This is a genomic window from Pseudodesulfovibrio indicus (assembly GCF_001563225.1).
Lineage (GTDB): Bacteria > Desulfobacterota > Desulfovibrionia > Desulfovibrionales > Desulfovibrionaceae > Pseudodesulfovibrio > Pseudodesulfovibrio indicus.
Genome location: NZ_CP014206.1, coordinates 2,051,663 through 2,167,005, shown reverse-complemented (window position 1 = coordinate 2,167,005; position 115,343 = coordinate 2,051,663). Strand labels below are relative to the sequence as shown.

The window sequence follows — 115,343 nt, the reverse complement described above, 5'->3', positions numbered from 1 at the left end:
ATGTCGTGTTGCGATTGAAACTAGACCCAAATGAGAATCGTGTCAAGAAAAAACAAAGCAAGTCTATTGTGACACGAAAGGCGTTGATTCCTGGAGCGCGTTGAGTGTTTCAGTAGGGTACACTCTAATGAGACATGGCATTGAGCGCAGGGACGTACCTACCCATCCCTCCCCATTGGTAAGACCCTCCCTGCCCATCGTTCACCTGTCGTCGGCTCCTGGCTCCCTGTAGTCCAGCGACCGACCCCATAGGGGGGAAGCGGCGTTTCTGGTATATCGTAAAGCGTTTCAAATTTTTCAGTCAAAACATTCCAAGGGGTCTTCATTTCGCCGACCCCTCCCGCGCTTGCAATGGTCGGACACGATTACCAGAACGATTCGTTATGGTATTCGGTTTACGGCAAGGCCACGACCACCAGCCTCAAGGTGGCCGAGGTGTTCGGGAAGAACCACCAGCATGTCATGCGCGACATCCGAAAACTGGTCGAAAAAGGAGTGTCCAATTTTGGACAGTCCTCTTACATCAACTCACAGAATAAAGAACAGCCCATGTTCCTCATGGACCGTGACGGCTTCTCCCTGCTCGTCATGGGCTTCACCGGAGACAAGGCTCTGGACTGGAAGCTCAAGTACATCGAAGCCTTCAACAAGATGGAGCAGACGCTGAACGATCCGGGAGTCCTTCGGGAGCGGAGGATCAGGGAGTACAGACCGGACTCGTTGATGATGGAAACCGCACGAACCTGATCCGTATACTGTACGGGGCAGGTCGAACGCTCATCATCATCCAGCAGCTTCGAGAGGTTGCTGGTATCAATAGTCAGTGCGTCACATACGTCCTTGGCAATGAACCAGATTTCACCGTCGTCGGTCTTGAGGACACGGACGGTGCCGAAGAGTTCATGTGTGAACTGTGCCGGGGTTGAAGAGGAGGGGCAGACCATGCCGCCCCTCCAGTACACTTTCAGCCTACTTCCGGCCAACCTTGACAAGCCCCATCTTGACCGCCGTCTTCCAGGTGATCTCACCCTGAGAGGCCGTCTTGAGGACAATCTCATTGCCCACCTGTCGAGCCTCCAGGATGCCTTCCCCAAGGTCGGCGTTGAGGATCGCGTCAGGGTTCACCTTGTCGAGGTCTGCCATGAACTCCCCGGCGAGGGCCTTGTATCCGGCGGTGGTCCTGCGGGTGGCATGGTCCATGATGGCCTTGTGAAGCTCCCTCGGCCTGTTCTCGCGTACCCAATCGAAGCACTGGTCAGGGTCCAGGCCCATCGAAGCTACGGCCCTATGAGCCTGTGCTTCAAAATGGGAGCGGAGACTGCCCACGATCTCGGCCATCTCCCCCGGCTCTTTGCCCACCTGGGAAGCGGCACGACCGATGTAGCTGTCGATGTCATCCCCTGCGGCGAGACGATTCAACGCGCCGTAGATGGTGGACTGATCGACCATGTGCCCCAGTGCGTGAAGGGTCTTCTCGTTTCCTTCGTCCAGAAGCTCCTCTCGGGCTTCCTGGGCCTGTCTCGGCTTATCCTGGGCGGTCTTGGGGGAAGGTGCCTCGGAGAACGTGCCGTCAGGGTTCTTCGTCAGGATGCCAGCGGTAACGAGGTCCTTGACCCTGGCTTCGGTCCCATCACGGAGAGTAACGATGGATTCATCCGTCAGACCGTCTCGGCCCATGAGAGGGGTGCCGGAAGCGGTACGGGCAGTGTCCAGGTAGTGCGCCCCGTTGCTCCTGGCCCTCTGCTGTTCATCCCATACATCGTAGGTCGTGGGGTCATGATGGATGACGACACGGCCAGACTCGTCACACGTCATCCCTGCGCCGTTGGTGCTGATGTCGCCGGTCCTGGGCATGGCGGCTTCCTTGGGGGCGTAAAGCTGGGCCATGCCTTCGTCGTAGGTGTTGTAGTCGGTCATGATATTTCTCCGGTTATCGTGGGGGTTGTGGTTGTTAGGTCTGGTCCGTGAACGGCTCGTCCATCCCCTTCACTTCGCCTTGCATCACCTCCCGCTCCTCTCGTTCCCGCTTGAGGATGGACCGGGAGACACGGAGGGCCAGGACTCCAATGCCAGAGGTGCAGAGCTTGTCTGAGAGGAAGTCCTTCACGCCTACGGTGATTCGGTCCTTGCGGTAGATGGTCTTGCCTTCCCATTCCTTGCGGGAGGAGGGGAGACGAAGGATGCGGGTAACGAGGGAATGACGGAACTCCCGGTCGCTCTTGAACCGCCTGGGGTCATCCTCCTGCATGATGAACATGGCAATGATGACCGTCAGGATTTCGGAAGGGGTCACTCCTGCGCTACGGAGCTTGACCAGCCAGTTACTGACGCGAGGCCATACGGCTTGTGACTTGTGGTTGACCTCGTGCCATTGGGCTTTTGTCATGAGGTCGCCAAGCATGACCCTGGCAGACGTAAGGGCAGCATGGTTTTTGTTGGCCTCAGTGAACGCCTGGGCCTTCTCCAGGTAGGGCCTGAGTTCTCCCTTGGTCACTGTCTTGCCAAGAGGGTGTCCGGTGTCTCGGTTCCTGTCGTCGTGGTAACGGCAATACTGCGAGAAGTTTTTGCGGTACTGGAAGCATCCAGGGATAGAGCAGTGTTGAGGATTGGTCTTGAGACGTGCAAGGCGTTTCCGATCCTTGTCGTTCATGTCTATGCCTCCTGCTTCTGTTCTTCCCTCCACTTCGCCAGTCGTTCAGCGCGTTCACGCTTTTCCTGCTCAGTCAGCTTCCGGCCTTTGTGGAAGGGGTTTTTCCCGAAGCGGAACGGATGGAGGGCACAGGTCTCAACGGTGCATAACTTGACTTCCTTGGCACTGTCGCCAGAGCAATCAAGGCACTTGGCCCTGATCGCCTTGATGGGGGAGGTGATGGTGTCGGGGGAGGTGTTCGGCATTTTCATTTCTCTACTGATTTTCTGTGCGGTTTTGATCGAAGGTACTTCGGATGACCAATGCAAGGGAAAGGCCCTTTCGCGCATTTCTGGACAGTCCTACAGGGCATTGACGACGAGAAACGGGTATGTCTGTCTACCTATTGGTTCCAGTCGTCGTCTTCGTAGGTGGGGAGGTCTTCCGTCATCCTCTCCAGGGCCGCTTTCATGGCGAGAGGGTCACTGATGGAATCCAGGGTGACTCCGTTGTCTCGAAGAAACTGACGGACCACGTTGAGGAGGGATGCCTTCGGGGTATCCTCCTGGGCTTTCAGTTGGTCCAGCATGGTGTCCCTGAGAGCGAACCACAGGGCCTGGAGTTGGTCTTGATCTGCTTTCGGCATTTCGCACCTCCAGGCTAGACGATGGAGCTTTTGCCCCTGGACCCGGCCAGCATGAGAAACTTGATGAGTTCCCTGTCGGAATCTTCGCCGGGCTTGAGGTCTTTAAGGTGCTTGGCGAGGAGGAGCAGAGAGCGACGGACGACCACGGAGGGCGACACGGAACGACCGCCGAGTTTGTCACCGTACCAGTTGCGGATGAAGTTCATGTCCGCTTCAAGCTCCGGGGTGGTACAGACGGCATATTTCCTGTTTCTGCCCGACCCCTTCAAGCGGACCTGGGGTTGCTTATGGTTTTCGATCTTCAACAAATTGCTGGTCATAGTCATCGTGAGACTCCTGTGAGTTATGGTGAAAAGGTGAACATTCGATAAAAATCAGGCAGGACAGCCCGTGTTCTTAGACTGCCCCGCCTGATGCCCCACGAGGGGAGGAGACGTAGGGGCGAAGGGTGTAGCTCGAACGAGCCACAGGAGGGAGGACATAGAAAAGTGAAGGCCCCGCCACCTACCTGGGAAGGCAGATAGCAGGGCCTGAGTCCAGCCAGGGTCATACCAGGGCTGAGACCGACCGCCAAAGGAGGTACATCGGATACCCAAAGGAGGAGGAGAGGGATATGGGGAGAGGGAGTAGGTAGGAGAGGTTCTTTCGTTCCTCGTCCCACCCATCCCCATCATGACAGGCTGACCTGTGGTCTTCCACTGGAGTCACTGAAGCTAGCTGAAGGGCTACCAGTGGCCTCCACAGGGTTTCTACAGGGTTCTAAGCAGAGGATAGGGAAGAGGTAAGACAGGGTAAACCCACAGACCACTATAGGTATCTATAGTATATCTATGTGTTTAACCGGGGGGGCTTCCTTCCTTTCTTCCTTACGTAGTGCGTCCTAATAATATCAGACTGAAATTTTTAATGATTTTTCACAGTCAAACCGCCTCACCTCTGACCACCTGTCGAACACCGTGGGAAGCCCTGCTCCGACGAATAAAGCCCCGATGTAGGGCACCTGGATGAATACGGAATTATGGGTGATCTCGAAGATGAAGCGGCGTACTTGAATCAGCATGGGTTGCCTCCAGTTGGTTGAGGTTGGGTAAAGAGAACTGGAGACAGCATATGCTGGATTGAAAAGATAAAGTCAATAGTTCCAGTATCGTATGCAATCTTGCCAAGTGACACTTGACCTGGGGCACAGAGCGCACCTTCTTGATCGTGAACAGCCAACCGGGACACGTTCGCCTGTATTTCGCTCTCATTTCGATTCTAAGACATTTTCTATCTCCAGCCGCTAGACGTGCGCGACAGTGGTAAAAACGCCTTAAAATCGAAATATGGGCTTATCACGACTTCAGGTGTCCAATCTCCAGGCCCGGATAGCAGAGCTTCTCAATGCCTTCCTTCAGCCGCTTGAGGGGGTATCCATTGCCGCCATACTTGCGGCCCTCGGTGGTCGGAGCATGGCCCGTCAGAGCATCACTGACTTCCTCCTGTACCCCACCTTCCCGGAGCGCATCCTTGAAGGCATGACGGAAGCTATGGAACACCTTGAGCTTGTCGAAGCCACCATGCTTCCTGGCGTACCTTCCCCACCACTTGGACCATGCGGCAGTGACCTTCTCATCCTGGGAGACCAGGGCGGGGAACAGCCTTGAATGGCCCTGCTTCCGCATCTGCTCAACGTAGCCGAGGAAGCCCATTTCGATGAGCTTGGAATGGATGGGAACGCGCCTCTTGGAACTCTCGGTCTTCCTGCGCTTCCCTCTGCCGGTCGCCGTCATGTCGAAGTAGGCTATACCCTGCTCCTCCCGGATGTCGTCCACGGTGAGTTGCCCAAGTTCCTCCAGTCGTGCGCCAGTAAAAATTCCCATCAGAGGAAGCCACTTAGCCGCCTCCCCTCCTCCAGCCTGTGGCCTTTCGCCTTCGGTGTAGACGGGGAACCGGCAGATGGCGTTGAGGTCGTCCACGGTGTAGGGGAGACGGACGGTCTTCTTCACCTTCACGGCCTTGACCTTCACCTTGGCGGCAGGGTTCTGCTCTATGAGATCGTTTGTCTCTGCCCATCCCAAGACGGCACTGATTGCCCCTAACGCCCTATCGTTCACGGTCCTGGGGGTCAGGGTCTTGATGCCAGGATTCTCTCGCATGTACTCAAGCTGTTGCGGGACAGTCATTTTCCGCAGAGGACCGGATGCCCTGACGGGAAGCTGGAGCATTGCGTCCTTGTACTCTCTGACGTGCGCCTTGGTGATCTGGGCTATTGGCATGTCACCATGAAGTTCAATGAACCGCCTGACGTATATGCCGAAGTCCCTGACAGACTTGGGAGAACCGCCCCCGGCTAGATGCTCACTGGCCCACCTTTCGTGCGTCTGCGATAGGGTCAGGGCGTCCTTGTCGCTTATGGCGGGTGTAGCATGTAGGGGTAGCGCGGGCTTGGGCGGGGTCTTCACCACCCTTCCATCATGTCGAGCTTTGAGGGCCTCCAGGGTCTCCACCTTGGCCTTCAGGAGGGCATAGGCAAGCTGTCGGTAGGCTTCGCTCCTCTGCGCCACCTTCATGCCGATCTCATCCAGGAGTTCGTCTAGCTCCCTGCTGATAGAATGGATTTTCCCTGTTGCGAGACTTTCCCTGGCCTCGGCATAGGCAAAGGTGATTGCTTCATCCCACGATTCAAATTCAATGGGGGAAAGGCCGCTGATACGTGCTTCCTCATCAGCACGAAGGGCACCGTGTCGCCATATGGCAGTGATGCGTTCCACCTCGATCTCAGAGAGCTTCTCGGCAGCCTCTGCGTCCCTCTGACGGCGTTTCTCGGCAAACTCCTGGTCGAGCCTTACCGACTCCATGTGAACGCGCTGGAGGGCCTCCTGGCGGTCGCTGGTCTTGAGGCTGAAGAACACCTCTCGCTTGCCGTAGATGTCCTGGAGATCGACCGGCACCTTGGCCCGAAAATAGTAGTTACGACTCCCTTTTCGACGATGTAAACGGGTGGGTCTGGACACGTCTTTCATGCCTCCCGGTGTAGCACCTTGGTGTAGCAGTTGGGAAGCAGAAAAGGAAAAACCCCTGGACACTTACGTGATTCCAGGGGTTTATAACCTTGGTGGCGGAGAGGAGAGGATTTGAACCTCCGATCGAGTTCCCCCGATACACGCTTTCCAGGCGTGCTCCTTAAGCCGTACTCGGACACCTCTCCGCGTCAGAGAGGCAGTAACTAACCAATATGCCCTGGCTTGGCAAGGAAAAATTTTTCCCTTTTTAGAGCGGCAGTTGCAGGCTGCCGCGAAACTCGTCCAGGGAGGCCGCGCCGATGGTTTCGAGCAGGGCCGCCATCTCGTCCGCCAGGCCGAAGGCGAAGTCCGGCCGCAGGAAGTTGGCGGTACCCACCTGCACGGCCTGGGCGCCCACCAGGAGGAACTCCAGGGCGTCCTCGGCCGAGGCGATGCCGCCGATGCCGACCACCGGGATGTCCACGGCCCGGACCGCCTGGTGCACGCAGCGCAGGGCCACCGGCTTGATGGCCGGGCCGGACAGTCCGGCTATGACGTTGGCGATGCGCGGCTTGCGGTTCCGGATGTCCACGGCCATGCCGGACAGGGTGTTGATCAGCGACAGGGAGTCCGCCCCGCCCTCCGCCGCGGCGCGGGCGCAGACCGCGATGTCGGTCACGTTGGGCGAGAGCTTGACCATGACGTGTTTGTTCCCGGCCCGCTTCTTGACCGCCTCGGTGACGCGGCCGATCTGGGCCGGGTCCTGGCCGAAGGCGATACCGCCCTCCTTGACGTTGGGGCAGGACACGTTGACCTCCAGCGCGGCCACCCCCTCCTCGCCCGCCAGCACCCCGGCCAGCTCGCCGAACTCCTCGGCGTCGCAGGCGTAGAGGTTGGCGACCACGGCCACGTCCTTCCACGGCAGTGCGGGCAGCGCCTTGGTCACGAAGTGCTCCACGCCCGGGTTCTGGATGCCGATTGCGTTGAGCATGCCGCACGGGGTTTCGGCGATGCGCGGCATGGGGTTGCCTTCGCGCGGCTTGAGCGAAAGCCCCTTGGCCACGATACCGCCGAGCCGCTTCAGGTCGCCGTAGGGCGCGAACTCCAGGCCGAAGCCGAAGGTCCCGGACGCGGTCATGACCGGGTTCTTGAGAAAAAGACCGCCGAAATTCACCTGCATATCCATGACGGCCTCCTACAGCTCGACCTTGTCGGCCCAGAACACCGGGCCGCGCGTGCATACCTGGACATGATGCCCTTCCCCGTCCTTGGTCACGCACCCCAGGCACGCGCCCACGCCGCAGGCCATGCGGTTCTCCAGCGAGACCTGCGCCCTGGCCCCGAACTCCGCCGCGAACCGCTGCACCGTGCGCATGAACGGCGTGGGGCCGCAGGACAGGACCAGCCCGCCCTTGTCCGCGTATTCGCGGATCAGCTCGCGCATGGTGTCGATGATGCAGTTAAGATCGGATGGTTTTGCCTCCAGCATGCACCGGCTGGACACGGTCTTGGAGAGCAGTTCATAGGGGTAGCAATCGAGCGGCAGCCGATGGGCCAGGAACAGGGCCAGGTTTTCGGGGTGCGGATGTTGCTCGACATATCCGCGAAAAGGTGCGATGCCGATTCCCCCCGCAAGGAGCAGGGTCGGGGTGTCCGGTTCCACGGCAAAGGAGTTGCCGAGCGGCCCCCACATGGCCACCGTGTCGCCGGGCCTGAGCTCGGCAATGCGCCGGGTCCCGCGCCCCACGGCCTGGATGAGCAGGCTCACGGACGCCTTGTCCCCGGAACTGATGGAGAAAGGCCTGGCCCAGAGCATGTCGAGCTCCCAGGATGCGGGCCGGATCATGACGAACTGGCCGGGCTTCCACCCGTCCCAGTCCGGATTTTCGAGCCTCAGCTCGAAGAAGCCCCCGGCCGTTTTTGATTGACCTACCGGGGAGACTTCCAATACCTTCACATTGCGGCAATTCCTCAACGACATACAGATACCTTATGAGCAAAAAGCATATACCGGAGATTATGGCCCCCGCCGGGGACAAGAACGCCTACCTGGCCGCCGTCGCGGCCGGGGCGGACGCGGTCTACGTGGGACTGAAACACTTTTCGGCCCGCATGCAGGCCCAGAACTTCTCTATCAGCGAGCTGACGCAGCTGGCAAGCCTGGGCCGCGACCGGGGCACCAAGACCTACGTCGCCATGAACACCCTGGTCAAGCCCAATGACGCCGAAGCCGCGGGCAGGCTCATCGACCGGCTGCAACGCAACGTCAAGCCCTACGCCCTGATCGTCCAGGACCTGGCCATGCTGACCCTGGCCAAGCAGGCGGGCTTCACGGGCGAGCTGCACCTCTCCACCCTGGCCAACCTGTCGCACCCCGCCGGCCTGGCCGTGGCCAAGAAGCTCGGCGCCAGCCGCGTGGTCGTGCCCCGCGAGCTGAACCTGGACGAGGTCAAGCTCATGGCCGACGCCTGCCCCAAGGACCTGGACCTGGAAATCTTCGTCCACGGCGCGCTCTGCCACTGCGTCTCCGGGCGCTGCTACTGGTCCAGCTACCTGGGCGGCAAGTCCGGTCTGCGCGGCCGCTGCGTCCAGCCCTGCCGCCGCCTCTACACCCGAGGCAAGGAGCAGGCGGAGCGCCTCTTCTCCTGCTCGGACCTCTCCCTGGACGTGCTGACCAAGCCCCTGCTTTCCATGGAGCGCGTCACCGCCTGGAAGATCGAAGGCCGCAAGAAGGGTCCCCATTACGTCTACTATACGGTCATGGCCTACCGCATGCTGCGCGACAACCCGCAGGACGCCCAGGCCAAGAAGACCGCCGTGGACCTGCTGGACCAGGCCCTGGGCCGCCCCACCAGCCATTCCCTGTTCCTGCCCCAGCGCCCGTTCCAGCCCATCCAGCCCAAGGAGGAAACCAGCTCCGGCAGGCTCGTGGGAGAGATCAAGCGGGACCAGAAAAAACTCTATTTCGAGCCGCGAGAACAGTTGGAGACCGGCGACCTGATCCGGGTGGGGTATGAGGACCAGCCCGGCCACCGGACCATCCCCATCCGCCGCCGCGTGCCCAAGCGCGGGCGCATGGACATCCCCTTTTCCAAGAAGCACGTCGGCCCGCCCCTGCCCACCGGGACCAAGGTCTTTCTCGTGGACCGGCGCGAACCCGAGCTGGTCAAGCGCCTCCGCGAACTGGACGGCGAGCTGGCCCTTTTCCCGGCCCCGGAGACGAAGGAATCGACCTTCACCCCCACCTGGCCCAAGGCCGCCCCGCGAAAAAAGACCCGGCCCGAATCCATCAGCCTGTTCCGCCAGCCGCCCAAGGGCCGTTTCTGGGACCGGCCCGCCTTCTGGCTGGAGAAGTCCGTGCTCGGCAAGACGCCCGCCAAGACCGTCTCCCAGGCCCAATGGTGGCTGCCGCCGGTCATCTGGCCCGACGAGGACAAGAAGTACCGCTCGCTGCTGCGCGAGGCCACCCGCAAGGGCGCGCGCGAGTTCGTGCTCAACGCCCCGTGGCAGGCCGCGTTCTTCGAGGACCGCAAGGGCGTGACCCTGGTCGCCGGACCGTTCTGCAACCTCTCCAACCGGCTCGCCCTGGACGTCATGCGCTCCCTGGGCTGCTCCTCGGCCATCCTCAATCCCGAGCTGCCGCTGGAAGACCTCCAGGCCGTCAGCCAGAACCCGCCGCTCCAGCTCGGCTTCGTCATCAAGGGCATGTGGCCCTTCGGCATCTCCCGGTTCCTGGCCGACTCGGTGCCCTTTGACGAGTCCATCAAATCGCCCATGAACGAGGTCGCCTTTGTGCGCAAGTACGGCCAGAACAACTGGATCTACCCGGGCTGGGAGATCGACCTGACCAAGGAGACCCGGACCCTGGAGCGGATGGGCTTCAAGACCTTCGTGACCATGCTCGAACCCTGGCCCCGGAACGTCCCCCGGCCCAACCGCACCAGCGAGTTCAACTGGCGGCTGAAGCTGCTCTAGAACGGCCCGGTCACGCGGGCTGCGGCTGCTCCGCCATCGGTTCCCCGCTGTTCAAGTCGCCGATGATCGCCTGCAGGCTCTCGGCCATGGCGGTCAGGCCGGAGATGGCGGTCGCCGACTCCTGAACGGCTTCGGCCGTGTCCGAGGCCAGTCGGCTGACCTCCAGCACCGCGCCGCTGATCTGCTCCGAGGCGGCGGACTGCTGGCGGGCGGCGATGGCGATGCCCTCTATCCGCGAGGCCACGTCCGCCGAAAACTTCTGGATGTTCCTGAAGGCGGTGACCGAATTCCCGACCTCGCCGTTGGCCGCTGCCACATGGGACAAGGTCTCCTTCACGTCGCGAATGTTGCGCCCGGTGGCCTCCTGGATGGCGGTGATCCGCTCCTCCACCTCCTTGGTGGCGACCATGGTCTTCTCGGCCAGCTTGCGCACCTCGTCCGCGACCACGGCAAACCCCCTGCCCGCGTCGCCCGCCCGGGCGGCCTCGATGGCCGCGTTCAGGGCCAACAGGTTGGTCTGGTCCGCGATCTCGTTGATGACGCTGATGACCTGGCCGATGGATTCGGTGTCCGAACCGAGCCGGGCCATGCCCGCCTCCAGCACCGACACGGTCCCGGCCACCTCGGACATGGACTCCTCGGCCCGCTGCACCACCAGGATGCCCTGGCTGGCCTCGGCGCTCGCCTCGCTGGCCATGGCCGAGGCGTCGTCCACGTTCATGGCCACCTCGCCGACCGTGGCGTTCATCTCCTCCATGGCGGCCGCCGACTCGGCCATGCGCTCCTGCTGGGTGAACGAACTCCCGGCGATCTCCTCGGTTCGGCCCTTGAGGTCGTGGGACACCGAGGTCAGTCGCTTGGACACCACGTCCGCACCGCGCGCCGCCTCGCCCATCCGCTCCATCAGCGCCTGAACCCGCTCCTGCTGGGCCAGGGCCTCGTCGCGCGCAAGGCCTGCGGCCTCGGCCTGGTTGCGGGCGTCCTCCTCCATGGCGCGGGCCTCGCCGATCACGGCGCGGAGGTTCGCGACCATGTTCACCAGCACGCCCTTCAGCTCGTCCAGCTCGGCCACGAACCGTCCCTGCGGCTCCACGTCGAGCCGCCCTTCGGCCACGGTCCGGGCATAGGCGTTGAGCCGCACCAGCGGGTCGTTGATGGACCGGAGCACCCACAGGAGCAGGAGCAGAATGGTCACGCCCACGGTCAGCTCCACGCCCACGACGATGTAGTCGATGAGCTGCTCGTCGCTGCGCGACTGGGCCGCGCTGCTGTCCGCGATCCTGGCCCAGACCGGCTCGAGCGAGCGCGCGGCCTCCACCAGCCCGGCGGTCAGCCCGGCGATCTCCTTCTCCTTGCCCACGTAGGTGTGGAAGGCGTCCTGGTATCCCTTCAGGCCGTTCAGGGCTCCGCGGCTCTCCTCCGGTGAATAGCCCGAGGCGAGCAGACCGCGCAGCTCCTCCACACCCTTGTCCACGCGCCCCACGTACTGCTCGTCGCCGCGAATGATGTAGTTCTTCTCGTGTCGGCGCATCTGGAGCAGCTTGATGACGAAATCCGTGCTCATTTCGGCCCGCGAGAACTCGGCCTCCATGTTGCGGGCGGCCTGGATGAACGCCCAGCGCAGCCCGTCCTTCATGGTCAGCCCCATCTCCACGGAAAGCCGGTTCACCCTGGAAAGCGCGTCCTCATACCGCTTCAGCAACTCCAGGGCGCTCCGGCAGGATTCCGCCAGACCGGGCTTTCTCCTTCCGATTTCCTCCAGGATGCGGGCCGATTCCTCGGCGTTTTCGAGCGCCCTGGCCGTATATTGCTCTTCCTTGCGCAGCAGGAAGTTCTTCTCATGCCGCCTGGCCTGAAGAAACAGGGCCGCGCCGTCGTTGGCCAGCGCGGTCAGCTCCCTGGTCTTCACCACATACAGCCCGCCCACGTAGTTGACCGCAAAGATGCCGACCAACCCGGTCAGCACGGACACGAATACCAGAACCAATTTGCTTTTAATGCTCATGACTACTCCCAAATGATGAACAGAATGGTGCTGCCATGTGCAAATTGCGTGCAGATTTTTATTCAAATATTTCAATGTATTAATTACGCAAAATCGGGCAAAATCAGGCTGGCGCGTTTGCCCGACCGCCAACCCGCGCCCGGCGGGGGTTTTCCGGCCCCGCACAGAGGGTCATGCATCGCAAACAGGTTCCCCCTTTGGTCGGGCAACGCCGCGAACGAAAAAAACCGGTTCGAAAACCGGTTTTTCGTCCTCGGCAGCGTACCCGAGGGGATCGGACTAAAGGAAAGGGCGGGAGGAAACCCGCTAAAAGGTCCGTCCGTCCCAGCCGAAGAGGTGGCGTTCGATGTCGCTGAACGCGATGTAGATGCGGTTCTCCGGGACGGCCAGTTCCGCGTTCAGGAAACCGCAGATGGCGGCGGAGAGTTCCGGGGTGCGGCTTTCCGGCAGGCCGATGGAGCCCAGGCTGACGTAGGCCGCGGGGTCGTCCGTACCACCGTACAGGAGCGGTTTCTCCGGCTCCAGCACGGCCATGACGTAGGACTCCGGCTTGCCGAGGATGTCGGCGGCCAGGGCGGAAATCTTCTTCAAGCAGGCGGTCCGGTCTTCGACCCGGACATTGGTTTCGACCTTGATGAACGGCATGAAATCCTCCGTTGAAATTCGTTAACAAACCAATCTTGCGGCTGTTCAAAAATGGTGAGATGCGAGGCGCAAAAACCGTTCAAGGCCGAAGCGCACTCCCCGTACGCGTGGATTTGAACTCTTTGCAGCATAACGAAGTCATATGATCTTGCACGGCTCCAGGAATCGCCGGCGATTCACTTAACGAAGCAGATCGCCGTGTTTCAACAGCCGGTTACAGGATGACGGTTCCCTTCATGTAGGTCACGGCCTTGCCCGCGATCTTCACGCGGTCGCCGAGGTCTTCGCATTGCAGCAAACCGCCGCGCGCCGAGGCCTGGTAGGAAAGGAGCTTCGACTTGCCGAGCCGCTTGGCCCAGTACGGCACCAGGGTGCAGTGGGCCGAGCCGGTGACCGGATCTTCGGGGATGTTCACCTCGGGCACGAACACCCGGGACACGAAGTCGTGGTCCAGGCCGGGAGCGGTGCAGATGAGGCACATGCCGTCGAGCTGGGCCACCAGCCGGAAGTCCGGGGCGAGAGCCCGGATCTGATCCTCGGACTCGAACACGGCCATCATGTCCCGGCTGCCCATGTACAGCTCGGCCGGGCGCGCGCCCAGGGCCTTGGCCACCCGCTCGGTGACCTGGATGCCGGAACAGGGCCAGGCCGGGAAATCCATGGAATAGAGGTCGCCCTCGCGGTCCACGAAGAGCCTTCCGCTCCGGGTCTCGAAGACCACCACCGGATCGGTGTAGTCGAGGTACTCGTAGAGCACGTGGGCGCTGGCCAGGGTGGCATGGCCGCAGAGGTCGATCTCCAGCTCCGGGGTGAACCAGCGCAGCTCGAAGTATTCGCCCTTGCGCACGAAGAAGGCGGTCTCGGAAAGGTTGTTCTCCATGGCGATGCGCTGCATCAACTCATCGGAGAGCCACTCGTAAAGCGGCATGACCGCGGCGGGATTGCCGCTGAACACGCCCTCTGCGAATGCATCTACCTGGTACAGTTCCAATTCCATGACGCCTCCCGAATGCCTAGAAGGTTTGCTTGAACAGGTCGTCGTCGGAGGCCGGTCCCTCCCCGTTGGCGCCGGAGGACGGTGCCGTCTCCGTGGGCTCGGAACCCACCTTGAACGGCAGGAAGTATTCCTCCGACGAGGACGGGGTGGCCAGCTTTCCGGTCTTGCCGTCCACGCGGACCATAACAATTCCCGGCGGCTGGGTGAAGTCCTCGTAGGGATAATCATCCTCGACCTGCTTGCGGTAGTCCACCCAGATGGGGCTGGCCGCGCGCGAACCGGTCTCCCACTTGCCCATGGGAGTCAGCTCGTCGAAGCCGACGTACACGCCGGTCAGGAGGTACGGGGCGTAGCCCATGTACCAGGCGTCCTGCTCCATGTTGGAGGTGCCGGTCTTGCCCGCCAGGGGCCTGCCCAGCACCCGCGCCCGCCAGCCGGTGCCGTACTGGACCACCTGCTTCATCAGGGTGGCCATGATGTACGCGGTCTGGGGGCTGATGGCGTCCACAGTCTCCGGTTTGGAGGAGAAAAGTTCCTCTCCCCAGGCGGATTTCACGGACAGGACCGTGCGCGGCTTGATGTAGGAGCCGCCGCGCGGGAAGGTGGTGTACGCCTCGCACAGATTCATGAGCGTGACCACGGACGAGCCCAGGGACACGGAGAGGTCCGGCGGAAAATCGGACTCCAGGCCCATGGCCCTGGCGCGGTCGATGATGGTCCGGATGCCGATCCTCTGGGCCACGCGGATGGTGCACAGGTTCTTGGACTTGACCAGGGCGGTGCGCAGCAGGGTCGGGCCCTCGAAGGACCCCTCGTAGTTCTCGGGCCGCCACAGCTTGCCCTCGGCGTCATTGGCGTAGACGATGGGCGCGTCGAGCACGATGGAGGCGGCGGTGAAGCCGTTGTCGATGGCCGCGGAATAGACGATGGGCTTGAACGCGGAGCCGGGCTGGCGCTTGGCCTGGGTGGCCCGGTTGAACTGGCTCTTGCCGAAGGAATAGCCGCCCACCAGGGCCAGGACCTCGCCGGTATCGGGCTTCATGGAGACCAAGCCGCCCTCCACCTTGGGCTCGCGCTCCAGGTCGAGCATCCAGACGCCGTCCTCCTTCTTGGGAGCTTCGGCCACCGTGACCCAGACCACGTCGCCCTTCTTGAGCACCTTGCGGGCGTCGGTCGGGTCGGGGGCGTCCTCATGGCTCTTCTTGGGATCGGGTTCGCGCACCCACCACATGGCCTTGACCGGAATCTCGCCCCTGAACCGGCCGAATTTGACCGTGGCCTTGTCCTGGGAGACGGAGGTGACGAACGCCTTCATCAGCCGGTCCTTGTCCGTTATCCCCTCGGTGGACTGGGGACCTTCGGCCAGGACGGCGGGTTCGTCCGCCGGAGTGAAATGGCCTTCGGGGCCGAGCCAGCCGCGCCGCTTGGCCGAATCGATCAGCCCGCGCCGCAGCGCCTTTTCCGCGGCGGCCTGATGCTTCAGGTCGCACGGGGTGGTGACGGTCAGGCCGCCGTTGTAGACCGCGTCCTCGCCGTACTGGTCGATGAGCCAGCGGCGGACCTCCTCAAGGTAGTAGGCGCCGGTCTGCCAGGACGGGTCGTCCATGGACTTGAGCTCGATGGGCTCGGCCATGGCCTCCTCGTACTGGGCGTCGGTGATCCATCCGAGCCGGCGCATCTGGCCGAGGACGTATTCCTGGCGCTGCCGGGCGAGATCAAAATTCTGGTACGGATTGTAGCGCGTGGGAGCCTGGGGCAGCCCGGCGATCATGGCCGCCTGGGCTATGGTCAGGTCCTTGGCGTGCTTGGCGAAATAGGTGCGGGAGGCGGCCTCCACGCCGTAGGAGTGCGCCCCGAGGAAGATGTGGTTCAGGTAGATGGTCAGGATCTCTTCCTTGGTCAGGTAGTTCTCCAGACGGAAGGCGAGGATGGCCTCCTTGAGCTTGCGCTCGTAGCTGCGCTCGGAGGTCAGGAGCAGCCGCTTGATCACCTGCTGGGTGATGGTCGAGCCTCCCTGCTTGGTGCGCCCGGCCATGAGGTTGGCCTTGAAGGCGCGGACGATGGCGGTCATGTCCACCCCGTCGTGCTGGTAGAAGCTGGCGTCCTCGGCGGCCAGGAACGCCTTGGGGACCCACTCGCTCATCTGGTCCAGGGTGACCAGGAACCGCTTCTCCTTGTAGAAGTAGCCGAGCACCTGGTTGTCCTTGGCGTAAACCGTGGTCACCAGGGGCGGATTGTAATCGGTGATGTTCTTGAAGCCGGGAAGGTCCTTGGCGGCCCACTGGTAGACGGCGATGGCGCCGCCGATGCCGAGGAGGAAACAGACCAGGACCACGATGCCGAATATCTTGAGAAATTTTTTCATGTAGTATCCGTCAAAAGCTTTTCTTGACCGGGCTGCCGCCCTTGGTCGGGGGCAATCCCCAGACCAGGCGCAACCGGCCGTACAAATCCTTCACGGTCGCCCTGCTCGTGTCAAGGATGTCGAGGATTCGGGTCAGTGTGCCGCCCTCCCGCCGCGCGAGGCAGGTGGGGGTGTCGAAATGCGTGACCGTCCGCCCGGCCATCCAGAACGGGAACAGGCGGCAGTAATAGGGCCGGGCCTCGGCCGGAATCTCGCAGCCGAGCGGTCCCAGGAAGCGGCACGCGCCCATGGAATCGACGGCCAGCCGGAAGTGGTCCTTGCCCTCGGGAAATATCTCGCGGACCAGGTGCTCCTCGCCCGGGAACAACCGGCACGCGTAGTCGATGAACGCCTTGGAGTTGGGCGAGAGCACGAATCCCCCGGTGTAGGGCACGTGCTCCTGGATGCGCTCCTTCTCGATCTGGGAGAGCGGGAAGCAGAACTCCTCCTGGCCGTGGGTGATGCGGCAGCAGGTCGGCCCCTGGAAGGAGCACCGACGGCAAACGTCCGAGTCGCCTGTCTGGGTCCGGGTCACCACGCGCTCCCGCCGGATCAACCGGCTCCCCCGCCGTTGCCGCCGGAGAAGCGCAGTTCGCCCTTGCCGAGCAGGTCGTGCAGATGCACCATCCCGGCCAGCCTGCCGTCCTCTCGGACCACGGGCAGCACGGTGATCTGATTGCGCTCCATGACGTCGAGCACCAGGGCCGAGGATTCGCCCGCCCTGGCGCGCCGGGGCGAGGTGGTCATGACCGCGCTCACCGGGCCGTCCACGGACAGCGTCCCGATGCAGACCATGCGCCGCACGTCGCCGTCGGTGAGCACGCCCTTGAGCATCCGGTCATCGTCCACCACGGCCACCAGGCCGAGGCCGCCCGTGTTGAGGACGTCGAGCGCTTCCTTCAAGGTCGCGCCGTCGCTCACCAGGGGCAGGTCGTCGGTGTGCATGAGCTGGTCCACGCAGGTGGCCAGCCGCTGGCCCAGGGAGCCGCCGGGGTGAAACCGCTTGAAATCGTCCTTGCCGAAGGACTTCCACTCCATGAGGCAGACGGCCAGGGCATCGCCCACGGCCAGCTGCGCGGTGGTCGAGGAGGTCGGGGCCAGCCCCATGGGGCACGCCTCGCGCGGCACGCGCACGGTGATGTGGATGTCCGCCAGCCCGGCCATGGCCGAGGCCGGGTTCGAGGTCATGGCGATGACCGTCGCGCCCAGGGACTTGAGGGTCGGCAGGATGGCGTTGACCTCGTCGGTGCCGCCGGAATTGGACAGCGCCAGGATCACGTCCTCGCTGCGGATCATGCCCATGTCGCCGTGGGCGCCCTCGACCGGATGCAGAAAGAAGGACGGGGTGCCTGTGGAGGACAGGGTGGCCGCGATCTTGCGGCCCACCAGCCCGGATTTGCCGATCCCGGTGATGACCACCCGGCCGGTGCACCGCGCCATGGCGGTCAGCGCCGCCTCAAAGGCCCCGTCCAGCTGGTCGCGCACGGCCGCAAGCCCCTGGATCTCGATGTCCAGGACCTCGCGCGCCTGCGCGGGCCAGTCCTTGTTCTCGGATATGCAAGCCATATATTGATTCTCCAGGTTCGCCGGGGGAAAACGACCGACGGGCCCCACCCTCGCGGACGGGACCCGGCGCCGCTCCTGCCCGCCCTTCACGGGGCGGTCGGCGTTTCCGTATGCAGCCTAACAGAATTCCTTGATAATGCCAGGAGACGCCTCCAGGCAGTCCTTGCCCATCCGATCGGCCAGGGGGATCGGGTAGTTCCCGTCGAAACAGGCCAGGCACCATTCGTCCTGGGTCACGGAGTCGAGCAGGCCGGGGATGGACAGATAGTGGAGGGAATCGATCTCCATGAACCGGGCGATGTCGTCCACCGAATGATTGGCCGCGATGAGCTCGCCCTTGGAGGAGAAGTCGATGCCGTAGAAGCAGGGGAACTTGATGGGCGGGCAGCTCACCCGCAGGTGAATCTCCCGCGCGCCCAGCTCGCGGAGCTTCTTGACCCTGGCGCGGATGGTGGTCCCGCGCACGATGGAGTCCTCGATGATGATGATCCGCTTGCCCTGGATCATGGACTTGACCGGATTGAGCTTCACCCGCACCGAGAAGTCGCGCATGTCCTGGGAGGGCTGGATGAAAGTCCGGCCCACGTAGTGGTTGCGGATCATGGCCAGCTCCAGGGGCAGCCCGGAGGCCTGGGAATAGCCAACGGCCGCGTAGTTGCCGGAGTCCGGGAACGGCATGACCATGTCGGCGTCCACCGGGGCCTCCTTGGCCAGCATGGCGCCCATGGCCTTGCGGCGCTCGTAGACCACGTCGCCGAAGATGTGGGAATCGGGCCGGGCGAAGTAGATCAGCTCGAAGATGCACTTGGAGCACCGGCGCGGCTCGGCGAACCGGTGGGAGGTCATCTTGCCCTTGTGGACCACGATCATCTCGCCCGCTTCCAGCGGCCGGAGATAGTCGGCCTCGATGAGGTCGAAGGCGCAGGTCTCGGAAGCGAACACGTAGTTGCCGCCCACCCGGCCCAGGACCAGCGGCCGGAACCCGTTGGGGTCCTTGACCGCGATCATCTTGTCGTTGGCCAGGATGAGCATGGAATAGGCCCCGCGCACCTGGAGGCAGGCCTTGCCCACGGCCTCCTCGATGGACTCGGACTCATGCAGATACTTGATGATCAGGTGGGCGAAGACCTCGGTGTCCATGGTGGTCTGGAAGATGGAGCCGTGGGCCTCAAGCTCGGAGCGCAGCTCGTAGGTGTTCACCAGGTTGCCGTTGTGGGCCACGGCCAGCCGCAGGTCGCCGTGGCGGACCAGGAACGGCTGGGCGTTGCGGATCAGCGACGCGCCGGTGGTGGAGTAACGGATGTGGCCCATGGCGATCTCGCCCTTGAGCTCCTTGCTCAGATGACGCTCGTTGAAGACGTCCGCCACCAGCCCCATGCCCTTCTGCTCGCGGATCTTCTCGCCGTCCCAGGTCACGATGCCCGCGGACTCCTGCCCGCGATGCTGGAGCGCGTACAGACCGAAATAGGTCATGCGCGCGGCTTCCTTGTTTCCGTAGATGCCGAAAAGACCGCAATACTCTTTTTTCATGTAGACTCTCTCGTCCTCTGCGGCCTGGCTAGCCGTAGTATTCCTGAAGGCTCTTCACCTGGAGCCCGGTTTGACGCAATTCACATATGGCCTGGACCACCGCCCGCGCCCCGGACACCGTGGTGGTGTAGGGGATGTCGTAGAGCAGTGCGTTCTGGCGGATCATCTTGGCGTCGCCCACGGTCTTCTTGCCCGAAGGGGTGTTGATGACCAGGTCGAACGCGCCGTTCTTGATGTGGTCGACCACGTGGGGGCGCTGCCCCTCGTGGACCTTGTGGACCTTTTCCACATGGATTCCCTTCTCGGCCAGGAAATCGGCGGTGCCGCCCGTGGCCGCGACCTTGAAGCCCATGGCCTCGAAGTCCTTGGCCACCAGCACGATCTTGGACTTGTCCCAGTCGTTGACGGACATGAAGACCGTGCCCTTGGTGGGCAGCTTCTGGCCCGCGGCCAGCTGGGACTTCATGTAGGCCAGGCCGAAGCTCGGGTCGATGCCCATGACCTCGCCGGTGGAGCGCATTTCGGGTCCGAGCAGCACGTCCACGTTGGGGAAGCGGGTGAACGGGAACACGGACTCCTTGACCGAGACGTGGCCCTTCTTGCGCATCTCCCAGGGCTTCAGGTCCTTGAGCTTCTCGCCGAGCATGACGCGGGTGGCGAGCTTGGCCAGGGGCACGCCCGTGGCCTTGGACACGAAGGGAACCGTGCGCGAGGCGCGCGGGTTGACCTCGATGATGTAGACCTCGTGATCCTTGATGGCGAACTGGACGTTCATCAGTCCGACCACGCCCAGCTCCTTGGCCATGGCGATGGTCTGGCGCTCGATCTCGCGGATGAGGTCCGCCGACAGGGAATACGGGGGCAGGACCGAGGCGGAGTCGCCGGAGTGGATGCCCGCCTCCTCGATGTGCTCCATGACCCCGCCGATGTACACGTCCTCGCCGTCGGCCAGGGCGTCCACGTCCACCTCGATGGCGTATTCGAGGAACTTGTCGATGAGGGTCGGGTGCTCCGGGGAGACCAGGGCCGAGTGCCGGAAGTAATGGTCGAACTCGTCCATGGAGTAGACGATGTCCATGCCCCGGCCGCCCAACACGTAGGACGGGCGCAGGACCAGCGGGAAGGTCAGCTTCTCGGCGATCTCGCGCGCCTCGACCATGGACATGGCCGTGCCGTTGGGCGGCTGCTTGAGGTTCAGCTTGTTCAGGAACTGCTTGAACCGCTCGCGGTCCTCGGCGCGGTCGATGGCGTCCGGGCTGGTGCCGATCAGCGGCACGCCCGCCTTCATCAGCCGCAGCGCGAGGTTCAGCGGGGTCTGGCCGCCGAACTGGACGATGACGCCGTCCGGCTTCTCGAACTCGATGATGTTCATGACGTCCTCGAAGGTCAGCGGCTCGAAGTAGAGCTTGTCCGAGGTGTCGTAGTCGGTGGAGACCGTCTCCGGGTTGGAGTTGACCATGATGGACTGCACGCCCATCTCCTTCAGGGTGAAGGAGGAGTGGCAGCAGCAGTAGTCGAACTCGATTCCCTGGCCGATGCGGTTGGGGCCGCCGCCCAGGATGACGATCTTCTTGCGTTCGTCGCGGACGTTCTCCTGGCCGGTCTCGTAGGTGGAATAATAGTATGGGGTGTACGCCTCGAACTCGGCGGCGCAGGTATCGACCAGGTAGTAGGTCGGCTCGACGGCGAGCTCCTTGCGCAGGGCGCGGACGGCGTCCTCGCTGGTCCGCCACATGGCCGCCAGCTGCGGGTCGGAGTAGCCGTACTCCTTGGCCTTGCGCAGCATCTCGGGCATGCCGTCGGCGTCCTTGGACACGCCCTCGCGCTTGCCGAACTCGATCAGCTCGCGCTCCAGGTCGATGATGTCCTGGAACTGGCGCAGGAACCACGGGTCGATCTTGGTGGCCTCGAAGACCTCCTCCTCGGTCATGCCGCAGAGCAGCGCGTTGCGCAGGGCGTAGATACGCTCGGAGTTGGGCCGCCGCAGGAGTTTCAGGATCTCGTTCTTGTCGAAATCGCAGGTGTCGAACCGCTTGCCCAGGCCGGGGTGCCCGGTCTCCAGGGACCGAAGCCCCTTCTGGAGCGCTTCCTTGAAGGTCCGGCCGATGGCCATGGTCTCGCCCACGGACTTCATGGCCGTGGTCAGGTAGTCCTCGGTGCCGGGGAACTTCTCGAAGGTGAACCTGGGTATCTTGATCACGCAGTAGTCGATGGCCGGTTCGAAGGAGGCCATGGTCTCACGGGTGATGTCGTTGGGAATCTCGTCGAGGGTATAGCCCACGGCCAGCTTGGCCGCTATCTTGGCGATGGGGAAGCCGGTGGCCTTGGAGGCCAGGGCCGAGGACCGGGACACGCGCGGGTTCATCTCGATGATGATCAGCTCGCCGTCCTCGGGGTTGATGGCGAACTGGACGTTGGACCCGCCGGTCTCCACGCCGATCTCGCGCATGACCGCCAGGGAGGCGTCGCGCAGCCGTTGGTACTCGTCGTCCGTCAGGGTCTGGGCCGGGGCCACGGTCACCGAGTCGCCGGTGTGCACGCCCATGGGGTCCAGGTTCTCGATGGAGCAGATGATCACGCAATTGTCCTTCTTGTCCCGCATGACCTCAAGCTCGTACTCCTTCCAGCCGAGGATGGAGCGTTCCAGCATGATCTCGTGCTTCATGGACAGGGCCAGACCGTTGGCGCAGATCTGTTCCAGTTCCTCCATGTTGTAGGCCACGCCGCCGCCGGAACCGCCCAGGGTGTAGGCGGGACGGACGATGATCGGGAAGGGGATCTTCTCGCCCCACTCGCGCACGTCGTCCATGTTGTGGCAGATGCCGGACTCCGGCATGCCCAACCCGATGTTCCTCATGGCCTCGCGAAATTCCTCTCGGGATTCCGCCTTGTTGATGACGTCGATATTCGCGCCGATCAGCTCGACGTTGAATTTGTCCAGGACGCCCATGTCGGCCACGGCCAGGGCCGTGTTCAGGCCGGTTTGTCCCCCCAAAGTCGGCAAAAGAGCGTCGGGACGCTCTTTTTCGATGATTCGGGCAACGGTTTCCGGCTCGATGGGTTCGATGTAGGTCGCATCGGCCAACTCCGGGTCCGTCATGATGGAGGCCGGATTGGAGTTGACCAGGACCACCTCGTACCCCTCCTCCTTGAGAGCCTTGAGGGCCTGGGTACCGGAGTAGTCGAACTCGCAGGCCTGGCCGATGACAATGGGGCCGGACCCGATCAACATGATCTTCTTGATATCTGTGCGTTTAGGCATTCTGCTCGAAGTAGTTGAAGTTACGGCGATATTTGAGGGTACGGCCGAGGGCCTCCCCCCTTGCCCGGCCTGACATCCTCGCCGCCTGCCGGACAAGCAATCTTTATTATAAGGTTATCCCCCGAAACGCAATGCTTATATACCGGGGGGCCCCGCTCTCCTCCCTCCGGAGTCTGCCACATTTCTCCGCTTACGGCACGCCCGGATGCGACTTGAAATCCTTCCTCAGATTCCCGTTGACACGATCGAGGTTGATACTTACTCTCAACCTCAACGCAAACTTTGAGGGATTGTTCAGCGATGCAAAAGCCTTTGACCGATTTTCCCACGGGATCAGTAGTCCGTATTGCAGGTATCGACGGCGGCCGCCAGGCGCGGTCGCGCATGCTCGCCATGGGCATGACGCCGGGCTGCCCGGTCACCGTCCTTGCGGGCGGCCCCACCGGCTGCCGGGTCCGCGTACGCGGCTCCGAGGTGGTTCTCTGCTGCGGCCTGGCCGGCAAGATCATGGCCGTGGCCGACGACTCCGACGAAGGGCCGCGCTGCAACTGCTGCCCCGGCCCGCGCGCCAGGGCGATCTGAACCGAACCTCACCCGCCTTCCGTCCGGGGCGCCTCCCCGATTCTTTCCCCCGCCCGGTGAATTATACTTGTTTCCGGTTTTCGTCCGGTGCTACCCTTTCCCGCAAACGATTGGGAGGCAAGGCATGTCCGAGACCATCAAGATCGGGGTCAGCGCCTGCGTGGCCGGAGAGAGGGTCCGCTGGGACCGAAGCCACCGGCGCAGCGCCTATCTCGCCGAGACCCTGAGCAAATACGTGGAACTCGTCCCCATCTGCCCGGAGATAGCCTGCGGCATGGGCATCCCCCGCGAGCAGCTCCGACAGGCGGACTGCGCGGGCGATATCCGGCTCATCGGCTATGATTCGGGCGAGGACTTCACCGAAAAGATGTCCGAGTGGGCGGACCGCGTCCTGCCCGGCCTGGACGAGGAAGAGATCTGCGGCTTCGTGCTCCGGCAGCGTTCCCCGTCCTGCGCCAAGAACAAGTCCAAGATATATTCCACCACCGGCAAGCCGCACAAGCACGGCCCCGGTTTCTTTACCCGCAAGCTCACCGAGCACGCCCCCCTGCTGCCCATGGTCACCTCCGAGGAATTGCAGAATCCCCTCCTGCGCGACAACTTCATCCGCAGGGTCTTCGTCCTCAACCGCTGGCGGACCCTCCTGGGAAAAGGCAAGCGCATCGGCCAGCTGGTGGACTTCCATACCCGGCACAAGATGCTCATCCGCGCCCACGACCTGCGCGGCTACCGCGAGCTTGGGCGGTTGCTGGGCGAAAGCACCATGCAGAACGTGGACGAGGTCTTCGCGACATACGCCAGCCTGCTCTTCAAGTCCCTGGCCCTTAAGACCACGGCCAGGAAGAATAGCGACGTGCTCCAGCACGCCATGGGCTTCTTCAAGAAGGACCTGGACGACGGGGACAAGCGCGAGCTGCTGGCCATGATCACCAACTACGCCAACGGTAAGCTTCCGCTGCTCATGCCGGTCACCCTGCTCAACCACTACGCGCGCAAGTACCACAAGCCGTACCTGGCCCAGCAGTACTACCTGAACCCGGAACCGGCGGAGCTGAAGCTGCTCTACCACGCCTAGGGGGACCATGGACGACCGCATTCGCATCGGCATCAGCGCCTGCCTGGCAGGACAGCCCGTCCGCTACGACGGCTCCGCCGCCAAGGCGGAACACCTCACCGGCACCCTGGCCAAGTATCTCGATTTCCACCCAGTCTGCCCCGAGGTCGGGTGCGGCATGGGCGTCCCGCGGGAAGCGGTCCGGCTGGTCGGCACCCCGGAAAACCCGCGCCTGGTGGGCAACCGGACCGGCCGCGACTGGACCGCAACCATGCGGGACTGGGCCGGGCCCGCCCTCGATGAATTGGAGAAACAACGGCTGTGCGGCTTCATCTTCAAGGCCAAGTCGCCGTCCAGCGGACTGTCCCGGGTCAAGGTCTATGCGGAGGACGGGGGCCAGCCGGTCAGCTATGCGGGCGTCGGCCTGTTCGCCAGCCTGGTCACGGAACGGTTCCCGCTCCTGCCGGTGGAGGACGACGGGAGGCTCCACGACGTGGGACTCCGGGCCAATTTCATCGAACGCATCTTTGTGGAGCACCGCTGGCACCAGCTCGCGGACCAGGGGCTGACCATGAAGGCGCTCATCGATTTTCACACCCGGCACAAGATGCTCGTCCGCGCTCACGACGTGGCAGGCTACCGCGAACTGGGCAAGCTGGTGGCCGACGGCAAACACCTCGGCCTGGACGCCCTGGCCAGGCAATACCACGAACGGCTGGCCAAGGCCCTGGCGCTGAAGCCCACCGTGCGCAAGAACGTGGACGTGCTCATGCACGCCATGGGCTACTTCAAGAAACAGCTCTCCCCGGATGAAAAACAGGAATGCCTGGAGATCATCGACAACTACCGCAACGAGCTGGTTCCGCTCATCGTCCCGGTCACCCTGCTCAACCACTACGTGCGCAAATACGACGACGCCTACCTGCGCGGCCAGTACTACCTGAACCCGCACCCCCTGGACCTGAAGCTGCGCAACCACGCCTGAAAAAAGCCCCCTGCCGCAACCGCGACAGGGGGCTTTATCCATAAAATCAGCCTATTCGACGAAGGCCGACTCCTCGGGCTCCAGCCGCAGCCGCACGCCCTTGAGGTCGCCGCCGCTGGCCAGCCACGCCCGAAGCAGCTCCCGGTTGCGGAAGACCACCGGGTGCGGGCAGCCGTAGCCTGCCTGGTCGAGCAGACCCGCCGCCTGGTCGGGATAGTGCTTGGCCGCGGACAGACAGGCCAGCAGGTTGAGGCACAATTCATTCAGCGGGAAACGGAGCGTCATGGCCTTGCCAAGCGGCAGCATCACGTCCGCGTATCGGCCCGCCCTGTAATACGCCACGGCCAGGTCGAACTGGGCCGCGTGCAATCCCGGCAGCCGCAGGGCCACGGCCTCGCGCTCGGACACGGAATAGGTGACCCGCTCCGCAGTATACGGCGTGCCGTCCACGTTGCGAATGCGGATGTCGTACCCGTACCGCCTGGCCCAGAACAGCCCTTCCACCGCCTCGTCCGGGCCGAGGGTCATGGCCACGCGGCGACAACCCGCCAGACGCATGGCCTTGAGCAGCCCGTCCGTGGGTACGGTGTCCAGACGCGCGCTCCACAACACGTTCAGGTCGCGCACGCGCATGTCCGTGCACATTTCCACCACCCGCTCATGGTCGGCGAACATGGCCGGGTCCTCGAAAGCCAGGACCCGCAAGCCCCGGTCGCGAACCGCGCGTTCCACCGGCTCCAGGTCCCAGTCTCCGTCGAAGCGGACCGAACCGTAAGCGAATGCACTGTCCCGCCCGTTCCCTCCGGGCGAGGCAAATCTCTTCTCAATATACATGTTCCACCCCGGGCCGCCCATTTTTTGACGCTTAGGACGTACCCAAACCCGATATTGCAAAGGCTTTGCCAATGTGGCGGGAGGCGCCTCCGGCGGCCGGGGGAAGGGGAAGAGGGGAACCCTTTGCAAAGGGTTCCCCTCTTCCCCTTCCCCCGGACCCCCATCCCCATCTCCCCTCCCAAACTCTTTGGGTCGCTTCGCGAGGTTTGAGGGTCAAGAAAGGGCGTACCGTTTCACGCCGCTTTTCAAAAACCAGCCCCGCACGCCAACCCGCGCCCGCACGGACTTGCCGCAGGCACACAAAAAGTTTGGAAGGGGGGAGTCCAGAGGGGGGAAACTTTTTCAAAAGTTTCCCCCCTCTGGCCGCCGGAGGCATCCCAAACGAAAGGGCCCCGTTCGGGGCCCTTTCGTTTGGGATATGCGACACTCTCAGGCTAGCTGACTTTGCTGCCGGGGGCGACTTGGCCGGACGGGGTCAGGAGTTCCATGCCGTTTTCGGTTTTGACGGCGAGGATCATGCCTCGGGAGAGTTGTTTGCGGAGTTTGCGCGGCTTGAGGTTGGCGACCACGACCACCTGTCTGCCGACGAGGTCGTCGGGCTGGAAGTAGTCGGCGAGGCCCGCCACCACCTGGCGCAGGTCCTTTTCGCCGGTATCCACCTGGACGAGCAGCAGCCGGTCGGCGTCCGGGTGTTTTTCCACGGACTGGACGGTGCCCACGCGCAGGTCGAGTTTCTGGAAATCGTCGAAGTCGATCTCGGGGATTTCCTCGACGGCTTCGGCCTTGGCTTCCTTTTTGGCCTTCTTGGCCTTGGCGGGCTTTTCCGGCTCGGCCTCGGCGGGCAGGTCCACGCGCGGGAAGAGGTTGGAGGTCTCGGCCACGACGGTGTCGGACTCCAGCAGTCCCCAGACGTCCATTTCCTTGGGCAGGTTGATCTTTTCCGGGGCGAAGGTGATGCCGAGCTGTTCGAGCATTTTTTCGGACGCCTCGGGCATGACCGGCCACAGATGGACGGCGATCTTGCGCATGTTTTCGAGGAGCACGTAGATGACCGTGGACAACCGGCCGGTGTTCTTTTCCTTGAACAGGGCCCACGGCGCGGTCTCGTCGATGTATTTGTTCAGGCCCCGGACCAGCTCCCACAGTCCTTCGAGGGCGCGGGAGAACTTGAGGTCGGAGAAGAAGTCCTGGAAGGACTGCATGGCGGCCTGCCCCAGCTTCTTGATCTCGGCGTCCACCACGTCCTCCACTTCGGGCCGGGGGATGGCCCCCCCGAAGTACTTGTGGGTCATGGACAGAGTGCGGTTGAACAGGTTGCCGAGGTCATTGGCGAGGTCCGCGTTGAGGCGGCCGACCAGCGCCTTTTCGGAGAAGCTGGAATCCTGGCCGAAGGACATCTCGCGCAGCAGGAAATAGCGGAAGGCGTCCAGCCCGTAGGCGTCCTTCATGGCCAGCGGCTCGATGACGTTGCCCAGGGACTTGGACATCTTGGTGTCCTCCACCAGCCAGTAGCCGTGCACGTTGAGGTGCTGGTACGGCTCGATGCCGGCCGCCTTGAGCATGGTCGGCCAGAAGATGGCGTGGGGCTTGAGAATGTCCTTGGCCACCAGGTGGTTGGCCACGGGCCAGAATTTCTTGAACTTGTCGCCTTCGGGGTAGCCCAGGGCGGCCACATAGTTGATGAGCGCGTCGAACCAGACGTAGGTCACGTAGTCGGCGTCGAACGGCAGCTCGATGCCCCAGGTCAGCCGGGTCTTGGGCCGGGAGATGCAGAGGTCTTCGAGTTCGCCGGACTCCAGCAGGGAGACGACCTCGTTCCTGTACCGCTCGGGGCGGATGAAATCGGGGTTCTTGCGGATGTGTTCCAGCAGCCAGTCGCGGTACTTGGACATCTTGAAGAAGTAGTTCTTCTCGGCGATGTATTCCGGCTTGGTCTGGTGATCCGGGCACATGCCGTTGACCAGTTCCTTCTCGGTGTAGAACCGTTCGCAGCCGAAGCAGTAGTGTCCGCCGTATTCGCCGAAGTAAATGTCTCCTGAATCGTAGACCTTCTGCAGAATCTGCTGGACCACTTCCTTGTGCCGCGGCTCGGTGGTGCGGATGAAGTCGTTGTTGGAAATGTTCATTCCCGGCCAAAGGTCCTTGAAGAGCTTGCTGATGACGTCAACATACTCCTGCGGGGTCTGGCCGTTGCTCTCCGCCGCCTGGACGATCTTGTCTCCGTGTTCGTCCGTGCCGGTCAGAAAGTAGGTCTCCTCACCCATCAGCCGGTGGAAGCGATTCAGGCTGTCGGCCACGGTGGTGGTGTACGCGTGTCCCAGGTGGGGTTTGGCGTTCACGTAGTAGATGGGCGTGGTGATGTAAAAACGTTGCAAATCGAATTCTCCTTGTCGTGACAAAACACCCCGGGGGAAGGTTATTTCCTGGGGGGCCTGCGCCTGCGCCTTCTGGGCCTGCGCCCGCGCTTGTTGGCGGCGCCGGAATCGCTGTCGCCGGAACCGGTCTCGTCCGCCTTGGGGGCGGAACCGGCGGACTTGGGGGCGGAGTCATCGGGCTTGGGCCCGTTGTCCCGCCGGGGGCGGCGTTTCCGTTCCTCTTGGACGGGTTCGTCGAAACTGTTGTCCTGGGGAGAGTCCTCCAGGCTGGAGAGGTCCACATCCTGGCCGCTCTCGTCCCTGTCCCGACCGTAGTCGGACCGGGAGTCGTCGCCCCGGGCGGGCCTGCGTCCGCCGCGCCGTCCCTTGGGACCGGCGGTGCGAGACTTGGCCTCGGCCTTGGCCTCTTCGCTGGGCGGCTTGTTAACTATTTCATTCCATTCGTCAATGGAAACTTCCTGCTCGTCGAAGTTCTCATCAAGCAAGGAGAGGGATTTCTTGAAGAAGTTGGACCGGAGGACCTTCACGTTGCCGAGCGAGGTCTGGTACTTCTTGCCCACCCTCGGACACATGCGGTGGAACTCCTCATAGCCCTTCTGCTCGAAGCTCAGGCAGCAGAGCAGCCTGCCGCAAATACCCGAAATCTTGGTCGGATTGAGGAACAGGTTCTGCTCCTTGGCCATCTTGATGGTCACCGGCACGAACTTGCGCATGAACCTGCGGCAGCAGCAGATCTGGCCACAGTTGCCGATGGCCCCGAGCATCTGCGTCTCGTGGCGAACGCCGATCTGCCTCAGTTCGATGCGGGTGCGGTATTCCTTGACCAGGTCCTTGATCAGCTCGCGGAAGTCGATCCGGCCCGGCGCGGTGAAGTAGAAGACCATCTTGGAGCGGTCGAAGAAGACCTCGACGTCGACGAGCTTCATGCCGAGCTTGTGGCTGTTGATGCAGGCGCGGCAGAACTTGAACGCTTCTCGGGAGAGCTCGTCGTTCTCGGCCACGGACTCCATGTCCTTGTCGTTGGCCAGGCGGTAGATGGGCTTGTACCCCTCGCCGTCCGCGTCCTCGTTCTCCTGGGGGGCCTGGCGAATCAGGATGACCTTGCCCAATCCCATGCCCTGGTCGGTCTTGACGATGACGTGCTGACCTTCGCGGACTACGAACGGGCCGGAACCGAAATAGTAGACCTGTCCGTAATCATTGAATTTAACACCAAGTATTTGGCTCATGTAATTATATCCCGCATAGGCGACCCCGCTCCGGGCGGGGGAGTAATTTTCGAACAAAGAGCAATAACATATTAGAAAACGGCTCCGACTTCAAATCCGAACAGTAACAGAAAACCGGACGCCGGGACAAAAGCTCGACATCCGGTTGCAATCTCGCGAAAACGTTCGGTAAAAAAGCTACACGAGGCCCAGACTCTTGATCTCGCCCATAAGCTTGTCCTCGTCGATGGGCTTGACCAGATAGGAAGTGGCGCCGCCCAGGAAGAAGGCGTCGTGGGTTTCCTTCTCGTCGGCGAGCATGGTGGTGACGATGACCTTGGCCTCGTTCTGGGGGCCGATGCCGCTCTCCTGCTCCAGGATGCGGATCTCCCGCAACGCCTGCTGGCCGTCCAGTTCGGGCATCAGCAGATCGAGACAGACCAGGTCGTAGGGGTCCTTGTCGAGCAGGCCGCGGCGGAACGCCTCGATGGCTTCTTCGCCGTTCACGGCAATGTCGCACTTGGCCACCTGACGCAATATCTCGTGAATCATGTTTCTGCTGTAAAAGTCGTCGTCCACGATCAGCGCTTTCATTTCTCGCCCTCCTCGGAATCTCGCCCGCCTTGGTTGAAGATATGCATTAATGTCATTTAATCCTAAAAACCGCAACTGTTACATGAGCCGGAGGGACGCCCCGCCCGGTCACAATTCGATGACCCGACCTTCGCGCGCCAGGTCGAAACGCAGACCCGCACCCTTCCACTCCTCCTGCAATCGGGCGAGGATGGCGTCAAGATCGGCGTCCGTCCGGACGGCGTCATGGTGGGTCAGCAGAGTGTGTTTTGCACCCGTTCGGCGAGCCAGGTCCAGGACCCATTCGGCGGAAGAATGGCCCCAACCTTTTTTTTGTTCGTATTCCTCGGCGGTGTACTGGGCATCCGCGATGAGCAGATCCACGCCGCCGATGAACTTGACCAGGTCACGATCGCGTTCGGCCACGATCCGGCCGTAGTCTTCAAATTCGGACTCGCCTAGATGATAGACGTTGAAAACCGGCTCATGGTCACCGGTAAAAAACAGGGATTTTCCGCCGTAGTCCACCCGGTAGCCGAAATCCGGGGCCGGATGGTTCATGAGCAGGGTCGAGACCGTGGCGAAGCCGAGGTCCACGGTCTGGCGGTCGAACAGGGTGTGGTACTCGATATCCGCCTTGAGTTCGGCCACGCGCACCGGGAAGTGCGGATACTCCAACTGCCGGGACAGGACGGCCTCGATGCCGGTCAGGGCGAGGGGGTCTGGCGGACCGTAGATGGCCACCGAATTACCCGCTGAATACAGCGGGAGGAAGAACGGCAGACCGGAGATGTGGTCCCAGTGGGTGTGGGTGATGAAGACGTGGCAGGTCACGGGCATGGAGGCGGCCAGTTCCTGACCCAGCGACCGGATGCCGGTCCCGGCGTCCAGCACGATCAGCCCCTCGTCGCCGCAGCGGACCTCGATGCAGGTGGTGTTTCCGCCGTAGACCACGGTCTGCTCGCCCGGCACCGCGATGGCACCCCTCGTGCCGCGCAGCCGGACCCGCATCACCGCGATTCTCCCAGCTTGATGAAGATGCGCGCGCTCTCCACTTCCTCGGCCAGGGAAGGCAGGTCGGCGATGAGCGCGTCCATGTCCATGGAGAACCGGTTGACCATGGACTCGGCCAGCGGCTCCACCACGAAATTCCCGGCCGAGCCGAAGGAGAGTTTCTTGGTGATCTGGTTGGCGATGAACAGGCAGTCGTTGAGCTGCGAGCCGATCCCGCCCGAGGAATGGTGCAGGGCGATGGCGTCGCGCAGCTCCGAGGGCAGGTTCCACTTGTCGGCCAGCATCCCGCCGAGGTCGGCGTGGGTGGCCCCGATGATCTCCAGCTCGCATTGATGCATGGGTTCGCCCTGTGCCGACGCCTTGACCACGACCTTTTCGAACTCCTCGGGCAGGTACAGGGCGAAGACCACCTTGCCGATGTCGTGGAGCAGCCCGGAGGCGAAATAATTGGCGGTGTCGTCGCGGGAGACGCCCAGCTTGCGGCCCAGCATGGAGGCGCAGGTGGCCACGGCCAGGGAGTGAAGCCAGAACGCGCCCATGTCCATCCGGGTGGAGGCGGACCTCGGGATGGCCCCCACGGCCGCCAGGCCCAGGGCCACGTTCTTGAGCGTGTTCAGGCCGAGGTAGACGCTGGCGTGGTTGATGGAGGTGATCTCGCGGGAGAGCCCGAAATAGGGGGAGTTGACCAGCCGCAATATCTTGAGCGTGAAGACCGGGTCCTTCTTGATGACCTCGACCAGCTCCTTTTGCGAGCAATTGATGTCCTGGGAAAGCGTCAGGACCTGGTGGACGCTCTCGGGGAAGGCGGGCATCCGCTCCACCGCCTCAAGCAGCCTGTCCCTGACGTCGCTCATGGAATCATCGAATATGCGCATACCCACCTTGAATCGATCCGCCCTTGGTTAGCCATTCCCCATGGCGTTCGCAGTCCGCCCTATCGGCGGTTATTATCCCAGGCGGTAAAGTGTGGCAAGAGAAAGTCAATACAGCATATCCACTATTGATTCCCCCTCCGGGCCCGTCCAGGTGCAGACCACCCGCCCGTTCCGGGCCGTGGTGTAGACCGCGCCGCCCGCCGCCCGCGCCGCCGCCGCCACGCCGGGGTCCGGGAACCCGTAACGGTTGAGATAGCCGTTGGAGACGAGCACCACCCTTGGTGAGACCGCCGCATAGAAATCGGGATCGAAGCTCACCCGGCTGCCGTGGTGCGGCAGGACCAGGACCTCGGCCGAGAGATCGGCCCCGCTGTCCAGCAGCGCCCGCACCCCGGACCGCTCCACGTCGCCCGGCAGCAGGGCCAGATGGCGTCCGGCCCGCTCCGGCCGCAGCACCAGGGACCGCTCGTTGGCCCGCCTGGCCGAAAACCCCTCGCCGGGATGCAGCACCGCAACCCGCGTCCCGCTGCCCAGCTCCACCGCGTCGCCCGCCGAAAGACGGATCGGCACCAGTCCCCGCGCGGCCAGCGCCGGGCGCAGCCGTTCGCCCGTCAGCCCGGACGGGAGCATGCCGTTGGTGTACAGCGCGCCCACCGAGAACCGCTCAATCAGGAACGGCACCCCGTGGCTGTGGTCCACGTCCGGGTGGGAGAGGAATATCCCGTCCAACCTCGGCGGGCGGCCCAGGGTCAGGCTCGGCCCGACCACGGCCTCGCCCAGGTCGAAGGTCCGCGAGCCGCCGCCCGCGTCCACCAGCCAGCGGCGGCCGCCCGGCAGGGAGACCACCAGAGACTGGCCCAGCCCCACGTCGAGCATGGTAAGCGACACCTGGTCACGGCTGTCCAGCCCCATGACCCATGCCTGGGGCAGGACCAGCAGCGCAAGCCCCAGCCCGGCGAGTCCGGCGGACACCCTTCGCCCGCGCAGACTCAAGACCGCAAGGACCAGCAGCAGCGCGAAACCGAGGGATTCCGGCCACAGGGGGCGGAGCGTGGCCCAGACCGGCGTCAGTCCGGTTCCGCGCACCGCGTCCAGCGCCCACAGCAGTTTGTCGGCCACGGCCGCCGACGTCGAAAGCAACAGCCCGGCCGCGCTCCCGGATACCGGCGCGAGCGCCATGCCGAGGAACCCCAGCGGCATGACCGCGAACCCCAGCGCCGGCAGCCAGACGAGGTTGAGCAGCAGGTTGGGGGCGAAGGCCCCGAAATACCAGACGGAGAGGGGCAGGATGCCCAGAGTCGCGCTGACGCTCACCGCCAGCACGCCCAATGCCCAGCGGCCCACCCGCAGGACCAGCGGCCCGCCCCCGGCGAACAGGGACCGGAACAACGGGTACAGCAGCGCGATTCCGGCAACAGCGGCCAGGGACATCTGCAAGGAGAGGTCGAACACGGACAGGGGCGAGATGAAGAGGATGGCGGCCAGGGCGAAGAACAGCCCGTCCAGCAGCACCCTGCCCCGCCCCTGGAGCAGGAGCAGCCCCCAGAACCCGAACATGACCGAGGCGCGGACCAGCGAGGCCGAGGGCTGGCCGAGCCAGGCATAGATCAGCACCAGCGGTGCGCCGAACAGGACGGCCAGCCGGGGGCGCGGCACCTTGAGCAACAGCGGCGGCCAACACCAGCCCGCCAGCAGCGCGAGGAAATATCCCATGGCCGCCACGAATCCCACGTGCAGCCCGGACAGGGCCAGGGTATGCGCCAGCCCGGCGCTGCGCGTGGCGTCCAAGGTCGCCTGGTCCAGCTCCGACCGGTCCCCTGCGGTCAGTGCCAGGACCATGGCCCCGCCTCTGGTGTCCGGCAGTAGGCCCGCCACCTGCCCGCGCAACGCCGCCTTGAGCCCGGCCAGCGCGCCCTCGGGCCGGGCGCCCCACTCCGGCCCGGCCCTGCCCGTCGGCCAGGCGCGCCAGAGTACCCCCTGTCGCCGCCAGTACCATTCATAGTCCCAGGTGCCGGGGTCGCCGAAATTCCGCACCGGTTGCACCCTTGCCAGCGCCCGCAGGGTCTGCCCCGGCAAGGGGCGGTAGTCCGTGTCGCGCTCGCTCCAGGTCAACCGGCCCGGCAGTTCCGTGACCGCGCCGTCCGCCTCGCACCGCACCTGCTCCAGGATGACCCGCAGCCGATGATCCGGGCGCGGTTCGGCGGAGACCACCACCCCCGAAAGCAGCACGGGCTGTCGTGCCTCCATCCAGCCGGGAACTTCCGCCACGCCGTCGGGCGTGCGCTGCGTGCCGTAGGCGAACCCGAAGACGGCGCACAGGACCACGGCCAGCAGCGGCACCCGGCAATCCCGGCCGCGCAGGACGAAGTCCGCAACGCAGAGCACGGCAAGCGCGCCAGCCGCCCCAGCGGGATAACGCACCCCGTACACCCCGGCCCCGAAGGCCAGAACATAGGTCTGCCAGGGCAGCAACCCCGGCATGGCGGGCGCATATGTCCAACAAGCGTTCCTCACGCCATCCCCTTAGCAGCAACCCGGCCCAAAGTCAGCCGGACCAAGGCGCGGGTACGGATTGGCCCGCATCTTCAAGCCGTCCGGCGGCGACCGTCAAGAGAGCGCAGGCGACGAAAAAGGGGGCGGCCAGGCCGCCCCCTGCAACTGGGTTTTTCCGGTTCTACCAGCGCTCGTATTCGTCGGATTGGCCCTGCACCGCCAGGGACAGGGAACGTACGGGACGCCGCCCGATCGACGCCGCGCCGTGAGCGACAGTTCGCCCCACGGAAACGGCGTCGGCCCCGTCCATCCTGAAAAAGGCCATGGCGGACTGGAGCAATCCGGCCTGGGCGGCCAGCTCCTCAGAAGTGGACGCCATCTCCTCCGAAGCCGCCGTGTTCCGTTGCACCACTTGATCCAGCTGCCGCAGGGCCGTGCCGATCTGCTCGGCCCCGCAGCTCTGCTCCTTGCAGGCGGCGGCTATCTCCTTAACGTGACGGGCCGTGCGCTCTATGTCCGGGACGATGCGCTCCAGCAGAATCCCGGCCTCGTCGGCGATCTCCACGCTCCGGGCCGAAAGGCCGCTGATCTCGCCCGCCGCCATCCGGCTGTGCTCCGCGAGCTTCCTGACCTCCGCGGCCACCACGGCGAATCCCTTGCCGTGCTCCCCGGCCCGCGCCGCCTCGATGGCCGCGTTCAGGGCCAGCAGGTTGGTCTGACGGGCAATCTCCTCGATGACGCCGGTCTTGTCCGCTATGCCGCGCATGGCCGACACGGTCTGCCGGACGGCCTCGCCGCCCCTGCGGGCGTTGTCCGCCGCCTCGTGGGCGATCCGCTCCGTCTCCTGGGCGTTGACGGAGTTGCTGTCGATGCTCGACGACATCTGGCCCACGCTCGCCGCGACCTCCTCCACGCCCGCCGCCTGCTCGGTGGCGCCCTGGGCCAACGCATCGGCGGTCGAGGAAAGCTCTCCGCTGCCCGAGGCCACGGATTGCGAAGCCTGCTTCACGCCCTGGACGATATCGCGCAGCCGGAAGACCATCTGGTTGAGGGCCGCGCCCAGCAGGCCGATCTCGTCCCGGCCCCGAATCGACATCTCGCGGGAAAAATCCCCATCGGCCATGCCCTCGGCAAAATTCACGCCCGCGCACATGGCCCGGCTGATGGCCCCCGGCAACGTGCACGCCACGAGCAGCCCGAACAACGTCGCCAGGCAGATCGCGACGCCAACACTCCAATACCCGCGATGCAACGCCGCATCCATGGCGCTCCGCTGGCTGGCCGCGAATTCGTCGCACAGGGCGATGGCATCGCGCGCCGAAGCCACGAGCGCTTCGTCCTTGGCGTTGACGTCCAGGGTCGCCCGCTCGAGGGCGGCGGCGGATTCCGCGCCGTTGCCCTCCCCGCTTTCCAGGACCTTTGCCCGGCGGATGAGGCCGACCATATTCGTAAAGGAGGTCCCGTAGGACAGGACTGACCGCTTGAAATCATCCAACAGGGTCAAGGTGGCCGCATCGCTGAAATCGGCCCTCACTCCGTCGGACAGCCGGGCTATCTCGGCCACGGCGTCGTCGACCCGCTTCACGTACAAGTCTTCGCCGCGCAGGATGAAGTTTTTCTCCTGCCTGCGGCTCTCCAGCATCAGCTTGGTCATCCGGTTCGCGGTCTGCGTATGGTCCACACACCCGACCACCTGGATCATCGTGTACGTGCAGGCCGCCCCCAGGACGATCACCAGGCCCGTCAGCAACCCCATGGCCAGGTACAATTTGGTTCGTATCCTGATATCGTTGAGCATCCATATCCTCCCAGTTGCTCCTTCTCCCGATTCAAAGGCCCCATGGCCGCCCGATGGTCACAATGAAATCCGCATCCCCGACAGGGTCAGCGTCAGTCGAGCCCGGGCTCACCTTTTAGCAACCGGCATACCAGCGGGTCGGCCGCGAGATGCCGTGCATAGCAAATTGAAAAGATTGGAAATAAACTCGCAACCCTTGATTTCGCCATCTTCTGGCAAAAGGATGAGGAGGACATGGCGACTCCGGCTCCGGGGTGTCTGCGAATCACGCCGGATCGCGTCAACGCCCCGCAACTGCGGCCCTGCGCCGGATTGCGCGACCTTGCGCGATTGCCCGGAGCGAACGTCGCCGCTGTTTCAAAACACATCGCAATTCCCCGGCATGCCGGACAAATTTATAACGACGAAAGATGTGTTTCCAGGATGTCCGGGCGCGAAGAGAACCCGGCAGCATAAATAAAAGGACCGGCCCCCCCGTTGCGGGAAGGCCGGTCCGGTCATTCGGATGCGGTGCCGGGTCAGCCGTTGACGCGGCGGATGCGCGCCCCCACGCCGGAGAGCTTGGCTTCTATGTTCTCGTAGCCACGGTCGAGGTGGTAGATGCGCTCGATGGTGGTCGTCCCCTCTGCCGCGAGCCCGGCGAGGACCAGGGAGGCGCTGGCGCGGAGGTCGGAGGCCATGACGGGCGCGCCCCGCAGCTTGCCCACGCCGTGGACCATGGCGGTGCGGCCCTTGAGGCGGATGTCCGCGCCCAGGCGCACGAGTTCGAGGACGTGCATGAACCGGTTCTCGAAGATTTTCTCCTCGATGGTGCCGGTCCCCTTGCCCAGGCACATGAGGGCCATGAGCTGGGCCTGCATGTCGGTGGGATAGCCGGGATGGGGCAGCGTGGTCACGTCCACGTTTTCGAGCAGGCCGTTGGCCCGGCGGACCAGGACGTAGCCGTCCTCCTCCTGGAGCCAGACGCCCATCTCGCGCAGCTTGTAGCTGACCGCGTCCAGGTCCTGGAACGGGCAGTCGAGAATTTCCAGCTCGCCGCCGGTGATGGCCGCGGCGACCATGTAGGTCCCTGCCTCGATGCGGTCGGGCATGACGCGGTAGTCGCAGCCGGACAGGGAGGAGACGCCCTCAACCCGGAGCACGCTGGTGCCCTGGCCGGTGATCTTCGCGCCGCAGGCGTTGAGGAAGTTGGCCAGGTCCACCACCTCGGGCTCGCGGGCGGCGTTCTCGATGACGGTCTCGCCCTCGGCCAGGCAGGCGGCCATGAGGATGTTTTCGGTGCCGCCCACGGTGGGAAAGTCGAGGGTCATCTTGGCCCCCTTGAGGCCGGACTTGCAGACGCCCTTGATGTACCCTTCGGTGATCTCGAACTCCGCGCCCATGCACTCGAAGCCGCGCAGGTGCAGGTCCACGGGCCGCGCGCCGATGGCGCAGCCGCCGGGCAGCGCGACCTTGGCCTCGCCCAGCCGGGCCAGGAGCGGGCCGAGGCAGAGCACCGAGGCGCGCATGGTCTTGACCAGGTCGTAGGGGGCCTCGGACTTGAGGCCGGTGCACAGGCTGGTGGCGTCGTTCCCCTCGAAGGTGGTCTCGCAGCCGAGGATGTTCAGCAGCTTGAGGGAGGTCCGGATGTCGGCCAGGCGGGGGACGTTGCTCAGGCGGACTTCGCCCTCCGCCAGCAGGCAGGCCATGAGAATGGGCAGGGCCGCGTTTTTCGCGCCGCTGACCTGAATGCTTCCCTGCAGGGGGACGCCGCCCTCGATGATCAGTTTATCCATGTGTATCCTTTTTTGATTCTTTTGCTTGACCGGGGGGTAAAGCTCGGTTAAAAACTGCCCCTCACACGGTGGGTGTAGCTCAGTTGGTAGAGCACCTGGTTGTGGCCCAGGTGGCCGTGGGTTCAAGTCCCATCACTCACCCCAGACGACATCAATTGGACGGAACTTCGGTTCCGTCCTTTTTGTTTTGGGCCGCCCCGGAAGCCTCGGCCTCGGCCAGTATGTCGAGCAGCCGTTCCGCGCCGTGGGGCTTCAGTTTCCTGTCGAAGAGAATGGTCTCGGGCGAGCCGCCCTCGACCCCGGTGAAGGCCTCGTTCAGCCCGAGCCGGTTGGAGAATCCGCCGCCGCTCAGGGCCACGCCCGCGTACAGGCCGGTCCGCGCCCCCACGAAATAGACGTCGCCGGATTCCTGAAATTCCGGAGTCTCGTTGTACTCCTGGTCCACGCTCAGCGCCACCACCCGGGCCTGGCCGCGCAGCACGCCCCCCTTCTTGAGGATGTAGCGCAGGTCCTCCTCGTCCATGACGAGAAGCAGGCCGGACTGTTTGGACACGCCCGCCTGGAGACCCCACCCCACTGTGGTCTTGGACATGAACACGGGGCCGGTCCAGCCCTCGTCGGTGCGGGCCGTGACCAACGCGTTGCCGCTGCCCAGGGAAAAAAAGAAGCTGACGTCGCCCACGGCCGGGATGAGCAGGATTCCCTTGGCGCGGGCGATGAGGCTGCGCAGACGGCCCTCCTCGTCCTTGTCCAGGGATTCCTGGAGCAGCCTGGTGGACTCGTCCACCAGGGCCTGGGCCGTGCCGCGGTCCGAGCCGCTTCCGGGCGACTTGACGCCGCAACCGGCGGCGAGCGAAAGGAGCGCGACCAAGGCCAGAGCCAGCGTGAAATGTCTCATACGGTTCGGCATATCCTTGGCCTAAAGGGTGCGTCCTGCCCTGTCAAGAGCGTTTCCTGAAGTGCCTGACGTCGCCCACGCGCACGGTCAGTTTTTCCTTGTCGAAGTATTCCAGCACCGGGATGAGGTATTTGCGCGACAATCCGGTCAGGTCCTTGAAATCCGGAGCGGACATCTCCTGATGGTCTTCGAAGAAGGAGACGATGGCGTCGCGGATGGAGGCCAGCGCGGGGACGTGGTAGTACATGTCGTCCTTGATGCGCACCAGCTCGTTCTGGTCCTGGAGCAGCCGGAGCACGGCCGAGGCCTGCTTGGCGTCCATGCCGAGCGGTTCGAGCACGTCCTTGAGGTTCGGCGGCGTGACCCCGCCGTCCACGTACGCCTTGAGGATGGTCTCGCGGACCTTTTCCTGGTCCGAGGCCAGGGAGGCTTTGTGGCCCTTGAGCCGGATGATCTCTTGCTCGGCCTCGATCTCGCCCTTCTTGAGCAATCTCTCGATCAGGAAATGGAGCAGCTTGGGCGGCACGTCCCGGCCCCAGGAAGAGGCCAGCTCGCCCCGCTGCACGCCGGGCTTCATGGAGGCCTTGCGGTGGAAATCCGCCAGGAAGGCGACGAGCTCATTGCCCAGCCGTTCGGCCAGTTCGCCCCCCGCGAACCGCCGGGTCTCCTTGTCGAAGAGCACGGCCCGCTGCTGGCCGCCGAGCAGGGCCAGGGTCTTTTCCAGTCCCTTGGTCTCCAGGTTGGTCATGATCAGCAGCTCGGCGAAGCTCACGCCCTGCGGCCCGGCCAGCTCCAGCTGTGCGGCGGCCACGTCCTCGGGCTTGTCGCCCGCCAGTTGACGAAGCAGTTCCACTCGGTCCGAGAACCGTTTCACCGCATGGCCCTCCGGGCCGATGACCCGCCCGCCCGCAAAGGCGCGCAGGGGCGAGAAGGAGCGCAGGACGATACGGTCTCCGTACACCCCGGCCAGGGGCTCGGTGAAGCGCACCTGGCAGACCGCGGTCTCGCCGGGCGCCAGTTCGTCACGGTCCAGGAGGTAGATGCGCGCCAGGACTTCCCGCGCCCCGTGGTGAAAATGGACTTCCTTGCGGTGCTTGAGCGGCAGCCGCGATGATTCGAGCACGGTCAGCTCGATGTCCCAGACCGTGTCCGGGAACAGGGTTCCGGGCCGGGCCAGGACGTCGCCCCGGTTGACGTCGTCCACCTCCAGCCCCGCCAGGTTCACGGCGGTGCGCCGCCCGGCCTGGGCGGTCTCCACGGTCTCGCCGTGGGATTGCAGGCCGCGCACCTTGGTCCCGGTCCCGCCGGGATAGAGCAGAATGTCCTCGCCCACGGAGATGGAGCCCGAGATCATGGTCCCGGTGACCACGGTGCCGTGGCCCTTCATGGTGAACACGCGGTCCACGGGCAGCCGGAAGAGGTCCGAGCGCCGCCGGGGCTTGAACTCGGCCACCAGCTTGCGCAGCTCGCCCTTGAGCTCCACCAGGCCCGCGCCGGTGTGGGCGGACACGGCCAGGATGGGCGCGCCGCCCAGGAAGGTGGGCTCCAGGTAGGCGGCCACCTCCTCCTTGACCATCTCCAGCCACTCCTCATCCACCATGTCGGTCTTGGTCAGGGCCACCAGCCCGTCCTTCACGCCGAGGAGCTGGCAGATCTCCAGGTGCTCGCGGGTCTGCGGCATTATCCCCTCGTCCGCCGCGATGACCAGGGTGACGAAGTCCACGCCCGCGGCGCCCGCCACCATGTTCTTGACGAATTTCTCGTGGCCGGGGACGTCCACGATGCCCAGACGGTTCTCCTCGCCCAGGTCGAGGAAGGCGAACCCCAGCTCGATGGTGATGCCGCGCTTCTTCTCCTCGGAGAGCCTGTCGCAGTCGATGCCGGTGAGGGCCTTGATGAGCGTGGTTTTGCCGTGGTCGATGTGGCCGGCGGTTCCCATGATGACGGGCATAGTGAGCTTCCCCGATGTTGGCTGGTTGATGTTCCGGTCTAACGCGGTGCCATGGTAGGAAAAAACCGGCGGTCTCACAAGGATTCAAATCTTGGGGCTGATTCGGCACGGACGCGCCTCCCGTGCCGGGACCGGAAACACTGGCCGGACAAACGGCAATTGTGTTCCGATAGGCTTTATCCTGTTGACCTGTGTCGAACTTATGGTAATGATGCACAACATCTATATTGGTTCGCGCAAAAGGAGGGAGGAAACCAGATGAAAGAGTACAGGAAGACAGCCGCATTCATACTTGCAACGGCAATCATACTGCTTGCCCCCCTTGCGGCGCAGGCTGCGGGCGACGGGGCGATGGCGGCCGCCATCGGCGAAGTCGTATCCCTGGCCGGAACGGTCGAGGTCCAGCAGACGGACGGGATAACCCGCAAGCTGGAGCTGACGCACAAGGTACTGGCCAAGGACACCATCATCACAGGCTCCAGAAGCCACGTCGAGATCGTATTCATCGACGACTCGGTCTTCTCCCAGGGACCTGAATCCAGCACCGTGCTGGACGAATTCGTGTATTCATCCTCGGCCTCGAAGATGCTCCTCAAGATGGGCACCGGGACGTTCCGCTACGTGACCGGCCAGATCGTCAAGCAGAACCCGGCCGGGTTCGCGCTCCAGACGCCCTCCACCACCATAGGCATACGGGGCACCGAGGTCTTTGCCGAGGCGACCCCCGAGGGCGAGGAAATCGGCGTCCTCTCCATGACCCCCGGCCACCAGGTGGACGTCTCCACGGCCTCGGACCGCAAGACCATCACCTCGGCCGGTTACTCGGTCAAGGCCGACAAGGCCGGACGGCTCTCCGATCCCAGCCCGACCGACCCGGCCACCCGCACCCGGGTGATCAAGGCCGCGCCGCAAACCACCCAGGGCGAGCTGGGCAGCAGGCCCACCAACGCGACGGACCTCGACCGGCGTGTTGAGGCCTTTGCCGGTACCATCGACCGGACCAAGTCCGATCTGGCGGGCATGGACAAGCCCGACTACCAGACCCTGCACAACCTGTCCCTCCAGACCACAGCCGAAAGCACCGCCGAAAACGACCGCGACAACAGCGGCTCGTCCGGACTCGGCAGCGACGGCGGCGACGGCGGAGGCGGCGGGTACTAGGCATTCGGCACCTGTTTTGGCTTTTTACCACTAGAATAATTTCAGAGGACGATACGAAATGAAAAGACGAATTCTTCAATACACGCTGGTCCCCGCACTGGCCCTGCTGCTTGCGGGCTGCGTCATGAGCACCATGACCGAACGCCAAGGGACCAAGGCGTACCTGGACAAGGACTACGCCGAAGCCAAGACCAAGTACGAGGAGGCCGCCGCGGACGGCAACGCCGACGCCATGTACCATCTCGGCGTGATGTACGCCGAGGGCCAGGGCGTGAAACAGGATTACGCCAAGGCCGCGCAACTGCTCCAGCAGGCGGCCACCTTGGATCAGGACGACGCCCAGCTGATGCTCGGCATGTTCTACATCTACGGCGACGGCGTTCCCCAGGATCCGGCCAAGGGCGCGGCCCTGATCAAGGCCGCCGCCGAGAACCGCAACGACACCGCCATGTACTACCTTGGCAGGCTGTACGCCCTCGGCCTCGGCATGCCCAAGGATCTCGACCAGGCGCTCAGCTGGATGCAGGATGCCCAGAGGGCCGGATTCCCGGTCCAGGAGGAACTGCTCACCAAGGAAGGCCTGGCCGCTCTCGACAGCTAATTCCCAACAGGGGCTGCGGCGACAATTTCCGCAGCCCCTTTATTGTGCCCAACGCCCTGGCGCACCAAGGTGAACAGGGTCCTGGGCGTTAGAATTCAAACACCCGATTGAAACAAACGATCATCATTCACCCGCTCTACACACCTTTCGGAGACATGCGCCATGCACCGCCCAGGCTACCTTCTGTCCCTCTTTCTGCCGCTGCTTCTGCTTTTCACCCTGTTGTCCCTGCAACGCCCGGCCCTTGCGGCCGAGGTTTCCCAGGACGCCATCGGCGAGGTCGCGTACCTCGCCGGATCGGTCATCGCGGAACGGGCCGACGGCTCGCTGCGCAGCCTGGCCATAAGCCAGCCGGTCCTGACCGGGGACGTGATCGTCACCGGCAGCCGCAGCCGCGTCGAGATCGTCTTCAACGATCGGTCGGTCTTCTCCCAGGGCCCGGACGGCCGCACCACCCTTGACGACTACGCCTACTCCGGCGAACCGTCCGGCGCGAAGATGCTCCTCAAGGTGGGCCTCGGCACGGTGCGCTACGTCACCGGCGAGATCGTCAAGAGCAACCCCGACGGGTTCGCCCTGGAGACCCCGCTGGCGACCATCGGCATCCGGGGCACCGAGGTCTACGCCGAGGTGGCGCCCCAGTCCGTGCGGGCGGGCGTGCTTTCCATGACCCCGGGCCACACCGTTTCGGTGGCCAGTCCGCGCCAGTCGCGGTCCATATCCGGCCCCGGCATGTCGGTGGAGGTCAGCCGCGACGGCGAGGTTTCGCCCCCGGCTCCCACGGCGCCCGAGGTCCGCGAACGGGTCATCCGCGAAGCCCCCCAGACCACCCAGGGCGAACGCCCTGGCGCAGCCTCGGTCACCCCGTCCGAGATTGCCAACCGGATCAAGGCGTTCGAGGAGGGCATCGACCGGACCAAGGAGAACCTCGGCGACAGGCCGGATTACGGAACCCTGCACCGCATGTCCCTGCAGGACAGGGGCCTTAACCAGGCCCACGGCGACAACGCCGGACGCGGCAGCAGCTCCGGGCTCGGCAGCGACACCGCCCCCAGCCCGGAAGCCGAGCACGGCGAATTCTCCGAAGGCGGCAACGATTCGCCCGGCGGCAACGACTCGCCCGGAGGTGAAGAGTCTCCAGGCGGCGAATACACGCCCGGTGGTTAACCTCCCCCGGCGCGGCAACATCATCCAATGAAAAGGGCGGCGGGAATGATCCCGCCGCCCTGTTTTTGCGTCGCCGTCCGCCCTACCGCTTCAGGAATTCCCTGAACGCCAGGACGCAGGCGTAGATATCCGCCTTGGAGGCCAGCTCGAAGGGGGAATGCATGGAGAGCACGGGCACGCCCACGTCGATGACGTCCATGCCGTACACGGCCAGGAACTTGGCCACGGTGCCGCCGCCCCCGATATCCACCTTGCCCAGCTCGGACATGTGCCAGGGCACGCCCGCATCGTCGAGGATGGAGCGCAGCCAGCCGATGAAGTCCGGATGGGCGTCGTTGGCCCCCACCTTGCCCCGGTGACCGGTGAACTTGTTGAAGCACGGGCCATACCCCAGCCGGGCGGCGTTCAGCGGCTCGTACACGTCCTTGTGGTCAGGGTCCATGGCCGCGGACACGTCTGCAGACAGGGCCGAGCCGTTCATCAGCACCGAGGACAGGCGGGCGCCCGGCTCCCAGGCCTCCACCAGCTCCTCCATGCAGTATTCGAAGAAATAGGACTTGGCCCCGGTGGCGCCCTCGGAACCGATCTCCTCCTTGTCCCAGAAGAGCACGATCTGGCAGTATTCCGGCTCCGGCTCGGCCAGGAGCGCCTCAAGGGCGCAGAACACGGAGGACCGGTCGTCCTGGCCGTAGCCGCCGATGAGCGACTCGTCCAGCCCCACGAACCGGGCCGGACCTGCGGGCACGGCCTGCATCTCGGCGCTGAAGAAGTCGGCCTCGTCAATGCCGTACCGCTTGTTCAGCAGCTCCAGCACCATGCGCTTGACCGGCTCCTTGGCCTTTTCCTCGTCCTTCTTGCCGGGCAGGGACGGGGACTGGCCCAGGATGATGTTCAGCTTCTCGGCCTCGAAGGCGTCCTCCACCTTTTTGACCACTTCCTTGTACGCCAGGTGCGGCAACAAATCGGTGATGGTGAAGACCGGATCGCCGGGGTCCTCGCCGATGCACACGGTGACGGTCTCGCCGGACTTCTTGACCACGGTGCCGTGCAGGGCCAGGGGAATGGTCAGCCACTGGTACTTGCGGATGCCGCCGTAATAGTGGGTCTTGGCCAGGCAGATGTCCGTATCCTCGTAGAGCGGCCGCTGCTTGAGGTCGAGCCGGGGGCAGTCGCCGTGCGCGCCCACCAGCCGGTACCCCTCGGACAGGGGCCGCCTGCCCTTCCGGGCCAGGAAGCAGGTCTTGTTGCGGTTGAAGCGGTAGGCCAGCGGGGCCTTGAGATCGTCCACGAAGCCCGCCTTCTCCACGCGGGCGCGAACGTAGTCCATGACCAGCCGCTCGGTCTTGCATTCGCTCAGGAACCGCACGTACTCGGCGGCCAGGGAATCCATGGCCTTCCGATCCTTTTTGGAGGAATACACCTCCCAGGCGGATTTCGGCTCGTATTCCAATTGCTTGCTCATTTGCTTTTCCTCGCTATTTGGTGAGGGCGGCCACACCCTGCTTCAGGGCGTGGGCAGCCAGCTTGAGTTCGGTGGACGCCAGCGTGCGCGGGTCCAGGAGAAATTCATCGTCCTCGATGCGGGCGATGAGCGGCGGATCGGTGTCCAGCAACGCGTCCCGCAACGCCTTCACGGCCACGCCCTTGACCGCCACGGTGACCATGGTGCCGGGCAGGTCGTACTCCGGGAACGCCCCGCCGCCGACGCGGGAGACGCCCTTCTTCATGCCCACCTCGGCCCGCTTGCCCAGGGCGTCGCGGACCGCGTCCGCCAGCCGTCTGGCCTTGGACTTGAGCGCCTCGGGCGAGGCGGTGATCATGTTCAGGGTGGGAATCTTGCGCCGCGCCTCGTCCATGTCCAGGTAAAGCCGCAGGGTCGCCTCCAGGGCGGCCAGGGTCATCTTGTCGATACGCATGGCCCGGTTGATCGGGTTCTTCTTGATGCGGTCGATGTACTCCTTGCGCCCGACGATGACGCCCGCCTGCGGGCCGCCCAGGACCTTGTCGCCGGAGAAAGAGACCACGTCCGCCCCCTGGGCCACCACCTGCTGCACCGTGGGTTCGCCGAGCAGCCCCTCCCCTTCCAGGGCGTACAGGGTGCCGGAACCGAGGTCCTCCAGGACCGGCAGGTTGTAACGGTCGCCGAGCTTGCGCAGCTCGGCCAGGGGGACCTCCTTGGTGAACCCGACCACGCGGAAATTGGAGGTGTGCACGCGCATCAGCGCGCCGGTCTGGTCGCCCACGGCGTTCTCGTAGTCGTGCAGGTGGGTCCGGTTGGTGGCCCCGACCTCGCGCAGGGTGGCCCCGGACTTGGCCATGACGTCCGGGATGCGGAAGGAACCGCCGATCTCGACCAGCTGGCCGCGCGAGACGATGACCTCGCGTCCCTTGGCCAAGGTCTCCAGCATGATGAACACCGCGGCGGCGTTGTTGTTGACCACCAGGGCGGCCTCGGCCCCGGTGATGTCGCAAAGAATCTTCTCCACGTGGGAGTAGCGGCTGCCGCGCTTGCCCGTGCTCAGGTCGAACTCGCAGTTGGAATAGTGGCCGCACGCCTCGGCCACCGCGTCGATGGCCGGCTTGGCCAGCAGGGAGCGGCCCAGGTTGGTGTGAATGACCACGCCGGTGGCGTTCAGCACCCGGCGGAAATGGGGCCGGGACTTGGCGCGCACATAGGCCGTCAGTCTGGGCATCAGCGCCTTGACGGCCAGCTGCTCCGGCTCGGAGAACGCGCCCGCGCGGATTTCCTCACGGCATATGTCCAGAAAATCGTTGACCAGATTCTTGACCAGCGGCCGGGGCAGCTCCCCGAAACCGCCGCCCTTGGCCAGGGCGGAAAGCACTTCGTCCACGGAAGGCAAATGCCTGAAAAGTTTGCTCATATGTATCCCATTGTTAGGCAGTCAGAAAATGAGGATACAGGGTATAAAACTCGGCAAGCAAATACAAGGACCCGCAGACTAGTGTCGGTTCTGGCACCAGAGGCTCCGTGCACAGTGCCGCTTCCATGGAATCCGACGCCACGGCGTTCCCTCCGATGGCGGCGGCGATGGCGCGGTTGTCCGCGGCCCGCTCCCCTTCCATGGCCGGGACCAGGATCGGCCCGTCGGTCAGGGACCGGATGAGCGGCAGCATGTCCGCGAGGTTCTTGTCCTTGAGGCAGGCGAACACGACCTTGCCCGGGCGTATTCCCTCGGCGTCCAGGGCGGCCTTGAGCGCGACCAGGGCGTGGGCGTTGTGCGCGCCGTCCAGGATGACCTCGCGCCCGTTCAGGGCTACGCGCTGGAACCGCCCCGGCAGGAAGGCGGACTCCAGGCCGAAAATCTCGGCCGCATGGCCGCTGCGGATTCCCCGCCCGGCGGCGAACCAGTGCCAACCGGCCAGGGCGAGGTGCGCGTTGGCCTGCTGGTAGATGCCCTTCAGCCCGAGCCTGTCCGCAGGCACCGGCCCGGCCAGGTCCACGGCGTAGAGCAGCCGGGCCCGGACCGCTTCGGCCCGGCTCTGCAGCTCGATCATGGCCGCCGGTTCCTGATGGCCGGTGATGGCCAGGCCGTTTTCGTGGATGGCCCCGGCCTTGTCGCGGGCGATATCGGCCAGCGTCGGGCCGAGGATCGCCTCGTGGTCCATGCCGATGGGCGTGAACAGGGTCAGCCCGGGCCGGAACACGTTGGTGGCGTCGAAACGGCCGCCCAGCCCCGCCTCCATGATCGCCACGTCCACCCTGCGCTCCCTGAAGGCGAGCATGGCCAGGCAAGTCTGGAACTCGAAATAGGTCAGGGCGTCGCCGCCGGGCGCGGACAAAATCTCATTGCCCAGCTCCACCCACGCCTCCTCGGAGAGCATGGTCCGGTTGACCTGGACGCGCTCCCTGGGCGTCAGGAAATGGGGGGAGGTGAAGGTCCCGACCTTTTGCCCGTGGGCGCGGGCCAGGGAGGCGAAGAAGGCCGTGGTGGACCCCTTGCCGTTGGTGCCGACCACGTGGACCACGGGGACGTCGGGCATGCCCGCCGCCTCCCAGAACGCTTCCATCCGGCCGAGGCTCAGGTCCATGTGGAACAGGCCGAGCCTGTCCATGTATTCCGACAACTGGGTATAATTGCTAAAGTGCGTCACACCCGACTTCCTATCAGGATTCGCCCCTGGATGGAACACCCCAGCGCGCGCCCCGGAACCAGGACAAGGGCGGGGCTTGCCCCTTTTATAATTTTCAATAGATCGTGGCGTTGCAGACTAGAGCTGTGATAGAGGGTGCTTAAGAACTATTTTTGAGAGAGGAAATATGCTGAGAAAAATGACCATCAAAACACGCATCCTTTTGCTCATCGCCTGCATCGTCCTTTTCACGATCGGTTTTACCCTGGCATTCCTGAACGGGGTGAACACGATAAAGGACGTGGGCGTGGAGCATTCGACCAAGGCCATGCTCGACGGCGAAAACGACAAGATCCGAGTCGCCACGCTGGCCATGGCCGAAGCGCTGAGCCAGGCCATCGCCGACGTACCCGATCCGGCTGCCAAGACCGAACTCATCCGCAAGATGCTGGACAAATTCCGTTTTGAAGACGACAAATCCGGCTACTTCTTCGTCTACGACAAGACCGTCAACGTGGCCCTGCCCCCGAACCACTCGCTGCAGGGCAAGGACCTCGGCCACCTCAAGGACCCCAACGGTCTCCAGTTGGTGGTCGAGCTGAACAAGCTGGCCCACAACGGCGGAGGATTCCTGACCTACATCTGGCCCAAGCCCGACAAGGGCGACCAGCCCAAGCTCTCCTACGCCACCCTGATCCCCGGCACGGACATGTGGATCGGCACCGGCGTGTACCTCGACAACGTTGAGGACAAGAAGCAGGCTATCATGAGCGACATCGATGACATCGTCTCCACTCACGTCCTGGTCATCGGCAGCATCATCCTGGCCGTGTTCCTGCTGGTCATCCTGCCCGTCTGCCTGTTCATCGTCCGGTCCATCGTCCAGCCGCTCAACGAGGCCCTGGTGCTGGCCGACGAAGTGGCCGAGGGCGACCTGACCCGAGACATCACCTCTCAGTACAACGACGAGCCCGGCAAGCTGACCGCGTCCCTGGGCAAGATGGTTCGCAAGCTGCGCGAGATCGTGGGCCAGGCCAAGGAAGGCGCGGACCAGGTGGCCACGGGCAGCTCCGAGGTGACCAGCTCCGCCACCGCCCTGGCCGACGGCGCCAACCGCCAGGCCGCCTCGGTGGAGGAGGTCTCTTCGGCCATGGAAGAGATGATCGGCCAGATCGGACGCAACACCGAGAACGCCACCCAGACCGAGCACATGGCCAAGAAGACCGCCCAGGACGCCCAGAAGGGCGGCGACACGGTCATGGAGGCGGTGCACTCCATCAAGAACATCGCAGAGAAGATCTCGATCATCGAGGAAATCGCCCGGCAGACCAACCTGCTCGCCCTGAACGCGGCCATCGAGGCCGCCCGCGCGGGCGAGGCGGGCAAGGGATTCGCCGTGGTCGCGGCCGAGGTGCGCAAGCTGGCCGAACGAAGCGGCACCGCCGCCGCCGAGATCGGCGAGCTGTCCTCCACCACCCTGGCCAAGGCGGACGAGGCCGGAGCCATGCTGACCAAGATGGTCCCGGACATCCGCAAGACCGCCGACCTGGTCCAGGAGATTTCCGCGGCCAGCGCCGAGCAGAACCAGGGCGCGCAGGAAATCAACAAGGCGATCCAGGAACTGGACAGCGTCATCCAGCAGAACGCGGGCGCTTCGGAAGAGCTGGCGGCCACGGCCCGGCAGTTCACCTCCCAGGCGGCGCAGCTCCAGCAGGGGATGCAGTACTTCAACATCGGCGGCGGACACGCGCCGATCCGGACGAAGACCAGCGTCACGCGCCGGGCTCCGGCCCAACTGCCGTCCGGCAAGATCACGGCCAAACCGGTCTCCGGCGTAGCCCTCGACATGAGCGAGGCCGACGAGACCGATTTCGAACGGTTCTAGATTCGCCAACAAACGACAAAGGGCCGGGGGCGCAAGGACACTGCGCTCCCGGCCCTTTCGCTTTCCGGCGTCAGACCAGGGAAAGCAGCAGGTGCCAGAGGGGAATGGTCAGGAAGGAGACCGGTATGCCCACCCCGAGCATGGCCGCGGCCAGGGAGGGGTTGATCCCGTAGCCCATGGCGATGATGCCGCCGGTGATCATCGGCCCCATGGCCGCCTCGAAGACCGTGACCCGCGTGACCATGTCCGTGTTGCCCAGTCCCCAGACATACAGGGCGAAAATCAGCGCCGGAGCCAGGAGCAGCTTGTAGCCCAGCCCCAGGGCCAGGGCGCGACCGTTGCCCCGGATGGCCCCGAAGCGCAGGGTCATGCCCACGGAAAGCAGCGCCAGGGGGCTGAGTGTATCCCCCAGCCGGGCCAGGAGCGCGGCCAGCCAGTCGGGATAGGGGACCGGCTGGAGGGCGAAGCCGAGGACTATGGCTGCAAAGGGCGGAAAAAGCAGGACCTTGCGGGCCAGCACTCGCCAGCCCACGGACTGCCCGGAAACGGACGCGGCCAGGATGATCCCGGGCACGGCCAGGACCATGAACGTACCCGCCGTGTCGCAGAGCATGCCCACGCCCAGGTACTCCGGGCCGTAAAACGCCTCGATCATGGGCAGCCCCACGAAGGAGGTGTTCCCCAGCCCGCCGGTCAGGGCCAGGCAGACCACGGTCGCCCGGTCGAACCCCAGCCTGCGCCCAGGGAGCGCGAACAGCGCCGCCCCCGCCCCGAACACGATCCAGGCCATGGACGCGGGCAGGATCAGCTCCGGGCCGACGGGTAGGCCGTGGGCGTAGAGCAGGGCCAGGGCGGGCAGCGACATGTGGATGATGACCGCGTTCAGGGCGGCCGGTCCCTTGTTGTCCACCACCCCCGCCAGGCGCAACCCCAGGCCGAGCAGGAAACAGACTCCCAGCAACAGAAAATTCTCCATTCGACGCTCCAATTCCTCCCGGAAGGATACGGGAATTCTACGGTCAATTCAACGTGTTCCCCGAATCCCGAAAACAATCTTAGCTCCCCGGCCCCTTAGGCGAAAAAAGTGCTTGCAAACCGGGTTCGGGGCATATATAAGCCTCTTCGCCTGAACGTGCCGAAGTGGTGGAATTGGTAGACACGCTAGGTTCAGGGTCTAGTGGGAGTATTCCCGTGGAAGTTCGAGTCTTCTCTTCGGCACCAGAATGAAACAAGGGTTGCGACCAGACAGTCGCAACCCTTTTTCTCTTTTCCCGTCCGGGCTCCCTCCTCCCCCCGTTCCCTCGGGGCGATCCGGGTCCCGGACACGTTTCCCGAAGCCTGCGGAGGGAGCGGTGTTCCGACCGCCCCCTCCCGGAACAAAGCCCTTCGGCGGGGGCCGACATGGAAAAATTCCTCTTCATCAGCATCTTCGTCGCCATCGGCGCGATATTCAAACGGCTCCCGGTCTTTCCCAAGGATACGGCGCATGTCCTCAACATGTTCGCCCTGTATGTGGCGCTCCCGGCCGTCATCCTGCTCAAGGTCCCCCAGATCCAATTTTCCTCCGGGATGCTGCTCCCGGCGCTGCTCCCGTGGGGCATGCTCCTGCTGTCCGCGGCGCTGATCCTCGCGGGAGCCAGACTGTTGGGGTGGTCCAGGGAGACCGTCGGCGTGCTGCTCCTGGTCGTGCCCATCGGCAACACCTCCTTCATGGGCGTGCCCATGGTCACGGCGTTCTTCGGGGAACAGGGGATACCGCCCCTGATCGTCTACGACCAGGTGGGAACAATGTCCGTGTTCGTCTTTTACGGGGCCATGATCCTTGCCCTTTACGGCAGCGACGCCAAGGTCAGGTTCCTGCGGATTGCCGGGAGGGCACTGCTCTTCCCGCCCACCCTGGCCCTGTTCCTGGGGTTGGCCCTGCGCTCCTGGCCCTATCCCGAGCCAGTGCGGGAAAGTTTGACCGTGCTTTCCGGCATGCTCACCCCCCTGGTCATGACCGCCATCGGGTTCCAGCTGAAAATCCGCCTGAGCCCGGCCATATTGCAGCCCCTTGGCTTCGGGCTGGCCGTCAAGCTGGCCGTGGCTCCCCTCGCGGCCCTGGCGTTCTGCAGGATGCTGGGGTTGCACGGCCTGGCCGCCGACGTGTCGATCTTCGAGGCGGGGATGCCCCCGATGGTCACTGCGGGCGCCCTGGCCATGGCCGCCGGGATGGTGCCCGAGCTGGCCGCCGCCGCGGTGAGCCTGGGGATGGTCCTGTCCTTCCTGACCCTGCCCCTGCTCTTCTGGATGCTGTGACCGCGCACCGATAAAACGACGAGGGCTGCAACCGGATGGTCGCAGCCCTTTTTCAATGGTTCGGCGGGGTCGGGACTAGTCCTTGACCACCATGACGCTGGTCGCCTTGACCATGGCCCGGACTTCGTCGCCGGGCTTGATCTCCATGCGATCCACCGAGTTCTTGGTGATCACCGAGACGATCTCCACGCCGGGGGCCACCTCGATGACCACTTCCGCGTTGACCAACCCGACGGTCACGTCCTTGACCTTGCCGGGAATCAGGTTTCTGGCGCTCAATTTCATGTGTTCGCTCCTTGTCGGTTGAGGTTCTTCCGATCCTATCCGAAGCCGACGGCCGCTGGCGCGGCCTGGCGTTTCGGCTGCATTGCTGCTACGCATCATCGATGTTCGGGACCATACTCCTTTCCGTGACCGCCCTGATGGCCGCCTACGTGTTCTGGCGCATGGGCTCCGTTCCGTGGCTGGGGTCCCTGCACTGGTCCGCCCGCACCGGGCTGGGGCTCTTCGCCTGGCTGGTCGTGGCCGGCGGCCGGACCCTGGGCCGGAGCAACGCCGGTTTCTGGGCCTTCGGGCTGGAAACGGCGGGCATGGCCCTTCTGGTGATTCTGTTCCTGTCCTTCCTCCTGCTCCTTGCCGTGGACCTGATCACGGCCTGGGGGTGGCTGCTGCCCAACATCGCCCCGCTGCTGCGCGGCCTGGCCCTGACAACGGCCCTGCTCCTGTCCGGCCTGGCGCTGGTCCAGGGCCTCCGCGCCCCGGTGGTCACCGGATACGAAGTCGTCATGGAAGGGCTGCCGCCGGAACTCGACGGCACGGTGGTGGCCGGGATGTCCGACCTCCACCTGGGCAGGCAGCTCGACCCGGACTGGCTTGAGGCCCGCGTGGCCCAGGTCGCGGCCCTCGAACCGGACATGATCGTGCTCCTGGGCGACATCCTCGAAGGACGCTCCGACGGCCTGGACCAATTCCTGCCCGCCATGCGAAAGCTGCGCGCCCCGCTCGGCACCTATGCCGTGCTCGGCAACCACGACAACCACGGCCGGACCGAGGCCAACCAAGAGCTTCTGGTCCGGGGCGGCTGCACGGTCCTGATCAATCGCGCGGAGTCCCCGACGCCGGGGCTGGTGGTGGCCGGAATCGAGGACCTGACCACCCACGCGCGGCGCGGGAAGGCCAACAATCCGCTGGCCGAGGCCCTGGCGCACCGCCCGGACGGCGCGACCATCCTCCTGTCCCACACCCCCCTGCGGCTTCCGGAAGCCGCGTCCTACGGGGTCGGACTGATGCTCAGCGGCCATACCCACGGCGGCCAGGTCTGGCCCTTCGGGCTCCTGCTCCGGCTGCGCTACCCGCTCATCGAGGGGGAAGAAAAATTCGGTCCCATGACGGCCATCGTCTGCCGCGGCACCGGGCTTTGGGGGCCGCGCATGCGCCTCTGGAGCCCCGGTGAAATCCTCAAGATAACGCTCCGATCCAAGTAAAAACGCGCCCGGCCTTCCGACCGGGCGCGTCCGTTGCCGTCGCTCGCTCATCCGCAGCCGAGCATGGCCCGCCGGAGGGTATGCGGTTCCTCCGGTTCGCGCAGCTCGCGCTCCGAACCGTCCCGCGAAAGGCCGGATTCGGTCATGCGCCGCTGGATGACCCGCTGCTCCCGCAGCCAGTCCGGCGAGATCTTGCCCTGCTCCACTGCCATGATCGAATCGCCCAGGAACAGGGCCTCGTCCAGGTCGTGGGTGACGTGCAGGATGGGGATGCTCAGATCGCCCTTCAACTCCTTGAGGCAGGCGCGCAGGTTGCGCCGGTTGGCCACGTCCAGGGCCGAGAACGGCTCGTCCAGGAGGAGCAGCACCGGCTCGCGGGCCAGGGCCTGACAGAAGGCGGCGCGCTGGCGCTCGCCCCCGGAGATGGCCGTGGGTTTGCTCGCGGCCAGATGGCGGATGCCGAACATGGACATCAGTTCGTCCACCCGACTGTCGTCCGGCGCGGCAAAGGCCACGTTCTTGCGGATGTTCAGGTGGGGGAACAGGGTGTAGTCCTGGAAGACCAGGCTCAGTCCCCGCTTGCGTGCGGGCACGAAGACCCGCTTGGCGGGATCGGCCCAGACCATGTCCCCGAAAGAGATTCTCCCCCCGTCGGGCTTCTCCAGCCCGGCCAGCAGCCGGATCAGGGTGGTCTTGCCCGCGCCGGACGGACCGATCACCGCCGTGATCTCGCCCGGCTTGCAGGTGAAGTCGAGGTCCAGGTCGAAGTGCTTGAGCCGCTTTTTCATTTCGGCACGGAGCATCATGTGCGCCTCGCATTGATCTTGTTGATTATCATGAGCACCGCGAAACAGACCGGGACCAGGGCGGCGGACATGAGAAAGGCGTCGTTGAAACGCAGCGCTTCCACGGCCTCGAAGATGGCCACCGAGGCGACCTGGGTCTGGCCCGGGATGGATCCGCCGACCATCAGGATCACCCCGAACTCGCCCAGGCTGTGGGCGAAGACCAGGATGGACGCCGCCGCCAGGCCGCCGAGGCAGTTGGGCAGGACGATCCGGAAGAAGGCGGCCAGGGGCGACAGGCCGAGCACCGCCGCGCTCTCCAGCAGCCGGGGATCGAGCTTCTCCAGGGAGGCCCGCAGGGGCTGGACCGCGAACGGCAGGTTGAAGACCAGGGAGGCTATCAGGATGGCCGAGAAGCTGAAGACCAGACGGTCCCCGGTGACGTCCTCCCACGTCGCGCCGATCACGCCCCGGGGTCCCATGACCACCAGCAGAGCGAAACCGAGCACCGTGGGCGGCATGACCATGGGCAGGGTGATGATCGCGTCCAGGACGCTTTTTCCCCTGAACCTCCCGAAGGCCAGCAGGCTGGCCATCGGGGAGGCCAGGACAGGAATCAGCAACATGGTCCAGAAGGCCAGCTTGGCCGAGAGGATCAGTGGCGTCCAATCCATGGGGTTACTTGTATCCGTACTTGAGCTTCAGGGCCTGAACCTCGGGGGTGTTCAGGAATTCCACGAACTTCTTGGCCGCCTCGGGATGGGGGGCGGACTTCAGAATGCAGGCGGCCTGGACGACCGGCGGGGCCTCGTCGACCACAGTGAAGCAGCCCTTCTTGCCCTCTTCGGTGAAGACGGAGGAGTAGGCGCAGAAACCCGCGTCGGCGGCGCCGGTGGAGGCGAACTGGAACGCCTGGGAGATGGACTGGCCGAAGACCAGCTTGGGCTGGACCGTGTCCCATACGCCCACGGCCTGCATGGCCTTCATGGAAGAAGTGCCGTAGGGCGCGGTCTCGGTGTTGGCGATGGACACGCGCTTGACGGCGGCGTTCTGCACGGTCGCCTTCCAGTCGTCACCGCAGAAATCCTTGTTGGCGGACCACAGGACCACCTGGCCCTTGGCGTAGACGAACGGCTTCTCGGCCAGCCCGTCGGCGTAAAGCTTGTCGGGGCGCTTCTCGTCGGCGGCCAGCAGTATGTCGTAAGGCGCGTTGTTGACGATCTGGCCGTACAGCTTGCCGGTGGAGGCGTAGGTGGCGTCCACCTGGAACCCGGTGGCCTTCTCGAACAGGGGGATGATCTCCTTGAGGACCGGGGTGAAGTTGGCGGCCTGGGCCAGGAACAGGTCCGCGGCCAAGGCCGCGTTGGGGATGAGCAGGCAGATTGCTAAAACCAGCGAAACGATCCTTTTCATGACAACTCCTGAAATTGCAGATTGTTTTCGGTCGGGATACGGCTTTCACCGTACCGTCTTCTTACTGACGCCGGCCCGTTTCCCTCAAGCCGGTCACGCGAACACCCAAACGCGTGACACTCGGCTCCCCGGCATCAAGCTCCTCCCCCTTTTACCCGACATAAATGAAAATAGTGCTTGCCAACAGGCCGGTTCTTTTATAGACAGACTCTTCCTGAACGTGCCGAAGTGGTGGAATTGGTAGACACGCTAGGTTCAGGGTCTAGTGGGAGTATTCCCGTGGAAGTTCGAGTCTTCTCTTCGGCACCATGAAAGAACAAGGGCTGCAACCGTAAGGTCGCAGCCCTTTTTCCGTTGCTGGGGAGACCGGCTAGGGTCCGAATACCCCGTAACGGCGGTTGATGGCCTGGATGGTCCCGTCGCCGTTCATCTGGTCCAGAAGCCGGGTCAGTCTGTCTTGCCACTCCTCCTTGCCCACCAGGGTGGACGTCCTGGACAGGACAAGGTAGGCCGGAATTCCCTCTCTCATCCGTTGCGGCAGCACCACGATCCGTTCCGCGATGTTCAGCCGCCTGGCATAGTGGAGCATCGCCTCGGGGCTGCCGATCACGGCGTCGAGCCTGCCCGCGTCGAGCATCTTGATATTGGTCATGCGCATGTCGTCCGTCTCCACGAGACGAATCCTTCCCGTTACCGCGGCTTCCTGGAACGGCTCGCTCACCCAGACGCTGCGCCCCTTGCCTACCGTCTTCCCGTAGAGAGACTCCAGGCCCGTATAGGCAAACTGCCGGTCCGCCCTGACCGCAACGCCGAGCTCGTCGAAATGGACCCTGCCGGTGTACAGGCAGAAGCGCTTCCGCGCCTCGGTCTCATAGGCCGCGAACGCGCCGTCCAGGGAGCCCTCCTCCAGCCCCAGTATGACCCGTGCCCAGGGGAGCGTACTGATCCGAACCTCGAATCCGCCCCGCTTGGCCAGCTCGTTGATCACGTCGATGGAAATGCCTGTCAGTTTCCCGTTCTCCAGGAACGCATACGGAGGGAGGTTGTCCACGGTCGCGAGCCGCAGGGTGTCCGCGGCCGCACCGGCCCGTCCGAACCCCACAAGGCACGCCAACATCAGGAAGAAAACGATGCGCCAATTCATGTATCCGGACTCCAAAAGTTCTTGCAACCAGCGTTCACGCCGCATTTCCGGCGGTCATCGGCCTCGACCATGCACGATTCCAAGCTGGCACCCCATGATAAATTATCCTGAACGGGGAAATGTACACCCGCCCGGCGCACATCTTCTCTTGACTATATTGGTCCGACGAAGAATCATAGAAGAATCAAGAAACCTCAATAGGCCGTAACCGCCGCCCGACGCGACCGAACCGGAGAACGCACCATGTCCGACAAACGATTTGTTGTCCTGGCTCTGTTTCTTCTCTTCCTGCTCCTCGCCGGGGTCTCCCCGGCCCGGGCTTCCGAACCGGTCGGGACCGTCACCGTGGCCAACGGGCGCTGCGTGATCCTCCGTGGGGGGCAAAGCCTGGACGCGGCGGTGAACCAGCCGGTCATGCTCAAGGACGAGGTGGATACCGACAAGGGCGCTGAACTGAGCATCCTGTTTTCGGACCAGTCCCGGCTGACCCTGGACGAATCCAGCCACGCGGCCATCGACACCTACGTCTTCAACGACTCCAACGCGGAAGTGTTGTTCAAGTTCACCAAGGGCACCTTCCGGGCCGTGACGGGCGAGATCGTCAAGGCCAATCCGGAGGGGTTCAACATGGAGACTCCCCTGGCCACACTGGGCATCCGGGGCTCCGATATCTACTCCATCGTCAAGCCGGACGAAGAGGAGGCGGGCGCGCTTGAGCTGGGCGAGGGCCACGCCCTGGAGATCAAGACCTCGAAACAGACCATGCGCATCACCAAAAGCGGCATGCGCACGCGGATCCTGCCCACGGGCGTCATCTCCATGCCCACTACCATCCCGCCGAGCATGTTCAACGCCATCCTGCGCCTGGGCGCGTCGGCCCCGAGCGCCCCGGCCCCGGCCGGGAACACGGCCCCGGCGCAGTCCAGGTCCTCATCCGAGGCTCCGGCTCCGGCACCGACGCGATCGTCCTCCGACCCCCAGGCCCCGACCACGTTCGCGGCCCCGGTCGACGCCGCGCCCACGGCGCCCGTCCCGATGCTGAAGACCGCCCCCACCGGCACCGCGACGGTGGCTCCGACGCTCAAGACCCCGGCGACCACGACCGCGCCGACTGTGAGGACGCCCGTGACCACTACCCCCACGGTGAAGACGCCCGTGACCACCACACCGACGCTCAAGACCCCGGTGGTGCAGCCGGTCATCACGCCGACCGTACCCACGGTAAAGACGCCGGTGGTGGAGCCCAAGCCCACGGTCAGGCCGCGCATCAGGCAATAGGGTGAATCAGGAACCCGCCGCCACGCGCCACGCGCCGCCCGTCCGGTAGCCGAAGGTCACGGGACGGAACAAGTCCGGCGCGGGCGAAAACAGCCCGAGCAGCCGGAAGAACACCGAAGAGACCATCTCGCGATCGGTGACGGCCACGAAATCCGCATGGCGTGAAAAGACAAGATAGGGGTCGGCCAGAGACGCGAAATCGAACTCCGCCGGGTCCCTGTCCGTACCGTCCAGGACGCTCCCCACCGCTTCATACCCCTTGGCGATCATGGCCTCGGGAACGGTCACGGCTCCCGCCCCCTCGTCATAGGCGAACCCTCGGGCCGCAAAGAGGTCCAACCGGTTTCGCACGGGCGGGACCTGCTCGTCGTAGACATGGGCGAAGGCGTAGAGATAGCCCGTCGCGCCGTAGACCCGCGCAGGCAGGACCAGGGCAACCGGAGGGCCGCCCCGGTCATCCTCGCGGACCAGGGATTCGGCCAGCTCCGCCGCGTACCGCTGCCAGCCCGCACCCCGCCGGGACTCGTCGAACCGGGGGAAGGTCGCGGCGAAATGGCGCATCCAGGCCGCACCCCGGGCAGGTTCGGACAGCATGAGCGGATAGGCCGCCGCGAAGCAGGTGGTCCCGGTCTGGGAGCCGCCGTCAAAGAACGTCTTCATCCCCGTAAGATACTGAAAGAAATAACCGTAGTCCCACCACGTCCAGATGACCGTGTCCGCTGAAAAGGACCGCTTCACAACCTCGGCCAGTTCGAAATCCGCACGCTGGAAATAGGGTTCGGGCCGGTAGCGGCTCAGGTTCGCCGCGCTTCCGGCCAACAGGACCGCCAGGGCCGCAAAGGCGCAGGCCGCTCGCAACTGCCCGCGCCCGACCCGGCCGACGTAGGAATCAATCTGGTCGAGGCAGAACGCCGTGCCGTAGGCGGCGTATACGGCGGCCACCGGCACGAACAGCGGGATGAACCGCTGGGAATACAGGGAAGCCGCCCCGAAAAGCCAGCCCGAAGCCAGAAACAACGCCCGCGCCCGGCAGCGGAGGACATGCACCACGGTGCCGAGCAGGGCCGGGACCAGCAGCCAGGACGCGCCGAGCGCCCGATGCCCCAATTCGGCCACGCTCACCCCGGCCAGCTCGCGCACGGCGCTGCCGAGCAACCCGCGGTCTCCCCCGCCGAAGGCCAGGTCCGCGTGGGCCGCCACATAGGCCCCCACCCCGGAAAACGGCTTCACCCCGGCCGCGGCCAGCCCCGCCGCGAGCAGGACTCCGCCGATGATGGCGACCTTGAACGCCCCGTCGCGCCGGTTTCGGGGAGGATATACCGCGTAGAGCAGCAGAAAACCGAGGCAAAGGTACGCGCCGGGCCGCCACCAGAGCCAGGTCACAGCCGTGGCCAAAATGTAGGCAGCCACCCAGGCTGGGGCCGGACCGGCCGAGAACCGGCGGACGCAATATAGCGCGAGGAAGGACAACCCCACGGCCACCCCGTCCGTGTCCAGGAACCCCACATGGGTGCGAACCACCCAGTACGGGGCCAGGACCGCCAGGAGCGGCGCGGCCAGGATCGTGAACCGCGACCGGGTGTCCGCCGCCCACGGCAAAACCGCCAGGAACATGGCCAGCCCGGACAGCGGCCCGGCGCAGGCCGCCAGGAGATGCAGCAGAGCGCGGTCGGTCCCGGCGAACAGGGCCAGGAGGTGCGGCAGGAGCATGGACGGGCGCGGGTCGGTCAGGGCGTCGGTCAACCAGGCCCCCTGCTCCGCCAGCGCCGTTGCCCGGTCCAGATGGAAATAGCCGTCGTTGTTCCCCACGGCCGGGACCCCGTCCAGGACCATGGCGTTGTCGGTCAGCCATCCCCAGTGGAACCAGGCCACGGCCAGGATCGCGGCTACGCCCAACGCCATCGCCGCCAGGACCGCCGGGGCCGGGGACGGTGGGCGGACTTCGCCCTTCATCGCAGCGCCTCCAACTCGGCCAGGGCCTCGGCCACGGGTTCCCGCCAGTCGCCGTCGTGACCCATGCCGGGGACCACCATCACTCGCGCCCGGCTCGCGTCGCTCATACCGGCGACGAACCGCAGGGCCATGGCGGGCGGAATGATCTCGTCATCCGCACCCGCAACGTGAACCTGGGGGATGGACTGCACCCGACGGACGAAATCCATGGGGTTCAGGGAGTCGGCAAGGGGCGAAACCCGATGCTGGTCGGTCCACCAGGCGTGGTCGAGATTCCCGGCCACGGTGACGATCCCGGTCACGTCGTCGCGCCTGGCGGCGAGCAGCACAACCAGGGCCCCGCCGCCGGAATAGCCCACCAGCTCCACGCGTTCGGCCCCGGCCTGCCCCTTGGCCGCGTCCACGGCCAAGGAGAGGTCGCGGACCACCGGCTCGGCGTACCGCGCCGAGGTCCAGAACCGGATGACGCAGTTACGCCGCCCGCCCTCCTCCGCATATTGGCAGGGCCGGGCCAGGTAGGCCACGGCCGAAGACGGGTCCGCCGCCGCCAGCTCGAACCCCTCGGCGCGCCTCGGCGTGGGGTCGCTCGACGGGCGGGTCCGGGTCAGCCACGCCCGGCCGTCGCCCTCAATGTAGACGCGCAGGGTCGCGCCGCACCCGCGCCCGAACCAGCGCAGGTCGAAGGTCTCGCCTGCCAGCACGTGGGCGCTGAAGCCCTGTTCCGGCGCCAGGGCGTCTATGGGATACGGACCGCCGCACCCGCCCAGGAACAAGCCGAGGAGCAGCAGAAGGGAAAGGGGCCTGAGAAAACTCCGGGACATGGCGGTCAGGTCAGGTCGTCCCGGTCCGAATCGCCGGGAGACGGGTGTTCGAGGTCATGGAGCCTGGCTTCGACCCCGGCCAGCTTCTGGGCCAGGATGCGCAGCCTGCGCTCCTGCCGGGTGCGCTCCAGGTCCATGGTCAAGACCTTGACGAAGAGCAGGCACAGGGCCACCACGATGGGCAGAACCGGCGGATAGTGGATGCCGAGCCGCTCCCCGGCCCAGTCGGCCACGGACGGAAACAGCCCCAGGACGGCCATGCCGCACGCCGCCGCCAGCCACCAGAGAATTTGCCAGCTCCCGAGCCGCTGCCGCCGCACGAGCAGGAGGATGACCACGGCGAAAGACAGGGCGATGACCGCCGCCGCGAGATTAGCCTGCGTCATAATCCCTCCAGTCCGCGACAGGCGCGGGCGCGGCCAACCAGTGCGAGAGGACGCCCAGGCCGGTCTTGACCAGGTAGGCGGCCACGTCCCTGCGGTTGGAGAAGACCCTGGAGCGGCCGCTTTGCCGAGGGCGCATGTCCACGGGCAGCTCGGCCAGGGACAAGCCCCGGCGGTGCAACAGGAGCAGGACGCCGAGGTCCTGGTAATCGTACAGGGCCGCCTCCGGGGTGAGCACGCAGCGGACCGCGCGCGGGGAATAGAGCCGCAACCCGGAAGTGAAGTCGCGCACCGGAAGGCGCGTCATGGAGGAAAAGAGGTTCCAGGCCCATTGCCGGGCCGGTCCGCCGCGCTGCGGGCAGCTGCCGACCACCACGTCCGCGCCGGTCGAGGCCCCGTGGGCCAGAAGGGCCGGAATGCAGTCCGGATCGTGCTGGCCGTCGCCGTCCATGGTCAGGAATCCGGGATACCCGCCGCGCTTCACGGCGTGCAGCAGCCCGGCCAGGGTCGCGTTCCACGCCCCGCAGCCGAACGGCATGGTCAGGACCTCGGCCCCGGCCTCGCGGGCCGCCCGCCCCGACCCGTCCGAGCTGGAGTCGTCCACCACGATCGCGTCGCAGCCGTGGCCCAGGACGCCGCGCACCACCTCTCGGACGGTCGAGACCTCGTCGAGGACGGGAATGATCACGGCGGGTTTCACTTTTCCATGCATGACCATCAACTACTCCGAAAGACTGTCCGCTGACAACCCGGCCTGGGCCGGACGCAAAAAAAGGGGCGGCCAAAGCGCGCCCCCTGAAAAGTCCGCGCCGGGCGCGGGCTAGAATTCGTACCGGAGGTTCAGCTGTCCCCGATAGGACTCGAACTTCTGGCGGCCCATGCCCATGCCGGTCTCCAGGTTCAGGATGAACTGGTCCGTGGCGTACCAGTTGGCGCCGAGCACGCCCTCGAACTCGTCATAGTCGGAGTCCACCGGGGTGGACGAGACGCTGGCGTCGTAGAAGTAGCGCAGGGAACCGTAGGGCTCAAGCCCGTTCAGGAAGAAGTAGGACGCCTTGGCCTCGCCGTTCAGCTGCCCCAGGTAGCTGTCCGGGTTGGCGATGGTCACGCCGCCCCTGGAATAGGTGGACAGGTCGCCGTGGACGTACATATAGCCGACCCGCCCGCTGAACATCCATTCGTCCAGGAGATAATACTGGGACAAGCCTATGTTGGACAGGTAGCGGCTGGAGTCGTAGTGCCCCGAGTTGGTCCCGTCGTCGTCCTTGTAGCGCGAGTCGGTATAGGCGAAGGCCGCGTCGAGGATGGTATAATCCGTAATATTGTAGGCAAGATACGGCATGAGCGTCCATTCGTAGTCCGTGGTCAGGCTGCCGTCGTCCGTGCCGCCGCTCCAGCCTTTCTTGTCCAGGTCGAGGTAGCCGTAGCCCACGGCCAGGCCGAGGAGCAGGTCCGACGTGGCGCGGTAGTCGTAGCCGAGCATGGCGTTGTAGGCGTTGGCGTCGTATTTGCCGCCGTCCGCCGTGCTCTTGAAGTGCATCAGGGAACCCATGCCCCAGATGCCGAACGTGTAGCCCTCATCGTCACCTGCGGACAGGCCCAGGTCCTCGCCGGTCAGGGAAAAGGCGAAGTTGCCGTTCTTGTCGATGGAATTCCGGGAGATTTGGTCCAGCCCGGCGGGCCGGGGTGCGGCGATGGTCGCAATGCGGGTCTGGACGATGTTGGTCAACGCCTGGCTGCTGGCGCGGACGATGTCCTCGTTGGCTTGCTCCTGCCCGTTGGTCTCCGCAAAGGCGACGGTCCCGAAGAGCATCAGGACCAGAACCAGACATGCGCACAGCGTCCATTTCACAGGGAAAGCCTCCTGCCGAAGATCGCAACACCAACGGGTGGATTCTACCACTTCAAAAATCCATTATTACATATTCCGGAATGGGGAAATTTGTCAACGTGGCGCAAGGGCCGGGTCAGTCGAGCCAGGCGGCAGTCGTCTCCCTGGCCGTGCGCGTCCAGGTGAACCGCTCGGCACGCTCAAATCCCAGCGCGCGCAGCCGCTCCCCTTCCTCCGGACATTCGATAATCCGGTCCATGCAGGCCGCGAACCCGGCCGCGTCACGCACGTCCGGCACCACCAGAGCCGCCTCGCCGCCCGTCTCCGGCAACGCCCCGGCGTCGGCCACCACCACCGGGCAGCCGCACGCCATGGCCTCGATCACGGGCAGCCCGAACCCTTCGTAATCACTCGGCACGACGAGCAGTGCAGCGCTTCGGTAGAGTTGGGCAAGCAGCCGGTCCGAGACGTAGCCAAGGTCCACCCTGCCCCGACTCCCGACAGGGGGAGCGGCCCAACCGGCCCAGCCCACGGTGACCAGCGGGAGGCGCGACCGCGTCCCGGCGAGGGCGGCCACGGCCAGGTCCGCGTTCTTGCGCGGGTCACCGGTACCCACGAACAGGACGTAGCGCTCCGGCGTTCCGGCGCGGTCCAGGAGCGAGCGGGCCTGCGGATCGTCGCCCTCGTTGAACAGGACCGGGTCCACTCCAGGCGCCGTGACCCGGATGCGCGCGGGGTCCAGCTTGAGATGCTCGACCATCTGGCGCCGGGTGAACTCCGAGACCGCGCAGAAGGCGTGCGCCAGCGCCAGCCGGTCCTTGAAATAACGATTGAAGTAGCGAACCCGCTCCCTGGGGTGAAACTCCGGATGGAGCAGCAGGGAGAGGTCGTGCACCGTGAGTACGGTGCGGGCAGCGCCGTTGACGAAGGGGAAATACCCGGCCTCGTGATAGACGTCGAAACCGCGACTCGCCCCGGCGAACCGGCGCTCGGTAACAACGTGGCGGGCCAACCGCGCGCCATAGGCCACGGGCCAGGGCATGCGCCAGAGCAGCCGCCCGACCCGCTCGAGCCAGCCGGGCGGTCCCGGCTCCGGGGGTATCGGGGACACCGCGTTCCCGGTGAACCAGACCGGCCGCACCCCGCACGCGTCCTCGCCCAGCCCACCGGCCAGCGCACCGGCCAGGCCGCGCTGAAACCGCCCTATGCCGGTGCCGACAACGGTCATGGGCAGCGCGTTGACGATGACTTCCTTCATGCCCCCTTATTTCACGACTCGGGACATGAACGCAATGGGGACAACCCCTTGCCCGGTATCGCAATCCGTCGTACCACGGAACCATCATGCGCATCCTGCACGTCGGCAAATACGCCTTTCCGCACCGGGGCGGCATCGAGACCTTTGTCCGCGACTTGGCAGTGGAACAGGTCCGGTCCGGCCACGAGGTGACGGTCCTCTGCCACGGCTCAGCCCAGGGCGGGCGTAGCGGCGGCGAGGTCCGCGACGGGGTCAGGACCGTCCTGGCCCGGACCGTGGCGACCGTGGGCTTCGCCCCGCTCTCCCCGTCCTTCCCCCGCCTGCTGCACAGCCTCGTCCGTCAGGGCGGGTTCGACGTGGTCCACCTGCACCTGCCCAACCCGGCGGTCCTCTTCCACCGGCTCGTACCCCGAGCCCTCCCCCTGGTGGTCCACTGGCACGCCGACGCGGACACCGCGCCCGGCCTGGCGCCGCGCATCCTCTACCCGGCTTACAGCCGCTTCGAACGGGACTGCCTGGTGCGGGCGGACCGCATCGTGGCGACCTCCCCCCGTACCTCGATTCCAGCCCGGCGCTGGCCGGGTTCCGCCCCAAATGCGCGGTGATCCCGCTGGGCATAGACCCGGCCCGGTATCCCGAACCGGCGGAGATCGAAAAGCCGCGCCGTCCGCTGGTGGTCGGCGTGGGACGTTTCACTTTTTACAAAGGATTCGAGCTGCTTGTTCATGCCGCGAAGCTGGTTTCGGCGGCAGACTTCGTGATCGCGGGCGATGGGCCCAAGTACGCGGCGGCCCTGCGTGAGCGGGACCGGCTCGGCCTGGAGGACCGGGTGCTACTGCCCGGCGAGGTCCCGGATCACGAGCTGCACCGGCTGCTCCGGCACGCCTCCCTGCTCTGCCTGCCCTCCACGAACCGGGCCGAGGCCTTCGGCATGGTCCTGCTCGAAGGCATGCGCTACGGACTGCCCCTGCTGACCACCTCCATCCCCGGCTCCGGCACGGACTGGGTGAACCTGGACGGGGTCACCGGCAGGACCGCGCCCCCCGCCGCCCCCGAAGCGCTGGCCGAAATCATGCGGGAGATGCTCGGCTCCCCCGAAGCGCTGGCCGCCATGGGCATTGCCTCGCGCCGCCGGTTCGACGAACGGTTCGCCATCCGGTTCGCGGCCCGCGAGCTGGAGGAATTGTACGGAGAAGTCGTCAGCCGTTGCTGAGGCCCACGGTGCGGAACATCTCGGCCAGCCGGGCCTGCCAGCCGTTTTCCCGCAGAAACGTCTCGCGCCGCGCACGATTCGGGCGGCGGTCGGCGGCCATCCGGACGGCCTCGGCGAACCGCCCGGGCCCGTCCCCGAACTCGGCCCAGCCCGCCAGCCCCGCGCGCAGACCGCCCACCGGCGTGGATGCCACGCCCAGACCGGCGGCCACATATTCATAGAACCGCAGGGGGCGCTCCACAGCGGCCATGCGCGGACTCTCCCGGAAGGGCAGCAGCCCCACGCCATACCCGGACAGCAGGGACGGCACGGCGTCGTGCGCCACCGGCGGCAGGAACCACAGGTTGGACCGGCCGCGTCCGAACCCTCCGCCCACGCAATGGATCTCCCAGTCCGGCAACAATCCGGCGACCCTGCGCAGCAGGTCGAGGTCAAGCCAGGGCGACCGGTTGCCCAGGCAGACGGCCCGCTTTTCCGCCCCCGGCACGGGAGACGTCCCCGCAAACAGTTCGGCGTCCACCCCGTTGGGAACGAGGTCCGCCGGGGTGGACGGCGCGGTTGCCGCCGCCCACTCCGCCAGCGGCCGGGACACGGCCCAGACCCGCTCGTACAGCCCCCTTGCAAGGCGGTCTTCGAGCGCGCTCCCCAGGACCGGCGGCAGGCCGGACAACCCGTCCGGCGCGTCGTTCAGGCGGAGGATTAAGCGGCGCGCCCGGACCAAGGGGAGGTAGGCCATGGTCGGCCCCACGTCGTGGACGCACAGGTCGTAGGCCCGGGATTGGAAGAAACCTGCCGCTGGCAGCCGCACGGCGCGAAGGGCGACCCGGCCCGGAACGAAGAACCGGTGGACCGGCACCGGAGAGAGAAAGGCGAATTCGCGCAGCCCGGGGACCGGCTCGGTAACGGGGGCGCGGCCCAGCCGGGGCCAGACCCGCGCCAACCGCGCCAGCCGTTCGCGCCCCAGGACGTCCAGGGGCGAGGACGGCACGGAGAGGTAGTCCACGGACACGCCCGAGCGTGCCAGCCCCTCGGCGATGTACTGAATGCCCGTCCTGCGGTGCGGGGCGTCGAAGGAATGAACGCCGAGGACGACGGCGGTGACAACGGGCTTCGGGCGAGGCACGGCGGTTCCCGACCTCACTCCCCGCTCGGAGAGTTGTCGGGATAATCGTCCGGGGCGGACAGGCCGGGGTTGGCGGCCAGCCACGACTCCGACCCCTTGCAGAATTCGGCGTAGCGATCCAGGACCTCGCCCACGGGACCGTCCATGAGCACCCTGCCCCGTTCCAGCCAGACCACCCGTTCGCACAGCCGCCGGACCTGGCCCGCGTTGTGCGAGACCACGACCACCGCGCCCGCCTCCCCGCGCAGGGTGTCCATGCGCTCCTCGGCCCGCAGCCGGAAGGATTCGTCGCCCGTGGACAAAACCTCGTCGAGAATCAGGACGTCCGGGCGCACGGCGGTGGAGACCGCGAACCCCAACCGGCTCTTCATGCCCGTGGAATAGGTGGACAGCGGCTCGTCCATGAAGTCGCCCAGCTGGGCGAAGGTCTCGATCTCCTCCATGCGGGCCAGGACCTCGCGCCGGGACATGCCCAACAGCACCCCGCTCACCAGGACGTTCTCCCGCCCGGTCAGCTCCTGGCGGAACCCCACGCCGAGCGCCAGGAGATGCACGCTGCCGTTGATCGCCACGGTGCCGCCGTCCGGGGCCAGCACCCCGGCGCAGACCTTGGAGAGCGTCGATTTGCCAGACCCGTTGCGGCCCACCAGGCCGAGGGATTCGCCGCGAGAGAGCGTCAGGTCCACGCCGCGCAGGGCCCAGAACCGGCGGGAGCGCCGGAGCTGTGGATTCCTGCCCAGGATGGAACGCGCGGGGCGGCGGTAGTACAGCCCCACGTTTTCCAGGCGCAGCAGTCGGTCGTTTCCGTTCATCCGGGCCTCACAGATGCTTCATCACGTTTTGACGGTTGGCGCGCAGGACCGCGAGGGCCAACTGGAGCAGGACCAGGCCGCCCGCCAGGGCCGCCAGGAACGGGGCCGTATCGGGGGATGTCCCGTCCAGGATGGCCCCGCGCATGGCGGTGATGCCCCAGGCCATGGGGTTGAGCCCGTAGACGGCCTTGACCAGCTCCGGCACCCGGTCGCTGCCGGAGACAGCCGCCGCCGGATAGAGGACCGGAGAGAGGAAAAATCCGGCGCGCAGCCCGTAGTCCGCGAACTTGGACACGTCGGGCATGAAGACCACGAACACGGAGAGCAGCGCGCCCAGGGCCAGGGCGTAGAGGCCCATGACCCCCAGCACCGGGAAGAGCCAGAGGGTTGCCGGGCCGATGCCCGTCCAGTGCCAGGCCACGATGATGGCGCAGCCGATCAGGGCGAAGAACAATTGGATCAGGACCGGGACCACGGTGAAGGTCTCCGGCGGGACCGTGCTGTGCGAGAGGAGCTGCCCGTTGCGCCGAAGGGAACCGGCGGTCAGCAGCACGGTGCGGGCGAAGAACTGCCAGCAGACGATGCCGGTCAGGGCGAAGAGGTGGTAGTCCGGGCCGCCCCGGCCGAAGACCAGCCGGACCATGAAATAGTACACGCCCATCATGAACAGCGGGTCGCAGATCCACCACAGCCAGCCCAGCCGGGTGGTGGCCACGGTGGTCTTCAGTCCCACCCCGCACAGGGCGGCCAACGCGTCGCGGTGGCCGGTCAAGGTCCTGGTCAGTCGCAGCATGGAAAACCGATACCCCCTCTCCCCGCTTTCCTCAACAAAACAGCCCGGTCGCGTCCGTGGCGAACAACCGGGCAAAGGTCTCCGGGTGCAGGGACGCTTTGAGCAACCGGTATCCCTCGAAGGAACATTCCTCGATCAGCAGGGTGTCCACGCGGAAGAACGTTTCCAGCCGGTTGAGCTGCTCCCATTCGCCCTTGATGCTGACCACCGGCCCGTCCTCCACGGTGCAGTAGGCCACCAGCCCGCCCAGCTCGCGGACCAGCCCGTAGCCGCGACCGTCCAGCCCCTGGCGCGCCCGCTGTCGAAGACCAGCCCGGACACGCGGTCCAGGAATTTCCGGGAGTAGAACCGGCCCGCGCCCAGCGGCTGGAACGCCTTTTCCCAGCGGTAGGAGCACTTGAGGAGCATGGGGTCGAATCCCGGCGCTTCGCCGTGCACCAGCCAGCCGGTGACGCAATAGAAATCCGGGCCCACCCCGGCGGGCTTGGCCAGGTCCGCTTCGCGGGACCGGACCACGTGCTCTATGAGCCTGTGAGACAGAATATCGTCGCTGCCGGTGATGGCGTAAAGGTCGGCGTCGTACAGCCGATGGGCGGCGCGAACGCAGGTCTGCCACTTACGGCCCAGGGGCGCGTTGTCGCAGACCAACCCGGACACCCGCCCGGTCTCCCCGGCCAGACGCTCCATGAACCCCCGGTCCTCGTCCGAGCTTCCGGCCAGCATCCAGTGGACCGCCACGTCGGCGTGCAGGGACTCGCGCACCACCAGCTCCAGGACCTCGTGCCTGCCGTGGAAGGCGCAGCACACGACCACCGGACAGCGGACGCGCACGGTCTCCAGGTCCCCGATACCGACGGTCCCGCCCGTGCAGAGGATGACGGGGCCTTCGGGTTCGGCCAGGTCGTGCCCGCCAACCGGCCCGTGCGACGGCTCGGATGCGGCCTCCGGTTCCAACGGCTCGATCACCGCCAAGGTTTCCAGATCCGGCTCCGGACTTTCTTTTGGGCCGGGCCCCGAGGCGGGCTGAGCCTTCGGCGGCGGGGGCGCTGCGAACAGCCCCGGCAGCGGGTCGTTGCCCGCCATCCGGTCATAGACGGTGCGCACCCGGACGTAGAGCGGCCGGTAGACACGATACGGGAGGATTCGCTCCAGGAACTTGGCGCACCCCCTGAACAACAAGAGGAGCGGCGAGAAATCGCTCATCACGTCTCCTCCGGCCCGAAGGCCCGCTGCCACTGTTCGAAGGCGAAGCAACAGGACCCCAGGCAGATGCGGTCCCTCCCGGCCTGCGGGTGGTCCTCCTTGCCCAGGGCCAGGCGTCCCGACGCTTCGGCGCGAGCCAGGGCCGCCGGTCCCAGGGAAGCGATATCCTCGTGCAGCGGGCTGTAGAGGCTGAACCCGACCTTGGGACGGTTGAAGAGCGCTTCGGGCAGCAGCCCGGCCAGGTGCTCGCGCAGGGGCGACTTGCGGCCGAACCTGGCCGTGACCAGCCGCTCAGGGGGCCAGGACAGGACGCCCTCCACGATGCGGTGGTCCAGGAACGGCAGCCGGACCTCCAGCCCGGCGGCCATGGACGCCGCGTCCAGGGTCGGGTTCAGGTCGAAGAGCACATAGGTCATCAGCTCCAGCCAGCGGTGGTTGGCCGAGGGGGAAAAGTCGGGCAAAGAATACTCGGCCAGGATGCGCCGGCCTATGTCGCGCAGGGAGGGCGGACGCAGGTTGGCCCCCTCCATGCGGAAGTGGCGCGCGTCGCGGAAAATATGCGCCAGCTGTCCGTTCAGAAAGGTACAGGATGCGCGCTCGTGAAGCGGCAGGAAGGACGGCGCGTATCCGGGCATGGGCGTGCGCGGATAGCCGTGGAACAGCTCGTCCGCGCCGTAGGCGCTGACCGCCATCTTGTACCCCGCCCGGCCGGCGGCGCGGGCCGCGGCGTGGGGAATGCCGCAACTCATCAACGGTTCGCCGTGCTGGGCCACGACCCGCGACACGTCCTCGCGGTGCCCGGCCAGGTCCGGCTCCACGCAGACCAACCCGCGCCCGAACGCCCCGGCAACGGTCTCGGCATACCGGGTCTCGGGCGAGCGCAGGTGAATACAGTCGAGATCCATGACCGAGGCCAGAAACGAGGCATTCACCCCGCCGCTCAGGAACAGGGCCGAAGGAACATCCGCCGCTCCGTGCTCGCGGACCACTCCGACGAGGTCCTCCACGGTGAAGGCCGGATTGGGAGTCGGCCTCCAATAGCGGACCGTGGTCACCTTCCCGTCCGGTGCGCAGCGCAGATAGCTGGCCGTAGGCACCCGCTCCATGCCTGCGAAGACCGTGGACCGGGTGAAGGGCGCGCCCAGGACGAAGAAGGAGGCCAGGGCGGGCTCGTGGATCGGCCAGGACACCCCGGGCGTGGCCCGGACCATGGCCCCGGCCGAGGAGGCGAAGCACAGGGAACCGTCGTCCAGCCGGGCCATGACCAGCGGCTTGATGCCCATGCGGTCCCGGACCGCGTAGAGCGCCCGCTCCCGCCTGTTCCAGGCCAGGAAGGCGAACATCCCGGCACAGCGGTTGAGCGCCCGGTCCAGCCCCCACTCCCCGATGGCCATGAGCAGCGCCTCGGCGTCGGACTCGGTGCGGAAGACGCAGCGGTCCCCCAGCTCGGCCCGGATGTCCCGGTGGTTGAGGATTCGGCCGTCGAAGGAGAGGACCCAGTCGCCGGACGCCATGGGCTGACCGGAGCGGGGATCCGGGTCGATGATCGCCAGCCTGGTGTGGGCCAGCCCGGCCTCCCGGTCCACGAACACCCCATTCCCGTCCGGACCGCGCGGCTGCATGGCCCCACGAAGCCGTCGAGGATCGCCTGGTGACGAGCCTCGAGGGGGATGCCGCCGGGATTCAGTATGCCGCCGATTCCGCACATGATCGCCTCGCGCCGGGTTCGGACCGGGCCGAACCCGGTGCCGTAGCCCGCCTTAACCGCCATTGTTCTCGGTTTTGCACACCTACTCCGTTCCGGGATTCCTGGCAAGGGAGCGTGGACAGTCCGCCGGAATCTCGGTAGATTCTTCGTCACGGACCAGAGGATCGCAGCCAAGGCAGCGCCCTGCCCCGCCGCGCCGTGCTTCCCATGACGGCGAGCGCAGGCACCCCGGCCCTCTCCGCCCGCCTGAAAATAATAAAACGTTGCCCGCAGATTATATTTTTAAATTACGGTATAGTGCCGTACGGATTGTGTCGATAGAAACACCCAGACCACAACCAGCCATGAGGATACCATGTTCGCCGATCTCAGCTTGAAAGTGAAGGTTCTGGCCCTGGCCCTGCTCGGGCCGCTTATCGTCGCCTTCGTCCTGTCCGTCCACCAGGTCGTGCAGATCCGCATCGACGCGGAGGAGGGCATCGTCGAGCAGAGCCGCGCCCTGATCCTCATGGCCGAGGCGGCCCGCGAGGAGATGGCCAAGAAGCTGAACCTGGGGTTGATGATTCCCTTCAACCAGATCGATTCCAGGGAAAAGCTGGTGGAGGCCATCCCGGTCATCACCGCCATCAACATGGCCCAGCGCAAGGCCGAGGAGCTGCAATACAAGTTCCGGGTGCCCAAGGTGGCCCCCCGCAACCCCGCCAACAAGCCCACTCCCCTCGAAAACGACGTCCTGGCCGAGCTGAAGGCCAAGGACCTCAACGAGAAAGTGCTCATCGAGGACCATCAGATCCGCTATTTCCGCGCCATCCGGCTGACCAAGGATTGCCTCTTTTGCCACGGCGACAACAAGGGTGACCGCGATCCCACCGGCGGCATCAAGGAAGGCTGGAAGGAAGGCGAGATCCACGGCGCCTTTGAAATCATCACCTCGCTCGAAACCGCCAAGGCGAATATCCTGCGCGCCGAAATCTACGCCGCCGTCGAGACCCTGGCCGTTCTCCTGGCCGTGGGCATCCTGGCCTGGATCCTGGTCAAGCTGATCATCGTCCGGCCCCTGCTGCGCATCCGCACCTACGCGGAGTCCGTGGCCGAAGGCGACCTGAACGCCGAGCCGGAAGGCCATTTCGCCGCCGAGCTGGGCGTGGTCAAGAACGCCATCCAGACCATGGTCGGCAACCTCAAGGCCAAGATGTTCGAGGCCGACCAGAAGAAGCAAGAGGCCGAGCAGGCCAAGGGCGTGGCCGAAGACGCCATGGAACAGGCCAAGGCCCAGGAGGCCCGGTCCGTCGAGCTGCTCACCACCATGCAGCGCATCGCCGGAGAGGCCTCGCTCATCGCCGAGCAGGTGACCTCCGCGGCCGACCAGCTGTCGTCCCAGGCCGAACAGGTCAGCCGGGGCGCGGACGTCCAGCGCGACCGCACCACCCAGACCGCCACGGCCATGGAAGAAATGAACGCCACGGTCCTCGAAGTCGCCCGCAATTCGGCTTCCTCCGCGTCCTCCGCCGCCAATGCCCGCGAGCAGGCCCAGGAAGGCGCCAAGGTGGTCCGCGAGGCCATCGCCGCCATCCGGGAGGTCCACGACCTGACCGCCACCCTCAAGAAGTCCATGAACCAGCTGGGCAACCAGACCACCGACATCGGCCAGATCATGAACGTCATCGAGGACATCGCGGACCAGACCAACCTGCTGGCCCTGAACGCGGCCATCGAGGCCGCCCGCGCGGGCGAGGCGGGACGCGGCTTCGCGGTTGTCGCGGACGAGGTCCGCAAGCTGGCCGAAAAGACCATGGCCGCCACCAAGGAGGTCGGCGACGCCATCCAGGTCATCCAGGACGCGGCGTCCGCCAACATCCGCAGCGTGGACCACGCCGCCGAGGCCGTGGAACAGGCCACCGACCTGGCCAACCGGTCCGGCGAATCCTTAGAGTCCATCGTCCACTACGCCGACGAGACCTCCGGCCAGGTGCAATCCATCGCCACCGCCGCCGAGGAGCAGTCCGCCGCGTCCGAAGAGATCAACCGGGCCGTGGAAGACATCAACCTCATCGCCAGCGAAACCGCCGAGGGCATGAACCAGTCCGCCGAAGCCATCAACGAGCTGGCCCGCCTCTCCAACGAGCTGCGCCAGCTCATCGAAGAAATGAACTCCAACTAGCCTCTCTCGACAAACCAACATAAAGGGCCGCCAAGCGGCCTTTTTTGTTGGGGAAGAAGCGTTGTTAAACAGCACATCCTCTCTCGTCCCCCAAACCTCGCGCAGCGACACAAAGAGTTTTGGGGGATGAGGGGATGGGGGGCCGGGGGCGCATTTCCTTGTATTCGGCGGATTGTTTCATTATGGTTCACTGCTGGGTGGATTGTAGCCTGCAGACAAGGAGAGCGCATGCCCATTGCCGATCCGGCCGCATTGATACGGAGCCTGACCAACAGGGAGGGGCTGGAGGCCCTGCTGGACCTGTTGCCCCTGGGCGTGGCGATCCTGGACCGCCAGGGGAAAGTGCTGGCCGTGAACAAGGGATACGAGTCCCTGACGGGCGTGGACGGGAAGCAGGTGCTCGGCATCCGTTGCCTGCACGCCCTGCGGTGCGACTACTGCATGCGCAGCTGTCCGGTGCTGACCGGCTGGACGGACAAGCGCCCCAAGACCGTGGAGGCGAACATCGTCGACCGCGATCGGGAGAAGGTCAACATCCACCTGAACATCGCGCCGCTGGTGGGCGACAACGGGGTGATCCGGGGCGTGATCGAGACGATCATGCCCGCGTCCACGCACATCCTGGACGAGATCGGCAGCGGGGTGGCCGGTCTGGGCGAGCTGGTGGGCCGCAGCCCGCAGGTGCGCAAGATATTTTCCATGACCCCGTCCATCGCCCAGACGGACTCGCCCGTGCTGATCACCGGCGAGACCGGCACCGGCAAGGACATGCTGGCCGAGGAGATCCACAAGGAATCGGACCGCGACGGTCCGTTCGTGAAGGTCAACTGCGGCTCCCTGCCCGTGCCGTTGCTGGAGTCCGAGCTGTTCGGGCATGCCAAGAACGCCCTGCCCGGCGCGGACCACGCCAAGCCCGGCCGGTTGCGCATGGCCCACGGCGGCACCCTGTTCATCACCGAGATCGGCGACCTGCCCATGCCGCTCCAGGCCAAGCTCCTGGCCTACATGGACGACCACGCGGTGCGGCCCGTGGGGTCCACCAAGGTGGTCCACACGGACGTCCGGATCATGGCCGCCAGCCACTACGATCTGGAAGACATGGTCCGGCACAAGCGGTTCCGCCGCGACCTGCTCTACCGGCTGAACGTCATCCGGCTGCACCTGCCGCCCCTGCGCGAGCGCGGCGAGGATTTGCTGTTGCTCCAGGATCACTTCCTGAAGATGTTCCAGGCGCGCTACGGCAAGAAGGTGGACCGGTTTTCCAAAAACGTGGAGACCCTGCTGCGGTCCTACGAATTTCCCGGCAACATCCGGGAGCTGCGCAACCTCATCGAATACGCGGTCAACTTCTGCGACACCAACGTCATCCGCATGCGCCACCTGCCGGGGTACATGCTGCACGGCCCGAACCTGCCGGACAATCTGGCCTCGGTCCCGGCCCCGGCCCAGCAACCCCAGGGCGCGGTCCGCGCGGCCCCTCCTGAGCGCTGGGAGGACGTGCAGCGCAAGATGATCCTGGAGGCCCTGGTCAAGACCGGCGGACGCAAATCCCAGGCGGCCGAGCTGCTCGGCTGGGGCCGCTCCACCCTGTGGCGCAAGATGAAATACTTCGGCATCGAATAGGGCGATCCCATGGAAAACATCCTCATCCCGATCATGGACAACGAACTGGCCCCGAGGTTCGACCTGGCCCCGGAGGTGCTTATTCTCTCCGTAACCCGCGAGACCAGCGCCATGGGCCGGATCAGCGAAAAGGTCATCACCTTCGAAGCCCCGTCCGCCGAGGCCATGTACCGATTGGTCATGGCCGAGAACATCCAGACGATCATCTGCGCGGGCATCGAGAAAGAGGTCTTCGAATTCCTCAAGCGCAAGGGGATCAAGGTCATAGACAACGTCTGCGGCCCGGCAGATCCCGTCCTGGAAGCCTACCTCATCGGCAAGCTCTCCCCCGGTCAAAACTACTTCTGACCGCCCACTTTGTCTCTTTTTGTTTCATTTTAGAACATAAACGCGTTTCAATTTAGTCTCATTTTGTTTCATTTCGTCCTTGCACCTTATTTCACATAATACTCTTGACGCAAAGAAACAATTGCTATCTATAGAAACGCGAACCGTCTGCTCTTTCCGGGCCGCGAACGTTGTTCGGGGCCGTCCCGATGGGGGTCGGGACGGAATTCGGCGGGAAGCGGAAGGTTCGTGTCCACGAGCCGCGCAGTGCTCCGGCAAGGACCGGCGCGGCCCGATTGTGCAAACAGTACTTCTCGGGAGGAAGGTATTACATGAAAATCAAAGATCTGATGATCCCGGTGGACGACTACCTGACCCTGGGCATCGAAGCGACCCTCGGCGACGCCGCCGAAACGCTTCGCAAGGGAGGCCATCGGGACATCCTCGTCGTTGACGGGAACGGCGCTTTCGCAGGTGTCCTGACCATGATGGACATCATCACCGCCCTGGAGCCCAACTACAAGAAACTCTTCAAAAAAGACCTCGATAGCGACATCCTCTCCAACCGCTACGTCGCCGAGCAGTTCAAGGAATTCAACCTCTGGTCGGACACCCTGACCAACATCTGCGCCAGGGGTGTGGGAATAAGCGTCAAGGACGCCATGCACGTCCCCGCGGACAACCATTACATAAATGAAGACGACTCCATAGAAACCGGACTGCACATGTTCATGGTGGGCACCCCCCAACCGCTGATCGTGCGCAGCAACGGCAAGGTTTCCGGCTTGCTCAGAATGTCGGACGTCTTCAACGAGCTCATCGGGCGCATGCATACCTGCGCCATGAGCGAATAGGCCATCCGGGAGATCAACATGGAGACCGCACGCACCGTCAAACCCGCATTCGACTGGAAACGCCTGGTGTTCATGCTCACCGGCGTCGCCCTCTTTGCCATCGTCTATTTCGCCCCGGCCTGGCCGGACGCCATCGACCCCCTCGGGGAACACTTCCCCCTGAGCCAGCAGGCCAAGGGCGCCATCGCCGTCTTCCTGCTGGCAGGCACCTGGTGGGTCTTCGAGGTCGTGCCCATCGGCATCACCTCGCTCATGATCGGCATCCTGCAGGTCATGTTCCTCATTCGCGGCCCGCAGGAGGCCTTCAAGGACTTCATGGACCCGTCGGTCCTGTTCATCTTCGCCTCCATCATGATCGGCCTGGTCTTCACCAAGACCGGCCTGACCAAGCGGCTGGCCTACAAGATGCTCGACATCGTGGGTGAGCGCACCTCGATGATCTACCTCGGCGTCTTCGTCGTCACCGCGGCCCTGACCCACATCATGGCCCACACCGCGGTGGCCGCCACCATCTACCCCCTGCTGCTCGCCATCTACGCCCTCTACGGCGAGGGCGACCGGCCCACCAAGTTCGGCAAGGGGTTGTTCATCGGCATGGCCTACGTGGCCGGCGCCGGCTCCATCGTCACCCTGCTCGGCGCGGCGCGCGCGGCGCGGTGGCCCTTGGTTTCTACAAGGAAATCGTCAACGTGGACGTCGGCTTCTTCGAGCTGTCCTACTACATGGCCCCCATCGGCTGGGCCATGACCTTCCTGCTCTGGGGCTTCTTCATGATCGTCTGCAAGCCCGAGAAGGACCGCATCCCCGGCCTGCGCGAAAAGGCCCGCGAGCTCAACGCCAAGATGGGCGGCCTGACCCGCGATGAAATCCTGGCGGCCATCATCGTCGCCTCGGTCATCGTGATCATGTCCCTGCGCGCCTTCGTCCCGGCGCTGAAGGCCGTGGACAAGACCGCCATCATCCTCTGCTCCTCGGTCCTCTTCTTCATCTTCAAGATTCTGGACCTCAAGGACCTGGAGGACATCCCCTGGAACATCATCCTGCTCTTCGCGGGCGCCATGTCCATCGGCTTCTGTCTGTGGCAGACCGGCGCGGCCAAGTGGATGGCCGTCAACTGGCTGGTCATGTTCCGCGAGGCCCACTGGTTCGTCTTCGTCATGTCCATCGCCTTCTTCGTGATGATCATGACCAACTTCATCATGAACGTGGCGGCCATCGCCATATCGCTCCCCGTGGCCCTGGTCATCGCCCCCTACCTGGGCGTTGCCCCCGAAGTCATCCTGTACGCCTCGCTGGTCATGGCGGGCATGCCGTTCCTGCTCCTGGTGGGCGCGGCTCCCAACGCCATCGCCTACGATTCCGGCCAGTTCACCACCGGTGAATTCTTCGGCTGGGGCGTTCCGGCGTCGATCCTGCTCATGATCGTGGTCGCCCTGGCGGTCCTGGTCATCTGGCCGATCATGGGCATGACCATCACCATTCCGGTAGGCGGCTAGACTATCGAACCATTGTTGCGTATACACTAAAACGGCTGCCGTGTTCCCGCACGGCAGCCGTTTCAGGTCCCAACCACAACGAATCAGGGGAGATCCATGGAAAAACTCGAAGCCCTCTTCGACCACATAACATCCAGAGTGAACGTCAACCTCAAGCCCATGGGGATCGACGTCCGCTCCATTCTCCAGAACTCCATCCCGCGCGAACGCCATATCCTCTATTACGCGTTCTACGCCCTGACCGAAGACCATCCCATCAGCTTCAAATTCAAGAACTCCAATCTTTCAGGGACCTACTTCCTGGGCAAGACCCAGGTCGACCGCTCGGTGCTCTACAAGTCCAACGTGCGCGGCGACGAGCTCAAGCGCAAGGGCGACGTGGTCGAGTTCAACGGGGTCAAGACCAAGCTCTTCTACGACGAGGTCATCCGGATCATCAACTCGTACCTGGTCAAGACCCTGGTCCACAACCACTCCAAGAACCCCGAGACCCCCGAAGTCTTCCGCATCCTGAACACCGTGGCCATGCACTACTCGAACATCCACGGGACCACCACGGAAGGCGTGTACCTCGGGGCCTTCTCCACCGCCGACCTGTCGGTGATGCACAACTGCGTCATCGGCGATTTCGCCTACGTCCAGGCGGGCGACCTCTCGCGCAAGATCGTTCAGCCGGGCCACGTCTGGATCAAGGCGGGCGATCTGTTCGAGTTCAATTACATCTATCCCGAAGGCGTGATCGAGAAATACGTCAAGCTCGACGAGAACGGCCAGCTCACCGGAAAGCTCGTGGAATACGTGGACGAGTTCAAGGAAGACTTCGTACCCATCTACTCCACGGCCCGGCCCGAATCGGATATCCCGGTGCCCGATTCCGCCTACGTCTCCCCCTACGCCGTCATCAAGGGCAAATGCGAGATCGGCGAGAACGCCCTCATCGTGCAGCGCGCCCACATCGAGGACTCGTTCATCGGCAAGGGGTCCAACGCCCAGGAAAACTGCTACATCAAGAATTCCGTCTACGAAGGCAACAACGTCACCGCCCACGGGGGCAAGGTCATCTGGACCAAGAACGGCAAAAACGTCTTCGTGGGCTTCAACTCCTTTCTCCACGGGACCAAGGAGTGCCCCATCACCATCGGTCGCGACTCCATCGTCATGCCGCACACCATCATCGACACGACAGAGTGCATCGACATCCCGGAGAATTCGGCGGTATGGGGATACATCACCAAGAAGTCCGACCTGGAGACCCAGTGCATCAGCCTGGACGAGTTGTCCAAGGCCACGGACGTAACCCTCGGCAACATGACCTTCAAGGGGGACGGAAAAGCTTTCGTCGATGCGTTCAGACACCGCATCGATCACATCAGAGAAGAGAACGGCGCGTATTTCGACGGGTCCGAAAAGACCCGTGGGCACGCCCAGAAAACCCGGGATGCCGCCTTCAACATCCTCCAGCCCTTCCAGTCGGGGCCGGATGCGGGCATGTATCCGTCCATGACCATCGGGGACTAGATCTTGCATCGAGACAGAACCCGGCAATCCACTGATTAGGAGTACCCGAAAATGCCTCAGACTATGACACAGGCCTTTAGCAGAAACTTCCTGGGCAAGGCCCCAAACTGGTACAAGCTGGCGATCATCGCCTTCTTGATCATCAACCCCATCCTCGTGGTCACCGTCGGCAAATTCATTGCCGGCTGGATCCTGATCGCCGAGTTCATCTTCACCCTGGCCATGGCGCTCAAATGCTACCCGCTGCCCGCGGGCGGCCTGCTCGCCATCGAGGCGGTCATCCTGGGCATGACCTCGCCCCGAACCGTCTACGATGAAGCCCTGATCAACTTCCCGGTCATCCTGCTCCTGATCTTCATGGTTGCGGGCATCTACTTCATGAAGGACTTCCTTCAGTACACCTTCACCCGTATCCTCACCCGAGTGCAGTCCAAGATCGCCATCTCGCTGCTCTTCTGTTTCGCGGGGGCGTTCCTGTCCGCTTTTCTGGACGCCCTGACCGTCACCGCGGTCATCATCGCCGTGGCCTACGGGTTCTACAACGTGTACCACCGCTATGCCTCCGGCAAGACCATGAACTGCTCCCACGACCTGTGTTCCGACCTGGCCGTCAAGGAGCATGAGCGCAACGACCTGCGCCAATTCCGCGCCTTCCTGCGCAACCTGATGATGCACGGCGCGGTCGGCACCGCGCTGGGCGGCGTCTGCACCCTGGTGGGCGAGCCCCAGAACCTGCTCATCGGCGAGGTCATGGGCTGGCACTTCGTGCCCTTCTTTCTGAACGTGGCCCACGTCTCCATGCCCGTCCTGGCCGTCGGCCTGCTGACCTGCGTCCTGGTCGAGAAGTTCCACATCTTCGGCTACGGCGCGCAGATGCCGGGCAACATCCGCTCCCACCTGCTCGAAACCGCCATCGAAATGGAGTCCAAGCGCGGCCTCCAGGGCAAGGCGCAGCTCGTGGTCCAGGCCCTGATCGGCGTCTGGCTGATCCTCGCCCTGGCCTTCCACCTGGCCGAAGTCGGCATCATCGGCCTGTCGGTCATCGTCCTGCTGACCGCCCTCAACGGCTTCACCGACGAGCACCAGCTCGGCCCCGCGTTCGAAGAGGCCCTGCCCTTCACCGCACTGCTGGTGGTCTTCTTCGCCATCGTCGGCGTGATCCACGAGCAGCACCTGTTCGCCCCGGTCATGCACCTGGTCCTCAGCCTCGAAGGCCAGGTCCAGCTCGCGGCCTACTATGTGGCCAACGGGTTGCTGTCCATGATCTCGGACAACGTCTTCGTGGCCACCGTGTACATCTCCGAGACCAAGATCCACTTCGTGAACCTGCTCGCCTCCGTGCCCGGCGTGACCGACGCCCCGGCGCTCATGGACAGGCTGACCGACCCGCTCGTGGAACGGGCCGACGTCATCGCCTCCCTGCCCGCCGCCATGCAGGACCAGGTCTCCAAGCTGATGACCCACTTCGACCACCTGGCCGTGGCCATCAACACCGGCACCAACATCCCGTCCGTGGCCACCCCCAACGGACAGGCCGCCTTCCTGTTCCTGCTGACCTCGGCCCTGGCCCCGGTCATCCGGCTGTCCTACGGCCGCATGGTCGTCCTGGCCCTGCCCTACACCATCACCATGTCCATCACCGGCCTGGCCGCTACCTACTTCTTCTCCTGGTAGCCACGGCTGAACGACGAATACAAGAGGCCCGCGCAGTGCGCGGGCCTCTTTTTTTGCCGCCATCGCCTCTCCCTTCCGAAACTTTTTGGCGCAGCTTCGCGGGCTGCGGCTTGCAGGATAGGCAAGAGCTCTTTCTCTCCCCCCGGGGCGACTCGGAGGCGCTGCATCGACAGCCGCTCCCCATACGAAGGACAATCCCCAATCCGGGAAAGCGGACAAAAAAGGCGCACCCGCTCAAGGCGGGTGCGCCGGACAGTCCTGTTTTTCGGACAAGAGAACCCCTGGGCCCATACCGGGCCGTCACGGGGCGCGGAATGCTAGTCGGCCAGCTTGGGCGAATTGTCGAGATGCTCGCGGCACAGCCACACGATGGACTGCCGCTTGGTGTCGAAGTGGGGGCTGACCCCGTGCACGGTGCCGCAAATTGCGCACATGTGCTCGTTCTCGCACTTCGGGTAGCACTCGATGGAATTGAGCATCTGGTTGAAACGGCGAATGATGGGGAACATGGGATGGTCCGCATGCCGCCGCTTGTCCTTGCTGTTCAACTTGCCGTTGTCATTGACTTTGACCGTGATCATTCGGGAGCGGTTGATCAACCCCTCCTTCTTGTTCATGACCACCTTGGTAGGTTCTTCCCAACGGCAGATGATCCGTTTTCGTTCCTGGTCAAAACGCATGGACATGGCATCCTCCTGGGCGCGGCGTCCTTCCCGTTCGCCGCGTTGGTTCGGATTCACTCCTTGTGCATCTCCGTTCCGAAATCCATCTCGCAAATACATTGCTAGATGATGTAATCCAAGGCCTTGCGGCTGGCGGCGACCTTCTTCACGAAAGCCACGCAAGCCTGGTGTTCCGGGTGGCCCTGATAATGATCCAGAGCGGCCACGTCGTCGTGCTCGGAGCACAAAACCACATGGCATTCGGGATCGGCGGCCACGATGTCGACGCTGACCTCGATGTGCCGCAGTCCCTCGATCCGGCCGGCAAGGGCCTCCAGAATCTCTTTCATCTTCGCGCCGTTCACGGCTGCCGTATTGCCTTCGGCTTCCTCTTTCAGTGTCCACATGACGATGTGTCTGACCACGAGATCTCTCCTAACTGGTAATCATTTCAAATCGATAGACATAACGGCGCGTAGTAGGCACATGTCTACACAAGTAACAATAATCACAAATGACCATTTTGTCACCCCGGTTACGGAAATATATCATTCCCTCGTACCGGAAGCAGGACCATGATAGACTGCGCCGAATGGATCCTTGACTTTGGTTCGCAAAGGCCCATCCTTTGCATGCGCCGGAGCATCGAAACCATATATGCACGAGGAATGCCAAAATCAATCACCATGCGTAGATCTTTTATTTTCATACTCCTACTCTCCTGCCTCTGGCTTCTGCCGTCGCCGGAATCCGTGGCTGCGGCCGACGAAAAACCAAAAAAGACGGTCCTTTGTCTGAACTCCTACCACGACGGATACCAGTGGTCGGACGGCATCATGCGGGGCATCCGCGCAACTTTGGACAACAGCCCCTACAAGATCGACCTCCAGATCGAATACATGGACGCCAAGCGGTACCACTACGAGGACGTCACCCGCATGCTCCTGCGGCTGTACAATGAAAAATTCAAGAACGAGAAGTTCGACCTGCTCATCACCTCGGACAACGACGCCTATTCCTTCGCCACCCAGTACCGCGACATCCTCTTTCCCGGCGTCCCCCTGGTCTATTGCGGGGTCAACTTCCTCAACACGGACGACACCGACTCGGACAACGCCACGGGCGTGATCGAGTCCTTCGACCTCTCCAAGACCCTGGACGTCGCCCTGCGCCTGCACCCGAACAAGCGGCGCATCTACGTGGTCGGCGACTCCTCCACGGCCGGGGCGGCCATAAAGCGCCAGGTGCAGAACCAGCTGGCCCGCTACGGCGTGCCGCTCGCCGCCGAATACTGGACCGACATGTCCCTGCGCAACGTCCTGGAGCGCGTCGAGCGCCTGGACGACGATTCCTTTCTCTTCTTCATTCCCTACTACCAGGTCATCGACGGCCGTTTCCTGACCGCCGAGGAGGTCATGCAGGCCATCTCCGACCGGTCCAGCGTGCCCATCTACACCGCCTGGGAATTCCTGGCGGGCAACGGCGCGGTGGGAGGCAACATGCTCTCCGGCTACCTGCACGGCCAGCGCGCGGCCCAGGTGGCCCTGGAGATACTGGACGGGAGGAGCGCGGACGAGATCCCGGTCTACCGCGAGACCACCGGCGAATACATCTTCGATTACAAGGTCATGCAGCGGCTCCACCTGCCCATGGACCTGCTCCCGGAGGGCAGCACCATCCTGAACGCGCCCAAGGCGTTTTACGAGCTGTCCAAGGAGCTGTTCTGGACCATCATGGTCAGCTTCGTCCTGCTCGTCCTGGTCCTCGTCTTCCTGCTGCTGGCCATGCTGGAGCGGCGCAGGGTGGAGCGCAAGATCAAGGATCAGCTGGCCTTTCAGGAGACCCTGATGGACACCATCCCGCAGCTGGTCTCGTGGAAGGACGCCGACGGACGGTATCTCGGCATCAACCGGGCGTTCTCGGAGTTCTTCGGCATGGACCACAGCGCGGGAGTGGCCAACAAGACCACCCACGACATCATCCGCGACCCGGAATATTCCAGCTGGGCGGCCGCCGCGGACAAGGCGGTCATCAACAAGCACGAGGCGTTCCGCAAGGTGCGCCGGAAGCTCATGGACGCCCAGGGAGATCCGGCCTGGATCGAGGTCAACAAGGTCCCCATCCACGACCGGGCCGGTCAGGTGGTCGGCGTGCTCTCCATGGCCGACAACATCACCACGGAACTGAACCTGGAGAAGCAGCTGCTGCAATCCCAGAAGATGGAGGCCATCGGCACCCTTGCTGGCGGCATCGCCCATGATTTCAACAACATCCTGACCAGCATCATCAACTCCACCGAGTTGGCGGTCGGCGACCTGGACCCCGACTCCGTGACCACCCGGGATTTGGAACGGGTGCTCAAGGCGGCCCGGCGCGGCGGCCGCGTGGTCAAGCAGATCCTGGCCTTCAGCCGCCCCTCCACCGAAGGATTCCGGCCCACGGACCTGGGCGCGGTGATCACCGAGGCGGTGGGCTTGCTGGAGTCCTCCATGCCCCGAAACATCGAGGTCAGGGCCGGTATTGCGCCCGCCCTGTCCTGCGTGCATGCGGACCCGACCCAGATCCATCAGGTGGTCATGAACCTCTGCACCAACGCCTTCCACGCCCTGCGCGGCAGGGGCGGCCTCATCAAGGTCGGCCTTGACGGCGCCGAGGTCGGGCCGGAGGATGCCGACCTGCTCGGCCTGACCGCCGGAGAATACGTCCGCCTGACCGTCGAGGACAACGGTCCCGGCATCCCGTCCGAAATTGTGGACAAGATATTCGACCCCTTCTTCACCACCAAGGACAAGACCGAGGGCACCGGCCTGGGCCTGGCCGTTGTCCACGGCATCGTGCACAGCCACCGGGGCGGCCTCCAGGTGACCGCCCGCGAGGGCGGCGGCACGGTCTTCACCATCTACCTGCCCAAGGGCGACGGCAGCGGCGCGGGCTGCGAGGCGGACGGCTCCGAGACCGTGGCCGCCGGAGCGCGCATCCTCTTCGTCGAGGACGACCGCGACCAGTTGGCCACCACTCCCCGGCTGCTCGAAACCATGGGCTTCGAGATGACCGCCCTGGAAAGCCCGGCGGCGGCCCTGCGCATGGTCGGGGACGACGAAAACCGGTTCGACCTGGTGATCACCGACTACGACATGCCGGGCATGAGCGGGACCCAGATGGCCAAGGACCTCGCGGCCGTGGCGCCGAACCTGCCCATAATCCTCGTTTCCGGACGCGAAGACGCCGTTCATGCGGCGGCGGACTTGCCGAACATCCGCATGGTGGTTATCAAGCCCTATGACAAACAGGACCTGTCCAGGGCCATCAACGCGGCGCTGACCGGAGAACGACAAGGGGAGTAACGTGGCGGACATTCTGATCATAGACGACGACCTCGAGGTCTGCGAGACCATGGAAAGCCTGATCACCAGGCTGACCCACAGCTGCGCCTCGGCCCATACCCTGGACGCGGGGCACCGCATGATCCGGGAGGGGAACTACGACGTCATCTTCCTGGATGTGCGCCTGCCCGACGGCAACGGGCTGGACATACTGCCCGACATCATGGCCCTGCCCGACCCGCCCGAGGTCATCATCCTGACCGGCAAGGGCGACCCCGACGGCGCGGAGCTGGCCATCCGGGGCGGGGTCTGGGACTACCTGCTCAAGCCGTCCTCCATCCGCGAGATATCCCTGACCCTGGGGCGCGCGCTCAAGTACCACGAGGAGAAACGGGGCCGCGACGCGGACCGCAACCTGGACCTCAACGGCGTGGTCGGCGAGAGCCCGATCATCAAGGTCAGCTTCAACCTGCTTTCCCAGGCCGCGCGCTCGGACTCCAACGTGCTCATCACCGGCGAGACCGGCACCGGCAAGGAGCTGTTCGCCTCCACCATCCACGCCAACTCCAAGCGCAAGGAAGCCAAGTTCGTGGTCGTGGACTGCGCCGGGCTGACCGAATCCCTGCTGGAGTCCACCCTGTACGGCCACCGCAAGGGCGCGTTCACCGGGGCGCAGGCGGACCGCATCGGCCTGGTCAAACTGGCCGACGGCGGGACCCTGTTCCTCGACGAGGTGGGCGAGATGCCGCTCTCCATGCAGAAGGCCTTCCTGCGCGTCCTCCAGGAGCGGACCTTCCGGCCCGTGGGCGACACCCGCGAGCAGACCAGCAACTTCCGCCTGGTGGCCGCCACCAACCGCGACCTGGAGGAAATGGTCGAAAAGGGGACATTCCGCTCGGACCTGCTGTATCGACTCAAGACAATGCACATCCACCTGCCGCCCCTCAAGGACCGGCCCGAGGACATCCGCCCCCTGTGCATCTACCGGGTGCACCAGCTCTGCCGCCAATACGGCATGCCGCCCAAGTCCTTCGGCTCGGACTTCCACCCGGCACTGGAGAACTACGACTGGCCCGGCAACGTCCGTGAATTGTTCAACATCCTTGAACGCGCCGTGGTCACGGCGGGCAACGAGAAGACCCTCTACGCCATGCACCTGCCGCGCGAGCTGCGGGTCCAGGTGGCCAAGGCGCAGATCGAGCGCATGACCGGCGGCGCGCGCCAGCCCGAGCCGGAAGCGGCCCCCATCCCCGAGCCTGTCCGAAAAATCGGACAGGACATCTTCGAAGACATCTTCGAGCAGGAGCTGCCCACCCTGCGGGACTTCAAGTCCACTGCGGAAAAGGTCTACCTGGGCGAGCTGATCCGCCAGTGCGACGGGGATCTGCCCCGTATCCTGGAGGTTTCCAAGCTCTCCCGCTCACACTTCTACAGCCTGCTCAAGAAGTACGGCCTGACCCTCTAGGAGCGACCATGGCCGAATTCGATTCTTACTGCGCCTTCTGCGCCGCCCGGCCCGAAGACGACGTGGATCGCCTGTACCACGACACCCGGTACGGGTTCCCGGTCACGGACGACGACGAGCTGTTCGCCCTGCTGGTCCTCGAGATCAACCAGGCGGGCCTGAGCTGGCGGACGATCCTCAATAAAGAGAAGAACTTCCGCAAGGCGTACTCCGGCTTCCGGATCGAGGCCGTGGCCCGGTACGGCGAATCGGACAGGGCCCGGCTCCTGGCCGATGCGGGCATCATCCGCAACAGGCTCAAGGTCAACGCCGCCATCCACAACGCCAATGCGATCCTGGCCATCCAGGCATCGCACGGCTCCTTCAAGAACTGGCTCGACGCCCACCATCCCCTGAAAAAGGAGGACTGGGTCAAGCTGTTCAAAAAACACTTCAAGTTCGTGGGAGGTGAAATCGTGAACGAATTTCTCATGAGTTCCGGCTACCTGCGTGGGGCCCATGTGGAGTCCTGCCCGGTCCACGCCAAGGTCCTCCTGGCGGGCCCCGCCTGGGCCGCGAAAGAATAAGGCACCCCCCTCCGCCTCCCCACGGATCACCCGTTGCGCACCTGTCCGATTTTTAGGACTGGTCCGTTTTTCACCCTGATCCTCCACTTTCCTCCTCAACGCCCATGATTCGGGAGTTTTTCCCTCATGGTCGCGATCGGCCGTCCTGTTTTTCAGACTTGCGCCACCGGCCGGACCGGTGCGCGAAAATACCGCTGAAACGTAACAAGTCGTAAAACAAGGATATTTCAATATTCGCCAAGTTGGCACGGTTGTTGAGTAAGGATTATGTCCTCAATTGACCGGTCCGCCTGGCGGACGCCAAGTGAACAGACGACACCACAATAGGAGAATTACCGAATGTCCAAGATGAAAACGATGGATGGCAACACCGCCGCCGCCTGGGTGGCCTATGCCATGAGTGAGACCGCCGCCATCTACCCCATCACCCCCTCTTCCACCATGGGTGAGATCGCCGACGAATGGGCCGCTCAGGGCCGCAAGAATATTTTCGGGCAGACCCTCGAGGTCCGCCAGCTGCAGTCCGAGGCCGGAGCGGCCGGCGCTGTGCACGGCGGCCTCGCCGGCGGCGCGCTGACCACCACCTTCACCGCCTCCCAGGGGTTGCTGCTGATGATCCCGAACATGTACAAGATCGCGGGCGAACTGCTGCCCTGCGTCTTCCACGTCTCGGCGCGGGCCATCGCGGCCCACGCCCTGTCCATTTTCGGCGACCACCAGGACGTCATGGCCTGCCGCCAGACCGGCTTCGCCATGCTGGCCTCCGCGTCGGTCCAGGAAGTCATGGACCTCGCCCTGGTCTCCCACCTGGCCACCGTCGAGGCCTCCGTGCCCTTCGTCTCCTTCTTCGACGGCTTCCGCACCTCCCACGAGATCCAGAAGATCGAGGTCATCGACTACGAGGACATGAAGCCGCTGCTGAACACCGAGAAGGTCGCCGCCTTCCGCAAGCGCGCCATGAACCCGGAACACCCGGACGTTCGCGGCACCGCCCAGAACCCGGACATCTACTTCCAGGGCCGCGAGGCTTCCAACTCCTACTATGATGCCATCCCGGCCATCGTCGAGGAGTACATGGACAAAGTGTCCGCCCTGACCGGCCGCTCCTACAAGCCGTTCGACTACGTCGGCGCCGCCGACGCCGAGCGCGTGGTCATCGCCATGGGCTCCGCCTGCGAGACCCTGGAGGAAGTGGTCAACCACCTGGTCGCCGAAGGCGAGAAGGTCGGCCTGATCAAGGTCCGCCTGTACCGCCCGTTCTCGGCCAAGCATTTCCTGGCCGTGCTGCCCGAAACCGCCAAGGCCGTGTCCGTGCTCGACCGCACCAAAGAGCCCGGCGCGCTTGGCGACCCCCTGTTCCAGGATGTCTGCACCGTCTTCCTGGAAAAGGGCAACGGCCCCGTCGTCACCGCCGGCCGCTACGGCCTGGGCTCCAAGGAGTTCACTCCGGCCATGGCCAAGGCCGTGTACGACAACCTGGCTGCGTCCGCCCCCAAGACCCGCTTCACCGTGGGTATCGAGGACGACGTCACCCAAGCCTCCCTTGTCACGGCCGAGACCCTGGACACCACCCCTGAAGGCACCGTCCAGTGCAAGTTCTGGGGTCTCGGTTCGGACGGGACGGTCGGCGCCAACAAGCAGGCCATCAAGATCATCGGCGACAACACCGACATGTATGCGCAGGGCTACTTCGCTTACGACTCCAAGAAGTCCGGCGGCATCACCATCTCCCACCTGCGCTTCGGCCATTCCCCGATCCAGTCCACCTACCTGGTGGCGGCCGCCGATTACGTGGCCTGCCACAACCCCAGCTACGTGCACCTGTACGACGTGCTGGAGGGGATCAAGGACGGCGGCTCCTTCGTGCTGAACTGCGCCTGGACCGCCGAGCAGATGGAGCAGGAGCTGCCCGCTTCCATGCGCCGCACCATCGCCAGGAAAAAACTGAACTTCTACACCATTGACGCGGTCAAGATCGCCGGCGAAGTCGGCCTCGGCGGCCGCATCAACATGGTCATGCAGACCGCCTTCTTCAAGCTGGCCGACGTCATCCCGTTCGAGCAGGCCGTGGCCCTGCTCAAGGAAGGCATCGACAAGGCCTACGGCAAGAAGGGACCGAAGATCGTCGAGATGAACTGCGCCGCCGTGGACAAGGCTCCCGCCGCCCTGGTCAAGGTCGAGGTTCCGGCCTCCTGGGCCGAGCTGGCCGACGACGGTGCCGTCAATGCCGACGAGCCGGATTACGTCAAGAACGTCATGCGTCCGGTCCTGGCCCAGAAGGGCGACTCCCTGCCCGTCTCCGCCTTCTCCGTGGACGGCACCATGCCGCTTTCCACCTCCAGGTTCGAGAAGCGCGGCGTGGCCATCAACGTCCCCGAGTGGATCGTGGACAACTGCATCCAGTGCAACCAGTGCGCCTTCGTCTGCCCCCACTCCGCCCTGCGCCCGGTGCTGGCCGACGACGCCGAGATGCAGAACGCCCCGGCCGCCTTCGCCACCCAGGAAGCCAAGGGCAAGGACGTCAAGGGGCTGAAGTACCGCCTCCAGGTCAACACCCTGGACTGCCTGGGCTGCGGCAACTGCGCCGACATCTGCCCGGCCAAGGAAAAGGCGCTGGTCATGAAGCCCATCGCCACCCAGACCTCCGAGCAGGTCCCCAACTTCGACTTCTCCGAGACGGTCTCCTACAAGGACGCCTTCAAGCGCGAATCCGTCAAGGGCTCCCAGTTCAAGCAGTCGCTCATGGAATTCTCCGGCGCCTGCTCCGGCTGCGGCGAGACCCCCTACGTCAAGGTGCTGACCCAGCTGTTCGGCGAGCGCATGATCATCGCCAACGCCACGGGCTGCTCCTCCATCTGGGGCGCTTCCGCACCGTCCACCCCGTACTGCACCAACGCCGAGGGCTTCGGTCCTGCCTGGGGCAACTCCCTGTTCGAGGACGCGGCCGAGTTCGGCTTCGGCATCGAGATGGGCGTCAACAACCGCCGCAAGACCCTGGTCGCCAAGTGTGAAGAGGCCCTGTCCTCCGCCACCGGCGACGTCAAGGCCGCCCTCGAGGGCTGGCTCGCCGCCAAGGACGAGGCCGAAGGTTCCGCCGTTGCGGGCGCGACCCTGAAGTCCGCCCTGGAAGGCGCTTCCGATCCCCTGCTCCAGGAGATCGCCGCCGGTTCCGACCTGTTCACCAAGAAGTCCGTCTGGATCTTCGGCGGTGACGGCTGGGCCTACGACATCGGCTTCGGCGGCCTGGACCACGTCATCGCCTCCGGCAAGGACGTGAACATCCTGGTCATGGACACCGAGGTGTACTCCAACACCGGCGGTCAGTCCTCCAAGGCCACCCCGCTCGGCTCCATCGCCAAGTTCGCCGCCGCGGGCAAGGGCACCGGCAAGAAGGACCTGGGCCGCATCGCCATGACCTACGGCTACGTCTACGTGGCCTCCGTGGCCATGGGTGCGGACAAGCAGCAGATGATCAAGGCCTTCAAGGAGGCCGAGGCCTACAACGGCCCGTCCCTGATCATCTGCTACGCCCCGTGCATCAACCAGGGCATCAAGAAGGGCATGGGCAAGACCCAGCTCGAACAGAAGCTCGCCGTGGACTCCGGCTACTGGCCGCTGTACCGCTACAACCCCGAGCTCGCCGACGAGGGCAAGAACCCGTTCACCCTGGAGTCCAAGGCCCCCGACGGCTCCCTGCAGGAGTTCCTGTCCGGCGAAAACCGCTACGCCATGCTGGAGCGCTTCCATCCGGAACTCTCCAAGGCGTTCCGCGCCAAGATCGAAAAGGACTACGCCGATCGTTACGCCATCTACACCCACCTCGCCGAAGCCGATTATTCCAAGGCTGAAGCGGGTGCGCCCCAGGCGTGCGAAACCGGCGTGTCGGCCGAAGCACCGGGTTCCGGCGAACCCTGCGACGACGGCAGATAATCGTTAGAGGTAACGCGCGGGGCGGGGTTGTTGCGGAGGCTTCTGCCTGACCCGCCCCGCGCATAAAGTTCAACTGCGTGAGGATCGTCCTCACACCCATGGAGGTATGTTACATGTCTATTGAAGTGCTCGCCTTAGTCGCACTGCTGCCGATCCTGGTGGCTCTGGTGCTCATGGTCGGCCTGCGTTGGCCCGCCACCAAAGCCATGCCCCTGGCCTGGCTCACCGCCGCGGCCGGGGCCGTCCTGGTCTGGTCCCTGCCCGTGACCTACGTCGCGGCCCTCACCCTGCAGGGCTTCGTCACCGCCATCGGCATCCTGATCATCGTTTTCGGCGCAATCCTCATCCTGCGCACCCTGCAGCATTCCGGCGGCATGGAGACCATCCAGCACGGCATGCAGAACATCACGCCCGACCGCCGCATCCAGGCGATCATCATCGGCTACATGTTCGCCGCCTTCATCGAAGGCGCCGCCGGTTTCGGCACCCCCGCCGCGCTGGCCGCCCCGCTGCTGCTCTCCCTGGGCTTCCCGCCCCTGGCCGCAGCCATCATCTGTCTGGTCTTCAACTCTTTCCCGGTCACCTTCGGCGCGGTCGGCACCCCGGTCGTCCTGGGCCTCAAGTTCCTGGCCCCCGGTGTCGACGCCGCGGTCAAGGCCGGCATTCCCGGCCTGAACTTCGCCAACATGGGCGACTTCAACATGGTCGTCGGCCAGTGGGCCACCATCATGCACCTGGGCATGATCTTCATCCTGCCCATCTTCATGCTCGGCTTCATCACCCGCTACTTCGGTCCCGAGCGCAGCTGGAAGCCCGGCTTCGCCGCCTGGAAGTTCTGCCTGTTCGCCGCCGTGGCCTTCTCCGTGCCCTACCTGATCTTCGCCTGGAACGTCGGTCCCGAGTTCCCGTCCCTGATCGGTGGTCTGCTCGGCCTGGGCATCATCATCATCGGCGCCAAGAAGGGCTTCTGCATGCCCAAGACCACCTGGACCTTCGGTGATCCCGCCAAGTGGGACCCCGAGTGGACCGGCACCGTTTCCGCCGATTCCTCCGAGTTCAAGGCTCACATGAGCCAGTTCAAGGCCTGGCTGCCGTACATCCTGATCGGCGCCATCCTGGTCATCACCCGTATCCCCGAGCTGGGTCTGAAGGGCATCCTCGCCGCCCAGGCCATCAAGTTCTCCAACATCCTCGGCTACGAGTCCGTCGGCGCTTCCATCGCCTACTTGTACCTCCCCGGCACCATTCCGTTCACCCTGGTCGCCATCCTGACCGTGTTCATCCACGGCATGCCCGGCGACAAGGTCAAGCTCGCCTGGACCCAGGCCTTCAAGACCATGAAGAACCCCACCATCGCCCTGTTCGCGGCGGTGGCCCTGGTGTCCATCTTCCGCGGTTCCGGCATCGCCGACGTCGCGCTGAACCCGAACTCCTACCCGTCCATGCCGCTGGCCATGGCCAAGGCCGTCGCTGCCGTCACCGGCAACGCCTGGCCCATGTTCGCCTCCTTCGTGGGCGGTCTGGGCGCGTTCATCACCGGTTCCAACACCGTGTCCGACCTGCTCTTCGCCGAGTTCCAGTGGGGCGTCGCCTCGCAGCTCGAGCTGCCCCGCCAGATCATCGTGGCCGCTCAGGCCGTCGGCGGCGGCATGGGCAACATGATCTGCATCCACAACATCGTGGCTGCCTGCGCCGTTGTCGGCCTGTCCGGCATGGAAGGCGCGATCCTGAAGCGGACCGTCTGGCCCTTCCTGCTGTACGGCACCGTCGTCGGCATCGTGGCCACCCTGATGAGCTTCGTGTTCCTGCCCGGCCTGTTCTAAGCAATAGGGATTACAACGTGGAGGCGGGCCCCGCGGCCCGCCTCCCTTTGCAAAAGGAATCGAAGAAGGCTGTTCCAACTAGCCAGAAACAACCCACAAGCCCGGACGGAAGTCGGGGCATCTGATATTTTCAGGAGTCGAACATGACCAAAGAATCCATCATCAAAGAATTCGAGCGCGCAGCTGGCGCGGAAAACGTTATGACCAGCGAGACCGACCGCCACTCCTATTCCTACGACGCGGCTGTTCTCGATTCCGTCCTGCCTGCCCTGGTTGTCCGCCCGGAAACCAGCGAGGCCCTGGGCGCCGTCACCAAGCTGTGCAACGACAACGGCATGCCCCTGACCGTTCGCGGCGCCGGCACCAACCTGTCCGGCGGCACCATCCCCCATCCCGGCGGTGTGGTGGTCCTGACCAACGGCTTGAACCGCATCCTCGAAATCAACGAGGAAGACATGTACGCCATCGTCGAACCGGGCGTTGTCACCGCCCAGTTCGCCGCCGAAGTCGCCAAGCGCGGCCTGTTCTATCCGCCGGATCCGGGCTCCCAGGCCGTCTCCACCCTGGGCGGAAACGTGGCCGAGAACGCGGGCGGCCTGCGCGGCCTGAAGTACGGCGTGACCAAGGACTACGTCATGGGCGTGGACTTCTGGGACGTCAACGGCGAGCTGATCAAATCCGGCTCCCGCACCGTCAAGTGCGTCACCGGCTACAACCTGACCGGCCTGATGATCGCCTCCGAGGGCACCCTGGGCGTGTTCGACAAGATCACCCTGAAGCTCATCCCGCCCGTTGCCGCCGCCAAGTCCATGATGGCCATCTTCCCGTCCATGAAGGCCGCCTCCGAGACCGTTGCCGCGATCATCGCCAACAAGATCGTCCCGGCCACCCTGGAGATGATGGACAACTTCACCATCCGCACCGTCGAGAACTTCCGCGGCGCCGGGCTGCCGGTCGATGCCGCCGCCCTGCTGCTCATCGAGGTCGACGGCCATCCGGCCCAGGTGGCCGACGAGGCCGCCGTGGTCGAGCGCATCTGCAAGGAGAACGGGGCCACCGAGCTGAAGGTCGCCAAGGACGCCGCCGAGCGCGACGCCGTCTGGCAGGCCCGCCGCGACGCCCTGCCCGCGCTGGCCAAGCTGAAGCCCACCTGCGTGCTGGAAGACGCCACCGTGCCGCGCTCCAAGATTCCGGCCATGATTCAGGCCCTGGACGAGATCGCCAAGGAACTGAACCTGACCATCGGCACCTTCGGTCACGCCGGCGACGGCAACCTGCACCCCACCATCCTGACCGACAAGCGCGACAAGGCCGAGTGGGAACGCGTGGAAAAGGGCATCGACATGATCTTCGACCGCGCCCTGGCACTGGGCGGCACCCTGTCCGGCGAGCACGGCATCGGCATGGCCAAGTCCAAGTACCTGGCACAGGAGACCTCCAAGGCGACCATTGCCTACGCCCGCCGCATGAAGTCCGTCCTCGACCCCAAGGGCATCCTCAATCCCGATAAGATCATCGGCGCCGAGTAGGTGAAGTCATGGCAGATATTCATCAGCTCGCGACAATGTTCAAGGAACTGGACGACCTGCTGGTCGGGTGCATGCGCTGCGGCATGTGCCAGGCGGTCTGTCCGGTATTCAAGCAGTCCGGCCGAGAGGCGGACGTAACCCGCGGCAAACTCGCTCTGCTGGACGGCCTGGCCTCCGAGATGCTCACCGATCCGGAGGGCGTCAACGAGAAGCTCAACCGCTGCCTGCTCTGCGGCACCTGTCAGACCAACTGTCCGTCCGGCGTGTCCGTCATGGACATCTTCCTCAAGGCCCGCGCGATCATGACCGGCTACTTCGGCCTGTCTCCGGCCAAGAAGGCCATCTTCCGCGGCCTGCTGAAGAACCCCAAGCTGTTCAACGCCCTGACCGACATGGGCGCCAAGTTCCAGGGGATCTTCACCAAGAAGGTGGACGACATGCTGGGCTCCAGCTGCGCCCGCTTCAACGCGCCGGTCATCGGCGACCGCCACTTCAGCTCCCTGGCCTCCAAGCCGCTGCACAAGCGCGTGCCCGAGCTGGACACCCCGGCGGGCAAGTCCGGCCTGCGCGTGGCCCTCTACGTGGGCTGCGTGATCGACAAGATCTACCCCCAGGTGGGTGAGGCGATCCTCAAGGTCCTCAAGCACCACGGCGTCGGCGTCTACATGCCCAAGGGCCAGGCCTGCTGCGGCATCCCCGCCCTGTCCAGCGGCGACACCGACACCTTCGACACCCTGGTGGGCATGAACGTCGACATCTTCAAGGACGGCGAGTTCGACTACCTGGTCACCGGTTGCGCCACCTGCACCTCGACCATCAAGGAGCTGTGGCCGCACATGTACAAGGGCAACACGTCGCGGACCTACGACATCGGCGTGCTGCAACGGAAAACAATGGACATCAGTCAGTTCCTTGTGGATATTCTCAAGGTACAACCGCGCGAGATCGCGGGAGGCCGGGGCGTGACCTATCACGATCCCTGCCACCTGAAGAATTCCCTGGGAATCACCGCCCAACCCAGGACCCTGGTCAAGGCCGCCGGTTGCGACCTCAAGGAAATGGTTGACGCGGGTACCTGCTGCGGCTGCGGCGGCAGCTTCAACATCGCCCACTACGAACTGTCGAAGAAGATCGGCAGCCGCAAGGCGGACAACATCATCGCTTCCAAGGCCAAGGTGGCTGCCACCAGCTGCCCGGCCTGCATGCTCCAGATCACGGACATGCTCTCACAGAAGGGAGCCGACATGAACGTCAAGCACGTCATCGAGCTCTATGCCGACTCCCTAAACGGATAACAACGGCAAACAACAAGGAAAGAACAATGTCCAAGAACCTGTATGTGAGCGCCACCGAAGAGCGCAGCGGCAAGTCCGCCGTGGTCCTCGGCGTCATGCAGATGCTCACGAGGGAACTCCACAACGTCGCCATCTTCCGCCCCATCATCAACGATCCGGGCGAGGGGAACAAGGACCACGACATCGCGTTGATGATCGATCACTTCAAGCTGTCCATTCCCTACCGCGACACCTACGCCTACACCCTCAAGCAGACCCGCGAGCTGATCAACTCCGGCCAGCACGCCCTTGTACTCGAGAACATTCTCAAGAAGTACAAGATGCTGGAGGAAGAGTACGACTTCGTGCTCTGCGAGGGCACCGACTTCAAGGGCAAGGACCCGGCCTTTGAATTCGACCTCAACGCGGACATCGCCGCCAACATCGGCGCCCCCATGCTGGTGGTGACGTCCGGCCGCGACAAGGCTCCGGAGGAAGTGGTCAACATCACCCAGACCACCTTGGACACTTTGGCTGAAAAGGGCGTGGACTCCCTGGCCTGCGTGGTCAACCGCGCGCCCGAGGGCATGACCGAAGAGATGGTCGGCCACATCGAGCGCAAGGGCAGCCGGGAGCCCATGCCCGTTTACGTCATCCCCGAGGACGACACCCTGGGCAAACCGTCCATCAACGACGTCCGCCGCTGGCTCGGCGCCGACGTCCTCTACGGCCACTCCGGCCTGCAGTCCCTGGTGGACAACTACCTGGTGGCGGCCATGCAGATCGGCAACTTCCTGAGCTACATCGAGAAGGGCAGCCTGATCATCACCCCCGGCGACCGGTCCGACATCATCCTGTCGAGCCTCGCCTCCCGGCTGTCCAGCTCCTACCCGGACATCGCGGGCATCGTCCTGACCGGCGGTCTGGACGTGTCCACCAACGTGCACCGGCTCATCGAGGGCTGGACCGGCGTGCCCGTCCCGGTGCTGGCCTGCAAGGGCCACACCTACCAGACCGTGCAGCAGCTCAACTCGCTGTACGGGCGCATCCAGGCCGACGACTACCAGCGCATCGCCACCGCCCTCGGCGGTTTCGCGCAGCACGTGAACACCAACGAACTGCGCGACCGGGTGGTCGAGCAGCGGTCCACCAAGGTCACGCCCAAGATGTTCGAGTACGCACTGCTCGACAAGGCGTCCCGCGACCGCCAGCGCATCGTCCTGCCCGAAGGCACCGAGGAGCGCATCCTGCGCGCGGCCGACATCATCCTGCGGCGCGGCGCGGCGGACGTCATCCTGCTGGGCAACGAGCAGACCATCCGTACCAACGCCTCCACCTACGGCGTGGACATCTCCGGCGCGGAGATCATCGACCCGGTCAACTCCGACCTGCTCGACCCGTTCGCCGAGGACTACCTGGAACTGCGCAAGCACAAGGGCGTGATCGCCGAGATGGCCTGGGACCGCATGGCCGACCCCACCTACTTCGGGACCATGATGGTCCACAAGGGGTTCGCGGACGGCATGGTCTCCGGCTCCATCAACACCACGGCCCACACCATCCGCCCCGCCTTCGAGTTCGTGAAGACCAAGCCGGGCAGCTCCATCGTGTCCAGCGTGTTCCTCATGTGCCTCAAGGACCGCGTGCTGGTTTACGGCGACTGCGCCGTGAACCCCAACCCGAATTCCCAGCAACTGGCCGAAATCGCCCTGGGTTCCGCCGAGACCGCCAAGATCTTCGGCATCGAACCCCGCGTGGCCATGCTCAGCTACTCCACCGGCGCTTCCGGCAAGGGCGAGGACGTGGAGAAGGTCATCGAGGCCACCGCCATCGCCCGCAGGCTGGCCGAGGAGCGCGGCCTGGACATCCCCATCGAGGGACCGATCCAGTACGACGCGGCCGTGGACCCGGAAGTGGCCCAGGTCAAGATGCCGGACTCCAAGGTCGCCGGAAAGGCCACCGTGTTCATCTTCCCGGACCTGAACACCGGCAACAACACCTACAAGGCCGTGCAGCGCGCCGCCAACGCCGTGGCCATCGGCCCGGTTCTCCAGGGACTCAACAAGCCGGTCAACGACCTGTCCCGCGGCTGCCTTGTCCCCGATATTGTCAACACTGTCGCCATAACGGCCATCCAGGCCCAGGCGGAAAAAGGTAAGTAGATGAAAGTTCTCGTTATCAACTCCGGCAGCTCCTCCATCAAGTATCAGCTCATCGACATGGCCGACGAGTCCGTCATGGTCTCCGGCCTGGTGGAGCGCATCGGCGAAGAAATGGGCAGCCTGACCAGCAAGACCTTCCCCGGCACGGACAAGGAGGTCAAGACCGTCCTGGAGCAGCCCATCCCCACCCACGGCGTGGGCCTCGAAATGTCCATCGATCTCATCTGCAAGGGCGACAACGCCGTCTGCACCATGAACGAGATCGACGTGGTCGGCCACCGCGTGGTGGCCGGCGGGGAGAAGTTCAACGTCCCGGTGGTCATCACCGAAGACATGTGGCCCGACCTGACCGAGACCGAACGGCTGGCCCCCCTGCACAACCCCGCCAACCTCGGCGGAGCCCGGGACGCCACCAAGCTGTTCCCCGGCGTGCCCCAGGTCCTGGTCTTCGACACGGCCTTCCACCAGACCATGCCGCCCCACGCCTACATGTACGCCCTGCCCTACGAATATTACGAGCAGGATCACGTCCGCCGTTACGGCGCGCACGGCACCTCCCACAAATATGTGGCCAAGGAATGCGCCCGCCTCACCGGCAAGCCCGCGGAGGAGATGAACCTCATCACCATCCACATGGGCAACGGCGCCTCCATGTCGGCCGTCAAGAACGGCCTGTGCGTGGATACCTCCATGGGTCTGACCCCGCTCGAGGGGCTGGTCATGGGTACCCGCTCCGGCGACATCGATCCGGCCATCCACAACTACCTGGCCGTGAACCGGGGCATGGACATCGCCGCCATCGACAATGTTCTGAACAAGGAATCCGGCCTCAAGGGCTTGTGCGGCATGAACGACATGCGCGACATCCATGCGGCCATTGAAGAGGGCAACGAGCGCGCCCGCCTGGCGCTCGAGGTCCAGACCTACCGTACCCGCAAGTACATCGGCTCCTACATGGCCGTACTGGGCCGGGTGGACGCCATCGTCTTCACCGCCGGCATCGGCGAAAACGACGACATCGTCCGTCTGAAGTCGCTGGAGGGTCTCGAACCCTTCGGCATGAAGATCGACCCCGAGATCAACGCGGTCCGCTCCAAGCAGGCCCGCAAGATAAGCGCCGCCGACAGCACCGTCGACATCTGGGTCATCCCGACCAACGAGGAACTCGCCATCGCTCGTGAGGCAAAGGCGCTCGTCAGCTAACCCGACCCGTTGCGGAGGCCGCCAGGCCTTGGGTCAAACATACCTGGAGGAGGTAACATGGCTTCCAAGGAAGACCTGTACCAACAATTCGTGGAGAAGGCGCAGCTCGTCTCCGCAAAGGTAAGCAGCATCGCCAACGAGGACGATGCCCTGGAATACGTCATCAACCTGTGCGGTGAGAAGGAGGCGTGCCAGCTGCTCGCCAGCGGCTGCGAGGCCGACCTCTCGGACAAGGCCGAGGCCCTGTGCGACGCCAAGCAGAAAAAGGTCATCGCCGCCCCCGGGCTCAAGGCCGACCTGTACAAGAAGCTGTCGGCCCAGGCCAAGAAGGCCGGTTTCGACTGCATTGAAAGCGGCATGCGCGACCACCTGGCGGGCATCGACATCGGGTTCACCTTCGCCGAGTACGGCATCGCCGACACCGGCACCCTGATGCTCGACTGTCCCGGCGAGGAGCTGCGTTTGGCCACCATGGTCAGCGAGTTCCACGTCTGCGTCCTGCCCAAATCCAAGATCAAGGCGAACTCCTACGCCGTCGAGAAGATGATGCTCACCCGCATGAAGAAGACCCCGGACTACCTGGCCTTCATCACCGGCGCGAGCCGGACCGCCGACATCGAACGCGTCCTCGCGCTCGGCGTCCACGGCCCCCTTGAACTCCACATCCTGATCCTGGAGGACTAGCCATGCAGAAAGCTCACAACCTCAAAGAATACCGCGAGGAGCTGCGCGAGACGCTGGACAACGACTTCCTGCGGACCACGCTCGACAACTTCGCCATCGCCTACCGCGCCGGACGCGCCAATGCCTTCAAGGACATGGACGTCCGCGGCCTGATCAAGGAAATCGCCGACTCCAAGGACGCCGCGGCCCAGGACGCCGAAGCCCTGTACCAGGAGTTCAAGAAGAACGCCGAGGCGGCGGGCATCCACGTCCACTTCGCCAAGGACGGGGACGAGGCCAACCGGATCATCACCAAGATCGCCAAGGATGCGGACTGCAAGAAGATCGTCAAGTCCAAGTCCATGACCGCCGAAGAGACCCTGCTCAACCACGACCTGGAGGACGCGGGCCTCGAAGTGACCGAGACCGACCTGGGCGAATGGATTATCCAGATGCGCCATGAGGGCCCGTCCCACATGGTCATGCCCGCCATCCACCTGTCGCGCTACCAGGTCGGCGACCTGTTCTCCGAAGTCACCGGCACCAAGCAGGACACCGACATCGACAAGCTGGTCAAGGTCGCCCGCCGCGAGCTGCGCCAGAAGTACGTCGAGGCCGACATGGGCATCACCGGCGCCAACTTCGCCGTGGCCGAGACCGGCGGCATCGGCCTGGTCACCAACGAGGGCAACGCCCGCCTGGTGTCCACCCTGCCCCGCGTCCACGTCGCCCTGATGGGCATCGACAAGCTGCTGCCGACCCTGCACGACGCCCTGCGCATCATCAAGGTCCTGCCGCGCAACGCCACCGGCCAGCAGATCACCTCCTACGTGACCTGGATCACCGGCGCGAACGAGTGCCTGGCGGCCGAGGACGGCAAGAAGGAGATCCACTACGTGGTCCTGGACAACGGCCGGTCCGAGCTGATCAAGGACCCGCTCTTCTCCCAGGTCAACCGGTGCGTGCGCTGCGGCGCCTGCGCCAACGTCTGCCCGGTCTACCGGCTGGTGGGCGGCCACAAGATGGGCCACATCTACATCGGCGCCATCGGCCTGATCCTGACCTACTTCTTCCACGGCAAGGACAAGGCCAAAAACCTGGTTCAGAACTGCATCAACTGCGAGGCGTGCAAGGACGTCTGCGCGGGCGGCATCGACCTGCCGCGCCTGATCAAGGAGATCCACGCGCGCATCCAGGACGAGGACGGCCATCCGCTGCCCTCCATGCTGCTCGGCAAGGTCCTCAAGAACCGCAAGCTGTTCCACACCCTGCTGCGCACCGCCAAGTGGGGCCAGAAGCCCGTGGCCGAGAAGGACGGATTCATCCGCCACCTGCCCATGATCTTCTCCAAGGAGCACAGCTTCCGCGCCCTGCCGACCATCGCCGAGACCCCGTTCCGCGACTGGTGGCAGAAGAACCGCCCCGTGGTCGAGAACCCGAAATACCGCGTGGCCCTGTTCTCCGGCTGCGTGCAGGACTTCGTCTACCCCGAGCAGATGAAGGCCGCCGTGGACGTGTTCGCGGCCAACGACGTGGCCATGGAGTTCCCGGAGCAGCAGTCCTGCTGCGGCCTGCCCGTGCAGATGATGGGCGAGACCAAGGCGTCCCGCGACGTGGCCGCGCAGAACCTGCGCGCCTTCGAGCCGGAAGCCTACGACTACATCATCACCCTGTGCGCCTCCTGCGCCGCGCACCTCAAGCACAACTACCCGAAGCTGGTCATGGACAAGCCGTCCCTGAAGCTGAGGGCCGACGCCTTCGCGGCCAAGGTCATCGACTACTCCAGCTTCGTCAACGACGTGCTGAAAGTGAAGGCCGAGGGCTTTACGAAGAGCGGGGAAAAGGCTACCTATCACGCACCCTGCCACCTGTGCAGGGGGCTGGACGTGCACGAGGCCCCGCGTGAGCTCATCGAAAAGAGCGGCATGGAATACGTCGAGTGCGCCGAGGAAGAGGTCTGCTGCGGTTTCGGCGGCACCTTCTCCATGAAGTTCCCGGAACTCTCCGCCGAGCTGCTCAAGAAGAAGCTCGACAACGTGGAGTCCACCGGAGCGGGCGTCCTGCTGACGGACTGCCCCGGCTGCATCATGCAGCTGCGCGGCGGGCTCAAGAACAGGGGCTCCAAGGTCAAGGTGAAGCACATCGCCGAAGCCATGGCCTCCAACAGGAAATAAGCGGCACACGCCGTTATATTTGAGGCTCTCAGAAGGTAAGGACCGCAATCCACAGAAGCACCCACACCCTGCTTCCTCCTGAACGAACCGGCCTCAAAAAACAAGGCTCCCCGCCCATCCCACGGGTGGGGAGCCTCCCTTCATTCAGCACCATAGAGTCAACGCCATGTTCCAATCATTCCGGTTCCGTTTTCGGACCATCTTCATATTTTTCGCCGCAACCCTCGCCCTCTGCGCGCTGGCGGCCATCGTCTGCCTGTTCTTCCTCGACGATTCCGCAGCCGGGGCGACCGTCCTGGGCAGCGTGCTCCTGGCTTTCGCCCTGCTGGGCGGCGGGCTCCTCCTGGCCCTGGGCCGGGCCGCCGAGCGCTCTCAGGCGGCGCTCTCCGGGTTCACCGCCCACATGCTGGCCGAGGAGTACGGACAGGCCGACGGCCGCGCCCTGGTCGACGCCGCGCCCGGCCTGGGTGATCAGGTGGCCGAGCTGGCCGCGCAGTACAAGGAACGCCTCGGTTTCAGCCGATCGATCCTGTCCGGCCTGCCCATCCCCTGCTGCATCGTGGACCGGGACCAGCACATCACCTTTCTGAACCGCGAATGTCTGGACATGCTCGGCTCGAAAGAATCCCCCGAGACCTATCACGGCCGGATGATATCGCAGATCTTCTACAAGGACGACCGGCGCTCCAAGATCGCCGACTGCATGGAGCACGACACCAGGGCCATGAACGTGGAGGCGGTCTTCAAGCACGCCGACGGCAGCGACATCGACGTGCTCATCAGCCTCTTCCCCCTGCACGACGTGGAGGGACGGATCATCGGCGGCTGCTGCCTGTACATGAACACCACCCAGCTCAAGCGGCACGAGCGGGAAATCGTCGACCAGAACCGGCGCATCTCCACCGCGGCCGAGCAGGCAACCGCCATCTCTGACGAACTGGCCCAGGCGGCAGCCATTCTGAAGGACGTCGTGGCCAAGGCCCGGCTGGGATCGGAGGTGCAGAGCGGCCGGACAGCCGAAACCGCCACCGCCATGGCCCAGATGAACGCCACCGTGTCCGAGGTCGCCCGGTATGCCGTGGAAGCCGCCCGCGACGCTGAGGACGCCAGCGAAAGGGCCATCACGGGCGAGACCGTGGTCCGCCAGGTCATCACCGCCATCGAAGAGGTCTCCGGCCATGCCGCGGGCCTGAAGTTGTCCATGGAGCAGTTGGACGAGCGGGCGGAACAGGTCGGAGTGGTCCTCGGCGTCATCGAGGATATCGCGGATCAGACCAACCTGCTGGCCCTGAACGCGGCCATCGAGGCGGCCCGGGCGGGAGAGGCTGGACGCGGATTCGCCGTGGTCGCCGACGAGGTCCGCAAGCTGGCCGAGAAGACCATGCACGCCACCAGCGAAGTCCATTCCGTGGTCCGGGGCATCCAGGAAGTGGCCCGGCAGAACGTGCTGGCCACCCAGACCGCCGTTGGCTCCGTGAACCGGAGCACCGAATTGGCGGGCCACTCAGGGGAGGCGCTGGGCAACATCCTGTCCATCACGCGGGATACGGCGGAACAGGTCCGGTCCATAGCCACCGCCGCCGAAGAGCAGTCCGCCGCCAGCGAGCAGATCAATGCCGCCACCGCCGACGTGACCCGCCTGTGCGAAGAGACCGAGTCCCTCATGGAAGACGCCGCCAGGGCCATCGCCCGCGTGGAGAGCCTCGCGGCGAGCCTCGCCGAGACCATGGACGCCATGCACTAGCCCCAGGCCTGCGCCCGACAAGGAAAAGCCCCCCTGGCGAACCAGGGGGGCTTTTCCTTTCATATGCAGCTCGCAGCTACTTCACGGCGTCCTTCAGTTATATGTACCAAAAAACCGTCAAGTATGTATGTAAATACAAAATATGACTCATATATTCACCTTGACGTCAAAGCTTATATTACGAATAAGTTAAGTTTTATGCCAATTAATTCTCTTTAATTGCTCCAAACTTTACACTCAATAACGGCTCACTAACTGGCCATCTCTACCTACTCCTAAGACGTCAATAATAACACCTCTCCCAGCATAGTAAGGATAATCTGCGTAATTGGGTGTTTGTATGTGAAATACTGGGAGCGGCGGCGTGAAATTCATCAGGGTATCAGACCGTAGAAAGGATTCAAAAGGCGGTAATCCCCCGAAAACTAGTTGTTCTGGAAAGTAGAATTTTCCATTAACCAGATCGAAGGAGATTCTACATGAAGAAATCACGTTACAGCGACGCGCAGATTTTAAACATTTTGAAGCAGGCCGAGAGTGGCATTCCCGTGGCTCAGCTTTGCCGCGAGCACGGCATGAGCAGCGCCACGTTTTACAAATGGCGCTCCAAGTACGGCGGCATGGACGCCTCGCTCATGGCTCGCATGAAGGAGCTGGAGAAAGAGAATCAACTTCTCAAGCGCATGTATGCCGAGGAAAAGATGAAGGCCGAAGTCGTTGCCGAGGCGCTAGCAAAAAACTGGTAAGGCCGTCTCGCCGCCGCGAGATGGCCAAGAAAGCCGTGCAGCACAGCGCTCTGAACATCCGTCAGGCGTGTGAGGCGTTCAGCATCAGTCAGACGTGCTATCGCTACGAGCCGAAGCTTTCGGCTGAGAATGAACGTGTTGCCGATTGGCTACTGCGTTTGACGCATAATCAGCGTAACTGGGGTTTCGGGCTGTGCTTTTTATACCTACGCAATGTCAAAGGCTTTGGCTGGAATCATAAACGCGTTTACCGGATTTATTGCGAGCTGGAGCTTAACATGCGGATCAAGCCCAAGCGACGTATCGTGCGCGAAAAGCCGGAGCCGCTTGCGCAACCGGAAGCTATCAACCAGGTCTGGTCCATGGATTTCATGCACCACCAGTTACGAAATGGCCGCAATTATCGCCTGTTCAACGTGATTGACGATTTCAACCGTGAAGGGCTGACCATTGAGGCCGATTTTTCGTTGCCCTCGGAGCGGGTTATCCGCTCGTTGGAGCAGATAATGGAGTGGCGTGGTACCCCGGAAGTGATTCGTTGCGACAACGGCCCTGAATACGTCAGCCACCGACTCCAGGGCTGGGCCAAGCGAAAGGGAATCCGGCTTGAGTACATCCAGCCCGGGAAGCCGCAGCAGAATGCGTACGTTGAACGGTACAACCGAACCGTGAGATATGACTGGCTCAGCCAGTACCTGTTTGAAACCATAGATGAGGTCCAGGAATTTGCCACAAGGTGGCTTTGGACCTACAACAACGAACGGCCGCACTCTGCCCTTGGGGGGTACCCCCAAGGGCAAGGCTGGGCGAGGCAGCATAGGCTCTACTTTTCAGGCCCCCTAGAAATGGGGGGATTACCAGGCTACCACCGCTGTTATGCGCTTTTTGAATGTCCGGCCTGCAAGGAAATTGTTGAAAAAAGAATCGGACATGGAAAAAAACAAGTGACTTGTGGGTGCGGAAAAGGACCGCGTCAATCTCATGGTGCAACGAAGGGCAGCAAAAGAACTCCAAACTATTCTATTTGGCACTCTATGAAGCAACGCTGTTATTGCCCAACCAATAAATCTTATAAGCGATATGGAGGAAGGGGAATATACGTTTGCGAAGAATGGCGACACGACTATTTAGCATTTAAAGCATGGTCTGAACGAAATGGTTATCGAGAGGGACTCAGCCTAGACCGCATAAACAACAATGGTTCATATTCACCTGATAATTGCCGTTGGGTCCCACGAAGCCTGAATGCAGCCAAACGATTTCGAGACTCTCGCCTTGGAGAACATGTCGGTGCATCTGAAAGTGTTCTTTTCCTTTGTGAAATGCTTGATCATATTGAAAACACTGGTTGCGGAACAGAATTCGCTGGTTACTTACTCAAAATTTATGGCTCCATACTGCCGAACATCCCCTCCCCTAAACGCAAAATCATTCAGGCCTTCATCAGACACGCTCACCAATTACAACTCCCAGCAGTTACTACAATGCAACAATAAAGGCCGAGTTCCAATTAGAATCTCGGCCTTTAATTGAACCTCATATAAGATTACATCATACTCTTCATCTGCATCATGGTCTTTTCCATCTTCATGATGCTGTCTTCCATCATGGGAATTCCGGCATCGGGGTCTTTTTTGGTCTTGCCCATGCCCTTCATCAGCATCATCATTTCCTTGTCCATCTGCTCCATGGAGCCCTGCATACCCTTGTCGCCCTTTTCCTTGGCGTGGCCTTTAGCGGCTTCCATGCCGTGATGCATGTCGGTCATGTGCATGTTCATGGTGCCCATAGCCTTTTTACGCATGCCGGCATCTTTCATCATCTCTACATCTTTCTTCATCATGGCGAGATTGTCTTCCATCACTTGCATACTGTCGTGCATGGTCATAGCTTTGTCATCCGCTTTCTTATCACCATGGGGCATGTCCTTCATTGCAAAAGCAAAGCCCGATATGAGCAGTGTCATAGCCAGAGCAACTACGATAGTTGAGAATTTTTTCATAATCTGTCTCCTGTTATTAGGTTGTTGTTTCGTTCTTCCGCCATGGGAAAATATATCTGCGTGGTCGACACTGACTTACCTTGTTAAACTTCATCTCCTCAACCAGGCAGTACAATGTTGGAACGAGAAACACTGTCAGGATAGCAATGGTCATTCCTCCGAACGAAGGGATGGCCATGGGAACCATGATATCAGCCCCACGTCCGGTTGAGGTCAACACTGGGATGAGCGCGAGGATTGTCGTGGCCGAGGTCATCAGTGCTGGGCGAATACGCCGCTTTGCACCTTCCAATATTGCCTCTCGGATCGCTGGCACACTGCTCATGTCCCTGTTGTCCCGGCTTTCATCGAGGTAGGTAGCCATGATGACGCCATCATCAGACGCAATGCCGAAGAGAGCCAGGAAACCGACCCATATCGCAACGCTCAGGTTGATAGGGTGGACCTGGAACAGGTCGCGCATATGCGTACCGAGGACGCTGAAGTTCAGGAACCAATCCTGCCCATAGAGCCAGACCATCAGGAAGCCACCAGACCAGGCCACAAGGATGCCTGAGAAGACCATCAGTGTCGTGGCGACGGACTTGAATTGCAGGTACAGGATGAGAACAATGACAAGCAGTGCCAGGGGCAGAATGATTGCCAGCTTCTTCTGTGCCCGCACTTGGTTCTCATAGTTGCCTGCAAATTCGTATGTCACTCCATTGGGAATTTCGAGCTCTCCGGCAGCGACTCTGCTCTCTATGTACTGGCGGGTGCTTTCAACGACATCGACTTCTGCAAATCCAGGCTTCTTGTCGAAAAGGACATATCCGATGAGAAATGTATCCTCGCTCTTGATGACCTGCGGCCCCCGGATGTATCGCATGTCTGTCAATTGCTGCAGCGGAATCTGTTCGCCGGAGGGTGCTGAAACAAGGATGTTGTCCAATGCTTCGATACTGTCGCGAAGCTCGCGCATGTAGCGGACACGCATGGGATATCTTTCACGTCCTTCAATCGTGGTGGACAGCATCTTGCCGCCAACGGCTACTTCTATGACGTCCTGCACCTTCTGAAGCCTGATGCCATGCTGGGCAATCGCTTCACGATCGATGACAATTTCAAGGTATGGCTTGCCAACAATACGGTCCGCGACAACGGCAGCAGGCTCAATGGAGGGAACCTCCTTGAGCAACTTTTCAAGCTTCATGCCAAAGGATTCGATGGTTGGCAGGTCAGGTCCTTTCACTTTGATGCCCATAGGTGCCCGCATGCCAGATTGAAGCATAACAATGCGGGCTGCGATAGGCTGCAACTTGGGAGCGGAGGTAACACCTGGCAGAGAGGCTGCCTTGGCAATGTCATCCCATATGTCATTGGGGCTGGTGATACCCTTCCAGGCAGCTCTTCCGGGGTTCAGGTCCGGATCAAGTGGGCTTCTCCATTGTCTGAATGGCTTGCCTTCCACATCAGGAATGAGCTTCCCCTCATCGTCGCGGGGATAGTATCCCTGCACGATATATGAGAGGCCATCTCTGGCGGGCAAAAGGCTTCCCTCAGCCGAACGGAAAAAGTCCTTCTGATTTTCATCAAAACGGAACCGCAACCGGTTGCCGGATTCTCCGACAAGGTATTCAGACTTGTAGTTGATGACGGTTTCAATCATCGAAACAGGAGCGGGATCGAGTGGCGTTTCTGCACGGCCCAGTTTGCCAACAGCACTCTCGACTTCGGGAATGGCCACAATGGACATGTCCTGCTTTGACAACACGTCCTGCACTTCTCCGATGGAAGCATGTGGCATTGTTGTCGGCATGTAGAGGAATGAACCTTCATCAAGCGGTGGCATGAATTCCTTGCCAAGACCGGGGAACGCATGAATCACGGCTGCAACCGGTGGAGCACCACGGATGGAATCTGGCAGCCATGCCGTCATCGTATTGCCACCAAGCCAGATAAGTCCCCCGAAAAGGACCAGAGTGACAGGCATCCCCATAAAGGCGGCCTTGTGGTTAAGAACCCATCGCAGCATGGTCGGGTAGCCCCGTTGGAACAGTTGAAAAAACGCCATCAACCCGCCGATAAGGCTGGCAACGAAAATGACATTCAGGGAATCTCCCTTTTCTGGGCCCAGGGGGAGCCAGTGCGTTGCGAGGACGATGAGCACCAGTGAAACGACACCAAAGTTCACGGCTCTGCTAAAGAGCACGTTGATTCTCGGATGCAGAGCATCGGTAAACATGCGGTGAATGCCGGGTATCAACATGAAAACCCCAATCCACCACTTGACGAAAAACGCGATCCCAAGCCCTGCCAGGATATAGCAGCAGCCAACAATCAGGTTTGCCCGACGATTGGGGCAATCCAGATCCTCACGCTTGTAGATGATGTGTGCAATGGCGGGGAGCACCGTCAAAGCCACGATGATCGAGGCGACAAGGGCAAATGTCTTGGTGTAGGCCAAAGGCTTGAAGAGCTTGCCTTCCGGGCCTTCCATGGCAAAGACGGGCAGGAAGCTGACGATGGTCGTCGCCACAGCAGTCATGATGGCACTGCCGACTTCCGAGGCCCCTGCGAAAATCAACTTCAACCGACTTTCAGAGGCTTCAGACTGTTCAAACTTATGGAGGATGTTTTCACAGATAATGATGCCCATATCGACCATGGTACCGATGGCAATGGCGATACCGGACAGGGCGACAATGTTTGCGTCAACACGGAACACCTTCATGCCGATAAAGCACATCATGACGGCCATGGGCAGCAGTGAAGAGATCAGCAGCGAACTCTTCAGATGCATCACGGCAAGGAGGACCACGATGACGGTGATCAGAATTTCCTCAGTCAACGCAGTGTTCAGGGTGCCGAGAGTCTCGTTGATGAGACCGGAACGGTCATAGAATGGAACGATCGTCACCTTGCTCACGGTGCCGTCAGGCAGCACCTTGCTCGGCAATCCTGGCGAGATTTCCTTTATCTTTTCCTTGACGTTCTTGATGCCCTGCAAGGGGTTTTCGCCATAGCGGGCAACCACCACGCCGCCAACGGCTTCACTGCCGCCCTTATCAAGAACGCCCCTGCGTAAAGCGGGGCCGAGGGTGACCTTGGCAACGTCCTGAACGCGGATGGGAACGTTGTTGACCACCTTGATGACCGACAGCTCGATGTCGCTCAGCTCCTTGACAAAGCCGATGCCGCGAATGAGATATTCAACGCTGTTGATTTCAATGGTGCGCGCGCCAACATCAAGGTTGGACATGCGCACGGCAGAGAAAACATCTTCCAGCGTGACGCCTGTTGTTCTCAACGCATCGGGATCAACATCAATCTGATATTCCTTGACAAATCCACCGACCGATGCCGTTTCACTGACGCCGTCCGCAGCAAGAAGCGCGTAGCGGACGTACCAGTCCTGTATACTGCGTAATTCGTCGGGGTCCCAGCCGCCAACTGGCTTGCCGTTCTCGTCATGGCCTTCGAGGGTATACCAGAAGACCTGGCCCAAAGCCGTCGCATCAGGCCCCAAAGTGGGCTTGATCCCTTGCGGCAGTGTGCCGGGAGGTAGGCTGCTCACCTTTTCCAGAAGGCGTGAACGGGACCAGTAGAATTCAACATCTTCATTAAAAATCACGTAAATGGTCGAGAAACCGAACATTGAATAACTACGGACTGTCTTAACGCCGGGAATTCCAAGCAAAGCAACCGTGAGAGGATAGGTAACCTGATCTTCCATATCCTGGGGAGATCGGCCCATCCATTGGGTAAAGACAATCTGCTGATTTTCGCCGATGTCAGGGATGGCGTCCACCGGAACGGGATCGCGGGGAAGGCCCACCTGCCAGTCGAACGGGGCGACGACCAATCCCCACCCCATGAGCATACCCATGATTAGGAAGACGATCAGCTTATTCGTCAAGCAAAAGAGGATGAGCTTCTCAGTAGGCGACTTCGGTTCTATCGGGGTATGGTGTTCGGTATCCATGTGCGTATACCCCGCCTACTGCTTGAGCTGTTGGTTTGTTTCGCCACAGGTGGGCATTGCGCCACCCATGTATGGATTGCGAACGTTCTCATCACGCTGCACCCAGGTGGCTCCTTCGTAATCAAACGCCATGGGGCAGAATATTTCATACAGAGGACCATTTGTATCAACCCCAAGCTTGAGTATGGCTTCGGCCAATCCGACAGAGACAGGCTCAAATCCTGTGCGCACACCGACGATATCCTCGGCTTCACGAATTGCCGCAATGCCGTCATTCATCTTCTTCAAAGCGGGCATCCAAACATTATGAGCAGGACCATTGAGTCCATCCATCTTCACTTGCTGCAACGCTCCTGCGACCTTGTCAGCAGCAGACTTCGCAGCCTGCATATCGTCGGCAGCCAGGGCTTCAGCCAGCGGTTCATAGCGTGCAAATACATGCCCCAGTTGTTGCTTGAAGGCATCCGGTGCCACTATTTCTGCCTCTGGTTGATCCAACTTGAATGCAGTCCTGAAGTCGGCGTAATGCCCACGCATTTCAGCAAAAACCTCGTCCAGTCTCTTCTTGTCTGGAACTTCTGCGCCAATGATCGCATCATTGCCCAAAAGCATGGAGTACTCCCGCCACTTGAGGGCAGACTTGCCCGCAAGCGCAGCTCCGTCGATAAGGCGTAATTCCTTGTTAAATTGTCCAAAAGCCAGATGTGTCTTGGCGAGGTCGGCCGCCTCCACTGCGGCTGCCAGACTCTTGAACGTGGTGTCTATCAATCGCGCCTTTGAGGCAAAAAGCATGGGCAGTTCTTCGTCTACGGCACCCGTACTGCTTGCAGGATTCATCATGCTGGGCTTGGCGATAATCTGCACCGCACTGTCGATCTTGAAATTGCCCTTGGTGACGACCATCTCGCCCTCTTCAAGGCCATGCCGGACAATGTAGTAATTGTTGGCCTTGGCACCGAGCAGGATTTCACGCCCTTCATACTTTCCAGGGTTGTCAGGATCGGCCACGTATACGATTGCACGCTTGCCCGTCAGAAGCGGAGCAGACGCAGGGATGACCAGAGGAGGCTCGGAAGCCTTCACCCCCTTGCTCCCCTTTTGCTGGGTGGCACGGACGAGCATTCCCGGCTTGAGACTGCCATCCTTGTTCGGGACTTCAAGACGCACGCCAACCGTGCGTGTCTTCTCAGTCACGATGGGGTCAATATAGACTACCTTGCCCTTGAAATTCTTTCCAGAGTATGCCTCTGTCTGGAACTCGACCATCTGTCCGATAGCAATCCATGGGAGGTCTGATTCATACGCTTCAAGCATGACCCACAGGGTCGAAAGATCAGCGATGGAATATATGGGTGCGCCGGTCTTGACGTACTGCCCTTCGTTGACATCCTTGGTCAGGACAACGCCACCTTGGGGAGCGTACAGAGTGATATGCTCCGTCGCCTTGCCTTCGCGGATGACCTTGTCTATCTGGCTTTTGGTCAGGCCGAGGAGTCGCAGCTTTTCCTGAGCGGCATCGGCCATGCGGGATGCGGTATTCCTGACCAGGGCGAGCTTGCTGTCCTTGAGATCGCGCAGCGCCTTGTGGGCTTCGATCAACTCGGCCTGGGCAGTCAGTAATTCCGGGCTGTAGATCGAGACCATGGCCTGGCCCCTCTTGACCACACTCCCGGTATAATCGATGTACATCTTGTCAACGCGCCCCCCTGCCCAGGCAGTGATGTTGCGCACTCGTGTCTCGTCGTAATCCACCTTGCCGACCATGCGGGTCTCGACATTGACGTCAAGCCGTTGAACTGGCTCGGTCATGATTCCAGCCAACCGTTGGGCGTCTTCGGAGAGCTCAATTTCACGCATGCTTGTGGCTCCCGAATCATCCTTCCGCTCCAGGGGGATCAATTCCATGAAGCAGATTGGGCAATTGCCTGGCTCGGGAAGCTGGATCTGCGGGTGCATCGAGCACGTCCAGATGATCTCGCCCGCTTTGGTCGTGGTGGCTTCAAGGCCGTGTTCTGCGTGCTCATCCAAAACGGTTTGGGCAGGCGGTGCTCCGGAATCTTTGACGATATACCCAACAGAGAATGCCACGATGCTGATCACGACAATGATGGCTGCCAGTTTGGTGTTCTTCATTATACTCATGGCTCCCTCTGTTCGTTGCTCTTACTGCTTTTTGATAGGCTTAAATATCACTCAGAAATCTTATACTGGTGCGTCTTCCAGGATGACGCCATTTTCACGCATTTGTTCCATGAAATTGTCCGGCGTTTTCTTGAAATCTGACGGGCACGATGGACAACAAAAATAGATACGTTTGCTTTGGTAGTCCGTGAAGAGTTTACGATCGATCTCAAACCCCATGACAGGACACTTCTCCTGATTTCCACGGGCGGCAAGCGCATCTGTGCTGCCAATAACGACAGCTATCGTCATGAGCATGAGTATGATTGCCGTCCCAAGCGAGTTCATTATTTCCATTCCCTTACTGTTCCTTCTTCAAGAGCGAGCCGTGGAATTCACAGGGCAATTCCCGACCGACCAGCGTTTCAATCTCAGCGAGCTTTTGGGCCTGATCAGTCAGGGCGCGGTAGTAAGCGAGTTGGAGTTCCAGCAACGTTTTCTCCGCGTCGATCAAATCAAGCGATGTACCTGCGCCGGTCATGAAGGCTTCCATGGTCACGCCAAGAGACTGTTCCGCCTTGGGGACGAGGGTGTCGCGGTACAAATTGATCTTCCTGCCAGCGTCCCGGTACTTGTAGAGAGCCAATTCCAAATCAGCCCTCAGTTGCTGCTCAAGACCGACACGGCTTCGCTTGGCAGCTATTATTTTTGCCTGACTCTCATCCACGGCAGCCCCGCGAGACTCGAGCCATATGGGTATATTGAAAGACATGGACGTCATGACCGGGTTCTGCCCATCACCAATGACGCCAGGATTCCTGGCATCGTCAACTTCGGTTACATCAACGCCAAAAGTGAAATCTGGGTAGTAATTTCTTTCAGCCAGACCCTTCCCAGCCTCTTCCTTCTTCACCACAGTTTCCCAGTAGGCCAACTTGGGGTTGTATTCCTGCAATTCAGCAAAAAGAGCTTCGTCGGAGTCCGTCATGAACATTATGGGGATAGATGCCGGGAATTCAATCCCTGTCCCACGAGGGCGATCAAGCAGTGCGTTAAGCTTTGCTGCCAAAGGGTGCTTCAAGTCGATCAGGGAATTGAGCTTATCTTCAAGCTTTCCAAGCTCAACCTGTGGTCTGATGATATCGGCATGCTTTGCAGAGCCTGTGGTGTAACGGGCAGTGGCGATCTTCTCCAAGTACTTCATCAGTTCGATGTTTTCCTTGGTGATGTCGATGGCACGGGCAAGGTAGGCATATTCATAATAGACATTCTTCACTTGATAGAAGGTCGACAATTTCAAGCTATCCAGTTGAGCCTTGACCCCATCTGCCTGACGCAGTGCCATTTGCTCCTTGTACCCAAGCTTGCCAAAGAACGGCAGAGATTGGGACAGACCGTACTTGTAGCGGGCTGGGCCACCACGAGTTTCAAGCGGTGTAGTGTAATAGCCGAAGTTGAACTTCGGATCAGGAAGGACATCCGCTCTCGCAGAGTTCTTGAGAGCTGCCTGCCACTTCTGGAAAGCGGCACGAAGTTCATTGTTATTTTCCGCAGCCTGCACCAGAAATGACCTGAGGTCGCTCAGCTCGGCCCTGTCGCCCAGATAGCTACCGGGAGCGGGCACTTGTTCGGCATCAACGGCATCGGCTGCGGCTGCAGGCAGAGCAGCCACCATTAATAACGTTGCCATCGTACAACTATATAATATTTTTACTAACGCCTTCATCATGTCCCCGTTTGGTTTCTCTGTTATTTCCAAACATCATGCCAAAAACTTTTTTCATCGTCTATCATTGGATGTTACGCTCATTTATAATACAAATCCAGACTATTTAGATCAGGATTAGTGTATAGATTTTCATCAACAAACAACGTAAATGTACAAAAAATGGTCACTTACCGTTATAACATGAATACCCAATGTTGCACAAATTTTGATATTAAAACCATTATTTGTCATAGAGCTTCATGAAATTGAAAAAAACTAAATCGCCACGCATAGCAACTAGTGGTAAACAACTATATCCGATAAGACATTCTCGGAGCTTGGAGGCTTCATGGGTATTCGATACAAACTACTAATTCTCTTACTCCTTATATCTCTTGCGCCACTATTTGTTGTTGGTGCCGGAGTACAGAAAGACTTAACCCATTTGGGTGAAGGACTAGCCTTACGTAGCTCGAACACATTAATACACAAAGCGAGCAATGGGCTTAAACGAATAGTTGTAGACCATGCGCGTGTGCTTCGTCGTGAGAAGCAACTTCTGGAATCAAACACACTTTTTCTCGCTTCAAAAATTGAAGGAGTGCTTTACGGACACGCGCACTCAATGCCCGGGATGAAATACATCCCACCAGCAGATCAAATTTCGGAAGCAACGAAAGATTATTTTTCCTTACGCATGGGGGGATGGCAGGATTTTAAAATTGATTTTAATAATGTTACAACATTGGGAACCGATGGGAGGCCTACAGAACTCCCCTCATCCTCAACGAGCGCTATGCTTCTCCCACTTCTGGGGCAGGTCAAATTTGAATATCCCAAACTGGCTCTCTGGATAGAAGTTCGACTCCCTGGCGGAGAAAAGCTTGTATATCCAAGACGCGAAGCCACAATGCGAATGGGTATGCACATGTCAAGAAGCGCCCAAAAGCCTTCAACCCCAATAAATGAACTTACATGGTCTTTGCCAGAAACAGACCAACAAACCGGTCGGATTGTATTCCGCGTCACTGCCCCAATAAGAGATGTCAAAGGCAAGCTCCAGGGCGACGTTTCTATTATTATTCCAGTCGGCTCCCTGCTCCACAAAAGCAAACACGTGGATATGTTTTCAAAAAATGCGATTTCAATACTCGTAAGTCCTGATGT

88 protein-coding genes, 4 tRNA genes and 3 pseudogenes (1 of these 95 cut by a window edge) are annotated in these 115,343 nt (G+C 63.2%); 38 read left to right on the top strand and 57 right to left on the bottom strand.

Annotated elements, in window-relative coordinates:
- Positions 1-351 precede the first annotated feature (351 nt).
- Positions 352-609 (top strand): annotated as a pseudogene (locus AWY79_RS09545) (Rha family transcriptional regulator); the annotation flags it as partial.
- On the opposite strand, the gene AWY79_RS19630 reads toward AWY79_RS09545, so the two are convergent.
- The 11 genes from AWY79_RS19630 to AWY79_RS09500 all read right to left on the bottom strand — a co-directional run bounded on the left by AWY79_RS19630 (position 519) and on the right by AWY79_RS09500 (position 8,240).
- Positions 519-944, bottom strand: a complete 426-nt coding sequence (locus tag AWY79_RS19630; protein WP_418055028.1) for a BRO-N domain-containing protein — start codon at positions 942-944, stop codon at positions 519-521. The pseudogene AWY79_RS09545 and the gene AWY79_RS19630 overlap by 91 nt on opposite strands.
- A gap of 25 nt (positions 945-969) precedes the next feature.
- Positions 970-1,917, bottom strand: coding sequence for a hypothetical protein (locus tag AWY79_RS09540; RefSeq protein WP_066802874.1), 948 nt, complete (start codon positions 1,915-1,917; stop codon positions 970-972).
- A 34-nt stretch (positions 1,918-1,951) separates the two neighbouring features.
- The gene (locus AWY79_RS09535) at positions 1,952-2,650 is read right to left on the bottom strand and encodes a hypothetical protein (RefSeq protein WP_066802872.1); all 699 of its coding nucleotides are present in this window, start codon (positions 2,648-2,650) and stop codon (positions 1,952-1,954) included.
- Between the two features lie 2 nt (positions 2,651-2,652).
- The gene (locus AWY79_RS09530; protein ID WP_078063739.1) at positions 2,653-2,901 is read right to left on the bottom strand and encodes a hypothetical protein; all 249 of its coding nucleotides are present in this window, start codon (positions 2,899-2,901) and stop codon (positions 2,653-2,655) included.
- A gap of 131 nt (positions 2,902-3,032) precedes the next feature.
- Positions 3,033-3,275, bottom strand: coding sequence for a hypothetical protein (locus AWY79_RS09525; protein ID WP_066802870.1), 243 nt, complete (start codon positions 3,273-3,275; stop codon positions 3,033-3,035).
- Positions 3,276-3,289: 14 nt separating this feature from the next.
- On the bottom strand, positions 3,290-3,595 hold the full coding sequence (locus tag AWY79_RS09520) for a hypothetical protein (protein ID WP_133987182.1): 306 nt from the start codon (positions 3,593-3,595) through the stop codon (positions 3,290-3,292).
- 569 nt (positions 3,596-4,164) lie between these two features.
- A complete protein-coding gene (locus AWY79_RS19025) occupies positions 4,165-4,335 on the bottom strand; it encodes a hypothetical protein (protein WP_158509886.1) in 171 nt (56 codons plus the stop codon).
- Between the two features lie 274 nt (positions 4,336-4,609).
- Positions 4,610-6,280 carry a site-specific integrase gene (locus AWY79_RS09515; RefSeq protein ID WP_078063738.1) on the bottom strand — a complete coding sequence of 557 codons (1,671 nt, stop codon included), beginning with the start codon at positions 6,278-6,280 and terminating at the stop codon, positions 4,610-4,612.
- A 93-nt stretch (positions 6,281-6,373) separates the two neighbouring features.
- Positions 6,374-6,465: transfer RNA gene (locus AWY79_RS09510), tRNA-Ser, on the bottom strand.
- Positions 6,466-6,527: 62 nt separating this feature from the next.
- Positions 6,528-7,445 carry a dihydroorotate dehydrogenase gene (locus tag AWY79_RS09505; RefSeq protein WP_066802868.1) on the bottom strand — a complete coding sequence of 306 codons (918 nt, stop codon included), beginning with the start codon at positions 7,443-7,445 and terminating at the stop codon, positions 6,528-6,530.
- 9 nt (positions 7,446-7,454) lie between these two features.
- Positions 7,455-8,240, bottom strand: a complete 786-nt coding sequence (locus tag AWY79_RS09500) for an iron-sulfur cluster-binding protein (RefSeq protein ID WP_066802867.1) — start codon at positions 8,238-8,240, stop codon at positions 7,455-7,457.
- An 11-nt stretch (positions 8,241-8,251) separates the two neighbouring features.
- Between AWY79_RS09500 and AWY79_RS09495 the strand changes: the two genes are divergently transcribed.
- Complete coding sequence (locus AWY79_RS09495) at positions 8,252-10,234, top strand: peptidase U32 family protein (protein WP_066802865.1); 1,983 nt, start codon at positions 8,252-8,254, stop codon at positions 10,232-10,234.
- A gap of 10 nt (positions 10,235-10,244) precedes the next feature.
- Here AWY79_RS09495 and AWY79_RS09490 read toward each other — a convergent pair whose 3' ends face one another.
- The 8 genes from AWY79_RS09490 to carB all read right to left on the bottom strand — a co-directional run bounded on the left by AWY79_RS09490 (position 10,245) and on the right by carB (position 22,643).
- Positions 10,245-12,239: a methyl-accepting chemotaxis protein gene (locus AWY79_RS09490; RefSeq protein ID WP_066802863.1), complete on the bottom strand. Its 1,995-nt coding sequence runs from the start codon at positions 12,237-12,239 to the stop codon at positions 10,245-10,247.
- 306 nt (positions 12,240-12,545) lie between these two features.
- Positions 12,546-12,884 (bottom strand): phenylpyruvate tautomerase MIF-related protein, encoded by a 339-nt coding sequence (locus tag AWY79_RS09485; protein WP_066802861.1) that lies wholly within the window; start codon positions 12,882-12,884, stop codon positions 12,546-12,548.
- 214 nt (positions 12,885-13,098) lie between these two features.
- The gene (locus tag AWY79_RS09480; RefSeq protein ID WP_066802859.1) at positions 13,099-13,881 is read right to left on the bottom strand and encodes a PhzF family phenazine biosynthesis protein; all 783 of its coding nucleotides are present in this window, start codon (positions 13,879-13,881) and stop codon (positions 13,099-13,101) included.
- Between the two features lie 16 nt (positions 13,882-13,897).
- On the bottom strand, positions 13,898-16,246 hold the full coding sequence (locus AWY79_RS09475) for a penicillin-binding protein 1A (protein ID WP_066802854.1): 2,349 nt from the start codon (positions 16,244-16,246) through the stop codon (positions 13,898-13,900).
- Between the two features lie 10 nt (positions 16,247-16,256).
- Positions 16,257-16,820: a YkgJ family cysteine cluster protein gene (locus AWY79_RS09470; protein ID WP_066807145.1), complete on the bottom strand. Its 564-nt coding sequence runs from the start codon at positions 16,818-16,820 to the stop codon at positions 16,257-16,259.
- Between the two features lie 17 nt (positions 16,821-16,837).
- Positions 16,838-17,851 (bottom strand): KpsF/GutQ family sugar-phosphate isomerase, encoded by a 1,014-nt coding sequence (locus AWY79_RS09465; protein ID WP_066802853.1) that lies wholly within the window; start codon positions 17,849-17,851, stop codon positions 16,838-16,840.
- Positions 17,852-17,968: 117 nt separating this feature from the next.
- Positions 17,969-19,381: an amidophosphoribosyltransferase gene (gene purF, locus AWY79_RS09460; protein WP_066802852.1), complete on the bottom strand. Its 1,413-nt coding sequence runs from the start codon at positions 19,379-19,381 to the stop codon at positions 17,969-17,971.
- 28 nt (positions 19,382-19,409) lie between these two features.
- Positions 19,410-22,643 (bottom strand): carbamoyl-phosphate synthase large subunit, encoded by a 3,234-nt coding sequence (gene carB / locus AWY79_RS09455; protein ID WP_066802851.1) that lies wholly within the window; start codon positions 22,641-22,643, stop codon positions 19,410-19,412.
- A gap of 300 nt (positions 22,644-22,943) precedes the next feature.
- On the opposite strand from carB, the gene AWY79_RS09450 reads away from it, so the two are divergent.
- From AWY79_RS09450 to AWY79_RS09440, 3 genes are all read left to right on the top strand, one after another.
- The gene (locus tag AWY79_RS09450) at positions 22,944-23,225 is read left to right on the top strand and encodes a FeoA family protein (protein WP_066802850.1); all 282 of its coding nucleotides are present in this window, start codon (positions 22,944-22,946) and stop codon (positions 23,223-23,225) included.
- Positions 23,226-23,349: 124 nt separating this feature from the next.
- Positions 23,350-24,300, top strand: coding sequence for a YbgA family protein (locus tag AWY79_RS09445; protein ID WP_066802843.1), 951 nt, complete (start codon positions 23,350-23,352; stop codon positions 24,298-24,300).
- Positions 24,301-24,307: 7 nt separating this feature from the next.
- Complete coding sequence (locus AWY79_RS09440; protein ID WP_066802841.1) at positions 24,308-25,264, top strand: YbgA family protein; 957 nt, start codon at positions 24,308-24,310, stop codon at positions 25,262-25,264.
- 51 nt (positions 25,265-25,315) lie between these two features.
- Here AWY79_RS09440 and AWY79_RS09435 read toward each other — a convergent pair whose 3' ends face one another.
- From AWY79_RS09435 to murA, 9 genes are all read right to left on the bottom strand, one after another.
- Positions 25,316-26,098, bottom strand: a complete 783-nt coding sequence (locus tag AWY79_RS09435; RefSeq protein ID WP_133987180.1) for a hypothetical protein — start codon at positions 26,096-26,098, stop codon at positions 25,316-25,318.
- Between the two features lie 434 nt (positions 26,099-26,532).
- Positions 26,533-28,473 (bottom strand): methionine--tRNA ligase, encoded by a 1,941-nt coding sequence (gene metG / locus AWY79_RS09430; RefSeq protein ID WP_066802837.1) that lies wholly within the window; start codon positions 28,471-28,473, stop codon positions 26,533-26,535.
- 41 nt (positions 28,474-28,514) lie between these two features.
- Positions 28,515-29,702: a PSP1 domain-containing protein gene (locus AWY79_RS09425; RefSeq protein ID WP_066802835.1), complete on the bottom strand. Its 1,188-nt coding sequence runs from the start codon at positions 29,700-29,702 to the stop codon at positions 28,515-28,517.
- 177 nt (positions 29,703-29,879) lie between these two features.
- Positions 29,880-30,275 carry a response regulator gene (locus tag AWY79_RS09420; protein WP_066802833.1) on the bottom strand — a complete coding sequence of 132 codons (396 nt, stop codon included), beginning with the start codon at positions 30,273-30,275 and terminating at the stop codon, positions 29,880-29,882.
- Positions 30,276-30,383: 108 nt separating this feature from the next.
- Entirely contained in the window at positions 30,384-31,265 is an 882-nt protein-coding gene (locus tag AWY79_RS09415; protein WP_066802831.1) for an MBL fold metallo-hydrolase, read from the bottom strand.
- Positions 31,265-32,143 carry an HDOD domain-containing protein gene (locus AWY79_RS09410; RefSeq protein WP_233490891.1) on the bottom strand — a complete coding sequence of 293 codons (879 nt, stop codon included), beginning with the start codon at positions 32,141-32,143 and terminating at the stop codon, positions 31,265-31,267. The genes AWY79_RS09415 and AWY79_RS09410 overlap by 1 nt, the downstream gene beginning before the upstream one ends.
- A gap of 105 nt (positions 32,144-32,248) precedes the next feature.
- Positions 32,249-34,624 carry a DNA internalization-related competence protein ComEC/Rec2 gene (locus AWY79_RS09405; protein ID WP_066802830.1) on the bottom strand — a complete coding sequence of 792 codons (2,376 nt, stop codon included), beginning with the start codon at positions 34,622-34,624 and terminating at the stop codon, positions 32,249-32,251.
- Positions 34,625-34,817: 193 nt separating this feature from the next.
- Entirely contained in the window at positions 34,818-36,434 is a 1,617-nt protein-coding gene (locus AWY79_RS09400; RefSeq protein ID WP_066802828.1) for a methyl-accepting chemotaxis protein, read from the bottom strand.
- A gap of 518 nt (positions 36,435-36,952) precedes the next feature.
- Positions 36,953-38,209, bottom strand: coding sequence for a UDP-N-acetylglucosamine 1-carboxyvinyltransferase (gene murA / locus AWY79_RS09395; RefSeq protein ID WP_066802826.1), 1,257 nt, complete (start codon positions 38,207-38,209; stop codon positions 36,953-36,955).
- Between the two features lie 68 nt (positions 38,210-38,277).
- Here murA and AWY79_RS09390 point away from each other — a divergent pair.
- A tRNA-His gene (locus AWY79_RS09390) sits at positions 38,278-38,353 on the top strand.
- Between the two features lie 7 nt (positions 38,354-38,360).
- Here the strand turns inward: AWY79_RS09390 and AWY79_RS09385 are convergent.
- The gene (locus AWY79_RS09385; RefSeq protein ID WP_066802824.1) at positions 38,361-39,107 is read right to left on the bottom strand and encodes a lipid-binding SYLF domain-containing protein; all 747 of its coding nucleotides are present in this window, start codon (positions 39,105-39,107) and stop codon (positions 38,361-38,363) included.
- A gap of 43 nt (positions 39,108-39,150) precedes the next feature.
- Positions 39,151-41,058, bottom strand: a complete 1,908-nt coding sequence (gene selB / locus AWY79_RS09380) for a selenocysteine-specific translation elongation factor (protein WP_066802822.1) — start codon at positions 41,056-41,058, stop codon at positions 39,151-39,153.
- A 351-nt stretch (positions 41,059-41,409) separates the two neighbouring features.
- Between selB and AWY79_RS09375 the strand changes: the two genes are divergently transcribed.
- From AWY79_RS09375 to AWY79_RS09365, 3 genes are all read left to right on the top strand, one after another.
- Positions 41,410-42,219 (top strand): FecR family protein, encoded by an 810-nt coding sequence (locus AWY79_RS09375; RefSeq protein WP_066802820.1) that lies wholly within the window; start codon positions 41,410-41,412, stop codon positions 42,217-42,219.
- A 58-nt stretch (positions 42,220-42,277) separates the two neighbouring features.
- Positions 42,278-42,820, top strand: coding sequence for a tetratricopeptide repeat protein (locus AWY79_RS09370; protein ID WP_078063734.1), 543 nt, complete (start codon positions 42,278-42,280; stop codon positions 42,818-42,820).
- Between the two features lie 162 nt (positions 42,821-42,982).
- Positions 42,983-43,987, top strand: a complete 1,005-nt coding sequence (locus AWY79_RS09365) for a FecR family protein (RefSeq protein ID WP_066802813.1) — start codon at positions 42,983-42,985, stop codon at positions 43,985-43,987.
- An 82-nt stretch (positions 43,988-44,069) separates the two neighbouring features.
- Here AWY79_RS09365 and AWY79_RS09360 read toward each other — a convergent pair whose 3' ends face one another.
- The 3 genes from AWY79_RS09360 to AWY79_RS09350 are packed head-to-tail and all read right to left on the bottom strand — an operon-like array spanning position 44,070 to position 48,100.
- On the bottom strand, positions 44,070-45,449 hold the full coding sequence (locus AWY79_RS09360; protein WP_066802812.1) for an aminopeptidase: 1,380 nt from the start codon (positions 45,447-45,449) through the stop codon (positions 44,070-44,072).
- 13 nt (positions 45,450-45,462) lie between these two features.
- Entirely contained in the window at positions 45,463-46,869 is a 1,407-nt protein-coding gene (gene selA / locus AWY79_RS09355) for an L-seryl-tRNA(Sec) selenium transferase (RefSeq protein ID WP_066802811.1), read from the bottom strand.
- 13 nt (positions 46,870-46,882) lie between these two features.
- Positions 46,883-48,100, bottom strand: a complete 1,218-nt coding sequence (locus AWY79_RS09350) for a bifunctional folylpolyglutamate synthase/dihydrofolate synthase (protein WP_233490890.1) — start codon at positions 48,098-48,100, stop codon at positions 46,883-46,885.
- Between the two features lie 178 nt (positions 48,101-48,278).
- Here AWY79_RS09350 and AWY79_RS09345 point away from each other — a divergent pair, with 178 nt between their 5' ends.
- Entirely contained in the window at positions 48,279-49,964 is a 1,686-nt protein-coding gene (locus AWY79_RS09345) for a methyl-accepting chemotaxis protein (RefSeq protein WP_233490889.1), read from the top strand.
- A gap of 70 nt (positions 49,965-50,034) precedes the next feature.
- Here AWY79_RS09345 and AWY79_RS09340 read toward each other — a convergent pair whose 3' ends face one another.
- Positions 50,035-50,940: an AEC family transporter gene (locus AWY79_RS09340; protein WP_066802809.1), complete on the bottom strand. Its 906-nt coding sequence runs from the start codon at positions 50,938-50,940 to the stop codon at positions 50,035-50,037.
- A 158-nt stretch (positions 50,941-51,098) separates the two neighbouring features.
- Here AWY79_RS09340 and AWY79_RS09335 point away from each other — a divergent pair.
- Positions 51,099-51,185, top strand: a tRNA-Leu gene (locus AWY79_RS09335).
- Positions 51,186-51,365: 180 nt separating this feature from the next.
- Positions 51,366-52,262 carry an AEC family transporter gene (locus AWY79_RS09330; RefSeq protein WP_066802804.1) on the top strand — a complete coding sequence of 299 codons (897 nt, stop codon included), beginning with the start codon at positions 51,366-51,368 and terminating at the stop codon, positions 52,260-52,262.
- Between the two features lie 75 nt (positions 52,263-52,337).
- Here AWY79_RS09330 and AWY79_RS09325 read toward each other — a convergent pair whose 3' ends face one another.
- Positions 52,338-52,547 carry a TOBE domain-containing protein gene (locus tag AWY79_RS09325; RefSeq protein ID WP_066802803.1) on the bottom strand — a complete coding sequence of 70 codons (210 nt, stop codon included), beginning with the start codon at positions 52,545-52,547 and terminating at the stop codon, positions 52,338-52,340.
- A gap of 101 nt (positions 52,548-52,648) precedes the next feature.
- Here AWY79_RS09325 and AWY79_RS09320 point away from each other — a divergent pair, with 101 nt between their 5' ends.
- Positions 52,649-53,746 carry a metallophosphoesterase gene (locus AWY79_RS09320; RefSeq protein ID WP_066802802.1) on the top strand — a complete coding sequence of 366 codons (1,098 nt, stop codon included), beginning with the start codon at positions 52,649-52,651 and terminating at the stop codon, positions 53,744-53,746.
- A gap of 47 nt (positions 53,747-53,793) precedes the next feature.
- Here the strand turns inward: AWY79_RS09320 and AWY79_RS09315 are convergent, their stop codons facing one another.
- The 3 genes from AWY79_RS09315 to modA are packed head-to-tail and all read right to left on the bottom strand — an operon-like array spanning position 53,794 to position 55,944.
- Positions 53,794-54,552, bottom strand: coding sequence for an ATP-binding cassette domain-containing protein (locus AWY79_RS09315; protein ID WP_078063733.1), 759 nt, complete (start codon positions 54,550-54,552; stop codon positions 53,794-53,796).
- Positions 54,549-55,205, bottom strand: coding sequence for a molybdate ABC transporter permease subunit (modB, locus tag AWY79_RS09310; RefSeq protein WP_066802801.1), 657 nt, complete (start codon positions 55,203-55,205; stop codon positions 54,549-54,551). The genes AWY79_RS09315 and modB overlap by 4 nt, the downstream gene beginning before the upstream one ends.
- Positions 55,206-55,209: 4 nt before the next feature.
- A complete protein-coding gene (modA, locus tag AWY79_RS09305) occupies positions 55,210-55,944 on the bottom strand; it encodes a molybdate ABC transporter substrate-binding protein (protein WP_066802799.1) in 735 nt (244 codons plus the stop codon).
- A gap of 222 nt (positions 55,945-56,166) precedes the next feature.
- Between modA and AWY79_RS09300 the strand changes: the two genes are divergently transcribed.
- Positions 56,167-56,253 (top strand) — tRNA-Leu (locus tag AWY79_RS09300).
- 61 nt (positions 56,254-56,314) lie between these two features.
- Here the strand turns inward: AWY79_RS09300 and AWY79_RS09295 are convergent.
- Complete coding sequence (locus AWY79_RS09295) at positions 56,315-57,088, bottom strand: substrate-binding periplasmic protein (RefSeq protein ID WP_158509885.1); 774 nt, start codon at positions 57,086-57,088, stop codon at positions 56,315-56,317.
- 243 nt (positions 57,089-57,331) lie between these two features.
- Between AWY79_RS09295 and AWY79_RS09290 the strand changes: the two genes are divergently transcribed.
- Complete coding sequence (locus AWY79_RS09290; RefSeq protein WP_066802795.1) at positions 57,332-58,366, top strand: FecR family protein; 1,035 nt, start codon at positions 57,332-57,334, stop codon at positions 58,364-58,366.
- A gap of 6 nt (positions 58,367-58,372) precedes the next feature.
- On the opposite strand, the gene AWY79_RS09285 is transcribed toward AWY79_RS09290, so the two are convergent.
- From AWY79_RS09285 to AWY79_RS09260, 6 genes are all read right to left on the bottom strand, one after another.
- The gene (locus AWY79_RS09285) at positions 58,373-60,319 is read right to left on the bottom strand and encodes a hypothetical protein (RefSeq protein WP_066802793.1); all 1,947 of its coding nucleotides are present in this window, start codon (positions 60,317-60,319) and stop codon (positions 58,373-58,375) included.
- Positions 60,316-61,140 carry an alpha/beta hydrolase family protein gene (locus AWY79_RS09280; RefSeq protein ID WP_066802791.1) on the bottom strand — a complete coding sequence of 275 codons (825 nt, stop codon included), beginning with the start codon at positions 61,138-61,140 and terminating at the stop codon, positions 60,316-60,318. The genes AWY79_RS09285 and AWY79_RS09280 overlap by 4 nt, the downstream gene beginning before the upstream one ends.
- 5 nt (positions 61,141-61,145) lie before the next feature.
- Positions 61,146-61,526: a DUF2304 domain-containing protein gene (locus tag AWY79_RS09275; protein WP_066802789.1), complete on the bottom strand. Its 381-nt coding sequence runs from the start codon at positions 61,524-61,526 to the stop codon at positions 61,146-61,148.
- Positions 61,513-62,235 carry a glycosyltransferase family 2 protein gene (locus AWY79_RS09270; RefSeq protein ID WP_158509884.1) on the bottom strand — a complete coding sequence of 241 codons (723 nt, stop codon included), beginning with the start codon at positions 62,233-62,235 and terminating at the stop codon, positions 61,513-61,515. Before AWY79_RS09270 ends, AWY79_RS09275 begins: the two co-directional genes overlap by 14 nt.
- Positions 62,236-62,343: 108 nt before the next feature.
- A complete protein-coding gene (locus tag AWY79_RS09265; RefSeq protein ID WP_066802785.1) occupies positions 62,344-63,375 on the bottom strand; it encodes an autotransporter outer membrane beta-barrel domain-containing protein in 1,032 nt (343 codons plus the stop codon).
- Positions 63,376-63,490: 115 nt separating this feature from the next.
- The gene (locus AWY79_RS09260; RefSeq protein WP_066802784.1) at positions 63,491-64,612 is read right to left on the bottom strand and encodes a glycosyltransferase family 4 protein; all 1,122 of its coding nucleotides are present in this window, start codon (positions 64,610-64,612) and stop codon (positions 63,491-63,493) included.
- Positions 64,613-64,698: 86 nt separating this feature from the next.
- Here AWY79_RS09260 and AWY79_RS09255 point away from each other — a divergent pair, with 86 nt between their 5' ends.
- Positions 64,699-65,217, top strand: a complete 519-nt coding sequence (locus AWY79_RS09255) for a glycosyltransferase (protein WP_066802782.1) — start codon at positions 64,699-64,701, stop codon at positions 65,215-65,217.
- The gene (locus AWY79_RS09250) at positions 65,214-65,825 is read left to right on the top strand and encodes a glycosyltransferase (protein WP_066802780.1); all 612 of its coding nucleotides are present in this window, start codon (positions 65,214-65,216) and stop codon (positions 65,823-65,825) included. Before AWY79_RS09255 ends, AWY79_RS09250 begins: the two co-directional genes overlap by 4 nt.
- Here AWY79_RS09250 and AWY79_RS09245 read toward each other — a convergent pair.
- From AWY79_RS09245 to AWY79_RS09225, 5 genes are all read right to left on the bottom strand, one after another.
- The gene (locus AWY79_RS09245; protein WP_066802778.1) at positions 65,812-66,948 is read right to left on the bottom strand and encodes a glycosyltransferase family protein; all 1,137 of its coding nucleotides are present in this window, start codon (positions 66,946-66,948) and stop codon (positions 65,812-65,814) included. The genes AWY79_RS09250 and AWY79_RS09245 overlap by 14 nt on opposite strands.
- Positions 66,949-66,962: 14 nt before the next feature.
- Positions 66,963-67,760, bottom strand: a complete 798-nt coding sequence (locus tag AWY79_RS09240; RefSeq protein WP_066802776.1) for an ABC transporter ATP-binding protein — start codon at positions 67,758-67,760, stop codon at positions 66,963-66,965.
- A 7-nt stretch (positions 67,761-67,767) separates the two neighbouring features.
- Positions 67,768-68,553, bottom strand: coding sequence for an ABC transporter permease (locus AWY79_RS09235; RefSeq protein WP_066802773.1), 786 nt, complete (start codon positions 68,551-68,553; stop codon positions 67,768-67,770).
- A gap of 135 nt (positions 68,554-68,688) precedes the next feature.
- Complete coding sequence (locus AWY79_RS09230; RefSeq protein WP_066802772.1) at positions 68,689-69,756, bottom strand: protein kinase family protein; 1,068 nt, start codon at positions 69,754-69,756, stop codon at positions 68,689-68,691.
- The gene (locus AWY79_RS09225) at positions 69,756-71,378 is read right to left on the bottom strand and encodes an asparagine synthetase B family protein (RefSeq protein ID WP_078063729.1); all 1,623 of its coding nucleotides are present in this window, start codon (positions 71,376-71,378) and stop codon (positions 69,756-69,758) included. The genes AWY79_RS09230 and AWY79_RS09225 overlap by 1 nt, the downstream gene beginning before the upstream one ends.
- Before the next feature lie 441 nt (positions 71,379-71,819).
- Between AWY79_RS09225 and AWY79_RS09220 the strand changes: the two genes are divergently transcribed.
- The 7 genes and pseudogenes from AWY79_RS09220 to nhaB all read left to right on the top strand — a co-directional run bounded on the left by AWY79_RS09220 (position 71,820) and on the right by nhaB (position 81,117).
- Complete coding sequence (locus AWY79_RS09220; protein ID WP_066802770.1) at positions 71,820-73,625, top strand: methyl-accepting chemotaxis protein; 1,806 nt, start codon at positions 71,820-71,822, stop codon at positions 73,623-73,625.
- 228 nt (positions 73,626-73,853) lie between these two features.
- On the top strand, positions 73,854-75,248 hold the full coding sequence (locus AWY79_RS09215) for a sigma-54 interaction domain-containing protein (protein ID WP_066802769.1): 1,395 nt from the start codon (positions 73,854-73,856) through the stop codon (positions 75,246-75,248).
- A gap of 9 nt (positions 75,249-75,257) precedes the next feature.
- Complete coding sequence (locus AWY79_RS09210; RefSeq protein WP_066802767.1) at positions 75,258-75,596, top strand: NifB/NifX family molybdenum-iron cluster-binding protein; 339 nt, start codon at positions 75,258-75,260, stop codon at positions 75,594-75,596.
- A 311-nt stretch (positions 75,597-75,907) separates the two neighbouring features.
- The gene (locus AWY79_RS09205) at positions 75,908-76,429 is read left to right on the top strand and encodes a CBS domain-containing protein (protein WP_066802765.1); all 522 of its coding nucleotides are present in this window, start codon (positions 75,908-75,910) and stop codon (positions 76,427-76,429) included.
- A gap of 18 nt (positions 76,430-76,447) precedes the next feature.
- Positions 76,448-77,925 (top strand): annotated as a pseudogene (locus tag AWY79_RS09200) (SLC13 family permease).
- A 96-nt stretch (positions 77,926-78,021) separates the two neighbouring features.
- Positions 78,022-79,443, top strand: a complete 1,422-nt coding sequence (locus AWY79_RS09195; protein ID WP_066802763.1) for a transferase — start codon at positions 78,022-78,024, stop codon at positions 79,441-79,443.
- A 51-nt stretch (positions 79,444-79,494) separates the two neighbouring features.
- A complete protein-coding gene (nhaB, locus tag AWY79_RS09190; protein WP_099093202.1) occupies positions 79,495-81,117 on the top strand; it encodes a sodium/proton antiporter NhaB in 1,623 nt (540 codons plus the stop codon).
- A gap of 317 nt (positions 81,118-81,434) precedes the next feature.
- Here nhaB and AWY79_RS09185 read toward each other — a convergent pair whose 3' ends face one another.
- Complete coding sequence (locus tag AWY79_RS09185) at positions 81,435-81,803, bottom strand: hypothetical protein (RefSeq protein ID WP_066802753.1); 369 nt, start codon at positions 81,801-81,803, stop codon at positions 81,435-81,437.
- A 98-nt stretch (positions 81,804-81,901) separates the two neighbouring features.
- The gene (locus AWY79_RS09180) at positions 81,902-82,204 is read right to left on the bottom strand and encodes a Dabb family protein (protein ID WP_066802752.1); all 303 of its coding nucleotides are present in this window, start codon (positions 82,202-82,204) and stop codon (positions 81,902-81,904) included.
- Between the two features lie 261 nt (positions 82,205-82,465).
- On the opposite strand from AWY79_RS09180, the gene AWY79_RS09175 reads away from it, so the two are divergent.
- The 13 genes and pseudogenes from AWY79_RS09175 to AWY79_RS18350 form a co-directional block, all read left to right on the top strand.
- Complete coding sequence (locus tag AWY79_RS09175) at positions 82,466-85,123, top strand: hybrid sensor histidine kinase/response regulator (protein ID WP_066802751.1); 2,658 nt, start codon at positions 82,466-82,468, stop codon at positions 85,121-85,123.
- 1 nt (position 85,124) lies between these two features.
- Positions 85,125-86,567 (top strand): sigma-54-dependent transcriptional regulator, encoded by a 1,443-nt coding sequence (locus AWY79_RS09170; protein ID WP_078063728.1) that lies wholly within the window; start codon positions 85,125-85,127, stop codon positions 86,565-86,567.
- Positions 86,568-86,575: 8 nt separating this feature from the next.
- A complete protein-coding gene (locus AWY79_RS09165; protein ID WP_066802750.1) occupies positions 86,576-87,133 on the top strand; it encodes a DNA-3-methyladenine glycosylase I in 558 nt (185 codons plus the stop codon).
- Between the two features lie 339 nt (positions 87,134-87,472).
- On the top strand, positions 87,473-91,063 hold the full coding sequence (gene nifJ / locus AWY79_RS09160) for a pyruvate:ferredoxin (flavodoxin) oxidoreductase (RefSeq protein WP_066802749.1): 3,591 nt from the start codon (positions 87,473-87,475) through the stop codon (positions 91,061-91,063).
- Between the two features lie 113 nt (positions 91,064-91,176).
- Positions 91,177-92,886 carry an L-lactate permease gene (locus AWY79_RS09155; RefSeq protein ID WP_066802746.1) on the top strand — a complete coding sequence of 570 codons (1,710 nt, stop codon included), beginning with the start codon at positions 91,177-91,179 and terminating at the stop codon, positions 92,884-92,886.
- Positions 92,887-93,029: 143 nt separating this feature from the next.
- Complete coding sequence (locus AWY79_RS09150) at positions 93,030-94,415, top strand: FAD-binding oxidoreductase (protein WP_066802744.1); 1,386 nt, start codon at positions 93,030-93,032, stop codon at positions 94,413-94,415.
- A gap of 8 nt (positions 94,416-94,423) precedes the next feature.
- Entirely contained in the window at positions 94,424-95,710 is a 1,287-nt protein-coding gene (locus AWY79_RS09145) for a (Fe-S)-binding protein (RefSeq protein WP_066802738.1), read from the top strand.
- 26 nt (positions 95,711-95,736) lie between these two features.
- A complete protein-coding gene (pta, locus tag AWY79_RS09140; protein ID WP_066802737.1) occupies positions 95,737-97,851 on the top strand; it encodes a phosphate acetyltransferase in 2,115 nt (704 codons plus the stop codon).
- Positions 97,852-99,054, top strand: a complete 1,203-nt coding sequence (locus AWY79_RS09135; protein WP_066802736.1) for an acetate/propionate family kinase — start codon at positions 97,852-97,854, stop codon at positions 99,052-99,054.
- Positions 99,055-99,111: 57 nt separating this feature from the next.
- Entirely contained in the window at positions 99,112-99,738 is a 627-nt protein-coding gene (locus AWY79_RS09130; protein WP_066802735.1) for a LutC/YkgG family protein, read from the top strand.
- A gap of 2 nt (positions 99,739-99,740) precedes the next feature.
- Positions 99,741-101,891 carry an L-lactate dehydrogenase (quinone) large subunit LdhH gene (gene ldhH / locus AWY79_RS09125; protein ID WP_066802734.1) on the top strand — a complete coding sequence of 717 codons (2,151 nt, stop codon included), beginning with the start codon at positions 99,741-99,743 and terminating at the stop codon, positions 101,889-101,891.
- A 166-nt stretch (positions 101,892-102,057) separates the two neighbouring features.
- Entirely contained in the window at positions 102,058-103,635 is a 1,578-nt protein-coding gene (locus AWY79_RS09120; protein ID WP_066802733.1) for a methyl-accepting chemotaxis protein, read from the top strand.
- 479 nt (positions 103,636-104,114) lie between these two features.
- Positions 104,115-105,169: pseudogene (locus AWY79_RS18350) on the top strand (IS3 family transposase); the annotation flags it as partial.
- Between the two features lie 758 nt (positions 105,170-105,927).
- Here AWY79_RS18350 and AWY79_RS09110 read toward each other — a convergent pair.
- The 5 genes from AWY79_RS09110 to AWY79_RS09090 form a co-directional block, all read right to left on the bottom strand.
- Positions 105,928-106,383 carry a hypothetical protein gene (locus AWY79_RS09110; protein ID WP_066802730.1) on the bottom strand — a complete coding sequence of 152 codons (456 nt, stop codon included), beginning with the start codon at positions 106,381-106,383 and terminating at the stop codon, positions 105,928-105,930.
- 16 nt (positions 106,384-106,399) lie between these two features.
- Positions 106,400-110,347 carry an efflux RND transporter permease subunit gene (locus tag AWY79_RS09105; protein WP_066802728.1) on the bottom strand — a complete coding sequence of 1,316 codons (3,948 nt, stop codon included), beginning with the start codon at positions 110,345-110,347 and terminating at the stop codon, positions 106,400-106,402.
- Positions 110,348-110,362: 15 nt separating this feature from the next.
- Positions 110,363-112,480, bottom strand: a complete 2,118-nt coding sequence (locus AWY79_RS09100; RefSeq protein ID WP_233490888.1) for an efflux RND transporter periplasmic adaptor subunit — start codon at positions 112,478-112,480, stop codon at positions 110,363-110,365.
- A 69-nt stretch (positions 112,481-112,549) separates the two neighbouring features.
- On the bottom strand, positions 112,550-112,825 hold the full coding sequence (locus AWY79_RS09095) for a TRASH domain-containing protein (protein ID WP_078063727.1): 276 nt from the start codon (positions 112,823-112,825) through the stop codon (positions 112,550-112,552).
- A 4-nt stretch (positions 112,826-112,829) separates the two neighbouring features.
- Positions 112,830-114,158, bottom strand: coding sequence for a TolC family protein (locus AWY79_RS09090; protein ID WP_099093201.1), 1,329 nt, complete (start codon positions 114,156-114,158; stop codon positions 112,830-112,832).
- Positions 114,159-114,525: 367 nt separating this feature from the next.
- Here AWY79_RS09090 and AWY79_RS09085 point away from each other — a divergent pair, with 367 nt between their 5' ends.
- Positions 114,526-115,343: the 5' portion of a PP2C family protein-serine/threonine phosphatase gene (locus AWY79_RS09085; RefSeq protein ID WP_066802724.1), read on the top strand. Its footprint extends 1,294 nt past the window's final position; the window shows 818 of its 2,112 coding nt (coding positions 1-818); it begins with the start codon at positions 114,526-114,528; its stop codon lies beyond the right edge, outside the window.

Bases quoted from the DNA above. Each gene is read 5' to 3' on its own strand.
- AWY79_RS19630 (WP_418055028.1), bottom strand. From the start codon at position 944: ATGGTCTGCCCCTCCTCTTCAACCCCGGCACAGTTCACACATGAACTC.
- AWY79_RS09540 (WP_066802874.1), bottom strand. From the start codon at position 1,917: ATGACCGACTACAACACCTACGACGAAGGCATGGCCCAGCTTTACGCC.
- AWY79_RS09535 (WP_066802872.1), bottom strand. From the start codon at position 2,650: ATGAACGACAAGGATCGGAAACGCCTTGCACGTCTCAAGACCAATCCT.
- AWY79_RS09530 (WP_078063739.1), bottom strand. From the start codon at position 2,901: ATGAAAATGCCGAACACCTCCCCCGACACCATCACCTCCCCCATCAAG.
- AWY79_RS09525 (WP_066802870.1), bottom strand. From the start codon at position 3,275: ATGCCGAAAGCAGATCAAGACCAACTCCAGGCCCTGTGGTTCGCTCTC.
- AWY79_RS09520 (WP_133987182.1), bottom strand. From the start codon at position 3,595: ATGACCAGCAATTTGTTGAAGATCGAAAACCATAAGCAACCCCAGGTC.
- AWY79_RS19025 (WP_158509886.1), bottom strand. From the start codon at position 4,335: ATGCTGATTCAAGTACGCCGCTTCATCTTCGAGATCACCCATAATTCC.
- AWY79_RS09515 (WP_078063738.1), bottom strand. From the start codon at position 6,280: ATGAAAGACGTGTCCAGACCCACCCGTTTACATCGTCGAAAAGGGAGT.
- AWY79_RS09505 (WP_066802868.1), bottom strand. From the start codon at position 7,445: ATGGATATGCAGGTGAATTTCGGCGGTCTTTTTCTCAAGAACCCGGTC.
- AWY79_RS09500 (WP_066802867.1), bottom strand. From the start codon at position 8,240: ATGTCGTTGAGGAATTGCCGCAATGTGAAGGTATTGGAAGTCTCCCCG.
- AWY79_RS09495 (WP_066802865.1), top strand. From the start codon at position 8,252: ATGAGCAAAAAGCATATACCGGAGATTATGGCCCCCGCCGGGGACAAG.
- AWY79_RS09490 (WP_066802863.1), bottom strand. From the start codon at position 12,239: ATGAGCATTAAAAGCAAATTGGTTCTGGTATTCGTGTCCGTGCTGACC.
- AWY79_RS09485 (WP_066802861.1), bottom strand. From the start codon at position 12,884: ATGCCGTTCATCAAGGTCGAAACCAATGTCCGGGTCGAAGACCGGACC.
- AWY79_RS09480 (WP_066802859.1), bottom strand. From the start codon at position 13,881: ATGGAATTGGAACTGTACCAGGTAGATGCATTCGCAGAGGGCGTGTTC.
- AWY79_RS09475 (WP_066802854.1), bottom strand. From the start codon at position 16,246: ATGAAAAAATTTCTCAAGATATTCGGCATCGTGGTCCTGGTCTGTTTC.
- AWY79_RS09465 (WP_066802853.1), bottom strand. From the start codon at position 17,851: ATGGCTTGCATATCCGAGAACAAGGACTGGCCCGCGCAGGCGCGCGAG.
- purF (WP_066802852.1), bottom strand. From the start codon at position 19,381: ATGAAAAAAGAGTATTGCGGTCTTTTCGGCATCTACGGAAACAAGGAA.
- carB (WP_066802851.1), bottom strand. From the start codon at position 22,643: ATGCCTAAACGCACAGATATCAAGAAGATCATGTTGATCGGGTCCGGC.
- AWY79_RS09450 (WP_066802850.1), top strand. From the start codon at position 22,944: ATGCAAAAGCCTTTGACCGATTTTCCCACGGGATCAGTAGTCCGTATT.
- AWY79_RS09445 (WP_066802843.1), top strand. From the start codon at position 23,350: ATGTCCGAGACCATCAAGATCGGGGTCAGCGCCTGCGTGGCCGGAGAG.
- AWY79_RS09440 (WP_066802841.1), top strand. From the start codon at position 24,308: ATGGACGACCGCATTCGCATCGGCATCAGCGCCTGCCTGGCAGGACAG.
- AWY79_RS09435 (WP_133987180.1), bottom strand. From the start codon at position 26,098: ATGTATATTGAGAAGAGATTTGCCTCGCCCGGAGGGAACGGGCGGGAC.
- AWY79_RS09425 (WP_066802835.1), bottom strand. From the start codon at position 29,702: ATGAGCCAAATACTTGGTGTTAAATTCAATGATTACGGACAGGTCTAC.
- AWY79_RS09420 (WP_066802833.1), bottom strand. From the start codon at position 30,275: ATGAAAGCGCTGATCGTGGACGACGACTTTTACAGCAGAAACATGATT.
- AWY79_RS09415 (WP_066802831.1), bottom strand. From the start codon at position 31,265: ATGCGGGTCCGGCTGCGCGGCACGAGGGGTGCCATCGCGGTGCCGGGC.
- AWY79_RS09410 (WP_233490891.1), bottom strand. From the start codon at position 32,143: ATGCGCATATTCGATGATTCCATGAGCGACGTCAGGGACAGGCTGCTT.
- AWY79_RS09405 (WP_066802830.1), bottom strand. From the start codon at position 34,624: ATGCCGGGGTTGCTGCCCTGGCAGACCTATGTTCTGGCCTTCGGGGCC.
- AWY79_RS09400 (WP_066802828.1), bottom strand. From the start codon at position 36,434: ATGCTCAACGATATCAGGATACGAACCAAATTGTACCTGGCCATGGGG.
- murA (WP_066802826.1), bottom strand. From the start codon at position 38,209: ATGGATAAACTGATCATCGAGGGCGGCGTCCCCCTGCAGGGAAGCATT.
- AWY79_RS09385 (WP_066802824.1), bottom strand. From the start codon at position 39,107: ATGAGACATTTCACGCTGGCTCTGGCCTTGGTCGCGCTCCTTTCGCTC.
- selB (WP_066802822.1), bottom strand. From the start codon at position 41,058: ATGCCCGTCATCATGGGAACCGCCGGCCACATCGACCACGGCAAAACC.
- AWY79_RS09375 (WP_066802820.1), top strand. From the start codon at position 41,410: ATGGCGGCCGCCATCGGCGAAGTCGTATCCCTGGCCGGAACGGTCGAG.
- AWY79_RS09370 (WP_078063734.1), top strand. From the start codon at position 42,278: ATGAAAAGACGAATTCTTCAATACACGCTGGTCCCCGCACTGGCCCTG.
- AWY79_RS09365 (WP_066802813.1), top strand. From the start codon at position 42,983: ATGCACCGCCCAGGCTACCTTCTGTCCCTCTTTCTGCCGCTGCTTCTG.
- AWY79_RS09360 (WP_066802812.1), bottom strand. From the start codon at position 45,449: ATGAGCAAGCAATTGGAATACGAGCCGAAATCCGCCTGGGAGGTGTAT.
- selA (WP_066802811.1), bottom strand. From the start codon at position 46,869: ATGAGCAAACTTTTCAGGCATTTGCCTTCCGTGGACGAAGTGCTTTCC.
- AWY79_RS09345 (WP_233490889.1), top strand. From the start codon at position 48,279: ATGACCATCAAAACACGCATCCTTTTGCTCATCGCCTGCATCGTCCTT.
- AWY79_RS09340 (WP_066802809.1), bottom strand. From the start codon at position 50,940: ATGGAGAATTTTCTGTTGCTGGGAGTCTGTTTCCTGCTCGGCCTGGGG.
- AWY79_RS09330 (WP_066802804.1), top strand. From the start codon at position 51,366: ATGGAAAAATTCCTCTTCATCAGCATCTTCGTCGCCATCGGCGCGATA.
- AWY79_RS09325 (WP_066802803.1), bottom strand. From the start codon at position 52,547: ATGAAATTGAGCGCCAGAAACCTGATTCCCGGCAAGGTCAAGGACGTG.
- AWY79_RS09320 (WP_066802802.1), top strand. From the start codon at position 52,649: ATGTTCGGGACCATACTCCTTTCCGTGACCGCCCTGATGGCCGCCTAC.
- AWY79_RS09315 (WP_078063733.1), bottom strand. From the start codon at position 54,552: ATGATGCTCCGTGCCGAAATGAAAAAGCGGCTCAAGCACTTCGACCTG.
- modB (WP_066802801.1), bottom strand. From the start codon at position 55,205: ATGGATTGGACGCCACTGATCCTCTCGGCCAAGCTGGCCTTCTGGACC.
- modA (WP_066802799.1), bottom strand. From the start codon at position 55,944: ATGAAAAGGATCGTTTCGCTGGTTTTAGCAATCTGCCTGCTCATCCCC.
- AWY79_RS09295 (WP_158509885.1), bottom strand. From the start codon at position 57,088: ATGAATTGGCGCATCGTTTTCTTCCTGATGTTGGCGTGCCTTGTGGGG.
- AWY79_RS09290 (WP_066802795.1), top strand. From the start codon at position 57,332: ATGTCCGACAAACGATTTGTTGTCCTGGCTCTGTTTCTTCTCTTCCTG.
- AWY79_RS09285 (WP_066802793.1), bottom strand. From the start codon at position 60,319: ATGAAGGGCGAAGTCCGCCCACCGTCCCCGGCCCCGGCGGTCCTGGCG.
- AWY79_RS09280 (WP_066802791.1), bottom strand. From the start codon at position 61,140: ATGTCCCGGAGTTTTCTCAGGCCCCTTTCCCTTCTGCTGCTCCTCGGC.
- AWY79_RS09275 (WP_066802789.1), bottom strand. From the start codon at position 61,526: ATGACGCAGGCTAATCTCGCGGCGGCGGTCATCGCCCTGTCTTTCGCC.
- AWY79_RS09270 (WP_158509884.1), bottom strand. From the start codon at position 62,235: ATGCATGGAAAAGTGAAACCCGCCGTGATCATTCCCGTCCTCGACGAG.
- AWY79_RS09260 (WP_066802784.1), bottom strand. From the start codon at position 64,612: ATGAAGGAAGTCATCGTCAACGCGCTGCCCATGACCGTTGTCGGCACC.
- AWY79_RS09255 (WP_066802782.1), top strand. From the start codon at position 64,699: ATGCGCATCCTGCACGTCGGCAAATACGCCTTTCCGCACCGGGGCGGC.
- AWY79_RS09240 (WP_066802776.1), bottom strand. From the start codon at position 67,760: ATGAACGGAAACGACCGACTGCTGCGCCTGGAAAACGTGGGGCTGTAC.
- AWY79_RS09235 (WP_066802773.1), bottom strand. From the start codon at position 68,553: ATGCTGCGACTGACCAGGACCTTGACCGGCCACCGCGACGCGTTGGCC.
- AWY79_RS09230 (WP_066802772.1), bottom strand. From the start codon at position 69,756: ATGAGCGATTTCTCGCCGCTCCTCTTGTTGTTCAGGGGGTGCGCCAAG.
- AWY79_RS09225 (WP_078063729.1), bottom strand. From the start codon at position 71,378: ATGCAGCCGCGCGGTCCGGACGGGAATGGGGTGTTCGTGGACCGGGAG.
- AWY79_RS09220 (WP_066802770.1), top strand. From the start codon at position 71,820: ATGTTCGCCGATCTCAGCTTGAAAGTGAAGGTTCTGGCCCTGGCCCTG.
- AWY79_RS09215 (WP_066802769.1), top strand. From the start codon at position 73,854: ATGCCCATTGCCGATCCGGCCGCATTGATACGGAGCCTGACCAACAGG.
- AWY79_RS09210 (WP_066802767.1), top strand. From the start codon at position 75,258: ATGGAAAACATCCTCATCCCGATCATGGACAACGAACTGGCCCCGAGG.
- AWY79_RS09205 (WP_066802765.1), top strand. From the start codon at position 75,908: ATGAAAATCAAAGATCTGATGATCCCGGTGGACGACTACCTGACCCTG.
- AWY79_RS09195 (WP_066802763.1), top strand. From the start codon at position 78,022: ATGGAAAAACTCGAAGCCCTCTTCGACCACATAACATCCAGAGTGAAC.
- nhaB (WP_099093202.1), top strand. From the start codon at position 79,495: ATGCCTCAGACTATGACACAGGCCTTTAGCAGAAACTTCCTGGGCAAG.
- AWY79_RS09185 (WP_066802753.1), bottom strand. From the start codon at position 81,803: ATGTCCATGCGTTTTGACCAGGAACGAAAACGGATCATCTGCCGTTGG.
- AWY79_RS09175 (WP_066802751.1), top strand. From the start codon at position 82,466: ATGCGTAGATCTTTTATTTTCATACTCCTACTCTCCTGCCTCTGGCTT.
- AWY79_RS09165 (WP_066802750.1), top strand. From the start codon at position 86,576: ATGGCCGAATTCGATTCTTACTGCGCCTTCTGCGCCGCCCGGCCCGAA.
- nifJ (WP_066802749.1), top strand. From the start codon at position 87,473: ATGTCCAAGATGAAAACGATGGATGGCAACACCGCCGCCGCCTGGGTG.
- AWY79_RS09155 (WP_066802746.1), top strand. From the start codon at position 91,177: ATGTCTATTGAAGTGCTCGCCTTAGTCGCACTGCTGCCGATCCTGGTG.
- AWY79_RS09150 (WP_066802744.1), top strand. From the start codon at position 93,030: ATGACCAAAGAATCCATCATCAAAGAATTCGAGCGCGCAGCTGGCGCG.
- AWY79_RS09145 (WP_066802738.1), top strand. From the start codon at position 94,424: ATGGCAGATATTCATCAGCTCGCGACAATGTTCAAGGAACTGGACGAC.
- pta (WP_066802737.1), top strand. From the start codon at position 95,737: ATGTCCAAGAACCTGTATGTGAGCGCCACCGAAGAGCGCAGCGGCAAG.
- AWY79_RS09135 (WP_066802736.1), top strand. From the start codon at position 97,852: ATGAAAGTTCTCGTTATCAACTCCGGCAGCTCCTCCATCAAGTATCAG.
- AWY79_RS09130 (WP_066802735.1), top strand. From the start codon at position 99,112: ATGGCTTCCAAGGAAGACCTGTACCAACAATTCGTGGAGAAGGCGCAG.
- ldhH (WP_066802734.1), top strand. From the start codon at position 99,741: ATGCAGAAAGCTCACAACCTCAAAGAATACCGCGAGGAGCTGCGCGAG.
- AWY79_RS09120 (WP_066802733.1), top strand. From the start codon at position 102,058: ATGTTCCAATCATTCCGGTTCCGTTTTCGGACCATCTTCATATTTTTC.
- AWY79_RS09110 (WP_066802730.1), bottom strand. From the start codon at position 106,383: ATGAAAAAATTCTCAACTATCGTAGTTGCTCTGGCTATGACACTGCTC.
- AWY79_RS09105 (WP_066802728.1), bottom strand. From the start codon at position 110,347: ATGGATACCGAACACCATACCCCGATAGAACCGAAGTCGCCTACTGAG.
- AWY79_RS09100 (WP_233490888.1), bottom strand. From the start codon at position 112,480: ATGAAGAACACCAAACTGGCAGCCATCATTGTCGTGATCAGCATCGTG.
- AWY79_RS09095 (WP_078063727.1), bottom strand. From the start codon at position 112,825: ATGGAAATAATGAACTCGCTTGGGACGGCAATCATACTCATGCTCATG.
- AWY79_RS09090 (WP_099093201.1), bottom strand. From the start codon at position 114,158: ATGGCAACGTTATTAATGGTGGCTGCTCTGCCTGCAGCCGCAGCCGAT.